This is a genomic window from Anaerobacillus sp. ABD4_527 (assembly GCF_056160805.1).
In genome coordinates this window covers 1,493,219-1,608,561 of record NZ_JBSWXZ010000001.1, presented here as the reverse complement: position 1 = coordinate 1,608,561, position 115,343 = coordinate 1,493,219, and the positions used below count along the sequence as shown (strand labels likewise).

Here is a 115,343-nt window from a genome sequence, read left to right as displayed (position 1 = left end):
ACTTTCTGAAGAAGACTGGAAAAACATTTGCGATCCAAGAACCTTCGTTGAACGAAGGAGCGTTACAGGGGGGCCGAACCCTGAGGTAGTAGACAAAATGTTCCAAGATCGTAAAGTAAGATGGGGTAATGTAGAAGAAATGGTAGAGACGTTTTCGTATAAGGTCCAGTTTGTGAAAGAGGATTTAAGATTTGAGATTTAAAGATAACCTTGGCATGGCTTGAGTTTTATTCTTAATGAGACAGCACCACACCTGTTTCTTCTGTAGTTACGGGTGAGGTGTTTTGATAGTATATTCTGAATTAAATTCAGAATATTCCATACAATGTATTGACCTATTTCCAAGATGATGTTTAAATTAGTATATAGAAACTGGTAATGACGACATTACGTCATTACCTACAAACTAATCTCTGTTGAGATGCAAACATGATGAAGTTTTATTAGAATGAAACTATTCTAATAAAAAGGTGGATGATGGGAATGACACGTAGAATTCAAAAGGATGTTCCAATTCCTTTGTATTATCAGTTGAAAGAAATTTTGAAGGAGCGGATTAAATCGGGGGACTTAGAAACCGGTGAGCTGATTCCTTCTGAGAGAGAACTTGGCGAAATTTATGAGATTAGTAGGCCTACTGTAAGGCAGGCGATCAACGAACTAGTCTCAGAAGGCTTTCTACGAAAGGAGCATGGAAGAGGAACTTATGTAGCGAAACAGAAGATTAGCCAGTGGTTTCTACAAAATTTAACGAGTTTTTCAGAGGAAATGGCTGAGAAGGGACTTGATTTTTCCACTACAGTTTTAAAAAAGGAAGTTGTTGGAGTTGATTCGACTCTTGAAGAAGTATTCGAAGGAAACTTTGAACAGTTCTATCGCTTAGAAAGACTGCGATGCGTAAATGGAGAACCTTATGTAATCGTCACAACGTATATTCCAGTAAAGTTAGCGGAAGGACTTATTGATGAAGACCTTGAGCAGTATTCACTTTATAAAACGCTAGAAAAGAAGTATCAATTTCAAATTGGCTATGCGGATCGTGTGATTGAAGCCTCAAATGCTAATAAAGAAGACGCTGATCTTCTTGCAGTCGACTCGACTAGTGCAATTCAGTTGATTAAGACAAGAGGTTATTTAGAGAATGATGAGGTCTTTGAGTATTCGATTGCAAGGTATCGCGGAGATTTGAGTAATTTTACAGTGAGAGTACCTTATCAATCGAACACATAATCATGTAGGAGGGGTTGCATGAGTAAGGGTGTCATACTAGCTCATGATATCGGTACAACAGGAAACAAATCTACTTTGTTCTCCAGTACTGGCGATGTACTTGGTAGTGAATTCTACGGATATGAAACGTATTATCCTGAAGTTGGGTGGGCTGAGCAGGCTCCAGAGGATTGGTGGAGAGCTGTCTGCGTGACAACTCGTTCTTTACTTACTAAAGCAAACATATCAAATGAGGAAATAGCCTGTGTAACCTTTAGCGGAATGATGATGGGCTGTCTTGGAGTTGATAGGCAAGGAGATCCGTTAGGGCGTGCAATCATATGGGCTGATATGCGGGCGGGAGTGGAAGCTGATGAGCTACTTAATAAGATTGGGATGGAAGAAGGCTACTACATAACAGGACACCGAATCTCTTCATCTTATTCAGGTGCCAAAATAGTCTGGCTCAAAAAACATCGTCCTGAGCTTTATCGATCGACGTATAAATTTTTGCAAGCTAAGGATTTCCTGGTTCATCGGTTAACAGGCATTTTCGCGACGGATTATTCAGATGCTTCTGGTACAAATCTATTAAATATAACGACGAAAGAATGGTCAGAGGACATCATTTCAGCCTGGGGAATCGATAGTAGAAAACTTCCTCCTCTTTATCCTTCAACGAAAGTGGTTGGGGAGGTAACACAAAAAGCTGCGGCAGAAACGGGGTTATTTGCTGGCACACCCGTTGTGTTAGGTGGAGGAGATGGGGTTTGTGCGGCAGTTGGTGCGGGGGTAATGGAAGAAGGGGAGGCTTTTAACTACATCGGTTCTTCTTCCTGGATTGCAACTGCATCTAATGCACCTGTTTTTGACCCAGAAATGAAAACGTATACATGGATTCATTTAGACAGTTCGAAATACTCTCCGAACGGAACGATGCAAACTGGAGGAGCATCTTTAAACTGGTTGAAGGAGCAATTTTATCAAAAAGAAGAAGCCTCGTCCGTTTACGATATTATCAACCAAGAAGCAGGTAGATCAATTGCAGGTGCAAATAAGTTGCTGTATTTACCTTACTTGTTAGGAGAACGCTCTCCAAGGTGGGACCCTGATGCAAGAGGCGCGTTTGTCGGACTGCACATGAAGCATAACCGAGGAGATCTAGCCAGAGCGGTAATGGAAGGTGTTGGCTTCAATCTTAAAATTGTATTAGATACGTTCCTAAAAGCTGGGCTACCTATTCGAAATCTATGGATACTTGGAGGAGGAGCTAAGAGTCCAATATGGCGGCAAGTTTTAGCCGATCTTTACGGAGTAGATATTCTAGTGCCTCAAAAACTTGAAGAAGCGACTTCGATGGGAGCAGCTATAGCTGGAGGGGTAGGAGTTGGGTTACTCAAGGATTTCTCATCAGGAAAGGATTGGGTAAATCAGACAGAGATGCATCTTCCAAATGAGTTGAATCAACACGTATACGAAGAATTATCAGTATATTTTGAAAACGCATATAATCAGCTCAAGCCTTTGTATAACCAATTAAATCAGTTAGGAGTGAAGCAATATGACAGAGTTAACTAGCAAGTTTAAATCTTTTTCAACGATGTTCAATTTCGAAACAGGTGAACTTAATCCAAAAGGAAGAGTGGTTACTCGAAAGCTTTCACACATGAACAAGATGTATCTTGATCAAGATGCTGCAGATGCATTGCTTGAAGAAAACCCATTGATATATGAAGTGTTCAACGTAGAGGTTCCGGAAACGATCGCACATATACAGCACTGTGTGACGATTTTGTATCCTGGAAAAGTTGGTGACGAGTACTTCATGACGAAAGGACATTATCACGAAGTGTTAGATCGAGCTGAAATTTACTTCTGTTTAAAGGGGAAAGGACAACTAATCTTGCAAACGCAAGATGGTGAGTTTGATTATATTGAGATGATTCCTGGTTCAGTCGCGTATGTTGCTCCTGAATGGGCACATCGCACGGTGAATACTGGGAATGAACCGTTTGTTTTCTTCGCTGCTTACCCTGGTGATGCAGGTCATGACTATGGAGGTATTGAAACGGAAGGGTTTGTAAAACTGTCCATTGAGAAAGATGGAGAGCCAACGATCGTTAATAATCCGAGATATAACAGAGATAGAAAGTGACCGAAAATTTTTTGTCTTAACTGGTAATGACGTCATTACAAAAAAGATTAGAGGTGATTGTGTTGAAAAGGGTGTTGATTACGCCGAGGTCTTATGGATTGTACCATCCTAAAATATATGAGGACTGGAAAAAGGAAGGATATGAGGTTGTTCGAAAAGCAGGACCACATTCGGAAGAGGATCTCATTACTTATCTCGAGGGTGTTGAGGTGCTGCTTGTTGGTACGGATCATATCTCAAAAAAAGTAATTCAGAATGCAAAGGAATTAAAAGTAATCTCCAAATACGGTGTTGGAATTGACAACATCGATTGTGAGGCAGCTAGAAAATGCGGAATAGAGGTGTTAAATACACCAGGTGTAAACACAGAAGCGGTTGCAGACTATACTTTTGGACTGATGCTTACTCTTTCAAGAAATATTGCAAGAAGCCATTTCGAACTTGTACAAGAAGGAACGTGGAATAAGACAGTGGGTGTAGAGATTTTTGGAAAAACACTAGGGCTTATGGGACTTGGATCCATTGGAGCAGCCGTAGCTAAGCGAGCTAAAGGATTCAATATGAATGTCATTGCTTATGATCCATTTCCAAACGAACAGCTTGCTCAAGAGTTAGGTGTTACGTTGGTGAGCTTAGAAGATGTAATTAGAGAAAGTGATATTGTGTCGATGCATCTTCCACTAACAGAAGAAACTAGGTACATGATCGATTGTAATCGTTTAAAAAAAATGAAAAAGAATTGTCTCTTAATCAATACAGCGCGAGGCGGAGTCATTAACGAGCTTCATCTATACAAAGCGCTACGAGACGGAGAAATAAAAGGTGCTGCACTTGATGTGTTTGAAGAAGAGCCACCTATCAACTCGCCGCTTTTTGAATTAGACAATGTGATTTTGACACCTCATAATGCTGCTGCAAGTGTAGAGGCAGTTCAGAGGATGACGTTGAGGTCAACTGACAATGTGATGGCTTATTATGAAAGTCTGAGAAAAGCGATGGCTTCATCTTAAAGTTAGATTGTATTTAGAGAGGAGAGACCATGTATGAAAAAAACGCAAACTCTCACGTCCCTTGTTGAAACTGGTGTCGTGGCGGTTCTTAGGGGCAATCGAGAAGAGGTATTAAAGGTAGCAAAAGCCGCAGTTGAAGGTGGAATTAAAGCCATTGAGATTACCATGACAGTTCCTGGAGCGATTGATCTCATAAAGGAGATGAAGACTCTTTCTTGGGCAGAGGAAGCTATCATCGGATTAGGAACCGTGCTTGATCGTGAGACTGCCGTGAGCGGTATTCATGCAGGGGCAGCCTTTATAGTTAGCCCGCATTTTAATGAGGACATCGTAAAGGCGTGTCATCGCTACCAGGTGCCAGTGATGCCTGGAGTAATTTCAGTGAAGGAAGCCGTACAAGCTCTTGAAGCAGGTTGTGAAATCGTCAAGCTGTTTCCAGGAGACGTCGGTGGACCTAAGCACATTAAGAATTTGAAAGGTCCTCTACCACAGTTGAATGTTATGCCTACAGGAGGCGTAGATGAGAACAACATTAAGGACTGGTTTGAAGCAGGGGCAGTAGCAGTAGGCATCGGAAGTCATTTAACAAAAGCAGGAGGAGCTGGTCTTGATGGAGTACTTATTGCCGACTATGTGAGACTTCTAGTAAACAAAGTGGCATCTGAAAGGCACTCTACCATATATGCATAGTTTCTAGATTTCTTTATCAAATAAAAAAGGAGATTGATTCTATGAGAAAAATAATCATGCTCATCACTTTAGTCTTAGTACTTGTTGCTGCAACTGCCTGTAGCGAATCGAGTAAAAGTGTAGAAGGTTCTTCAAGTGATGGTAAGAAAGAAATTGCTGTAATCGTAAAGGCGACAGACTCTGACTTCTGGCAAACGGTCTTGCAGGGAGCTGAAAAAGCAGCTGAGGATCAAGGAGATAAAGTAAACGTTACAACGTATGGACCTCCATCAGAAGCCGATATTGATAAGCAGATTGCCATCCTTGAGAATGTGATCTCACAAAATCCGGACGGTATCGTAATCGCTTCAACGAGCTCTGATGCGAGTGTACCTGGCATTGAGAAAGCGATGGATAAAGGCATTCCAGTTGTGTTAGTAGATAACCGAGTGAATACAGAGAAATTTGTAAGCTTCCTTGCGACAGATAATGTTAAAGGAGGAGCTTTGGGTGCTGAACAGTTTGTTGAAAACCTTGAAGCACAAGGAAAGGAACTAAAAGGAAAAGTAGCGATTATCAGTGCGATGGCTGGCGTTCAAGTGTTGATCGACCGTGATAAGGGCTTCATTGATCGCCTTGAAGAACTTGCTCCTGATATCGAACCGCTCGAAGTTCGCTATGTTGATAATGATATTACGAAAGCACTTGGTGCAGCTGAGGACCTCTTAACAAGCCACCCAGATTTACTTGGCTTCTTCGCTGACAACAATCATACAGGGATCGGCGTTGCACGAGCAATTACAGAACGAGACCTCATAGAAGAAGTTCCAGTTATCGCATATGACGGTGACAAAGAAGAGATCAACGCGCTAAAATCAGGCGCAATCGATGCTCTTATCGTACAAGATCCATTCGGTATGGGATATGAAGGCGTCAATACAGTGCTAAAGGATCTTTCTGGAGAGTCAACTGAACAAGAAATCGATACAGGTGCGACAATCGTAACAATGGAAAACTTTGATGAAGATGAGATACAGAAGCTTCTTTACCCTGACAAACGATAAGGCTTTGAAAGAATAGAACACCCGTTGAGTGTTACAACACTCAACGGGAATCTAAAGGAGGGAGTAATCATCGGAACGTCACTGATTCACATGGACAAAATCGTGAAGTCTTTTAACGGTACGTATGCTTTAAAGGGAGTGGACTTCGAAGTTAAGCCAGGAGAAATTCATGCACTCCTTGGTGAAAATGGTGCAGGAAAGAGTACGCTTATCAAAATCCTTACAGGTGCATATCGACCTGATAAAGGGAAAATTTTAGTTAATGGTAAGTCACATTCCTTTATCCCCGTTAAAGAGCTTGAGCAGCTAGGCATTTCAGTTGTATATCAGGACTTGAAGCTCGCACCAGGTGTCTCAGTCATGGAAAACGTCCTGATGGGGAACTTGCCGAAAAAATATGGGATGGTTGATTACCAAAAGGGACGTGAGATGACGAACAAGGCTTTGAAAAAAGCTGGTATCAACCTTAACCCGTCTACCCTTGTAAAGAGTTTAAAAATAGCTGATCAAGAAATCGTAGCAATTGCTAAAGCTCTATCAAAAGATGCTAACGTGCTTATCCTTGATGAGCCAACTGCACTGTTAGCGGAAGATGATGTGCAGCGCCTTTTTGATATTTTACGAGAGTTGGTCAAGAAGGGCGTCTCCATCGTCTACATATCGCACAAAATCGAGGAAGTTTTCGCGATATGTAATCGAGCGACGGTTCTAAGAGACGGGAACAAAATCTGGACGAAGAATGTGTCTGATCTTAGTAACGATGAGTTGATTGAAGCCATATCAGGCAAGGTTCATAGAAATGATGACGTGTATACAGAGTCACAGCTAGGAGACGAGGCAATATCCGTTCAAGGATTGAACCATAAACCGTACTATAGTGATGTTTCGTTTCAGATTAATAAAGGAGAAGTTGTGGGGCTCTTTGGTCTGATTGGTGCAGGAAAAAGTGAGCTATTAAAAGGTGTCTTCGGTGAAATGAAAGCACAGTCTGGCAAAGTTAAATTAAATGGAGAGGCTTTCAAACCTAAGTCACCTTCTGATTCCATTAAACGAGGAATCGGCTTTGTACCTGAAGACCGAGCAACAGAAGGCTATCTACCAAGGATGCCAATCCACGTTAATGCAAATGTTGCGACATACCGAAGTTTCTCAAAGAAAGGTTTCATTCGTGGTGGATTTGAAAGAGAGCATGCGCTCGCTCTTTTGGAGGATTTCAACGTGAAGTACAGTTCCCTTGAACAACACATCGATGGCTTGAGTGGAGGGAATCAACAGAAGGTCGTCGTAGCGAAATGGATTCATCCGAATACGAAGGTGCTTCTTCTTGATGAACCGACAGCTGGAATCGATGTAGGAGCAAGGCGTGACATTTTTAAGATATCTAGAAAACTAGCAGATGAAGGAAAGTCGGTTATCTACTGCTCATCTTACCTCCCTGAAATAATGGAGGTAGCGGATCGAATCTTGGTCATGAGCGACGGAAGAATTACAGGTGAATTTGACCGAGAATCTTTTGATGACATGGCGATTATGAAAGCAGCTTACAAATAAAACGTGATAGGAGGGAATGTAATGGAAAAGACAAGTACAACAGTTGGTGTAAAAAGTTATTTAGAAAAAAAAGGAACTCTAAAGTGGAACGCCTGGCTCTCGAAAGCTTCTCTGCCTCTTGTCTTACTAGCAATGTGGGTTGTGATGTTCTTTTTGAATCCTAACTTTCTATCAGTTGACAATCTATCAAACTTAGGAAGACAAACCGCAATTATCGGAATCGTAGCGATTGCTCAGACACTCGTTATCATTACGAAAGGAATCGACTTATCAGTTGGAGCAACGCTAGGTATATCGAGTGTCATATCTGCACAGCTTCTTGTGTCAGGTACCTCAGTCTGGGTAACCATTCTTGCCATAATACTTGTTGGATTAATGATTGGAGTGCTCAACGGCATGCTAGTTTACGATGCGAAGATAACGCCGTTTATTGCGACTCTCGGTACTATGACGATTGTTCGTGGTGCTACGTTATTAACAAGTGATGGACGAATCATAAGCGGACTGCCTAGTGAAGTCACGAAAATTGCTGAGCTATCTATTTTAGGAATCCCTTCTCTGCTTTTCATCCTTCTCATTATTGCAGTGCTAGGAGCACTTATGATTCGTTATACGGTTTTTGGGCGTAATTTATTCAGCATTGGAAGCAGCGAAGAATCTGCCCGTCTCTCGGGTGTGAACGTCAGGATAACTACATACGGTGCCTATGGAATTGCAGGTGTACTTTCCGCCATAGCTGGTTTTCTATTGACGACGCGCCTTGCGAGTGGCATTCCTACGGCAGGTGAAGGCTACGAGCTTGATGCTATCGCTTCAGCTGTTATCGGTGGTGCAAGTCTTTTCGGAGCACAAGGTAGCATCATTGGAACGGTTATTGGCTCTTTCATCATGTCAACTCTACGAAACGCAGGGAATCTACTGGGCATCCAGCCTTTCTGGTTACAGATTGCAATCGGTGTTCTATTACTAGCTGTTGTGTTCTTTGATCAACTTCAGAAAAGACGTTCATAACTAAAGGAGGAAACGGGAGATGAAACTAGAAAAAGCAACGCAGCCAACGTTTTACTTTATTGGAGTCACCACATCAAAATCGTCTATCATGAAGCTCTTTCCATTATGGGCAGAGGCACTAGGGCTTCATGATGTTGTCATTAAAGGAATCGATATTGACATTCACGAGGATCCTGAGGTTTACCGTAACGTCGTTCAATTTTTAAAAGATGACGAACTTTCCTTGGGAGCGCTCGTAACTACGCATAAAATTGATTTATATAACGCTGCAAAAAATTTGTTTGATGAACTTGATCCATACGCAGAACTATTTGGTGAGCTTTCCTGTATTTCAAAACGTGACGGAAAATTAATTGGACATGCAAAGGACCATATCTCTAGTGGCCTTTCAATGCAATCCTTTATACCGGATGACTTCTGGGAGGAATACAGCGGTGAAGCCTTTATCATGGGGGCAGGTGGGAGTGCCATCGCAATTGCCTCTAATCTTCTTGAGAAAAACAATGGTGAAAATGTCCCATCTAAGCTTCATGTTACGAATCGAAGTCAGCCGAGATTAGCTTCCATGGAGCGCATTATGAAGTCAATTAGAGATGATATACCAATCGATTATAATCTAGCCACTGAGTCTACTTCTAATGATTTAGTCATGGAGAACGTGAAGCCGTATTCCCTGATTGTAAACGCAACAGGACTTGGTAAGGACCGTCCAGGATCTCCCTTGACGAATAACGCAGATTTTCCAGTAGGTAGTCTTGTTTGGGAGCTAAATTATCGTGGTGATTTGCTGTTCATGCAACAGGCAAACAGTCAGCGTGATACAAAAAAACTGCATGTAGAAGACGGTTGGATTTATTTTATCCACGGTTGGACACAGGTCATTTCGGAAGTTTTCAATCTTACTATAGATTCAGAAATATTCAATAACCTTGAAAAAATCGCTACAGAATTTAATACTGTGAAGAAATAACAGAAAGGTGATCGGTAATGAAATTTATCATGGCCAAAAATAAAGATGAAGCTAATGAACGAGCTGGAGAGCTCGTAATCGATCGACTACGAAAAAAGAAAGATCTCGTGCTTGGACTTCCAACAGGAAATACACCGGTCGGCATTTATTTGGAGTTGGTAAAGGATTACAAGCAGAATGGGACAACATATCATAATTGTACTACGATTAATATCGATGAATACATCGGGCTAAACAGAAGACACCCAAACAGCTATCATGCTTATATGCACGATCACCTTTTTGACCATATCGACATTCAGGAAGAAAACACTTATATTCCAGATGGAACGGTAGTAGATGTTCAACGAGAGTGTGAACGATATGACAAGGTTATTAAACAGAAAGGACCACTCGACCTTCTAATCCTAGGAATAGGTCACAACGGTCATATTGGCTTTAATGAGCCAGGCACTCCGTTTGATTCAACAACCCACCTTGTTGAGTTAACAGAAGAAACGAAGAAGATAAATGCAAAGCATTTTTCTTCGTTTGACGAGGTACCTCGGGCTGCGATTACAATGGGACTTCAAACGATGATGGAAAGCCGAGAAATTCTTCTCGTTATTTCTGGAGAGGGTAAAGCAGATGCCTATCGTAAGTTCCTTGAAACAGAAAAAATGGAAGACTTTCCTGCTTCTGTACTGAAAGGTCATCCTAACTTAACTGTTATCGTAGACGAGAAGATGATCCGATACGGAAATGTTGTAAGTAAAATTTAATAACAATTTGCTTACTAAAAAAGCTGGTAGTAGCCAGCTTTTTTAGTAAGCTTTTCTATACATTATTTTTCAGCCGTAACACCTTTCTCCCTTATTAATGCAGGAACCTTCTTCTCATTCTTAAACAGCAAGTAGTGAGCAGTTGCAACTTTTTCTTCTACGTAATCGATTGAAAATGAGCCAGTAGGGTCCGTTAGGTTTCCGATTGCACGCGACAGAAGGTCGATTACTTGATTCGAATGGGAGCAATCTTGTGAACTTCCTTCTTTATTCATTTCATCCATAATGTCGTAGGCTAAATGTTGAATGCGATTCAATCGTGCGAGGTCCATTCCACACTCCTCCTCTTCAATTTTCTAACCGATAATGATTATATGTAGAAAAAGAGGGTATATGAAAAGTAGTTACACCTTATCGTTATGTATGAATTTCCATTGGAAAGTTAATTCTAATAACAAAAAAGAGGTGATTTTTGATGGCACAAGATGTTCTTTGCGAAGTAAGCAACTGTGTGTACAACAGAGGCGGAGAGACTTGTACGGCGGATAAGATTTTTGTTGTTAGTCACAAAGGGAATAAGGCTCGTGATAGTGAGGAAACGGATTGTAAAACATTCGAACCGAACATGTAAGTTTGGAGAGGCAGCCAGTGGTTGTCTCTTTTTTTTGTATAGAGAGTAGGCTTTTTACGATGCATAATTGACGTTGATAATCATTATCAACTATAATAGTGATAATGAACACAGAAATGGAGTTGAGATAAATGATTCAAGCAGATAGTTGGAGACAAGAGCTTCAAATGTTTGTGGATCAAGTCGTAAAGCGTGTTTATGGATTACCGAAACATCAGAGAAGTCTATTGACTATTCTTGAATTCATTGAAGCAGAGCAATCTTCACTAAATCGAAATCTCTTTCCTTCTCAGGGATGCTATTACATAAAGTTAGCACAAATCATGGATCACCTTATTCAAGGATTAACCGAAGCAAAAGATAAAGAAGCGTGGTTTTGTGAGTTTTGGCGTGGCTTTGATGAGATTCAAGGTATGGAATTCAGCCTGAATTCCGTCATTGTTCATCAGACGGATAAAGAATTAACGGTTCAGAAATATGTTGTTGATCTATTTGAAGACCAGGTGAACCAGTTCCAGCAAAACGTTATTGAATGCTCGAAGCACATGTTTAAACAAATCCCAGATATCATTGAAATAATCGTACTTACAACTGGTAAGAAAAAAATCCTATTGCCTGAACCGACATCTATTTAAGTACCTATTCTCCCTCACGCATGTAAGGGGGATTTTTTTATGTAATTGAATTTTTTTATAAAAAAACGCATCTGAGGACATATGTCCTAACTTGCTCGATGTGTTTTGCTTTTTAATAAAGGAGTAGAAAATATGTAAGAGGGTGAGAAAATGAAAGGAAGTATCTTTGCGCTGTTAGGCGGAGCATTTATTACGTTACAAGGTGTTGCGAACACGCGTATTAGTCAAGATGTTGGCGTCTGGCAGGCGACAACGGTCACTCAGTTTGTGGGATTTTTGTTAGCGTTGGTGATTTTGATCAGTCTTCGTAACAAAACATGGCGAAATGTAACACAAGTGAAGCCTTTGTATTTGATGGGAGGCACATTTGGTGCGATCGTGGTGTTTAGTAACATCACGGCGATTCAAAAGATTGGTGTCACGGTAACGATTTCTGCATTATTGATCGCGCAGCTTCTTTTAACCTTCGTGATTGATAGCAAAGGCTGGTTCGGCGTTGTCAAACAGAAAATGAAGCTTCCACAGTTTATCGGTATCGGGATGATGATTGCCGGAGTGGTTATGCTAACCTTTTAATAGAAGTAAGTGAAGGGATGGAGTTTCATGAAAAGGACAGTTGATCAACTAATAGACGAATACATTGAAACGTATAAGCTACAGACGATCTTTAATAAAGAACTCCGTTCAAAATTCTCACTCTATACGTACGAACATGGAGAACGCATCGGTGATCAGGGAGGACCTGCAGAGCATTTATATGTTCTTGTAAAAGGGAAAGTCAAGATTTATACGACGTCAGAAGAAGGCAAAACGCTTATTCTCTCTTTTAAAACTCCGATTGAATTGATCGGTGACATCGAATACGTACGCGGAGGCAGCTTGATTAATACAGTCGAAGCGGTTTCGACGGTACATCTCTTGGGGGTTCCTTACAATGCATTAAGAAAATACGGTGCAGATGACCCTGCCTTTCTTCAGTTTTTACTCAATATTATTACGGAGAAATTTTACGTCAAATCTCATTCTCTAAGCTTTAACCTCATGCAATCTGTCGATGTGAGGCTGGCAAGTTACCTTCTCTCAGTTACAGGAGATGAACATGAATTGGAACAAGATAAAAAAGTCAATTTGACCGATGCTTCGAACCTGATCGGAACGAGCTATCGCCACCTTAATCGGATTATTAAACAGTTCTGTGAAGAAGGTTTGATCGAACGGAGCAGCGGTGGCATTTTAGTGAAGGATCGAAAAGGTCTTGAAGCGTTGGTCGGTCAAAGTATATATGAATAGCAATCAATTTGAGGTGATTATAAAATGATGATCGGTTTACTAATGGCAGTAATCGCTGGCTCATTTGTTAGTTTGCAAAATATCTTCAATAGTAAAGTGAGTGAACGAGCAGGATCCTTAGTTACAACAACGCTTGTGTTAGGTCTAGGATTTCTCGCTTCTCTTGTGATCGGATTGTTTGTTGAAGGTGGAAATCTATTTATGCTTGCAGATATGAAGCCTTGGTACTGGTTAAGCGGTGCGATCGGTATTGGTGTGGTGGTCTGCTTAGTGCAAAGTATTAACCACCTTGGTCCGACATTCGCCATTTCGATCGTGATGGCTTCACAGTTAGGTTTTGCCATTCTTTCAGATTCACTCGGCATTTTAGGATTAAAACAAGTCCCTTTCACCTTTCAACAGCTTTTAGCTGTCATCGTGATCGTCTCCGGTATGCTTATTTTTAAAATGAGTGGTAAGAAAGAGGAAGAAGTTGCGAAGGCTGCTTAATTCGTCATTAAAACTTGAGGAGAATAGTTACATCCACCTTATGAGTTAGTAAGGTGGATTTTTCTGTACTTGATCTCATAAACCTGGTCATTCCAACAACTAAACCAACGGTGGTAAAATAGGTGTAAGACTACGCGTGAAGGAATGGTGTCATGTTATCTTTGGAGGAACGCTATCGTAAATTTGAATTTCAGTTGACTGATTTAGAAGATCAAATCATTCAATATATGCTCGAGCATCGAAGAGATGTTGTGAAGATGTCGATTCAGAAGCTTGCAAAGGAAACACATACTGTTCCGAATTCGGTTATGAGATTGATGAAGAAATTAGAGTATGAAGGGTTTACTCAGTTAAAGTTACGACTTAAAGATGAGATGGAAGAAACGGAGACAAACCCTGATTCATTTCAATATGAAATCGAGCGAACGTTTGAATTAACAGATCCGAAGCTGATCGAAGTTGCGAGTGAATGGATGCATCAATCTCAGCGGCTGCTCGTATATGGCGCAGGAGCACTTTCCTATATTAGTGAACTGCTCGTTATGAATATTAAACCCTTCCATAAAGACGTAACGTTTACCGTACATCGACATCAAAATATAGCTGCGTTACACCATTTTACGAAAAAAGATCTGGTTATTCTCTTGAGTCAGTCAGGAGACACGGATCAAACCGTTGAACTTGCAGAATATGCGAAAGAGCGCGGTGCACGGGTTTTAGGAATGAGCCATATGGGTGAAAGTCGTTTGAGTCGGGTGGCGGATTTAATGCTGTATTGCTATGCACCCAAGGAAGAAATAAAAGGATATAATACTACGAATTTCGTCCCGATGGCGATTGTTGGACGAAAGGTAGTCGAAGCTTACAGGAAGCTCTGTGTATAAATACACAGGGCTTCTCTTATAGAGATTAGTTTTGTGAATGCGCTAACAAAAATAAGGGATAGAAGAAAAAATCCTTTAAGCTGTAGTTGTAAGCGATTACTTGATGAGGGGGTATAAACATGAACCTACAAAGCGTCACTTCTCTCGATTTGATTATGATCAATCAACAGTACGCTTCGAAACGTGAAGCAATAGAATCATTAACAGAAGCCTTAGACGTAGCAGGTAAGCTATCAGATAAAAACCAATACTTAGAGGCGGTTTTAAACCGCGAAAAACTTTCACCGACAGGTTTTGAAGGTGGACTTGCTATTCCACATGGAAAATCGACCGGCGTAAAAGAAGCGGCTTTTGCGGTTGCAACTGTGACAAAGCCGATAGAGGATTGGGAGAGCGTCGACCCCACTAACGAGGTAGACCTCGTCTTTCTCCTCGCAATTCCTGAAGCAGAAGCTGGTACGACTCATGTTTCTCTTCTAGCTGATTTAGTTACACGACTTTCCGACCCAGCTTATAAAGATCGGTTAGTAAAGATGCAATCAGCGAAAGGTCTTTATGATGCGCTAGGCAATGCTGAGGAAAAGAAGTCTAGTGAAAAAGATGAGTCTCGTCCTCTCGTTCTAGGTGTTACCGCCTGTCCTGCAGGTATCGCGCACACATACATGGCAGCAGAAGCTCTTTCAAAAGCTGCCGAGGGACTAAATGTAAGGATGAAAGTAGAAAAGCAAGGTGCGAATGGAATCGAAGGGCGTCATACGAAGAAAGATTTAAGTGAAGCTGTTGGGGTCATTTTCGCAAACGATGTAGCAGTGAAGGATCAAGGTCGGTATAAGCACTTACCGATCGTGAAGACGAATGTTGCGTCTCCGATGAAAGAAGGAAAACAGCTGATTGAAAAAGTGCTGCAAAAGAAACGTTCAGATGATCAAAACATTGACCATTTAGATGAAATGAATGAAGAGGAAGGTGGTAAGCCCTTCAAAACGGAAATCAAAGATTCCATCTTAACAGGGATCTCGTACATTATTCCGATCATCGTAGCTGGTGGTATGATTTCAGCTTTCGCAACATTAATTGCACAAGGATTTGGGATGGAGGAGCTCCTTGCTACCGAAGGATCATGGCTGAATCAAGTGAAAACGCTTGGAGGACTGCTATTAAGTACGCTGATGGTACCCGTTCTTGCAGCATATATGGCGTACTCGATTGCTGATAAGCCTGGTCTTGGTCCTGGTTTTGCAGCAGGTGTAGCTGCAAACATGATTGGAAGCGGGTTCCTTGGAGGAATGCTAGGTGGATTTCTCGCAGGTTTCCTATTGAAATATATGAAGCAGAAAATTAAGCCGAGCGGCACATTCGCAGGTTTTGTGAGTTTCTGGGTCTACCCGGTATTTGGCTCACTCATCACGATATTAATCATGCTGTTCGTAGTCGGTGAACCCGTTGCATGGTTGAATGGAGCACTTCTAGGTTGGCTTGATGGGATGACAGGTACAAATGCAATTATTCTTGGTGCTTTAATCGGTGGTTTCGTTTCATTTGATTTAGGTGGTCCAGTTAATAAAGCGGCTTATACGTTCTGTATCGGTGCGATGGCGAGCGGAAACTTTATTCCTTACGCTGTCTTTGCATCAGTGAAAATGGTGTCCGCATTCTCGGTTACAGCAGCAACAATCATTGCGAGTCGTTCGTTTAGTCGAAGTGAAAAAGCAGTTGGAAAACAAACGTGGATACTAGGTTTGGCCGGAATTACAGAAGGAGCGATTCCGTTCATGATTAATGATCCGATTCGGGTGATCCCATCTCTAGTCGCAGGTTCTGCCGTTACAGGAGCAATCGTTTCTGTTGCGAATATCGGACTGAACGTTCCTGGCGCAGGCATCTTCTCACTTGCACTACTACAAGGAGGGTCAGGTGGCGTGATGAATGCAGTGATCTGGTTCGGAGCTGCGATCGTTGGTGCAGCAATATCGACTCTTCTCTTAATTCTATCTAGAAAACAGAAAATCCATAAAGTTGGATACGAAAAAGCGCTAAAACAAGCAGCATAATTTTTAAACGAGGTGAAGCAGCATGGCAACGAACGTACACATCGTCCCACATATGCACTGGGACAGAGAATGGTATTTCTCAACGGAAGAATCACGAATTTTACTCGTTAACAATATGGAAGAAATTTTAATAAGGCTCGAAACCGATCCAGACTATCCTTACTATGTATTAGATGGACAAACCGCAATTCTAGAAGACTTCTTTGAGATTCGTCCTGATCAACGAGACCGCGTCAAACGCCTCATCCAAGCAGGCAAGTTGATTATTGGCCCGTGGTACACCCAAACGGATGAAATGGTCGTTGGAGGTGAATCAATCGTACGAAACCTTTATTATGGAATGAAAGATTCCAAGGAATTTGGTGAGCCGATGAAAATCGGCTACCTTCCAGATTCATTTGGGCAATCAGCTCAAATGCCGCAAATATTGAATGGGTTCGATATTAAGTATTCGATATTCTGGAGAGGAACATCTGAACGTCACGGTACGGATAAGACGGAATTTTATTGGACAGCACCAGGGGGTTCTAAAGTCCTTGTACAGCTGATGCCACTCGGATACGCAATTGGAAAATATCTTCCCGAAGAAGAGGAAGCATTGCAAACGAGAATGGATAAGTACTTTAAAGTATTAGACCGCGGGGCTACTGGAGAAGATGTGCTTCTTCCTAACGGACACGATCAGATGCCGATCCAGCAAAATATATATGATGTGATCTCTAAGTTAGAAAAGCTTTATCCAGAAAGAGAGTTTTTCTTAAGCCGCTATGAAGACTTACTAGAGAAGATCGAGAAAAGCGAAGGGCTCGATGAAATTTACGGCGAATTTCTTCACGGAAAGTATCAGCGTGTCCATCGAAGCATTTATTCGACTCGCGCAGACATTAAAGCTGCAAACACGCGCATTGAGAATAAATTAACGAATCATCTAGAGCCATTAGCGTCTCTAGCATACAAACTAGGATTTGAGTACCACCACGGGTTGATCGAGCCGATTTGGAAAGAAATCATGAAAAATCATGCACATGATAGTATCGGATGCTGCTGTTCTGACAAAGTTCATGCTGAAATCATGGGACGTTTTCAAAATGCAGAAGAGCGCACGGATCGCTTGATCGATTTCTACAAACGGAAGATCGCGGATCACATCGATACAGAGAAAACGGACGATCGTCTTGTATTATTCAACTTATTACCTGAACAGCGTGAAGAAGTTTATACAACTGCGATTACGACGAAATTTGAAGGCTTCAAACTGATCGATGACCATGGAGAAATTTTATCATATGAGATTCTTTCAAAAGAAATCGTGGACCCTGGCTTGATCGACCGTCAAATCGTTCACTATGGAAACTATGATCCTTTTATCAAATATACGATTCAAGTAAAGCCAAACCTACCGGGAATCGGATACCGTACGTATACCGTCGTGGAAGATGAGGAAGTTCAATCTGTATCGCCAAGTAAGAGTAATAGAATGGTCGAAACCGAAGCCTATGTAATTCATTTCGAAAACAATGGAACGCTAACGATCAAAGATAAGCAGTCTCAGAAAACACATGACGGTGTACTGAACCTTGAAAACCTCGGTGATGATGGAGACGAATATGACTTTTCGCCTTTAGAAGGGGAAGAAGCTCAATTTAGTCGTCATAAAGTATCTGATGCAGAAGTTCGTGTACAAACAACGAAAGAGGCGTACCTTGCTCAGATTTCTTATGAGTGGAACGTACCAGCTAATCTAGAAACTAGAAAAAAAGCGGGTCGTGAATGGACGACGTTATCATTCACCTTTGACCTTAAGATCCCAGTAGAAGGAGAAGCGATCGAAGTGACGTGTAACGTTACGAACACGGCAAGTGATCATCGTATCCGCGTTCTCATTCCAACTGGAATCGCGAGCTCCTTTTCTTTCGCTGACCAGCAGTTTGGAACGATCGAGAGGAACGTCATCGATGAGGGGATGGACGTTTGGGAAAGTGAAGGCTGGGATGAGCGACCAGATGCGATCTATCCATTCCTTAGCTACGTAGGCTTAGAAAGTCAAGAAGACACCGCGATAGTAATGACTAAGAGCGTCAGAGAATATGAGATTATAGGCGAGCGGTTTGATACCATTGCGCTGACACTTTTCCGCTGTGTAGGTGTGCTAGGTAAAGAGAACCTTGTTCGAAGACCAGGTCGTCCATCAGGAATCAAACTTCCAACACCAGACTCTCAAATGCTAGGTACGTATGAGTTTGAGTTTGGTTTTGCTTATGCGAAAGGCAATCGAGATGAATCGAAAGTAGCACAGCTCGTGAAACGCTATTTAAGTCCTTTTGTTTCCTATAACAAGATTCCGCATAATGCGATGAAGCTAAATCAAGAGGATGTTCGTGTACCTTCAGAGTATAGCTTGTTCAGCTTCGAAGAAAGTGATCTCGTGATGAGTACATTGAAAAAGGCAGAATCCGAAGAAGCGTTAATTCTGCGTTACTACAACCCTACACGGAATGATCAGACGCTCAAGCTCGAGCATCCTTCGCTCACAAAAGTAGAAGAAGTTAACCTAAATGAAGTGAAAAAGGGCAGAGGAACAACGGAACTACAATTCTCACCAAGTCAGGTAAAAAGCTATTTGGTTCAGTGAGGGTGAGATGATGAACGTACTGGTTGCAATGGATTCGTTTAAAGGTTCTCTTTCTTCAAAGGAAGCTGGTGAGGCAGTAAAAGTTGGAGTTCATCGAGTGTTCCCAGATAGTTTCGTTGACGTCATCACGATTGCTGATGGAGGAGAGGGGTCCTTAGAGGCGATCAGTTCTCTTCCAGGGCAATTTGAAACGGTCACGATTCAACAACTTGATGGTGAAAAGCGAGAGGCACGCTACTATCGAACGAATCAGGCTGCTTACATTGAATCAGCTGAAGCGGTAGGGTTGCATTTAATCGATTCGGAGGAATTAGTGCCGTACAGGTTAACGAGCTACGGGATTGGCGAGCTGATTTTGCATGCAGAGAAGAAAGGTAGCAAAGATATCTACGTCTTTCTTGGAGGCACAGGGACGACGGATGGAGGGCTTGGAATGCTTCAAGCAATTGGGGTCAAATGCTTGGACAATTCAAATAATGAGCTACCGTCCACCCATAATCCACTTCTTCATACAACTTCAATTCAACGTAGTACACAAAGAGTCAAGGCTAATCTCTATTTAGTAACGGATGTTGATAATCCATATCACGGTGAGCGGGGAGCGGCTTATGTGTTTGGTCCACAAAAAGGGATGAAGAAATCAGATGTTCCAGTTTATGATGCTGCCCTTCGTAAAGCAGCAACACTTCTTTCTATTTCAGGGCAAGAAAAAGGAGCAGGAGCTGCTGGCGGCATCGGTGGAGCGCTCTACTCGCTTGGCGCAACTAGGGTAGCTGGTATCGAGTGGATGCTGGAACATCTAAAAGTAGAAGAAAAGCTGAAAAAAGCTAACGTTATCTTTACTGGAGAGGGCCAAATCGATCGACAAACAGCTTATGGAAAAGTTCCTGCAGGAGTAGGAGGTCTAGCTTATAAGCATAAGATCCCATGCTTTGCATTAGCAGGGCAGGTCGTTGAACCAGTGGATAATCTATATGAAAAACTAACCTCTGTTGTTTCAATTCAGCAAGGATGTCACACACTAGAGCATGCTATTGAGCCAGAAATTACGAAGTCTCAGCTTGCTTATAGTGCAGAGCAGGTGGTCCGGATTTGGAAGTCGAGTCTACAAGTTTCTGAAAAATAACAAAAACACACATCCTTTATCGAAGGATGTGTGTTTTTGGATATGGGGATTCTATTGATAAATTTCAATATGTGCAATTCTATAGTTCCCATATTCATCTGTAACGACGGTATAATCTTTCATTCTTTCGTAAACGCTCCATTCACCTGCGGCGTTCATAAAGTCGAATGTTTCGAAGGTGCTAACAATGGCTCGATCGGATTGTGAGTCAATGTTCGTTACTTGATTTGAGGTGAAGTTGAAGGCCATTCCTTTTCCAGTTATTTCATCTAGATAGTCTGCAAGTTCATAATACGCTTCGCTGTCATACAGCAAAAAGTCTTGTATAAAACTGAAGTCTTCATACTGCAGTGCCACTTCATAACTCGCTCGGAAATTGACGATGAAATTTGATAAACTTTCCTCATCAAAAACGATCGTACGATTCTCCCCTTCATTATCGTATTCATATTCTTCATAGGTATCGAACTCGTTGTAAAAATAAAACGTGTTAGCAACTTGACTCTCATTCATTGGTGAGCGAGACCAGCTTTCTAGTAACTCGGTCATCGTATACATAGGGATAGAGAAAGCAATGGATGTATCGCTCGTTAATAAAGCGGAGTTAATTCCGATTACTTTTCCGGTCTTCCCATCCAATAATGGACCGCCGCTGCTTCCTGGTGAAACTTGCGCATCGATTTGATACACGTTTTCGTATTGAAATTCTGTAACGAATGAGCGGTCGAGTCCTGTTAAATACCCGATCGATGCAGTGTTTTCTAACCCGCGAGGACTTCCGAGTGCAATCACTTCTGTTCCTACTTCCGATTCTTGCATTTCGAGTTCTAAAGGAGGTGTACCTGCTAAAGTATCGGTTTTGATTAATGCTACATCATATTGATTCGATATCCCTATTACCTGACCATTCATTTCTCGGCCATTCTGGTCTCTTACGATAACATGAACGAAACCTGCTACAACATGAGCGTTGGTTACAATTGTCCCGTTATCTTGAAACAAAAAGCCAGATCCCTGTCCATTGGTTGTTAAAATTGTAAACACTTTGGTTTGGGCATCGCGTATTATATCTTTTTTATCTTTCTGAGTGGACGGTTTTACTGGAGGAGCCTTTTGAACAGTAGAATTCTTTTCTTCCTTATCCACAGTAGTAGTTTCTTTTTCGATATCCTTTTTAGCTACCGTTTGTTCCTCTGATTGAGGAGCATTTGCTTCAACATCAGTTTGAGTTTGAATCTCTTCTTTCCCTGAAATTTCTTCAGTTCGTGTGTTATTAAGAACGAAATGATAAATTAATCCACCGCTCATCAGAAGAACAATGATTAGCATACTAGTAAACAACCATTTGCTTTTTTTCTGCTTATTCGTATAAGAGTGACCGCATTGAATACAAAACCGAGCATGTTCTGTGTTTTTAGTCCCGCAATTAGGACAAAACATACGAATCTCCTCCTCTTATAACTTGTTATGGTAATTATAACCTATGTAAAAGGATAGAGGATATTTTGAAAGGAAAAATCTTTCAAATAGTGGAAGAAATAATGAAGTAAGTCGAGTCTTGATTACAGAAATAGAAAAGCACCCTACCAGATGCCTTTGAATCAGTTTGATTCATAGTCTAGTAGGGTGCTTAGTTATTATGCGTTTTGAGATGTTACGACGTTTTTGTTTGATTTAAGATCGAAACGATCGGCGTCCATGATCTTAACCCATGCATTTACGAAGTCGCGAACAAATTTCTCTTTGTTATCTTCCTGCGCGTATACTTCTACCATTGCACGAAGAACGGAGTTTGAACCAAATACGAGGTCCACACGGGAAGCCGTTCTTACAAGCTCACCAGTCTTGCGGTCGCGTCCTTCGTATTGGTTAAAGCCGCTTGGCTTCCATTCAATACCCATATCTAGGAGATTTACAAAGAAATCGTTTGAAAGCGTTCCGACTTTGTTAGTGAATACGCCATGCTTCGTATCGTTATAGTTTGTTCCTAATACTCGCATTCCACCAACTAACACCGTCATCTCAGGAGCAGAAAGACCGAGCAATTGTGCTTTATCGACGAGTAGTTCTTCAGGGCTTAGCGTGTATTCTTTCTTCTGGTAATTACGGAACCCGTCAGCCATCGGCTCTAGTACTTCAAAGCTTTCAACATCTGTTTGTTCTTGGGTCGCATCTCCTCGTCCAGGAGAGAATGGAACAGTGATGTCGACACCTGCATCTTTTGCAGCTTTTTCTACTGCTGCAGAACCACCTAGAACGATCAAGTCAGCAAGGCTAACTTTTTTATCAAGGTCGTTCTGGATGTCTTCATAGATCGATAGTACGCGAGAAAGCTGTTCAGGCTCATTTACTTCCCAACTCTTCATCGGCTCAAGACGAATGCGAGCACCGTTTGCGCCACCGCGGTTATCTGAGCCACGGAACGTGCTAGCGGAAGCCCATGCAGTCGTAACAAGCTCGCTAATCGTTAATCCAGAGCTAAGAATTTTTGATTTCAGATCCTCGATCTCTGCGTTCGATAGTTCATAGTCAACTGTAGGAACTGGATCTTGCCAGATCAAATCTTCTTCTGGCACTTCAGGACCAAGGTATCTTGCTTTTGGACCCATGTCACGATGAAGCAATTTGAACCATGCACGCGCAAACACATCTGCGAAATACTCCGGATCCTGGTGAAAACGACGAGAGATCTTTTCGTAGATTGGGTCTTCGCGAAGAGCCATGTCAGCAGTTGTCATCATCGTGTTCACTTTGATAGACGAATCCTCAGCGTCTGGTGCAAGGTGTTCTTCTTTCGGGTTAACTGGCTTCCATTGATGTGCACCAGCAGCACTCTTCGTTAGCTCCCATTCATAACCGAATAATAGATCGTAGTATCCGTTATCCCATTTCGTAGGGTTCGCAGTCCATGCGCCATCAATGCCACTCGTGATGGTGTCGCGTCCTTTCCCGCTACCGTGCGTGCTCTTCCATCCTAATCCTTGTTCTTCGATGTCAGCTGCTTCTGGATCTGCACCTACATGTGCTTCTGCATCTCCTGCGCCGTGTGCTTTACCGAATGTGTGACCGCCGGCTGTTAGTGCAACGGTTTCCTCATCGTTCATGCCCATACGAGCGAATGTTTCACGAATATCTCGTGCACTTGCAAGAGGATCAGGGTTACCGTTAGGTCCTTCAGGGTTTACATAGATTAGCCCCATCTGAACAGCAGCGAGCGGGCTTTCAAGTTCGCGGTCACCAGAATAACGGTTATCCGCTAACCATTCTTTTTCCATTCCCCAATAAACATCTTCTTCTGGATGCCATACGTCTTCACGTCCACCACCGAAACCGAATGTTTTCAAGCCCATGTCTTCAAGAGCAACGTTACCCGTTAGTACGAGTAAGTCAGCCCAGGAAATCTTGTTTCCGTATTTTTGCTTGATCGGCCACAGTAAACGTCGCGCTTTATCCAGGTTAGCGTTATCCGGCCAGCTGTTGAGTGGTGCGAAACGCTGCGTACCCGTTCCTCCGCCACCACGTCCGTCGCCTGTACGGTATGTACCGGCAGCATGCCACGACATACGGATGAAGAGTGGTCCGTAATGACCGTAGTCAGCTGGCCACCAGTCTTGGCTAGTCGTCATCAAGTCTCGAAGGTCTTGCTTCAGTGCATAGTAGTCTAGTTTTTCAAATTCTTCTGCGTAATCGAAGTCATCACCCATTGGGTTCGTCTTTCGATCGTGCTGATGAAGTATATTAAGGTTCAGTTGGTTAGGCCACCAGTCTTTGTTAGTCGTTCCAACTTGTGTTGTAGTAATTGCATTTTTCTCTTTCGTCTTGCCATGAGATACAGGGCATTGTCCAGCTGCAGCTTGGCTATCGTGCATTTCGTTTTTATCCATGTGTAATTTCCCTCCTAAAAAATGAGTAAAATATGGTGATAATGTTTCTCAGATTATAATTATAATAAATTAATAGTTATTTTGAAAGAAAAACGACTCTATTTTTTAAAAAAGTTTGATAGTCTAGTGAAAATACATGGTTTTCATATAACTAAATTTGTGCTGAGCTTCTAATGGAGTAGTTTTTTTATTGAAGGTAAGGGTTTAAAAGTGGCAAGTACACTATGATAAAATGAGACAAAGAATAACATGTCGGCAAGTGTAATACATGATGCCCCTCAATATTTGAAAGAAGGACGAGGATCCCATGGATATAACCATAAGCAATAAAATGATAAAAGAACGATGCGGTAACCTTTCTTTCAAAAGAGGGGAGGACTATTATCGCTCAAATAAAGTAACGTTTCATGATTATCAAACGGACTATTGTAAAGCGACGGTTTCTGGAACAGAAGATTTTCAAGTGACTCTTGTAAATGATGCCGGTAGTTATAGAGGTGAGTGTAGCTGTCCCTCCTTATTGAACTTTCAAAAGGACTGTCAGCATATTGCAGCTGTGTTGATTGGGATAAAGGATATTCGTGATGGAAGGGCTTCACCGAATACGGATGATCCTTCACCAAATGTGACGGAAGATTTTATGAAGTTATTCAATGAGAAACCTACAAGAACGGGTGAGCAACGGTTTTTCGAAAATAGAAAAACTCTCGATGTGACGTTTACTTGTAAACCAGTTTCAGTGGAAAATGAAGATTATGTGCTAGGAATTGAACTAACAATCGAACATACGAAAGTGCATCATGTACGAAGCTTTCTTATGGACATCAGACAAGGTAAGGCGAGCGACCTTTCTTCTATGTTTAGGTATGACCCGTCCGTCCATTGCTTCTCAGCAATAGCCGATACGATCATCCACCAGCTCATCCAAGTCGTCCTTGATGAAGAAGCATTTCTTGAATCGATTGAGAGTAAGAAAGAAAACTTGGTGACAAGTCAAATGCTACTCGTCCCCCCATCTGCATGGATGAAAGTTGTTCCGCTTATTAAGGATGGTTCAGTTGTTCAAATTGAATACGGTGGCGAACGGTTTGAGCGCATCCAAATAATTGACGGAACGCCACCCATCACCTTTCTATTCGACGAATTACGAGGGGATACCTTCCAATTATCTATGAATGGTTTGGAACGAATGCTCATACTTAGATCCTATCGTTCAATCTTGTACGATGGAAAACTATTTCAGTTGGATTGGCGAGATTGTGAGCGTTTATACGACCTTACTCAAATGCTTCCATCAAGTAATCAGAATGTTATACCAATCCCTGCAAAACATATCGATCATTTTTTCGAACATATTGTTCCAGATTTGAAAAGGATCGGAAGCGTCAAGCTTTCACAATTGATCAATCAAAGATTTTATAAAACGCCTCTCGTTGCAAAGCTCTATTTAGATCGTCTTAAAAATCGGTTACTCGCTGGATTAGAGTTTCACTATGATGGAGTCGTCATTCAACCGCTCGAGAGCAGAGATGTTCCTACAGGTCAGGCGATTATTCGAGATCTTGAAAAAGAAGAAGAAATTCTCAGATTGATGGATGATAGTGGATTTTCTAAAACAGACGGAGGGTATCATATGCAAAATGAAGCCCTCGAGTATGAGTTTCTCTACCATGTTGTGCCTAAGCTCCAAAAGAAAGTTCAACTCTATGCGACTACAGCGGTTCGCAATCGTCTCGTGAGAAAAAGCAATCATCCTACAATAAGGGTGAAGCATAAGAAGAAGGAACGGACGAACTGGTTGGAATTTAAGTTCGAGATGGACGGAATATCCGATAACCAAGTGCGTGAGATATTAGAGGCGTTAGAAGAAAAACGAAAATATTATCGGCTGAAGAACGGCTCTCTCTTATCACTTGAAACCAGCGAAATGGAAGAGATGCATCGTTTTCTAACCACCGTCCCACCTCAAGATGAAGCGTTTGAGACCACCTTAAACCTCCCTGTAGAAAAAGGTCTGTATGTACTCGATTCGCTAGGGGATATGGTGAAAGCAGAGGAGTCATTTAAGAAATTTCTTGATGGGATGTATCGCCCTGAGCAGCTAGATGTTGAAGTGCCACAAGATTTACAGCATATTTTGCGGGACTATCAAATCACAGGGTACAAATGGATGAAAACACTCGCGAGCTATGGTTTCGGAGGCGTTCTTGCTGATGATATGGGACTTGGGAAAACACTGCAAAGCATCACTTATATTGTATCTGAGTTATCAGCGATTCGAAAAAGCAAGAAGCCGATATTAATCGTTTGTCCTTCTTCACTTACGTATAATTGGTTACATGAGATGAAGAAGTTCGCACCTGGCGTCCATTCTGTCGTCATCGATGGAACGAAAGCCAATCGAGAAAAATTACAGAAAGACTGTAAAGAAGTGGATGTCTTAATCACCTCTTACCCTCTTCTTCGTAGAGATAGGAAATGGTATAGCGATCAAACCTTTCACACGGTTTTCTTTGACGAAGCGCAAGCTTTCAAGAATCCCTCCACACAAACAGCACGTGCGGTGAAAATGATCAAAGCAGATCAGCGCTTCGGACTAACAGGGACTCCTGTAGAGAATTCGATTGAAGAGCTTTGGGCGATTTATCATGTGGTATTCCCGCAATTATTTGGTGGTCTCAATGATTATAGTCACCTGACAAGGAAAACCATCGCAAGACGAGTACGGCCGTTCTTGCTGCGGAGAATGAAGGGAGATGTTCTTGCTGAACTGCCTGGCAAGATGGAGTCTCTAGAATCATCGGAGCTTTTACCTGAACAAAAGAAGCTTTATGCTGGTTATTTAGCGAAGCTTAGAACGGATACATTGAAGCATCTTGACCGAGATACGATACGGAAAAATCGTATAAAAATTTTAGCCGGTTTAACACGATTGCGACAAATTTGCTGTCACCCCGCCCTTTTTGTTGATGGATACAAAGGGAGTTCAGCTAAGTTTGAACAGCTTCTACAAATCATCGAAGAATCTCGTGTATCAGGTAGGAGAGTATTGATCTTCTCACAGTTCACTCAAATGCTGAAGCTAATCGGAAAAGAACTCACGAAGCGCGGACATACTTATTTCTATCTTGATGGAGAAACACCCTCTGAATCACGGTTGGAAACGTGTCAGCGATTTAACGCAGGTGAAAGAGAACTGTTTCTCATTTCATTAAAAGCAGGAGGAACCGGGCTCAACTTAACAGGAGCGGACACCGTCGTCCTCTACGATCTCTGGTGGAATCCTGCAGTTGAAGAACAAGCTGCTGACCGAACTCACCGCATGGGGCAGGACAAAGTAGTCAATGTCATCAAACTCGTAGCGCGAGGAACGATCGAAGAGAAGATGAATGATCTTCAAGAGAAGAAAAGAGAGATGATTGCAGACATTATTAATCCAGGTGAGCATGAGCGAACGAGGTTAACGGAAGATGATATACGTGAGATATTTTTGGATAAATAGGTTGATAGGAGACAGGGGGACTTACCTCTGTCTTTTTTATTTTGGAAAAACAAGGTCTGATTATTGAGAAAATTCATTCATTAATTTATAATATCTCTAAATCCATTTTAAGGTAGTATTTTCAAGATAAATACTATATTCCGTACAATATACAATATTCATTATCATTTTTAGGCATTAATTTCGCTGTTAAGTATCTTGATGGATGGAAGGATAGTAAAAAAAAGGTGGTGTAAATCATGACTTTGGATGAATTAGATCGAGGGTTGGTCATTTGTTTATCACATGATGGTCGTATGTCCTTTAAAGACATTGCAGAAGAGCTAGACGTTACCGAGAAAACGATCAGGTTGAGGTATAAGAAGCTAGTAGATGCAGGTGTTCTAAAAGTAGTAGGCATAGTTGACCCCGTTTCAGTAGGTGTTAAGGTTGCAGCAATCTTTCAGTTAGATGTTGAGCCTAAACGTTTGCATGACATTGTAGAAGAGATGAAAGGTTATAAAGAAGTACGCTACATCACGCTAACCTCTGGTGATTATCCTCTGATGATTCAAACAAACTTACCGAATCAGGAAGATATCAGGAAAATGGTGTACAAACTATATGACATTGATGGTATACGAAAGGTTAATACAACGTATCAATTCGATATCTTCAAGAACACTCATGACATTATTTAGTGGTTAGTGGAAGCGAGTAAGTGTAGGCATTGCTACAAAAAATTTGGAGGGATTAGGTTGAGAAGACTACTTGGAATCCTGCTCACGATTGCAGTTGGGATGGTACTGACTGCTTGTTCAGGGGGAGACGGATCATCTACAGAATCAGGTGAAGAAGGTTCAAAAGAAGGAGGAACTCTAATATTTGCTAGAGGTGCTGATTCCTTATCGCTTGATGCGATCGATGTAACTGATGGTGAATCAACCCGGGTTACGCATAATATCTATGAAACTCTTTTTAACTACGATGAAAACCTAGAATTACAGGACGGGCTCGCTACTGACTATGAACTAGCAGATGATGAGTTAACGTGGACATTAACACTACGTGAGGGAGTGAAATTCCACGATGGTACAGCGTTTAATGCGGATGCGGTCGTGTTTAACTTTGATCGATGGATGGATCCGAATCATCCTCAGCATAATGGTGACTTTACCTACTATTCCTTTTTATATGGAGGCTTCAAGGGAGACGAAGACCATAAGATTGAGCACGTTAAAGCAATCGATGAGTATACGGTGGAGATAAAGTTGACAGAACCAACTGCACCATTTATCAGCTACTTAGCTATCCCGATGTTTGGTATTGCAAGCCCTGCAGCTATCGAAAAGTACGGAGACAGTTATAACGAAAACCCTGTCGGTACTGGACCGTTCAAATTTGAGAGCTGGACGAGGAACGACAAGATATTACTAAGTAAGAATGAAGAGTATTATGTTGAAGACATCCCTCACCTAGATCAACTCATCTTCAGAGTCATTCCAGATAATTCTGCACGTTTTACTGCCCTGCAAACAGGTGAAGTCGATATGATTGATGGTTTAAGCCCAGATGATGCAGACCTAGTAGAGTCAGATGGAAATCTTGATTTAGTCAAAAGACCAGGATTTAATATTGGCTACATGGCTTTCAATATGGAAAAAGCACCATTTGATGACCAAAAAGTGCGGAAGGCATTAAACTATGCGATCAATAAAGATTCGATCATCGATGCGTTCTATAATGGTATGGCTGAGAAAGCTGTAAATCCTATTCCTCCTTCACTTTGGGGGTATAACGAAGAAATCGATGGCTATACGTACGACCCAGAAAAAGCAAAACAATTACTTGCAGAAGCTGGATTACAAGAAGGTTTTACTACCGAACTATGGGCGATGAGTAATCCAAGACCTTATATGCCCCAACCTTTAAAGATTGCAGAAGCCATTCAGTCCGATTTAGCTGAAGTCGGTGTGAACGTCGAGATCAACACGTACGAGTGGGCGACGTACCTGGACAAAACGAGTAACGGTGAGCATGACATGGCACTGTTCGGGTGGACTGGTGTTATGGCTGATCCTGATAACTTCCTATTTCCTAATTTAAGTAAAACAAATGCAACAGCACCAGCAAACAATCGTGCGTTTTACAAGAACGATGAGTTTACAAACCTATTATTAGAAGCTAGAACCACATTCGATGAAGAAAAGCGGATTGAAATCTATAAAGAAGCACAGGAATTGTTTTATGATGATGCACCATGGGCGCTAATTGGCCATACGACACCTCCGCTTTCAAAGCAGAAGTATGTTAAAGGTTTTGTAGCTCATCCAATGAGTGATGACGCGTTTTGGGATGTTTACTTAACGAAATAAATGTCATAAGAAGATAGAGGATAAGGAGAATTTCTATGTTTACATTGCTGAAAGAATTATGTGACACGATCGGTCCATCGGGGTACGAACAAGATGTTCAAAGGAAAATCTTATCATTAGTCAAGGATTATGTGGATGAATACAACGTAGATTCATTAGGTAACCTGATCGTGAAAATAAATGGTACGAATGCTAATTTCCCCTCCCTTTTAATTGCTGCACATTCAGATGAGATTGGATTCGTAGTGAAGAAGATCGAACAAAATGGCTTGATCCGATTTGAACAAGTTGGAGGGTTTGATGACCGTATTCTATTATCTCAACCTGTGAAGATAAAGTCTTCTAACGGTCCGGTCCACGGTGTCATCGGTACAATCTCTGCCCATTATGTGAAGTGGGACAATCCTAATCGAGTTAGTAATCATAGAGAGCTCTATATTGACGTTGGGGCATTAAATGACGAAGAAGCGATCAAAATGGGGATAAAAGTTGGTCAACCGATTAGCTATGGAACTGAATTAAAGAAGATAGGAACTGAGGAGTTTCCAAAAGTTATGGGGAAAGCGTTGGATGACAGAGCTGGATCAGCTTTATTAATCGACCTCATTCAACGGTTGAGTAAGGATTCACTTGAACATGGAGATCTCTATATGGCTTTTACCGTTCAAGAGGAAGTCGGATTAAGGGGCGCCTCTGTAGTAGCATCTAGTATTAAGCCTGATTTCGCATTAGCCATCGATACGACCCCTACTAGCGATACCAATGATGTCATCATGACCGGAACTAGAGTAGTAGGAGGTGGTCCGTGTGTGAAACTAGCTGATAAGTCGCTGATTTCTCATCCACTAATAAGTAATCTCCTTGTGAAAGTTGCTCAAGAAAAAGAAATTCCATATCAGGAAGAGATTTTTATGGGGATTGGAACGGATGCAGGTGCAATTCATATGACGGGTGAAGGGGTGTCGACTGGAGCACTGTCGATCCCATCACGCTATACGCACTCACCACATGAAGTGGTGGATTTAACAGATCTATCTAACTGTGGAGAGCTGTTGCTTCATTTCATCTCCTCATTAGATGAGTTGAACGGAAAGACGTTTTTGGATTCATAATGATCAAGCGTGAAGAGTCTGTCCAAATAAAAGTGGACGGGCTCTTTTTTTATGAATTAACGGATTCTTAGGCCTGCACACAAGCATTCGAGTCCCATCGGTAATACACATGCTATAAGTGCTATTTGCCTCTATCGAGTAAGAATAACTTATAAGGCGCGTAACCGAAATTTGAAAGAAGGTGTGGAACACGAATGTTAGGGAGTGAGAATCTACCTATAGGTTTACAAAAACTATTGGAAGAGTGGAAGAATAGTTTGAAAGATTACCATTCTGAGCTAGTAAAGATGATGGCGGACAGCTCTGGTGCATCTTCACAATCGAACGGACAAACAGCTCAAAGAACGTTACATGTACCAAAAGACTTTTCAACGATTACGAAAGCTGTAAGAAAAGCGAAGTCCGGTGATGTGATCCTCGTTTCGAACGGTACGTATTATGAGAGTATCACTGTTCCTTCTGATAAACCTTCCCTTCGTTTTATCGCAAATGGAGACAAGGTGATGCTGAATGGACAAGGGAAGCTGAAAAATGGATTCATGTTGATAGCGAATAACGTAGAAATACAGGGATTTATAATAGAAGATTACGTGAAAGCAGCGATTGAAGTAAAAGGTGTATACGGTGTTAAACTGATCGAGAATACGATTCATGGAGTAAGAAAAGGGCACGGAATCCAATTAGATCAAGGAACATTTTCTAATTTGATCTGGAAGAATATCATCTCGAATGCGTATCAAAATGGAATTAACCTTCAATCAAAAAACGTTTGGGTCGTTGATAATGCGATCCGCCAGAGCGGGAATGGAATTCGCATCCAAACGGTAGGGAATCACATCGTTGGGAACGTCATTCAGCATAATAGGGCGAGTGGAATTCTAGAAGATGAAGGATTTAATCTTATCTATGATAACGAAATTAGTGAAAGCCAGAAAGATGGCATTGAACAGCCTTCCAGTCTTGGTGGGTCAATTTCTTTAGGGAACAAAGTTGAAAACAATAAGATGAACGGGCAAGCGATAAAAACACCAGGTAACGTCGTCCTAGACAATGATTTCGTAGGGAATGAGAGATTTGGTATTGAAGTAGAAGGTAAGTTAAACGTTATCGAATTGAATAAATTGATTGAGAATATGAACGGACTTGTAGTAAATAAAAATGCTACGAGAAACCTTGTTTATGGCAACCACTTTAAAAGTAATCGAAAGAGTGACCTCGTTGTTGAAAACCCTAAAAATACGTTCCTCCAAAATCATTTAAACCACATTTCCAACCCAAAAGAAGAACCCAACTCGAAAAACCATGTGATCCACGTACCGGAGGACTATGAAACGATATCTTCGGCCGTTAATGCCGCTTCGCCTGGCAGTGCCATTTTAGTAGAAAACGGGGTGTATCATGAAGAAGTGTCGGTGCCAATCTCAAAGTCTGGTATCCGAATCATCGCACAAGGAAACCACGTAACCCTAGATGGTAAAAACAGATTGAAAGTTGGCTTCGACCTATCATCTAGTATTCTACTCATACAAGGATTCAAGATTGTTAATTATACTGATGCCGGAATCTACGTGAAGGGCATTGGCGTTTCGCTCGTTGAAAATGAGATTAAGAACATTACGAGTGGAAGCGGTATTGAGCTTTCCCTTGCGTTTTCTACACTTATATGGAAAAACGAGATCGCTCATGCAAGTGATGATGGTATACGTATTAAAGCGATGAACACATGGATCGTTGATAACAGTGTCTATGCCAATGGTGGAAATGGAGTAAACTTTGAAGGAAATACCACGGTCGGTAGCACTGTAACTCAAAACCGCTTCTTTTCTAACGGTATGAATGGGATTGTGGACAACGCTGGTTTTAACTTTTTATACAACAATGAAATAAGAGGAAATAATCATGATGGTGTTTATGAAATTGCGGGGCTTGGCTCTGGGGCTATCATAGCAAACACTCTTTTATCGAATGGGTTAAACGGTGTAAGACTTGAAAATGAAGGTGATCATGTTGCAGGGAATACCATTCGATTCAACTCTGAAAGTGGCGTGTTGATTAAAGCAAATTTTCATAACGTAGAACATAACACAATTTCATTAAACAAGAGGAACGGTGTTTTACTTGAAAAAGAAGCAGATCACAATTTTTTGAGCAGAGATACGTTGTTTAGAAATAGTCCTTTTGATGTAAAAGAAGAGGATAAAAATAACACCTTTTTACAGAATGAGTGTATGAGAAGTGATCCACCAGAGATTTGTGGGTAACTCCTACATTTAATAGAAACGCTTGAACACGTATTCAAGCGTTTTTCTATTGCTTTCAAATGAGGAAAATACTAAACTATAAACAAATACTCAAACAATCATTTGAATGAAGGTGACGAAGATGAGTGAAAAGGTAATGAAGCGAAATAAAGAGACGTGCGATACATTTTGTTATGATGAAGAACTCGTTCAACGAGTGCAGCCTGAAATTGAAAAGGTTGTAGGAGTCGAGCTGATTTTTAAAGCGCTATCAGATGCTACGAGAATGAAGATTGCATATGCCCTAACGTTAGAAAAAGAGCTATGTGTGTGCGATGTTGCAAATATTATTGGTTCTACGACAGCCACGGCATCTCATCACTTACGGTTATTAAGAAACATGAAGTTGGCCAAATACCGTAAAGAAGGAAAGTTAGTATTTTACTCTTTAGCAGATGATCATGTGCATCAGTTGGTTTCGATTGCGATGCTACATGCTAAGCATTCTTAGATGGCTTTTGTATTGGAGGTGGAGAGATGAGTGAGCGAGAAAACCATTCAAGCTGTTGTTCAGGTGATTCAGACGTTATTGAGCTAACTGAAGCGAGTTGTTGTTCTTCCAATAACGACAGTGCATCTTTGTCGACATGCTGTTCGAATGAGAATAGTAAAGAAGCTGAATCGGTTTCGAGTTGCTGTGATTCAGTTGAGAAGGAAGTTCAGAATCAAAAAAATGAAGATACTGTACACTACAAGGTTACCGGCATGGACTGCCCTTCCTGTGCCCTCACGATTGAAAAAGGGTTACGAAAGACAAAAGGGATTCGTACTGTTCAAGTTTCATATGGTACAGGAAAAATGGCTGTAGGTGCCGAGTCTTCTGCTATCTATCATGAAATCCCGAGCCATGTTCGCAAACTCGGTTTTGAAGCAGAACCATTTCATCAACCGAAAAACATGCAGACGTACAAGGTAGAAGGAATGGACTGCGGTTCTTGTGCGATGACGATCGAAAAACACCTTGTGAAAAATCCGAAGGTACATGAAGTAAAGGTAAACTTCTCTACAGGCAACATGCAGGTCGATCACACGACAAATCAAAAAGAGATAATAAAAGAAGTGGAACGAGCAGGTTTTACAGCTTCGTTGCAATCTTCACATGCGCAAGAAAAGGTGAAGAAACGAAATGTTCCTGTTACAACACTATCTGGAATCTTTCTAGCACTCGGTTTTATAGGGTCATTTACGAGTCTGAACACTGACATCATCGCAGCACTTTACGCAGTTGCCATCGTCATAGGAGGATACAAGCCTGCAAAAAGTGCTTATTACGCGATTAAAAGTGGGTCTCTCGATATGAACGTTCTCATGGCTTCAGCCGCGATTGGGGCAGCACTGATCGGTGAGTGGTTCGAAGGTGCAACTGTTGTCTGGCTCTTTGCACTAGGTAACAAATTGCAAAACAGGTCGATCGAGCGTACAAGAGATTCGATAAGGAGCCTCATCAACCTATCACCTTCTGAAGCAACGGTAAAAATAGGTGATCAGCACATCCGAAAACCGGTTGAGGAAGTGAACATCAACGATGTGATCATCGTGAAACCAGGTGACAAGATCCCTCTTGATGGTGAAGTATTATCTGGCACATCTAGTATCAATCAAGCAGCAATCACGGGTGAGTCGTTACCTGTCGACAAACAGAAGGGCGATACGGTATATGCAGGTACCGTTAACGAGAGTGGCTCTCTTGAGGTACGCGTAACAAAATACGTTGAAGATACTACGATTGCAAAGATTGTCCACCTTGTAGAAGAGGCACAAGAGAAAAAAGCGCCAACTCAAGCATTCGTTGATCGCTTTGCAAAAGTCTATACCCCGATCGTGTTTATACTCGCTCTCCTTGTCATGGTCGTTCCACCATTACTAGGATTTGGAGCGTGGGGAGAATGGCTCTATAAAGGTCTCGCGTTGTTAGTCGTAGCTTGTCCGTGTGCTCTCGTTATCTCTACACCCGTTGCAATCGTATCTGCAATTGGGAACGCAGCGAATAACGGTGTCTTGATCAAGGGAGGCACGTTCTTAGAAAAAGCCGGAGCGATCAAAGCAATGGCATTCGATAAGACGGGGACTCTTACAGAAGGAAAACCAAAAGTGACGCAGGTTCTTTCGCATGACACAAATACTGAAGAGCTTCTCAGTATTGCAAGAACGATCGAAGAACATTCCACTCATCCAATCGCTCAAGCAATCATAACGTATGCAAAAGAGCGAGAGATCTCGATCAAAGAGGGAACGTCATTTAAAGCTATTCCAGGGAAAGGCGCACAAGCGACAATTAACGGAATTAATTATTTTGCGGGTAATCCGAAGTTATTCTCTGAATTGAACGTTTCGCTGGGTAACTATGATATCGAAACGTTACAGAGGGATGGAAATACGCTTGTTGTAGTTGGAAACGAAACGGACGTTTTAGGTGTGATCGCTGTAGCGGATACGATTCGTGATATCACCGTTCAGTCGATACAGAAGTTAAAAGAAGTCGGCTTGGAAGAGATCGTGATGTTAACGGGAGATAATTCTGGCACAGCTAAGAAAATTGCAAGCGAAACCGGAGTCGATCGGTATTTCGCAGAATTACTGCCTGAAGGAAAAGTAACATCCATTAAAGCACTGCAAAATGAGGGGAAACGTGTTGCGATGGTTGGAGATGGTATCAATGATGCCCCTGCTCTTGCGACATCCGATCTAGGTATCGCGATGGGCGGCGCTGGAACAGACACGGCGATGGAAACAGCTGACATCGTATTGATGGCCGATAATTTGGAGAAACTCCCTTATACAATAAATTTGAGCCGCAGAGCACTGAAGATTATTAAGCAAAATATTTGGTTTTCATTAGTGACGAAAGTGGCGGCGCTCCTGCTCATTTTCCCTGGTTTCTTAACCCTGTGGATGGCAGTGTTAAGTGACACAGGTGCTGCGTTACTCGTTATTTTAAACAGCATGCGGTTGTTAAAAAAAGAATAAAACGCTTCTATAAAACCTGTCATTCCAAAGCATGGAATGACAGGTTTTTATGATAAGGTATTGCTAAAGTGTGAGTAAGGGAGTGAGTGATGTGACGTTAATCGAGTCGATGCAAAAAGCTATTGATTTTATGGAGGATCATTTGTTGGAAGAGATAACGGTACGAGATATAGCTGCAGCTGCGTATCTCTCTCCATTTCATTTTCAACGAGCCTTCACGATTTTAACCGGGACCACCTTAGCAGAATATTTGCGTAGAAGAAGGTTAACGTTGGTCGCTCAGGAATTAAAAAGTAGTGACGTTAAGATCATCGACCTCGCTTATAAGTACGGCTACGATACTCCCGAGTCTTTCTCAAAAGCCTTTCGTAAACAGCATGGGGTGTCTCCAAGTGAAGCACGGAAAGTGTCCGGAAAGATAACAGCTTATAACCGCCTGGTTATCCAGGTGAGTCTGAAAGGAGCGGAACCAATGCAGTACGATATTGTTGAAAAAGACGCGTTTCAAGTTGTTGGTATGAAGAAAGACATGTCTTGTGTAAACGGAGAGAATCTCACACTTATACCAAAAATGTGGGAAGAAGTGAACTCAAATGGTACCGATCAATCCCTTTTAAAGAAAAATGATGGTCCCATCAAAGGCATGCTGGGGATTTGTGTGAGCAAAAACGATCAAAAGTCCGAACAAATGGAGTATTGGATTGCTGTTGCACATGAAGGGAACAGTGCAGAGAATATGGAGACTCTTCACATACCGAAGAGTCGATGGGCGATTTTTAGTGTTCACGGTGCGATGCCTCACGCAATGCAGAATGCCTGGAAGAAAATCTATTCAGAATGGTTCCCATCGAACGGGTACGAAAATGCTGGTGGACCAGAGCTCGAAGTGTATGCGGAAGGGAACCCGAATAACGAAGATTACTATTCAGAAATTTGGATCCCGGTTAAATAAAAGAACTATGAAAGAACGTGAACTTATAGATGAGAGCTTTCCTATAGCTGGAAAGCTCTCATTTTCATTTACAAGTAGTTAAAGGTTAACAAGTATAGAAATGTCACCAGACAAGAAAGTACTAGCGCTGCTAGCTTATGAATATGATGAAGACGGACCATTGGGAACATTACCATCACAAATAGGATCGACCATCCGAAATGCCAACCGTTGTGATATGAAATAACATCCATCTTTGTACCGATCCATTCGATCAGTCCAAAGATTACAATCCATTTGAGTGTATAAAGTACTTGTTTTTTGATACCGGATGGATAATGAGATAAGAATACAAATGCTACCAATGGGTTAATGATCAAGTTATGGACGAAGTGAACGTTCATCAAGTTAAAGAAATGATCTTTGTGAAGCTCCCAAAGGTGAAAATGACTATGAGAAATAAATTCATATAAGAACGAAGCTAAGGAAATATACAACATTGATGGATAGTATGACTCCCAGTTCTTCCAATCCCCTTTCAAGATGGCGAATAGAAAGACAAGGGCAACAAGGAATAAATTCATTACATCTTCTCCTAAAGTTTGCGTCATTGCTAGAGTGGTCAATAAGAGAGCGATAGATACAAGAGATTCCTTTTTTCCAAAAATGAAAGCACTTGACATTCATATAGTTCACCCCCTAAACTATATAGAGTAATGTAGTTTAGGGGGTGAACTAAATTGGATGAGCGATTAATAGAAGCAGTTGAACTCTTTGAAGATGTGATGGTGTTTGGAACTGAAAGGGTTCTGAAAAATGTCGAAGCAGACGTTTGGCAGGAGTATTCCCTCGAGCAGATCCAAGTACTTAAGCTTATAAGTAAAAACGGTGCTCTAACTGCAGGTGTCATAGCTGAACTTCAAGGGGTACATAAGAGTGCAATTTCGAATCGTTTGAAGAAACTTGAAGAAAAAGCCTTGATCAAAATCGTTAAGTCAGAACAAGATCAGCGAACGAAACTCGTTGATTTAACTGAAAAAGGTACAGAAGTTTTGAAAGAATCAGATCAAGCTGTGTACGCCTACATTCATGATCTGTTCGCAAACCATGTAAAAGATGAGGAGCTAGACAATTTCTTAATTATGTTCCGTAAGATTAAGTCGATATTGAAGTTAGAGGGGGAAAGAGGATGAATGCGATCATCAAATTGAGATGGCCCATTACGATCGGACTGTTAATCGTTACGGTTCTATTGTATGTTTTAGCTCCAAATTTAACAAAGCAGGCAGAAGAAGCGGGAACGTTTCAGCTCCCTGATGATGCTGCCTCAATACGAGCGGCTGAAATTCTGAATGATGCAGGAGCGGGAGAGGAAACCATTTCGTTAGTGTATTCGTTTGAAAAAACGATAGATGACTCTTCAAGGGAAGCGATTTCATCTACTGTAAAAGAAATTCAAGATCTAGGGGATCCAATCAGTTCTGTTTTGGCACCTTTTGGAAGTGAAGAACTTGAAGCACAGCTCGTCTCAGAGGACAATAAAACAGTGCTCGTTCCCATCACTGTCGATGGCTCGCAAGAAGATGTTGTTGAGCTCGCTGATACAATAAGAGCAGATATTGTAAAAGAGCAAGAATCTGTTTACCTCACTGGAGAAGCGATCATCAATCATGATGTGAACTTGAGTGCACAGGAAGGGTTAAAACGGACGGAAATCATTACAGTCATTCTTATCTTTGCATTACTTCTTGCTGTATTCCGGTCACTTGTGACACCGATCATCCCACTTATGGCTGTTGGGATTACGTATTTGCTGAGTCAGTCGATCGTAGCATTTTTTATCGATTGGTTCGGTTTTCCTGTATCGAACTACACGCAAATTTTCCTTGTCGCCATTCTCTTTGGAATAGGGACAGATTACTGTATCTTGCTACTGAGCAGGTTTAAAGAAGAACTTGGAGCAGGACAGCCGATCAACGATGCGATCGTCCGCACTTACAAAACAGCTGGAAGAACACTCTATATAAGTGGTCTCGCTGTGTTTATCGGTTTTTTTGCGATCGGATTTGCAGACTTTCCTATCTTCAAGTCAGCGGTAGCGGTGGCAGTAGGGATTGCAGTCTTGCTGCTTGTACTGAGCACCGTTATGCCATTCTTCATGGCAACGCTAAAAGAAAAACTATTCTGGCCATCAAAGAAATCTGTATCCCATAACGATAGCAAGCTTTGGGGATGGATGAGTAAGCTTTCTGTTAATCGCCCGCTTCTCTCGATGGTTGTCGTTGGAGTCATCACAGTACCACTGTTGTTCACGTACGATGATTCTTTATCATTCAATACGGTTGATGAAGTAGGAAATAGCTATGAGTCTGTTAAAGGTCTGCGAGCTATTGAAGATGGGTTCGGTCAGGGAGATTCATTGCCAGTACAAGTTTTACTTTCTAGTGATGAAAAACTAGTGACAGAGAACGCTGTTCCTTATGTAGAGAAACTTAGTGCTGAACTTGTGAAGATTGAAGGAGTGGATAGCGTCCGTTCGATCACAAGACCTGCAGGTGACGTCATTAATGAACTTTATGCAGATTACCAGCTTGGTAGAGTTGCTGAAGGTGTGAATCAGGCAGCTGATGGCTTGGATGGTGCCGTTCAAGGGCTCAGTCAAGCCGCTCAAGCGCAGTCGCCCCCGCCTAATGCGCCACAACAAAATCCTTTAGAAGGGTTGAATCAAATCTCTGAAGGATTACGTTCAGCCGGCGATCAGCTTCAGGGAATGAGTGAAAGCCAAACGATTCGTGATACGGGGTTATATATTCCAAAAGGCACTCTCGAAAACAAGGAGTTTGCACAAGTGATCGACCGATATGCATTTGGTGAGGAAACGGGAACGAAGATAGAAGTCATCTTATCGGATAACCCTTACTCACCAGAAGCGATCGATACGGTCGATCGTATTTCAGAAACGACGGATCGCGTGATCAAGGAAACGCCGCTAGAAGATGCTGAGATTGCGATAGGCGGTGTATCGAGTATTAACCGTGATTTGAGCGACATCTCTAACAGCGATTTTACCCAGACCGTAACGATCATGTTGATCAGTTTATTTGTAGCATTAGCAATCATCTTTAGGTCCTTTATCATGCCGCTCTATATGATTGGTTCGCTTTTACTCACCTATTTTACATCAGTGGCAGTTGCAGAATGGATTTTTGTGAATGGACTTGGCTACGACGGAATTAGCTGGGCTGTGCCGTTCTTTGGATTCGTGATGCTGATTGCACTTGGTGTTGACTATTCGATCTTTCTATTAGATCGATTCCGTGAAGAATCAGCAAACGGCTTATCCGTAGTAGATGCGATCAAAGTCTCGATGTCTAAGATGGGTACCGTTATCATTACAGCTGCGATTATTCTAGCTGGGACGTTTGCAGCGATGATTCCTTCAGGAGTCTTGAGTCTCGTGCAGATTGCTACCATTGTAATCACTGGATTACTGTTATATGGCCTCATCGTTCTGCCATTACTCATACCAGCTGTTACCGTGTCATTCAACAATGGCGTTTGGTGGCCATTTCACGCTAAAAAACGTAACTAAATAGAAATCCCGTCCAATGCAATTGGGCTGGATTTTTCTATGTGAAAGTAATAATACACAATTGCTATTGCGGTCAGGACAGCCTTTTGAAATACTTGGTAGTAGGGATTAGCAAATATTCAACAGAAAATAGGTGGAAAGTATGGAAGGGTTAGGGTTACTGATCGTGATGATCATTTTCTTATGGTCCATTACCAAAACCATCACGAACACAGCAGAGAAGATTACAAATCAGCTGCAAGAACAAAATGGTTTGTTAGAAGATATAAAAGAACGGATGGATAAGAACAATCTATAGTCAAAGCCGATTGTATGTTTTGGAAGTTATCATGAATCATGTTAATGAGGAGAGTGAACGTATTGAGTATAAGATACCGTTATTACGAAGGCCCTGAAGATTTAACGTTGCAGTATGAGTTTTGGAAAAAAGTAACTTCAAATCTTCCTTATGCATGGAAGCCAACGATTTCACCCAGTCAGTTTGTCACTCAGGAACAATTTCATCCGAAGTCTCGTGCATTTGCTTTTGATGGCGATATGTTAGTTGGGTATATGAGTTTTACTGGAAGCCGTGAGTTTGTCTCGCTTGGTTATCCGTGGGTACTCGAAGGGTATGAAGGTGATATTCAAAACGAGTTATATGATCGTGTCTACGGATTTGCTGTAAGTGAAGAATTTGGGGCGAAAAAATTCGCGCAGCGTTTTCGTAGTCAGTGGAAAAAACCGATCGACTTTTTCTTATCCAAAGGGTTTGAGACAATACATACCTCACCGATAGTTGGAACAAATTTAGATGGGATAACAACAAAGCAAAACGAAGTGTTGTCCTATCATGTTGAGGAAGGATTTCAATTCGATAAATGGGAGAGTTTAGAGCGCCGCTATAATCTTCATACTTCAGATGCTGAGATTGAAATGATGAGACAGTACTACAGTTCAGTAAACTTTGACTATGGAATCGAATATAGAATGAACGGCGAACGAGGAGGATACGCTGGAGTTGCGATCAGAGAGGATACAAACTATGCCGAGGTTATTGCAATGTCTTTACGTAATGACTTGATGGACGTATTCGAAGACGTGATGTCGTCAATTGAGCTAGAAAGTTCTCGTCGTGGAGCTAACACATTGAGCATTACAACAGCATTTTTACCAGAAGAGTTTGCTAGAGACGGATATTTGAAGTTAACGGAAGACGTGATGGTAATGAAGAGCGTATAAGTGGAGTGAGCTTGTAACAACTTAGAGAAAAAGGCAAAAAAAGATTGCAAGCGGTTCCAATAATATGTTACTTTATGTGTAACCGGTTACACATAAAGGGATCAGGGAGTGAAGAACGTGGTTACGATAAAAGATGTTGCACAAGAAGCGGGCGTTTCAGTCGCAACGGTTTCCCGTGTATTAAATGATAATGGATACGTGGGGTCCGAAACGAGAGAAAAAGTGATGAAAGCGATCACGAAATTGAAATATAGCCCGAATGAAGTGGCACGTTCTCTCTATAAACGTGAATCCAGATTGATCGGGTTGCTGCTTCCTGATATAACGAATCCATTTTTCCCGCAGCTAGCAAGAGGTGTGGAGGATGAAGTGAACCGTGAAGGGTATCGGTTATTACTTGGTAATAGCGATGAAAGTATACAAAAAGAATTAGATTATATACAAACATTTGCGCAGAATAACGTCGTTGGAATGATTTCTGCAACGAATTATCTTGATCAGGAGCTTTATGAAGCACTAGCTCTTCCTTTAGTTCTGTTAGACCGGACTTCAGAGGACTACCCTGCTGTTTATGCGGATGGAAGAGAAGGTGGTCGTATTGCGGCAAAAGCTTTAGTAGAAAAGGGAGCTAAACGTATCACCGTAATGAAGGGACCTTCTCATATCAAGCCAGCCCAAGATCGGTTTCGCGGGGCGATCGAGTATCTTAGTCAAGAAGAGGTCGATTTTTCAGTTATGTCGACAACGTCCTACTCTTTCGAAGATGCAAGAGGATGGGCAGAAGAGCTTTTTGATAAATATGCCGATACAGATGCTGTTATCGCGAGTAACGATATTGTTGGAATTGCGATTCTTCATGAAGCGTTAAGATTAGGGAAACGAATTCCTGAAGAAGTGCAGATTATCGGTTATGATGATATTCCTCAAAGCAGTCTTTCGTATCCAACACTCTCGACGATCAGACAGCCAGCGTATGAAATGGGAAAACAGGCAGCTAAACTATTGATCAATATAATAAGAAAAGAGCAGGAAGTCGAACGTTCGATTCAACTTCCAGTCGAACTAATCGAACGAAACACAACGCGAAAGGGATGAAAGGGTATGAATAAAGCAAAAATCGCCGTTATTGGCAGTTCTTCAATGGACCTCGTCGTAACTTCAAAGAAGCGCCCAGGCGCTGGTGAAACGGTACTCGGTGAATCGTTTAAAACTGTACCAGGTGGAAAAGGTGCTAACCAGGCTGTTGCAGCTGCCCGACTTGGTGCAGAAGTCTATATGATCGGGCGCGTTGGAGATGATTCGTATGGTGAAGAGATCATAGCAAATTTTAAAAAGAATGGGGTTCGTACGGAGTATGTGGAACCGGTTACAGATATGGGGTCTGGAACAGCTCACATCATCCTAGCAGAAGGTGATAACAGTATCGTAGTCGTGAAGGGTGCGAACGATTACGTTACACCTGATTATGTTGAACAAATGAGTTCCTTCCTACAAACGTGTGACCTCGTGATGATTCAACAAGAAGTTCCAGAAGAAACGGTAGCTTATGCAGCAAAACGTTGCAGCGAGATGAACGTTCCTTTGTTGCTAAACCCAGCACCAGCAAGAGAGATCTCAAATGAAGTAGTGGATTTAGCAACATATCTTACACCGAATGAACATGAATCCGCCGTGTTATTTAACGGACTACCTCCAAAAGAAGCTCTAAAAGCATTCCCAAATAAAGTATTGATTACAGAGGGAGAGCAAGGTGTTCGCTATTTTGATGGTGAAAAAGAAGTTCTTGTTCCTTCGTTTAAGGTTGAAGTCGTTGATACGACTGGGGCTGGAGATACGTTCAACGCAGCGTTCGGTGTTGCGGTTGCCGAATCAAAAGATATGCAAGAAAGTATTCGATTCGCAAATCGTGCTGCATCCCTTTCTGTAACAGGATTTGGAGCACAGGGCGGAATGCCTACTCGTGAAGAAGTAGAACGGAGGCTATCAGAATGAAGCGAAATGGAATGTTAAACAGTCACATCACAAAACTACTCGCTGACCTCGGTCACACAGATACCATCGTTGTGGCAGATGCAGGACTTCCAGTACCGAATCATGTCCAGAAGATCGACCTGTCTTTAAAAGAAGGAGTGCCCTCTTTTCTTGATGTTGTACAACTATTGAAAGAAGAAATGGTCGTTGAAAAAGTAACGCTCGCTGATGAAGTGAAACGTAACGAGCGCGTGTATGATGAGATGTCGTCTCTCTTTGAAGAGGTTGATTACACATCTCACGAATCTTTGAAGGAACAGACCAATAGGGCAAAAGCTGTTATTCGAACAGGAGAAGTTACGCCGTTTGCCAACTGCATTCTCCATGCAGGAGTAATCTTTTAAAAAGGGGTGATAACATGCAGGTCAAAATGAGCGGTATTCATAAAGCGTTTGGGAACAACAAGGTGCTAGAAGGTGTGGACATAACGATTAAAGATGGTGAAGTTCATGCATTGATGGGTGAAAATGGAGCAGGAAAGTCAACGCTCATGAACATTTTAACAGGACTTCACTCAAAGGATCAGGGTACGATCCATATCGATGGGGAAGAAAAAATGTTTTCAAATCCGAAGGAAGCTGAGGAATTTGGAATTGCTTTTATCCATCAAGAGCTCAATATATGGCCGGAATTAACGGTGCTCGAGAACTTATTCATCAATAAGGAACCGGTTACATCTTTAGGGATTATTCGCACGAAAAAAATGAAAGCGATTGCGAAGGAGCAGTTCGATAAGCTGTCGATTTCTATTCCACTCTCCAAGGAGGCTGGTCACTGCTCAGTTGGTGAACAGCAAATGATCGAGATCGCAAAAGCGCTTATGACTGATGCAAAGGTCATTATAATGGATGAACCAACTGCGGCATTAACCGATCGAGAAATCGAAAAGCTATTTACAGTTATCCGTTCTCTGAAAAAAGCTGGTGTGTCGATCGTCTATATCTCGCACCGAATGGAAGAAATCTTTACGATATGCGATACCATCACAGTGATGCGTGATGGTCAAACGGTAGATACGACTCCGATCCCGGAAACGAACTTCGACGATGTTGTTCGAAAAATGGTTGGACGTGAATTGACCGATCGCTTTCCTACTCGTGAAGTGAACGTAGGTGACACCGTACTCAAAGTTAAAAACCTTACTCGTAAAGGAGTATTCGAAGACGTGAGCTTTAACGTTCAGTCAGGTGAAATCGTTGGGATATCAGGCTTGATGGGAGCAGGACGAACGGAGATCGTACGTACGATCTTTGGACTCGATGGAAAGTATCACGGAGAAATTTTTGTGAACGGTCAACCGGTCACCGTAAAAAGTCCTGAGCAAGCTGTAAGTTTAGGTCTCGGATTAATTACGGAAGATCGAAAAGAAGAAGGACTTATACTCGATTTTTCTATAAAAGATAACATCGCACTGTCAAGTCTTTTTAGTTTCACGAAGAACGGAATCATTAATGAAAAAAGTGAAAAAGACTTTGTTGATCTGTTGATCAAGCGATTGACGATCAAGACAGAATCAGCAGAGACGAGCGTTGGTAATTTATCAGGAGGAAACCAGCAGAAGGTCGTTATCGCAAAGTGGATTGGCATCGGACCAAAAGTACTGATCTTAGATGAACCAACGAGAGGGGTAGACGTTGGGGCGAAGCGCGAAATCTACCAGCTGATGAATGAGTTGACTGACAGGGGAGTTGCGATTGTGATGGTCTCATCCGAACTTCCTGAAGTGATGGGGATGAGTGATCGTATCCTAGTCGTGCACGAAGGGACGATTGCAGGAGAAGTATCAAAAGAAGAAGCATCGCAAGAAAAAATAATGACACTGGCAACAGGAGGTCACGTAAATGAGTAAACTTACTAATAACCACGTTGGAAATCTCATGCAAAAGCTCGGACCACTAGTCGGTTTGCTCGTACTTGTAGCAACCGTTTCAATAATCAACCCTAGCTTTCTTGAACCGCTAAACTTACTGAACCTGCTTAGACAGGTGGCAATCAATGCTCTTATCGCCTATGGTATGACGTTTGTCATCTTAACGGGAGGCATTGATTTATCCGTCGGATCGATCCTTGCACTGTCTAGTGCTTTGATGGCAGGCATGATGGTCTCTGGAATAGATCCCATTCTCGCAATTCTAATAGGATGTCTACTTGGAGCTGTAATGGGAATGGTGAACGGCCTTTTGATAACGAAAGGAAAAATGGCGCCATTTATCGCAACACTTGCTACAATGACGATGTTTCGTGGATTAACGCTCGTCTACACGGATGGAAATCCAATCACAGGACTTGGGGACAGCTACGCGTTTCAACTGTTTGGAAGAGGGTATTTCCTCGGAATTCCAGTGCCTGCGATAACGATGCTTCTGTCGTTCGCTGTTCTTTGGGTTATTCTTCATAAAACACCGTTTGGTCGTAAAACATATGCGATCGGTGGGAACGAGAAAGCTGCACTCATATCAGGTATTAAAGTATCTCGCATAAAAATCATGGTGTATTCTCTTGCTGGGCTACTATCTGCACTTGCAGGAGCGATCCTCACGTCACGCCTAAACTCTGCACAGCCAACTGCAGGAACATCATACGAGCTAGATGCGATCGCGGCGGTCGTACTAGGTGGGACAAGCTTATCAGGTGGTCGAGGCTTAATTGTCGGCACGCTGATCGGCGCACTGATAATCGGTACATTGAATAATGGCTTAAACTTGCTTGGCGTTTCATCTTTCTTCCAAATGGTCGTCAAAGGTGTCGTCATCATCATCGCAGTATTAATCGATCGAAAGAAAGCAGCTTAGGAGGGTTACAATGAAGAAAATACTACCACTACTGCTCAGCTTGTCACTTCTTTTACTAGGAGCGTGCTCACTGCAACCGCCAGAGTGGGCAAAGCCTGATAAGAAAACAGATCTTGAGGACATTAAGTTAGGATTATCGGTCTCTACATTGAATAACCCGTTCTTCGTCTCGATGAAAAACGGCGTTGAAGCTGAAGCAAAGGCGCAGGGGATGGAAGTTGTCGTCGTCGATGCTCAAAACGATGCAGCAAAACAAATTAACGATGTGCAAGATTTGATCCAGCAAGGTGTTGATGCCTTGTTAATCAATCCAACAGATTCATCTGCAATCTCAACGGCTGTTCAATCTGCAAACAGTTTAGGTATACCAGTCGTCACGCTTGATCGCTCTGCTGAAGAAGGCGAGGTTGCAACGCTCGTCAGTTCAGACAACGAAAAAGGTGGCGAGATGGCAGGAAAGTTCTTAGTGGAGCAGCTTGGTGAAGACGCTAAAGTCGCTGAGTTAGAAGGCGTGCCAGGTGCGTCTGCCACTCGTGAACGTGGCGCAGGTTTTCACAACATTGCCGATGAGAAGTTAGACGTTGTAGCTAAGCAAACGGCTAACTTCGATCGAACAGAAGGCTTGAACACGATGGAAAACTTGCTTCAAGGAAATCCTGGTATCGAAGCTGTTTTTGCTCATAATGATGAAATGGCATTAGGAGCATACCAGGCGATTCAGAGCTCTGGAAGGGATGTACTTGTTGTAGGTTTTGATGGAAATGAAGATGCGATCAATAGCATCAAAGACGGAAAGTTATCAGCTACAGTGGCACAGCAGCCTGAGAAGATTGGATCCCTTGCTGTACAAGCTGCAATGGATGTTCTTCAAGGGAATGATGTGAAAGATACGATTCCAGTCCCTCTAAAATTAGTAACAGAAGAAACGGCTTCTGAAGAATAATTGTTAGAAAAGTTCGTTAATTTTCTTGACAATTAAGAAGTAGCCACTTATTATAAGCCATAACAATTTAATCTAGATGATGAAGTGAGTACGTTAGCTAAAGAAGAAGGGCGTACCGTGAAATTCGCTGCACACGGATTTGTAATCGTGAGAGATACAGAGGAAGAAGCGCACCAGCTTCTCCGGGACATTGTCGGCTATAAGGATGAAGAGGCAGTTGAAGGATTCAGACAGTCGGTGAAAGAAGCTGGCCAGTCAACTAGAGATAAGGAAGGAATGTGGGCAAATTCTAGTATCGAAGATCTCGTTCAATATAATGATGGCTTTAAAACTGGCTTGATCGGTACACCTGATCAAGTGGCTGATCGAATCATAGAATTAAAAAAGATAGGAATCGAAGTGATCTTAACAGCACACTTTCATTATGAAGAAGATCTTGAGCGGTTTGGGAAGGAAGTTATACCGCTTGTGAAGGAAAAGGAGAGGTTGTTGGAAAGAGAACAAGTAAAAGTTTAATTTTCTATAGAAATGAAGCCCTCGAATCTACTCGAGGGCTTTCATACTTATTTAAAAAACGGATACTCACGACGCTCTTGTTGAACAGAAATCCATTTCACCGTTGTAAATTTATCTAATGCCCATTCTCCGCCAAATCGACCGAGTCCAGATTCCTTTTCACCGCCGAATGCCATGTGCGCTTCATCATTCACAGGCTGGTCATTGATATGAACCATACCCGTTTCGATTTGCTGAGCCACTTGGACCCCGCGATTCAAGTCGCGAGAGTGAACAGAACCACTAAGGCCATATGGAGAACCATTTGCAAGTTCAATTGCTTCTTCTTCCTTACTGAATGAAATGATTGGGGCTACAGCACCGAAAATTTCATTTTTTGCGATCGGCATATCGTTCGTGACGTTTGTGAGAATGACAGGCTGCATCACGTTGCCTTCCACTTCACCGCCAAGAATCTTCTCAGCACCTAGTTCAAGCGAAGCATCAAGAGATTCTTGGATACGTTCAATTGCTTCCTTATTAATAAGAGGTCCAACAGCTGTATTCCCATCTGCTGGGTCACCTGATTGAAGAGATGCTACTTTTTCTTTGAATGCTTCAACGAATTCATCATGAACACTTTCATGAACAAGGATGCGGTTGATCGCCATACAGATTTGACCCTGATGGAGGAATTTACCGAATGCTGCTGCTTCTGCAGCTTGATCGATGTCGGCATCATCTAGCACGATAAAGACATTGTTCCCACCAAGCTCTAGTGCTGTTTCCTTAATGTGCTTCCCAGCAAGTTCAGCGATATGTTTTCCAACTTCAGTTGAACCTGTGAAAGAAATCAGCTTTGGTATTGGATGGGTCACAAAAGCATCCCCGATTTCTGAACCGCGCCCTGCAACAACGTTAAGAACGCCTTTCGGTAGGCCAGCTTCTTCAAAAAGCTCTGCGATTAAGAAGCCTGCTGTAACGGGTGTTTCTGAAGCCGGTTTAAGGACGACAGCATTACCTGTTGCAAGTGCTGGAGCGACTGAACGCATGGAAAGATGAAGTGGGAAGTTCCAAGGTCCGATGACACCGAGTACTCCTTTCGCGCTCTTGTAAATACGGTTCTCTTTCCCTGGCGTATCAGAAGGTGCGATTTGCCCTTTCATTCTATAAGGAAAAGAAGCGGATTCTTTTACGACACGGGTAGCTGCAGCCCATTCCACGTTTGCTTTGATCTTTGTACTACCGGACTCTTTAACTAGCCAGTCGATGATCTCTTCTTTACGTTCCGTCATAAGGGCAGCCACTTTATCAAGAACTTGCTGTCTTTGACCTGGTGTCGTTTTAGCCCATGATCGTTGCGCTTCTTTTGCATTCTTATATGCTTGATCGAGGTCTTCTTCTGATGCAGATTGTAGTGTGAACAGTTCCTCCTGAGAAAATGGATTATAATTTGTTACAGTTTTGTCACTCGTTCCCTTAACCCATTCTCCATTAATGTATTGTTTCGTATAAGTGTTAGCCATTAGAAATCCTCCTTTTACTATACAATCAAGAAGGTTCCCGCTACGCTAAACTACTAAACTTGTCGGTACGCGAGAATTTCTTCCAATCATTAGCACTGTCTTTAAAGAGAGTTTCCTCTCGTTATTGATGTTTTATAGTCACATATATGCTAAACTACGAACGGTACAGAGATAAATAACCGCTATTGATGAGAACGTTTTAATGGGGTGAACAATATGAATATACTCTTAACAGGGGCGACTGGTTTTCTTGGAAAACAGCTTACCTTGAGGTTATTGAGTGAAGGCCACAGCGTCTATGCACTGATCCGCAATGAGCGTAAGGCAGATCGGTTAATCGAAGCATTGCCTGCAGATCTACAAAACAACTTCTTCATTATAAAAGGAAACTTAGGAGACGAACGCTTAGGTGTTTCGTTCGAAACAATCGATCTATTAAAAGATAAGATCGATACGGTCTATCACATCGCAGCTTATCTTTCATTCGATGATCGTGAAAGAGACAAGACGTTTGAGGTTAACGTTGAAGGAACGAGAAACGTACTTGAGTTTTCTAAAGATATTCAAGTGAAGAATTTTTATCATGTAAGTACAGCTTACACAGTAGGCGCACAACTTCATGGACGTGAAGAGTTGCATCCTAAGGATAATACGTTCGTAAATCCTTATGAAGAAAGTAAGTGTCACGCAGAGCACCTTGTATTTGATTATAATAACGTCTTCAATGTCTCCATTTTTAGGCCAGCAATCATTATCGGTGACTCGAAAACAGGTGAAGCTGAAACGACCTTTGCTCTTTATGGCGTGATTAGAAGTCTTGAATTATTAAAGAAGAGATTAGATCGGAAGCAGGAGACGCCTAGTGAAAAGATTAAGTTCCTTTGTAATCAGGAAGCAGCACAAAATTTAGTACCTGTCGATTATGTCGTAAATGTGTTAGCGCTGGGGCTTACTAGCGCGAAGCCAGATACAATCTATCACATTACGAATTCACAGCCTCCAACCAATCAGCTCGTATTAGATTTGATTCAATCAGCGCTTGATTTCTACAATGTCGAATTAGTGCCTACAGATTATGAAGGAGAACTAACAGATCAGGACATGAAGTTGAATCAACCTATGAAGGTTTTTCACAAGTACTTTGAGAAAACATTGACTTTCGATGATTCAAATACGCAGGAGCTATTGCATGAGAGCAACGTAGAGGAATTACATTTAGATAGGGAAACCTTACAAATGATTATTTCAGGTGGGATGAAGAGTCAGGATAAAGGAATAGCGGCTAAATAAACAAGAAGAAAAAGAGGCAGCTCGAGCAGCTGCCTCTTTTATTAATGAAAAAAGCATTTAAAAGGTTTGTAAATTTGGAGGTAAATTTAACTAGTTCGAAAATCACCCAAGGTTGATTCTGCCACCTTTAAGTAGGTTTTTTCTTTATAAAGAACCTATTAACAAGGCTGATAGAGTTTAGAACTGACATGTTTGTAATATATTGTCGTTGTAAATAGTACTATGTTACCTAATTGTGCAAAGGTTATAAAAACTGTATTAATCTGTCATATTTATGTAACTGACTTGTTACTACACTAAAATGGCTGTGTTATATTTGGCTGTTACTATATGGGACATAGGTGATCAAGAGAAAAGAAACACCGAAATTAATTAACTCTCAGGAGGAATGTGTACATGGTAACTCGCAAAAACATTGTAAGGAACGTTGTTACATCTACAGCACTGGCTGGAATGATGTTTGCTAGCCCGGTAGTATCAGAAGCTGCTCTAGGAGATCAAACACTTTCTTACGGTGAAAAACACGGCGACGTCGTCGAGTTACAGGATGTACTGTCAGCCAAAGGATATTTCGACTATCATAAATCTACAGGTTATTACGGTTCAATTACTGAAGGTGCTGTAAAGCAATTCCAAAAAGCTCACGGTCTTGCTGTTGACGGCATCGCAGGTCCAAATACATTCGCAGCAATTGAAAAAGTCAATCAAGGACAAGCTCATCGTACGTTGATCAACGGCGATCGAGGTCACCAAGTTTCGGCTCTTCAAGAAGAGCTTGGTGGATATTACAACTATAAAGTAGACGGAATCTATGGTCCTATCACAGAGAAAGCAGTTCGCGCTTTCCAAGCTGATAATGGACTAGCTGTTGATGGCATTGCCGGAGCTAACACTTGGGCAGCGCTGACAGGTAAGACAGTAAATGCAAAACCAGCGTCTACTGAATCTACTACTACTAACACTAATACCACTTCTGCAAAGCAAACAAACACAGAAAGTAAGTCATCTGAGCAGAGTGGACAAGAATTTAAAGTCGAAGCTACAGCATATACAGCTTACTGTGAAGGTTGCTCAGGCGTAACTGCTACAGGAATCGATCTAAGAGCGAATCCTAACCAAAAAGTCATTGCGGTAGACCCTGATGTAATCCCACTTGGATCTAAAGTACACGTAGAAGGCTACGGTACTGCAATCGCTGGTGACACTGGCGGAGCAATCCAAGGTAACCGTATCGATCTATTCATGCCTGAAAGACAAGATGCTCTAAACTTTGGTCGAAAGACAGTCACTGTAACAGTACTAGATTAATAGAAAATTTACAGAGCCTAACTCAAATGAGTTAGGCTTTTTTTTGTCGTAAAAGTACTAGCCTTAAATGACCCAAAGTAGTACAAGATACTACTTTTGGATGAGTCTTATATAGTTCTTTCTCAACCAGGATTTAAAACCTTTAGTGAATAGGAAAATGGTCGCTACCAATGGATAATAAATAGTAAGAAAACATTGAATATTAAAAGGAGGAAGACGGATGAGAATGAGGCTTTGGTACGTAGTGGCACTCTCGTTTTTACTAATGGTAGGATTTGTGAATCCCCCTCAATCTTCAGCTAGTCAATCTGCGGCAATTGGTCCAGAATTATCTCAGCTGATGACGAAAGGGAATGGACCGTTTGAAGTAATCGTCACGTTCTATGGAGATGGAGCTCCAACCAACGTTCAGTCAGATTTATTGGAAGAGGTAGGAGTGGATACAGGATTAACGCTAAAGAGTCTTCCGATGGCTGGCGTGATTGCAACGAAAGCTCAGATCAACGACCTCGCAGCTAACGACATGGTTCAGTCCATCTATTTGAATGAGAAGCTCGACTATTTCAATGCAGATGCAACTGATCTTACTGGCGTTGATAAAGTACGTACGGATGACGACATGAGAAAAGCAAATGGAGGACTGCCTGTTACAGGAAAAGGAATCGGTGTTGTTGTGAACGATAGCGGTGTAGATGGCACACATAAAGACCACGAATTTGGTAAAAACCTTGTCCAAAACGTTATGGGATCAACGAACCTCAGCAGTCTGTCCCCTGGTTTACTTCCTGTTACATATCAAGAGGATGTAGCAAACACTGATACAAACTCAGGTCACGGTACCCACGTAGCTGGTACGGTTGGTGGTACAGGAGAAATGTCGAGCGGGAAGTATGAAGGAGCGGCTCCAGGAGCAGACTTGATCGGATATGGCTCTGGCGCAGCACTTTTTGTACTAGATGGAATCGGTGGATTTGATTACGCCTTAACGCATCAGTCTCAGTACGACATAAGAGTCATCACAAATTCATGGGGATCGTCAGGTGATTTTGATCCTAATCACCCGATCAACATTGCGAGTAAGAAAGTGTATGATCGCGGAATTGTCGTTCTTTTTGCAGCAGGAAATGAAGGTCCAGGAGAAAATACACATAACCCTTATGCAAAAGCGCCATGGGTTATCTCAGTAGCAGCAGGAGAAAAAGATGGCACGCTAGCTGATTTCTCATCTCGTGGTACAAAAGGGGTCGGTGGGACGTTTGAAATGGATGGAGAAACATGGACATGGGAAGACCGTCCAACTGTTACAGCACCGGGAGTTGATATCGTTTCAACCCGAGTTATCGCACCAGTAAGCTCACTATCAGCTCCTCAAGACGCTGAAGAACTTGACCCAGCACACGTTCCTTTTTATACACACATGAGTGGAACGTCGATGGCAACGCCTCACGTAGCGGGTGTTGTAGCACTAATGTTAGAGGCAAATCCTTTACTCTCACCTGATGAAGTGAAATCGATTGTGCAAGCGACAGCTACAAACATGCCAGGGTATGAAGCGTGGGAAGTAGGCGCAGGTTATTTGAACGCATACAGTGCTGTTGATGCTGCTTTTGGTAATAACGACTATGGGAAGACAGTCAATTACAACAAAGAGTTTAATAGCTCTGTAGAAGCTTCGACCACGCGTGCTCCATTTTCAGTAGACTACAATCCTGTAACCCTTGTTTCAGATAATCAGCATGAGTTTGAAGTGCAAGAAGGCTTAACAAATCTTGTAGCGAAAGTAAATGCTTATGGCGTATTGGGGGAGACCGGTAATCCGGTCAACCTCGTTTTAATCGCTCCAGATGGAACGGAGTACAGCTCTGGAATCAGCTTGTTGTTTACGTTAACAACAGACAGAACGGTGTCTGTTAATGCACCGATGCCTGGTACTTGGAAAGCAGAAGTAAGGGGATTACGCGGTGACGACGCGAATCCAACTGCAGGCCTTTCTTTCCCTGATAACATAGAAGGAACTCTTTCTTTTACAAAAGTGAGTGGATTTACTGGTCTCAATGATATCGAAGGCCATCCAGCAGCTGCTGCGATTAAGAGCGGTGTGAAGGAGCTGCTGTTTGATGCGAATGCAAAAGGAAACTTTAAGCCTGATAGCAAGCTTCAAAGAAAAGATTTAGCACAGTATCTTGTGATGGGTGCCGAGATTCGTCAGTCAGATTCCAAAGCATTAAGTGATGTGTCTTCTGACCTGCTTCCTTACGCGTTTGCTGTTACGTCAGAAGGAGCTGCATTCCGAGACGGAACTCATTCCCAGCAAGGAGTTATGCTTACTGAAGATGGTAAGTTTGATCCAAAAGGAAACGTTACAAGAGCAGAACTTGCTTATTCGCTTGTTCAAAGTCTTGGTCTAGAAGAAGATGCGAAAGCATTCAGTGGGGACGTTACAGTTCAATACAAGGAAGAGCGTGTAACGGTTGTTGACGCTACTGATATTCCCCAGCACTTGAAAGGGTATGTTCAGCTTGCACTGGATCTAAATATCATCAATGCGAGCTTCGACGTTTCGCAAGGACAGTATGATCTTGAACCAACCGTTGTTGCACATTTTGAGCCGAATACTGATGTAACACGCGGTGACTTTGCCGTAGCGATGACAAGGTATTTTGAAGCATTTTTAAGATAAGAGCGCTTGCTATGATATATCTAGTTTAGTTTTGGCGTACAAAAAGTGAAAGTGCATAATTAATTGAGTATCAAATTAAATTCGAATTTATTACTTTTTTTCATTGATACGATAAAGTTCCTTTCACTTTTTAACTGAAATGCATAGAGCATGCATTGGAGAATAATTAATGTTCGGTGGTACTATCGGGTGTTAAAACGGGTGTGGTTTAAAGAGATGTAGGATTTTGACACCAAAAGAATAGAAATATAAAAAAACAGGAGCTCAAACTATTCCGAACTCCTGTAAATTCATTTTGACTTCTTTTATTAAAAAATAAGTTATATAGTTTGTATCATTAATCATCTAAATTTGTTTTCCATTATATGTTTTTTCCTGACTTTGAATAACTAGGGATTAGAAATATTCCTACCATAAACATGGCAAAGGATAGTCCGCGTATAACATCATAAAAGGCATTCTCTTTAAGAAGAAATACGTTTATGATCATTACAATCGCCCCTAAAATTACCATAGATATTCCTAATACTTGCCTCACCGTTAATATACACCTCCGTTTAGAACATCGTCACAAAGTGAATCTTACTTATCAAACTATCTTTCATTCAAGTCTTCAAGCCCTGTAAAGGAACAATCCATCCACTTCATCTTACCATGAATTTTCCAATTAGGATGGTAATTATTGCTGTAGTTACTTGATTGTTTTTGTACTCCAAAACAGGGCTATTTAGGATGCTAGAGGGGCTATTTTTCATTTTCTTTATGTTAACGTAAAAGAAAGGTTAAGGCGATTTTATACATAAGGTAGGTTAGTAGTATGGTGGAAATGGCGGTTATGAAGAAGAGTGAATTACAATCAGTAAGTCGTTTTATCGCTAATCTAAATCGAAGAGAAGATTGCCATATTGGATACTGTGGCACGAACAGCTATGAAATAGCGGATACGATGAGGGAAGAATTCGAGGTTCCGTACTGGAAAAGCTTTGTCACGGTATATCAGTCAAACGTCCTTGTCGGTGTGCTTGGATTTGAAGTTGATTTGGAGCGTAATCTGGTAGAAGTATGGGGCCCATTTGTTGAAGATCAGTATTGGTCGTTCATACCAATGATGTGGGAGAAGATGCTTCAACTTCTTCCAGAAGAAACAAGTGTAATACAGATGTTTCCGAATAAGAAGAATATAAACTGTGTTAGATTTGCAGAGGAATTAGGGTACTCCCACAGTAGTGAGCAAGCGATTTTAGAGTTTAATAGACAGAGCGTTAGACGGGAAAACAAACTAGAAGAGATATCGGACGAGAACATCATCCCCTTTATTTCTTTACACGACCAGACATTTCCCAGCACGTACTATAGTGGTCGCCAAATTGTTGAGCGCTTGAACGACACTAGGAAGGTGTTTATTACAAGTGAGGAAGGCACGTTAACTGGTTACATCTATGTAGAAGTTGAACCAGAGTTTGGAGAAGCAAACATTGAATTTTTTGCTGTGGATGAAGCATTTCGTGGGAGAGGAGCTGGAGGAAAATTACTAGATCAAGCCCTGTTCTGGATGTTTACTTTCAAAGAGGTCAACGAGGTCACACTTTGTGTGAATGCAGTAAATCAAAAAGCACTTCAGTTGTATGAGAGAGCTGGTTTTACGCTCGTACACGAGCTGAGTGCGTACTCAAAAGAAATATAGTCGACAGTATATGACAGAAAGCGGGTGGTGCCTGGTACCACTCGCTTTTTCTTTATGTCATCTGCACATTTTCTACTTTTAGGTAACACTTGTCCAAGCATGTGGGACGAGCATACGTAAGATAAGGTATGAAATGTTTATCATTTCAATCTCTTGTTAAGGAGGGATTGTCACTATGAACGCCGACCTTAGAGAAGTATTTAAGGGCATGGTTGATGACCTGTTTGACGGGACAAAAAAGAAAAAGAAAAAGAAGATTAAGCATGAGAAGAAACATGATAAGAAGAAGGATAAAAAGAAAAAGAAGTGCCGTTGCCACCGCTAATTTTCTTGATAAATGAAATATTCCCTTTCCGGAGTTAATGTAGGATTCCTGCATTAACTCTTCTTTTCACTTAAAACTATTCGAAAGGAGATTGAGTTGATGTATTTTAGAAGTCGAAATCCTAAAAGTGACGATCAGAAACTAATTAAGATAGGAACGGAAATTTTCGCTGTTAATGCAAAAAAAATTCAACGGATCATTGACCATTCATATGAAATTCTCGTTGTTTGTAACAATAGCGATGAAGTTGTAGGTTTTCTCTCCTATCGATTACGAATTAACCATATGATTCTTGTAGATTATGTGATGCTTCGTCATGATCTGCAGGGAAATGGGATCGCTCGATCATTACTACCAGCTTTTGAGAAATATATTCAAAACAAAGGAGTAACTGTGCTCTACGGTTTTGTGGATCGTGAGAATACTCAGGGATTGGAAAGTTTAAAGCGATTAGGATTCGAAGTGAAGGGTGAAGTGTTGTCGAACTATATTATCGAAAAGAAATTGAGCCGCAATAGCTCCATACCTGAAAGTTCATTACCTAAAAACTCTTTACCAAATAGCTACTTAAAGCGTCTGACTCCCGCTCCTCGGTTGAGAAGAAGGTAATTTAATCTTCGGCTTTCTATTTTTCTATGGAAAGCCGAATTTTTTATTCTGCAGATTATTAGTGTTGGAAAATTTTTGATATACTTAATTACGTGTTTCTGATCAAACGTATATCTTGATTCTCTCATTAAAATAGACGAAAGGTGCGTGAGTATTGTGAAGAATAATTTTACATCAGAGGATGCGATAAAGAGTTGGGATCACAATGCGAGAAGTTACACAAACAACTATTCTGAAGCAGGAGATTTACATAGAGAAGTCTTTTTAAATCCTGCGTTGTTCTCTTTAATCGGAGAAGTAGAACATAAACGCGTATTAGATGCAGGATGCGGAGAGGGATATCTGAGCAGGATGTTAGCTCAAAGAGGTGCTACCGTCACAGCAGTCGATTATTCAAGAAGCATGCTCGAAATCGCAAAAGAGAGAACAGCATCTCATATGCCGATTGAATACGTTCATGGCAATTGTGAGGATTTGGCTACTCTTACGGATGCTAGCTTTGAAACGATCGTATCGAACATGGTGATGCAAGACCTTGCAGATCATGAGCGTGCACTAAGAGAGATGTATCGGTTGTTAGTTGGTGGAGGAGATTTCATCTTTTCTATTTTACATCCATGTTTTATTACACCAGAAAGCGGGTGGGAGAAAGATGAACGTGGTGATAAGCTTCATTGGAATGTCGATCGGTACTTCTACGAAGGTGTGTACGAGCAAAGAGAACTTGGTGAGACTGAAGCGCTCTTCTACTATCACCGTACGCTATCAACCTACCTAAACAGCATCATACGAGCGGGATTCGCTATCGTGAAGGTGGTAGAACCGACGCCTTCTGAGGAAATCTTAAAGAAATATCCTACATTTGAAGAAGACTTTCGCTGCAGTGACTTTATAGTATTTCAATTGAGGAAACCTACCGAGTGACAGGCACCACTCAGGTTTTGTCGAAAGAGGTGAGAGCACTCACAATGTGTTGAAGAATATGGTAAACTATTAGAAAAATCAGAAATATAAAGACGGGGTGTGTACATGCAACCTACCGTTCCGATCATTGAAACAAAACTTGTGCCACCAGCATTGAAGGATACATATATTTACCGGGGATCCGTAATAAAAAAGCTGAAAGAAGTTATGAGTTATCCCATCACCATCGTTCATGGAGGAGCGGGTTATGGAAAAAGCACGATTCTGAGTCAGTTCGTTAAGCAATGCAAGGTACCGGTGTGCTGGTATACAGTGACAGAGTCTGATGATGACATTTTCCCTTTTATTCATTATGTGGTTTATGCTGTTCGAAAGAAGTTTCCTTCCTTTTGCAAAGAACTCCTCGAAGTTATATCGAATATGGATTACTGGGTCAGCGAAGAAGACCTTCAGTTATTAAGTGCCCTATTTATCAACGAATGCGCAAAGATAGAATCAGACCTCATCATCGTCGTCGATGATTTTCAACTCGTTGATCACGTGTTTATGATTAATCAATGGATTGAGAAAGTCATTACGCTTCTTCCTTCGAATGTTCATCTCCTAGTGTCAACTCGCATGAAGCCGAAATGGAATAGCCTGATTAAACTAAGCGTGAGTAATAGAATGCTAGATATAGGTGAGAGTGACCTATCGCTTTCTGGTGAAGAAACGCGTGTTTTTCTAACTGATTTTTATGAAGCGGCTATTTCGGAAGAACAGGTGAAGAGCATTCATTCTTTAACAGAAGGCTGGATCATCGCAATCAATATGATTGGAAGTCAATTGTCACAAGCTGATGAAATCGACTCGATACTAAGTTTTACTCATACGTCGATGGAAGAGCTCTTTTCTTACCTTGCTCAGGAAGTTTTCAACAAACAGTCTACAGAAGTTCAAGCGTTCTTGCTGGACTCTGCAATCTTTCAGGAACTCAAGGCAGAAGAATGTGATCACGTCTTAAGTCGACCAAACACGGGTGAGATGCTGGAGGATTTGTTTTCTAAGAATCTATTTATTCAAAAAGTCGATCACAATCGCTACCGATATCATGCTTTATTCAAGGCATTCTTAACGAGGAGAGGTACTGAGCAACAATGTGAACGGATGAAGAAGCTTCGGTACTTATTGGCACAATACCTTGAAGAAACGAATTGTTATGAAGAGGCAGTCGTCCATTATATAGAACTTCATGATGAGTCTTCCCTTGCTCGAGTTCTTCTTAAAACGAGTGAGAGGATGATTCATTACCGTCAGCTTGAAACGCTACTTGATCATTTGAACGCTCTTTCTGATCATATCAAAGACCATTATTATCAGCTATGGTTGTACGAGGGAGACGTATGGCGCTACCGGTCTTATTACGATCGCGCCTTTACATGTTACAAGAAAGCAATTGAAACTGCTAAATTAAATGAAGACGATCTCATTATGAGCAGAGCGAACGAAGGAATTGGAAACATCTATTTAGATACGATTCAGCCTGGAAAAGCAGAGCGCTTTCTAGCTGAAGCGATCCATTATCTTGACCGAACAGATAAAAACCATCCTGATAAGGAAAGGTTGTTTCGTCTCCTTGCTGAAAACCTTGTAAATTCTGGTCAAGCTGCGAAAGCCCTTAACTGGTATGTGAAAAGTGAAGGAGACGCATCATGGATTGCTGGAAATCTGGATGCTCGTTTGTTATTGCGTACAGGTAAGATATTTGAGTCAAGAGAACTTCTCCTTAATCGAAATTCATCGAAAGAACAATTACCTCAATCACATCGCGAAACGGAACTTTTGCTTTCTCTGCTAGAATCGCTAAGCGGTAATGGAGATCGAGCTAAAGAACTTGCGCAGCAAGGGATACAGCAGGGAATACAACAGGGTTCAGCGTTTATCGAAGCATGCGGATGGATAAGAATGGGTCACGCAGTGGCAATATCAACACACTATGAAGAGAAGTTAGCGGTAAACTGCTATGAAACAGCGTTAGAATTAATGGACTCTATAAAAGTCGATCGAGGAAAAGCGGAACCTTTCATGGGTCTTTGTGCGATGTATGGAAGAAAGGGAACGTGGGAGCGTGCAAAAGAATATGGAGAGCGTGCTCTTTATGAAACGAAAAGAGTAAAAGATGAATGGCTCTCTACTCTTATTAAACTATGTATCGGGCGATCTGCCTTCTATAGCGAGCAGATACTCGATGCTGAGAAATGGCTTCTTGAAGCCTATCGCTCTGCAAAGTCGTGCGGAGATGGTTACGCTGAGATGCTTGCTGCGATGTGGCTGGCTTTTTTGAAAAAGGATGTAGACGACTTCAAAACGTATGTGAGTGTTTTTCTTCAGAAGGTTCAAATTGAAGAATATGAATTCTTATTCAAGAAGAGAACAACCTTTGGCCCGAAAGATCTGCAGCAATTTCTGCCTCTTCTTCTCCAAGCAAAAGAGTCAGGAGTTTATGAATCTTACATTTCAAAGCTACTCGATTCATGGGGATATAACCACATAGAATCACATCCTGGCTATACGCTTCGCGTTAAGACGCTTGGAGAATTTAGTGTATCGCTCGGGGACAACGTTCTTGATCATAAGATGTGGCAGCGTGAAAAAGGAAAAGAACTATTTCAATATTTACTTGTTCGTCGAAATGCCTTCGTTCGAAAAGAAGAGATTTTCCATGACGTTTGGCCCGATACAGATGAAACCAATAGCCAGAGAGATTTCAAGGTCGCGTTTAATGCGTTGAACAAAGCGCTTGAGCCGGATCGTAAAAAAAGAGGGCAGCCATACTTTGTGATTCGTCAAGATTCCTCTTACGGTTTTAATAGAACGGCAGTTATTGACCTAGATTGTCATCATTTTGAACATTGGATAACGGAGGGGTTGAAAGAAAATCGTATCGTTCAATCTAAAAAACTGCTAGAAAAAGGTTTGCAGTATTACGGTGGAGACTTTTTGACTGAGAGGCGAGTCCAATGGGCTGAGGTTGAGCGTGAACGTCTTCGCCAGCTTTATGTGAGAGGCTTAGAAAAATTAGCTCAGCTATTTATTCGGTTGTCTGAGTTTGAGAAGGCGATTCCGATTTGTAGAAAGATTATCGAAGTCGATGCGCTGTGGGAAGAGGCATACCGACTGTTGATGTATTGTTATTACCAACGAAACAACCGACCTCAAGCAATGCGGTTGTATAGGGAGTGCACGATTAAACTTCGTGAAGAGCTTGCGGTAGAACCTATGGAATCCACAAAACAAATGTACGATATGATCTGTTCTGAAAACGTTTCCTTTCATGTATAAGATCGCTTCTTTAGAAGAAGCGGTCTTTTTTATTTGTAACTCGTGTGTAACTTCATCCCTGTAAGCTATTCCTATAGAACCAACTGAATGAAAAGGGGGAAGAAGTTCGTGCGTAAACTCGTGGTTTTGACGATGGTGTTATCTCTTATTTTAGGTGCCTGTAGTTCAAACTCTCAGTCCTCAGGGGAAGCGAACAATGGTGATGGTAAGGAAACGATTAAGATCGGAGTGCTCGCTTCATTAACCGGAGCACTTGAAACGTACGGGAATCAAACGAAACAAGGATTTGAGCTCGGACTGGACTATGCGACTGATGGAACGATGGAAGTTGAAGGGAAGAAGATCGAAGTCGTTTATGAAGATACTGAAACGAAGCCGGAAGTTGCAGTGCAAAAGGCAACAAAACTTCTTGAAGAAGATGAAGTCGACTTCTTAGTTGGATCATCAAGTTCAGGAGACACGCTTGCAGTTCTTCCGTTAGCAGAGGAATACGAACGGATCATGGTCGTTGAACCTGCAGTAGCAGATAGCATTACAGGCTCAGAATACAACGACTATATCTTTCGAACAGCCCGAAGTTCTTCTCAGGATGCCATTGCTGGAGCAGCTGCGATAGCAGGTGAAGGAGTTAAGATCGCAACGTTTGCACCAGACTATTCTTTTGGGATCGATGGGGTTGCGGCATTTAAAGAGGCTGCAGAGGACCTCGGTGCTGAAGTTGTACTTGAAGAATACGCTGACCCAGCTGCAACAGATTTTACTCCAAACATCCAAAAAATAATTGAATCTGATCCGGATTACTTGTTTGTCATTTGGGCAGGTGCGAATTCACCTTGGAATCAGATCAGTGATATGAAGCTTCAGGAAAAAGGAATCAAAATTTCGACTGGAGCTCCGGATATCGCAGCATTAAAGACGATGGAACCGCTAGTCGGAATGGAAGGTTTTTCGGTGTATTATCATAGCTTGCCAGATAACGAGGTGAACGATTGGCTAGTAGAGGAACACAAGAAACGTTATGACGGGGCACTACCTGATTTGTTTACTCCTGGAGGAATGAGTTCAGCGATTTCCATCGTAGAAGCACTAAAACAAACTAAAGGTGATACAACAGCAGAAGGATTGATCGATGTGATGGAGGGCATGTCTTTTGAAACACCTAAAGGGACGATGACTTTCCGCGAAGAGGACCATCAAGCGCTTCAAACGATGTACGCAGTAAAGCTTGAAAAGCAAGATGGTGTTGATCATCCTGTACCGGTACTTATCCGTGAGCTTTCTCCTGAAGAAACAGCACCACCTGTTCGTAACTAATTAGCTAATGAGAAAAGGTGCTGCTATAGTTTTTGCGCAGCCCTTTTCTATGTATGTTAGGAGGTTAGTACATGAGTATATTGGAAGTTCAAGATTTAACGATCGCATTTGGCGGGCAGATCGCAGTAAACTCGGTCGATCTTACCATTGAGGAGAAGTCGTTCACATCCATCATCGGACCAAACGGAGCTGGTAAAACAACGTTGTTCAATTTATTGAGTGGGCAGCTGAAGCCGACCAAAGGAAGTGTTCTATTGAAGGGAGAGGACATTTCGAGCCAATCTCCTACCGTCCGAACTCGAAAAGGGATTGGCCGCTCTTTCCAGATTACGAATGTGTTCCCTAATTTAACAGTTTTGGAGAATGTACGTCTAGCCGTTCAGTCACAGGCTGGAGTTCGATACCAAATGCTCAGGCATTTCCGAGGTTATAAGAAAATGACGGAAGAAGCGTACGACTTACTAGATCAAGTGATGATGGCGAAACAAGCAGACGCTCTTGCGAGTAACCTAGCACATGGTGAAAAGCGAAAGTTAGAAATTGCAATGTTGTTAGCATTAAAGACGGAGCTGCTCCTGCTCGATGAGCCGACAGCCGGCATGTCACTAGAGGAAGTGCCTGCGATATTGAAGATAATTGAAGATATTAAATCATCAGGTGATCGGACGATTCTACTCATCGAACACAAGATGGATATGATTATGAATCTTTCAGACCGAATCATCGTCCTCTTTAATGGCAGATTGCTCGCGGAAGGCACCCCACACGAGATTATGAATAATGAAACAGTGCAGAATGCGTACTTAGGAGGCTTATACGATGACCACACTGCTTGAGGTGAATGATATCCAAACCTATATAGGGCAGTACCATATCCTCCAAGGTGTTTCTTTTCAGGTGAAAAAAGGAGAAGTGACGGTTCTACTTGGTAGAAACGGCGCTGGTAAAACAACGTCTCTTCGTTCAATCATGGGCCTTACGCCTATTACTGAGGGTCAAATCATGCTTAACGGAACGAATATATCAAAGCTTGCAACCTATCAAATCGCAAATAGAGGAATCGGATTTGTGCCAGAAGATCAGGGGATTTTTGGCGAATTGACGGTGGAAGAGAACATGAAGATTGCAATGCAGAAACAGGATGAAGCGACGCTTAACCGTTTGGATAAGATGCTTACGCTTTTCCCTGACTTGAAAACCTATTGGAAAAAACAAGGTGGGTACTTGAGCGGAGGGCAAAAGCAAATGCTATCGATTGCGAGAGCTTACCTGAATGAAAATGAATTATTACTTATCGATGAACCTAGTAAGGGGCTTGCTCCGATTGTTGTTGAAAAAGTGATGGAATCGATTATGGAAATGAAGGATGAGACGACGATCGTCCTGGTCGAACAAAATTTCAGAATGGCGATGGGTGTTGGTGATACGTACTACATTATCGATGATGGAAGAAGTGTTGAATCTGGAAACATGCAGGAACTCGCAGACAATGAAGAGTTAAAGCGTAAGTATCTCGGTATCGCATAGAAATGAGGTGAAAAGGTGGATCTTTTGCTAAATTTAATGATTAATGGACTTGCGACAGGTATGCTGATCTTTCTACTAGCAGCAGGGTTAACGCTCATCTTTGGTCTTATGGATGTATTGAACTTTGCCCACGGTGGCTTGTTTGCCTGGGGAGCATATAGTGGCGTGTGGGTGTACGGCATGACTGGAAGTTTTGTTATGGCGATCGTTGGTGCACTATTAACTGGGATTATCCTCGGCTATGTAACGGAACGGTTCATTATTCAGCCAGTGTATGGGAATCATGTCCAACAAATCCTTATCACACTCGGACTGATGCTTGTTCTATCGGAAATGTTGAAGGTCGTATTCGGACCAAATCAGATCGTAGCGTCACCACCCGATTATTTATCAGGAAGCTGGCAACTAGGTGATGTTGTCATCATTAAGTATCGTGCATTTATCATTCTTATCGGTGTACTCGTGTTTGCGCTCGTTCATTATGTTCTAAAGAACACTAAAATCGGTCTTACAGTAAGAGCGGGTGTTATGAACAAAGAGATGGTGCAGGCCCTTGGAATCAACATTAAAAAAGTATTCATGCTTGTTTTCATGATTGGATCTGCGATGGCAGCTCTTGGTGGTGTGCTTTTAGCTCCATATTCCGGCGTTATTTATGCCGAGATGGGGATGGACTTTGCTATCCTTGCCTTTATCGTTGTCGTAATTGGTGGAATGGGGAATTTTGTTGGCTCGCTTTTTGCAGCGATGTTGATCGGCCTTTCAGGAGCTTTCATGACGTATTATGTTCCTGACCTTTCTCTCGCAGTAAATATGCTGCTGATGGCTGTCGTGCTCGTTGTTAAACCACAAGGTCTATTCGGTGCAAAGGGGTGAGTAAATGTTAAGGCAACTGAACAAAAGTCCTGTATGGATACTCATATGTAGTGCAGTTCTCATTGTATTTCCGTTTGTGAATGACTCTAGAAGCCTTATGATATTACTCACTCAGATCTTTATTCTAGCAATTTTTGCGATGAGCTATGATCTACTGCTCGGTTACACTGGGATCGTTTCGTTTGGGCATGCGATGTTCTTTGGAATTGGTGCGTATTCTACGGGAGTGTTGTTGAGTCGATTCGAACCGACGATGCTTTCACTTCTTATTTCCATTGCAGTAGGTATGCTCATCGCCTCAATCGTTAGTTACTTCGTTGGTTTACTGACATTAAGGCTCAGCAATCATTTTTATGCGATGTTAACACTTGCACTTGCGGGATTATTTCTTGTAGTAGCTGAAAAATGGCGCTCTCTCACTCTAGGAAACGATGGGTTTACATTTCGAGTGCCGGACATAATGAGAGATCGTCTTTCATTTTATATGATTTGTTTAATTCTCATGGTCGCAGTTTTCTTCATCTTGCTTAGGCTTACAAATTCGCCGATGGGTAAAGTGCTCGTAGCGGTTCGTGAAAATGAAGCACGAACGCAGTCGCTTGGCTTTCACACAATTCACTACAAGCTTATCTCAAGTGTTGTTGCAGGTATGATCGCAAGTCTCTCAGGTTCGTTGTACGTGATGTCACTTCGTTTTGTAAATACGAGTGTGTTCGCACTCGATGTTACGCTAGATGCCCTTTTGATGACGATTCTTGGAGGAGTTGGAACGTTGATCGGTCCAATTATTGGTGCGGCGATCATCGAGGTTTCTCATCACTGGTTATCTGAGCTAGGAAAATCTTATGCCATTTTTGAGAGATGGATTATCTTCTTTGGAATCTTATATATCTTAGCGGTGATGTTCTTTCCAAAAGGCATCGTTGGATCGCTTAAAGAGATGAGGTGGAAAAAGCGGAAAACGAAGGTGAAGACTGAAAATAAGAATAAGCGAATGGCAGGGTAGGTGAACGCATGACGATTGGAATTGTAAGTTCAGGTGTTTATATTCCAGATTCGTATATTACAGGGGTAGAAATTGCTGAAAAAGCAGGCTTACCAGTAGATGTAGTAGAAACAAAGTTAGGCATTAAGAGAAAAGCAGTTCCAGGAGATGATGATCATACATGTGAGATGGGGATTTATGCTGCGGAAAGAGCTTTAAAGGAAGCGGGTATGAGGGGAAAAGACATCGACCTTGTCATCTACATTGGAGAAGAGTACAAAGAGTACCCTCTCTGGACGGCAGCTCTTAAGACGCAGGATGCCCTCGGAGCACATCACGCGTGGGGGTTCGATGCTGCGTTGCGGTGTGGCACGACCATTATGGCTCTGAAACTTGCTAAAAGCTTGATGCTAACAGATGAAGAAATCACGACTGTCCTTCTTGCGGGTGGATATCGAAATGGAGATCTTATCGATTACTCGAACGCACGCACGCGCTTTATGTTTAATCTGGGGGCTGGTGGAGGTGCACTCATTTTACAAAAAGGCTATAAGAAAAATCGGCTTATGGAGTCGCACGTCATGACCGATGGTTCTTTCTCTGAAGATGTTTTTGTAACCGCGGGTGGTACGAAGAATCCGATTACGGTTAGAGAATTAGAACTCGGTACCTATCGATTAGATGTTAATGATCCGGTTGGGATGAAGAAAAGGCTCGAACAAAAATCAATGGATAATTTCTTATCAGTTATTCGAAATTCACTTTATAAAAGTGGAAAAAAGGAATCTGACATCGATTATGTTGCGATGCTTCATATGAAACGATCTGCACACGATTATGTCCTAAGTGAGCTTGGTCTCACCGAAGAACATTCGATTTACTTGGAGGAATATGGACACATCGGACAAATCGATCAGATTTTATCGCTGAAGCTAGCTGAAGCACAAGGAAAGATTAAAGCAGGTGATGTAGTCGTGCTAGTATCTGCAGGAATTGGTTATGCATGGGGAGCAACAACGATAATATGGGGAAACGAGGAGGAAATTTAATGATTACAATACCAACTGTTCAGAAAGTCAGCCTTCCTAATGGAGAAGTGATGGGATATCGAAAACGAGATGGAGGAGAAAAAACAATCTTACTCGTTCATGGTAATATGACATCTTCAAAACATTGGGATCTTTTCTTCGAAACATTTCCTGCTTCTTATACGCTGGTTGCGATCGATATGAGAGGGTTTGGCGAATCTTCTTATAACAAAAGAGTTGAGGGAATAGAGGACTTTGCTCAAGATCTTAAATTCTTTGTAGATGAGCTAGGATTAAACGATTTTACGATGATCGGCTGGTCCACTGGCGGAGCCGTTTGCATGCAGTTTGAAGCGCAGTACCCTGGATATTGCGATAAGATCGTCCTCATTTCTTCTGCTTCAACAAGGGGTTATCCTTTCTTTGGGACGCATTCTGACGGGACGCCAGATCTTAACCAAAGGCTGAAAACAGTTGACGATATAGAAAAAGATCCGATGAGAACGATCCCGATTCAACAGGCCTATGATACGGGCAATCGAGCGCTTCTAAAAACGATTTGGAACTCTCTTATCTACACCCACAATCAGCCTGAAGAGAAGCGTTATGAAGCTTATGTAGATGATATGATGACACAGCGAAATCTTGCTGATGTTTACCATGCATTAAATACATTCAATATTAGTAGTGTGACAAATGGGTTAACTGAAGGAACAAATCAGGCAAATCTCATACGTATCCCTGTTCTCGTTTTGCGTGGAGAACGAGATCTTGTTATCTCAAAAGAAATGACAGAAGAAATCGTCGAAGACCTTGGTACGAATTCAACGTACAAGGAGTTGTCTGCATCCGGTCACTCTCCATTCATCGATGATTGTGATCAGCTTACGAATATTATTACTGACTTTTTAGAGAACTAGGAGGAGTATTATGAGGTTGCAAGATAAGGTGGCTGTCATTACGGGAGGAGCGAGCGGTATTGGTTTAGCTGCGACGGAACGTTTTGCCAAAGAAGGCGCGCGCGTTGCTATGCTAGATTTACAAGAGGAAATTGGCAAGCAAAAAGCGGAGGAATTACAAGCTGAAGGATACCGTGTTACGTTTTATCAGCTTGATGTATCGAAGGAAGATGAAGTACAAAGGACGATAAACGAGATCGCCGAGGTAAACGGAACAATCGATATCTTAATTAATAATGCCGGCATTACAAAAGACAGTATGCTGCACAAAATGAGCGGTGAAGCGTTTAAGAACGTGATGGATGTTAATGTGAATGGTGTTTTCTACTGCACGCAGGCTACTGTACCTTATATGGTAAAACAGGGTAAAGGAAAGATCATCAATACCTCTTCTGTTAGCGGTGTGTATGGAAATGTTGGTCAAACGAATTATGCTGCTTCAAAAGCAGCTGTCGTAGGAATGACCAAGACATGGGCAAAAGAATTGGGTGGCAAAGGCATTAACGTGAATGCCGTGGTTCCAGGCTTTACTGAAACAACTATGGTTGCCGCAGTGCCGGAGAAAGTAATCGAAAAAATGGTTGCGATGGTGCCTGTAAAGCGTCTTGGTAAACCAGAGGACATCGCAAATGCATACTTGTTTCTGGCGAGTGAAGAAGCGGATTACATTAATGGAACGGCGCTTCATGTAGATGGCGGTATTATGATGTAAAGTCTCATGCTTACGGTTGGGAGGGATGAAGCGAAGTGGAATTGGATTGGATGGAAAAACGAGCAAATCTATTCCCAGATGATTGCGCGTTAATCGATGGTGTTTCACGTGAAGAATGGACGTATAAGCAGTTGAATGATAAAGCTATACAGCTGGCGGCGTTTTTACAAAAGAACGATGTGGGGAAAGGTGATCGGGTTCTGGTGCTCTCCCATAACTCACTCGACATGTTTGCTTTGTTATTTGCTTGTAGAAAAACTGGATCAGTATTTGTTCCACTAAACTGGCGTCTTTCTAATAAGGAAATTGCTGAGTTGATTGAGGATTCTGATCCTTCCCTCCTCATTTTCGATCGTCATACGAAAGAACTTGCAAAGTTATGTGTAGATCATATGCTGCTATGCATCTCATTTGAGCAAGCGATGGTAATGGATGGAATATGCCCCTTATCTCTCACAGAAGTGACCGAAGATGACCCGTGGATGATGATCTATACAGGTGGAACCACAGGAAAATCAAAAGGTGCTGTCTTATCATATCGGTCGGTTAACTGGAATGCATTTAATACCGTGATGAGTTGGGGGTTAACGCAAAAAGATACGACGTTAACCTATCTGCCTATGTTTCATACAGGAGGGCTCAACGCGCTCTCGATCCCGATATTAATGGCCGGAGGAACCGTGATCGTTGCAGACAAGTTTTCACCAGGTGCTGCAATAACTTTATTGCATGACTTCAAGTGCACGATTGTTCTGTTTGTTCCCACTATGTACCATATGATTGTGACAGAACCTATTTTTGATCGTATATCCCTAGATTCAGTTGATGTCTTCTTGTCAGGTGGAGCACCTTGCCCAGAGTATATTTACGAAAAGTTTTCTGAGCGGGGACTCGCGTTTAAAGAAGGTTACGGATTAACGGAAGCAGGTCCTAACAACTTTTATATTCATCCAAGAGATTCTGCTGCTAAAAGAGGTTCAGTTGGAAAAGCGATGTTATTTAACGAAGTGAAAATCGTCACTGATAAAGGTGAGGAAGCTAGCGTAGGAGAAGTCGGAGAATTACTTATTAAGGGAAACCATATGTTTAAAGAGTATTTTCGTAATGAAGATGCTACGAGAAAAGCAGTACAAAATGGTTGGCTTCATACTGGAGATATGGCGAAGCGAGATCAAGATGGCGATTATTACATTGTTGGCAGAAAGAAAGAAATGATCATTTCAGGTGGTGAGAACATCTATCCAGTTGAAATCGAGAATGCCTTGCTTCGATACCCAGCGGTTGATGAAGCAGCAGTCATAGGCATTGAAGATGAAAAATGGGGACAAAAATCAGTTGCTTATATCTCATCACATTCTCAGGTAGATATTGATCTTCTAAAGGCATTTTTAAAGCAATCACTTGCTGCATATAAAGTTCCCATGGAAATCAACGTAACAAAAGAGCTGCCAAAAACGTCTGTAGGTAAGATCGATCGAGTTAAGCTCGTACAACAAGCCTGTAATCAAGTGAACGTAACAAACATGGACGTGTGATAAGATATCATATATGAAACGGACCCAAATTGGGTTCGTTTTCTTTGGTTGACCGCATAGACTTGTATAGCGAAAGGAGGAGAAGCGTGAAGAAAGTAGCGTTATTAATCATGATGCTCGGTTTACTTATGAATCTAGTTCCTGAAAACACTGCATTTGCATGTTCTTGTGAAAAACCAAGTGTAAAAGAAGTTTTGGAAGAACCGAATACCGTCATTTTCTCTGGAGTGGTGAAAGGAATTGATGAAAACAAAGGGTTGTTTACGGAGTCCACTGCAGATCCGGTTTCAGTTTCATTTCAAGTTGAAACAACGTATAAAAATCTCGACCGATCGAGGGTACTCGTTTCAACAGCAAGAAGTTCGGCAAGCTGCGGATATGAGTTCGAAGAGGGGAAAGGATATTTAGTATACGGATATGAACGAGAGGGGTCCATCGAAACGAATTTCTGCACCCGAACAGTAGCGTTATCTGAAGCAGGGGGAGATCTACTGGCTTTAGGTGGAGGAGTCACGCCATCAGTCGAGGTTGAGGAGCCGTTGGGCGAGAAAGACAGCGATTGGATCATCTGGATGATTTCAACACTCATCGTTATCATACTTGTGTTATACATACTAAAACGACGCATAAATCGAATATAATTACCTAATAAAAAGTAATCTCTACTATGCATAGAGTTGCTTTTTTTTTATGGAAAAACCCTAGTTTCCCGGGTGGTTTTTATGTTTTCTTTCCTATGATATAGTTTGTGAGGTTTGATAGTTTGATAACGAGATTGAAAGGAGGAACCCTCATGCGTGAACGATTGATAAGGTGGAGCTTTTTCTTTATAGGATTAGCTATTCTTGGGTTAGGGATTGCGATGACGATTAAAGGGAAAGCTTTTGGCATTGGTCCATGGGACGTTTTTCATTATGGATTATATACACAATTTGGATTAACGATTGGAACATGGTCCATCATCACTGGGTTCATCCTATTAGGCTTCACTTCTTTATATACGAGGAAATTACCAAAGTCAGGCGCTTTACTCAATATGCTTCTTCTAGGTATCTTTATAGACCTTTTCCTATTCATATTACCTGATCCTGTATCACTTCTTTCTCAAGCAATATTCTTCTTGATTGGATTACTAGTGCTTGGTTATGGAATTGGAGTTTATGTTGCGTCTGGATTAGGTGCCGGTCCAAGGGATGGAATTATGCTGCTTCTTGTTGAAAAAACAGGATGGCGAATTGACTGGGTACGAAATGGAATAGAAGTGACTGTCCTATTAGCAGGTTGGGCATTAGGTGGCCCTGTGGGGATTGGAAGTATTGTGATCGCCCTATTATTGGGTAAAGTGATCGGGTATGCATTGCCACAATGTAAGTGGCTTCTCGCAGCTATCCTTTCTTACGACAGTAATAGAGGAACACCATTTGTAAAGGAATCATCGCATTAACATGAAACTAGAATTCTTAATCGGATTCTAGTTTTTTTGAATGTATTAAATCTGAATATTCTTTACTTTTGTAATCGTGCTTACAGTTATTGATTTCTAATTGTTTTATGATAAAAGTATCAAATGAAAGGATGTGAGGTTCAATGTCTGAAGTAGCAACAGCTAAAACTGTCTCCGAAGTCAGACCATCTTTCGCAAAATCTTTAAAAGCATCATTGGTTGGTGGAATTGTAGCTGGAATCATTTTCGGTATTCTTATGCAGATGATGGGTCGTATGGGCATGGTCGCAGGATTGATGGGAAGTGAGAGTGTAGCAGTCGGTTGGATCGTTCACATGGCGATCAGTATTGTCTTTGCACTGGGATTTGGTGCAGCAGCAGTACTCACATCGAAAACCTACCTTCTCGGTGTTGTTCACGGTATTGCGATTTGGATTATTGGTCCTCTTCTCGTGATGCCAGCGATGATGGGAATGGGAACGATGATCGGACAGGCGTTTACATCCGGGCAAATGATGAATCTAGGAACACATCTTATGTTTTCACTCATTCTCGCATTCGTTTATAAGAAGGCTAGATAAGTTTAAAAAGTGGATTTAAGATCAAGCTAAGAAATCACACCTCATTTACAGGTGTGATTTTTTCGTGTCTAACCTTTTTGATAGTGTGTTTAAAGTGATTTTATTAAGTTAGTGTAAATTCTAAGGAGTGAAATTGCTTATTCAAAGTGGATGATTTATAATGATTCCGAAAATCAATATCGATTTTCGATATTGGCATTCTTGATGAGGAGGTACTACTTGGATAATAAAGTATTGAGAAAACTTTTCTTAGGCTTCATACAAATTCATATCTTGCACCATGCGAAAGAAGAAGCGATTTATGGGTCTTGGATGTTGGAAGAGCTGCATGAACACGGGTATGAAATTAGTGCTGGCACCCTATATCCTATCCTGCACAATATGGAAAAGGACCTGCTGCTGGATCGGGAAGATATCAACGTGAATGGAAAGATTAGAAAGTACTATCGGATTACTGACAAGGGAGATTCTGTCCTTCAGGAAGCTCGAGCTAAAGCCTTTGAACTCTTTAAAGAAATTAAATGATTAGGAGAGAACGAATTGAGTCAAAAGAAGAATAAGATACAAACTCTTATAGAAATCTTATTTACATCTACAAAACTAGGATTAACTTCATTTGGTGGGCCGGTCGCGCACCTTGCTTATTTTAAAGATGAATATATCGATCGACGAAAGTGGTTAAATGAGAAAACCTATGCAGACTTGATCGCGTTATGTCAATTTCTTCCTGGTCCGGCAAGTAGTCAGGTTGGAATTTCTATAGGAATATTACGTGGGGGAATCCTTGGTGGAATTACTTCCTTTTTCGGTTTTACGCTTCCTTCCGTTATTGTTCTTGTCATTTTCGCATTACTCTATCAAAACTTTACTTTGGCTGATGCGGGCTTTATTCATAGTCTTAAAATAGTCGCAGCCGCTGTTGTCCTACACGCCCTAATTGGCTTAGGTAAAAAACTTACACCAGATAAAAGCAGAATGGCCATTGCACTTGCTGCTGCCCTCATTATGTTGCTGTATCCTTCCGCATGGGTTCAGATCATCATCATCTTAGCAGCTGGAATGGTAGGCTTGACTTTGTTTAAAAATAAAGCAGAATCAAAGATTGAGCCTTTCTCCGTTAATATCTCGAAGAAGACAGGTATTATTTCGTTAACTGTTTTAGCAATTTCTCTTATTTCCCTGCCTATCCTTGCGAAAGCAGTTAACAACCCGTTACTGGATATTTTTGATATCTTCTTCAGAGTAGGTTCCTTAGTCTTTGGTGGCGGTCATGTAGTATTGCCTATGATCGAACGAGAGCTTGTCCCTCAAGGCCTTCTGTCTCCAGATGAGTTCTTAGCAGGGTATGGTATGGCACAGGCCGTTCCGGGCCCATTGTTTACTTTTTCTAGTTATCTCGGGACGATGATGGATGGGGTAACGGGAGCAGTTGTCGCTACCATAGCTATTTTCCTACCATCTTTTCTACTTATTATTGGAGCATTACCGTTCTTAAGTGAATTACGTAAGCGGGCTTCTTTCCAAGGCATATTAATGGGAGTTAACGCCAGTGTGGTAGGGATTCTATTGGCGGCTTTCTATGATCCAGTCATTGAAAGTTCCATCTTTGACGGTTCTGATTTTGCTTTAGGTGCTATCTTATTTGCTTTGTTAACGATTTGGAAAGTGCCAGCGTGGCTTATCGTTATTTTAGGTGTAGTTGGAGGAGTTATTCTGAATTTATTAGGTTTCTAAAAAGGAATAGAAGGTTGAATGCAAGATCTATTATGTTGAAGTCAAATCTTCTCCATGAGCTTACCTTTGATTAGGTAAGCTCTCTTTTTATGAAAAAAAGATTGAGTTGAATGTTGTAATTTGAAATAATTGGTATTGAAACGTTAGACAAATATTAAAGTACAAATAATTAAATGAAAGATGGGGAAATAGGAGATGCAAAACTGCAAAAGATGTGAAGGAGATATATTTGTTAAAGTACCAGAATACGAAAAAGAACTGACTGTCTGTTTAAATTGTGGGGAGGTAGTTTCAATACGGTTCGTAAATCCAAGTATATTAAAAAAATATATCAATTCCGATCATCTGAAATAGCCAAAAGCTTATTATCTTACCCAAATAGAATTGTGAGATATTACTTATAGATTATTAATCTAGGCCCACGCTTTTTTGCTTATATTAATGCAGTGTTGTTTAATTAAAAGTTCGAGGTAAAGAATGGTGGATTATATGAACAAAGAAAAACGATTAAGAATACTGGCTGTTTCTAGCTTGGTGTTGAGTGTGAGTGTTTGGATTCCAAACATAGTGTTCCAAGTTGCAAGTCCTTTTTGGTTGCTAACATTTATTATGGCTCCGGTTGGTATAGTTTCTGCAGCGTTGATAAAAAACTATTGGCTAATTGGATCGAACACACTTATGTTGTTTAGCTTTTTTATTTTGATGTTTATTGGTCATTTTTCGAATTACATAACTAGTGGTAAACCCTGAAAGAAAATCTTAGTTTGTTTGTACTAGGGGAAAGTGGACCAATTAAAAAGAGTTGCAGTTTGAAACTTAATGAAGTTGTAGTCGTAGTTTATATAAGAAGGACTTCATTCATGTATAGTTCTTAATCAAAATAGCCCACTTGAGGATATACTCTTTTATAAGGAACATATAGTAGTTTTTAGGAGGGGTAATGTTATGGAGAGAAGATGCCCAGAATGCGGTGGAGTAGAGTTTGATAAGGGTACAGACCATATGCCCATTAGACCAATAAACAAGAAGTTTTCAATGAAGGCCTTACAAAAAGTTTATACTTTTTGTTTAGGGTGTGGAGAGGTAATTTCTACAAAGGTCGAGAACCCTACTAAACTAACTAAATAAGAAGCCTTTAATAGAAGGGTTTAAAGAAAGAGATCATCCAGTTACAGCGACTAAAGATTAGAGAATATCGGGCAAAAAATTGAGAAGTAGTGATCATTTTTAACCATACACTTCAAGTTCACAAGTAAAAAGGAGCACTTACTGAATGAATGGTAAGCGCTCTATTGGGTTTAAGTTAGAACGACAAAGAGAAGGGTGAAGAGAGTGAATGAACTTCTGTTGTTCTCGCTTTTTGTGTTTATATTTCTGACGTACAAACAATTGAGAGCGTTGAGAAACAAAGAACTTTCTAAAGGTAATAGAAGAATTGCTTGGATGATATATAGTTTTTCAGTAATGGGTTTAGTAGCGGTAAATATCTATTTTCTATAAGTCTCTCGTTTCCTTTGATTTATGTAGTACCTTGGATAACTTGATAGAGATAAAATAACTCATCGTTCTTCAAAAGTTTTGGTACAGGGTATAAAGGAATTGTTTCCGCTTGTGCATGCTTAATCATTTTCGGAAAGTCTTGATCTAACATTCCCTCAATTTTATTCGGGATATCCATCTTCGCATTCATTTCTTCAATCGCTTCAATAAACAAGTTGGCTTTTCGCTGTAAGGATTCTCCTTTACCGATTCCGACTACATCTGCAAGCTCTGCTAACGAATGTTGCACTGCGTCTCCATAATATCTAAGCACGTGTGGCATAATGACTGCGTTTGCTAAACCATGCGGGACATCGTAAAATCCACTTAGCGTATGTGCAATGGAGTGAACATACCCTACATATGAGCGCGTAAATGCGAGGCCAGCAAAATAAGATGCTTGCTGCATTTGTTTACGTGCTTCAACATTACTTCCATTCTCATACGCTTCATATAAATTCTCGAAAATCAGCTTCACAGCTTTTATGCAATAGCTGCGCGTTTCAGCTGTTGTACTTTTCCCAATATACGCTTCAACAGCGTGTGTCAAAGCATCCATTCCAGTCATCGATGTAATATGTTTTGGTAAGCCGATGGTCAATAGCGGATCTAAAACAGCTACATGTGGAATGAGGGCATGATCGCTAATCGCAAACTTCTCATGTGTTTCTTTATTTGAGATGACGGCTGCTAACGTTCCTTCACTACCTGTACCTGCAGTCGTTGGTACTGCAAAAAATGGTGGAATCTTCTTGCGTACTCTAAGGACACCTTTAAGTTCTGTAACTGACTTATTGGGACGTGATATACGCGCAGCAATAGCTTTTGCACAATCGATAGAAGAACCTCCACCGAAGGCAATGAAGCCCTCGCACCCCTTGATTTCATACACTTCGCGTGCTTCTTCAACATTCTGAATCGTTGGATTTGATACAGTTTTATCGTAGATTGTGTAAAGAATTCCTGCATCATTCAACTTTTGTAGTAGAGGCTCCATCAACCCAATTTTTGTGATTCCAGCATCCGTTACAATGAGTACATTTTTAACCCCTTTTTCTGTTAACTTAGTAGAAAGGTTAAGTACACTATTTTCTCCTTCTAATAGATCCGGTACTCGCCAGGGCATAGCAGGTGATAAAATTCGGAGAATTCGTTGATAACTACGAGCATACAGTTTTATCATTTGAAAAACCTCTCTTCTTTCGACTCTCTTCGGATTCTTGCTCTTCTTTCTTAGTTTCTAAAGAAAAATCCAATTACTAGTGAAATTAGATAAATGATAGTTTGAAGTGCCCTAAAACTTGAAACTGAAGATTATGCTGGTATAGGTAGGATGCTTTGGTTAGTATAATACCGCTAATAGAAACTACGTTTAATTAGAAAGGGTTACAATCTTATTTGTGTAAGTTTATTACATGGCAGTTGCCGTAAACAAAATAAGGGGTTTTTTTGGTCTGAAGAAATTGAACATTTATCTATTATAATTCGTTTAACAAGAGAACGGTAAATGCACAATCTAGTAGGTAAGTATGTTTGTTTTGAATAGGAGGAAAAGTGTTTATGGTCTACATTATACAGTATATCATCTCAGTTTTTATGGTGATTTTTTCGGGTTTTGTAACATGGTATGAAGGTAGCGAACTTAGGGATAAGCCTTGGGAATGGGGTTATTCAGCTATATTTTCAAAAATGATAAATGGCAAAGTCATTGTAGAAAGTGATATTTCAGGTTTAGATCATTTTATTTATGCTGCGAAATTTAAACCAGTGTATCCCTTACTATTTACTATAAGTCTTCTTTATTTAATGACATTAATTGCATGGAATTTACTGCGATTTAATTTGAATCTATTGGTGATCTTTCATAGTGCTCTAGGTGGAGGTTTATTAGTGATGAGTCTGTTAATTGTGGAATCACCAACAATGGGTCTTAATTTGTTTACATGGTTTTTTGTGGTGACTGGAATCCTAAACCTTTTTATTGCAGTTGTTCTAAGGGTGAGAGTAAATTATGTGACCAACGACCTAATAACGACTTTGGCTAGAAACTAGTCCGAAAGAATTAGTTAGAGGGAATTTTTTATCTTTATCGAAACTATAAGAATAAGTGTAAATCACAGTAAACCTTTTTATGATAGGCTTAATAACTGGTTTGTTAGAGTTCTAGTTTAACAAATGGTGTCACTCATTAAGGAGAGGAAGGTAAACAGCAGGAGTGGACATCTCAACATTATACGTTACCTTTGTCGCTTCCTCTTTTGGAAATAAAACTTAATCGAGGAGGAGAGGCCAAATGCAAACGCTCACGTATAAAGATTCATTTCATTTCCTGGATTTCTTTGAAGCGAACAGTCAATCCTTTACAGAAACGCTACTCCAAGAAGCGGTTAATGTTAAAAATAAAATTAATGAAATACTAAGAGTTTGCAATATTGACCTTGTTACAAATGCTCATACACTCGTTGTTTATATCATTGAAGAAAATGATCACGATCTTCATGCTTTTGCGGTAAAAGAAGGAATTGCTTGGGCTACGCATTCTCTAGCAATCTCGTTTAAATTAGAATGGGTGCAAGCAATACGACGAACTTTATGGGTATACTTTCAAAAGTATACGGAAATGGAACGTGATGATACTAATATTGATTTTTTTGAAATGGAAAAGCAAATAAACAACCGAGTGGACCACTTCCTAAATTCCTTCTTCATTAGTTATACGGAATACAAAGATTCACTTATTAGTGCACAAAAGGAACAAGTTGAAAACCTATCAGTGCCAATCATTCCAATCAACGAGTCAGTAAGCATTCTCCCTTTAATCGGAACAATTGATGCACAGAGAACTGAAATTCTTGAGGAGAAAGTATTAACTGCAATTAGCGAAATGCGTATCCAAACATTAATTATGGACTTATCTGGCATTGCGGATATCAGTCGTGATGATATTTACCGTTTGGTTCAAATTGTAGATGGAGCTTCACTCATGGGGTGTACCACTGTCATAACCGGATTAAGAAAGCTAGTCGTAATGAAAGTAACGGAGCTTGGGATTAAATTGAATGAGGAGATTAAAACTTTAGGAACTTTACAGCAGGCATTGAGACAATATTTTACTGCTTAATGGTAGCTTTAAAGTTCGATTTTATACAGGTAAATTCTTATGTAACCCTCCTTCTCAAAGTGGGTGAAATAGTAGTGTTAAAGCGCTGGTCGAGTAAAACCATGCGTATTTTGTTTCGTTAATATAGTAAACTTGCTTCAGCTTTTGTAATCAATAAAATTTCTATATGGAGCGTCGTCAAATTGGAAAAAATCATTCGTGAATATAGTTGGATTGGAAGTCAATCTAATTTCGTAGATAACATTAGTGTTAATCGTATAGAGCACATATCTATAGGGCGTTTTGGTGGGAATTCTGAAGCTGGTCAGTATAAGAACGAAGATGGTTGTTTGATCTGGGTTGATGAAGAAGCTGAGTGGGAATTTACTGTTATTTTAGATGCGCATAATACAGCCGAAAGTGCAGAATTAGTAGTAGAGCAATTTTTGAGGTGGAAAGCAGAGCTACAGCAAGTATTATCGCTCACAGCCGAACAATCAATGAAAAGACTACATGATACAATGCTAAATCTATTCCTAGAGGAAACGTTTCTTAAGGATTGCAAAAACGTGCAGGGTGAAACAGCCTGTTTAATCGTCTTAAGAAAAGAAAAGTATGTGTGGTGGTTCTCAATCGGTGATTGCCTTTCGTTTGTTTTTCATCCTGAACTTGCTCGTCTAGGTCAGTATCAACTAAATCAACGTCAGTTTTATGAGTGGATTGGCCAGGTTAATACATTTGATCAAGTTATTCCTTGTTATAGTAGCGGTGTAAGAGAATTAAGAAAAGGGATAAATCGTATATTCTTAACAACTGACGGACTGCTTGAATGCCCTAACGAACCATTCTCTGTTCCTAAAAATATTTATGATATGATGAGCGGTTCACAGATTGATAAGGGAATGACAAGATTATTAGAAATAATCAAGAAGAATCGTGTTAGAGATAGTACAACCATTATTTCTTGGGACGTAATGGTTACTGATGAAGTAACACATCCAAGTGATCTGTGAACACCTTTATCTTGTAGATAACGAGAGCTCATTCCTTAGTGCCAACTATAAAATCCTGGAACTATTCCCAGTCTCAGTCGTAAGTAATATAAAAGGTATAGGAATGGGAGGCATATGAATGAGTCAGCTTTATATTAAACAGAAGGTATTCAGTCTTGGAGGGGAATTTACAGTAAAAGATCAACAGGAGAAGGATGTCTATTACGTTGAGGGAAGCTTTATGCAAGTTCCAAAAACTTTCTCCATTATGAATACTGCAAGAGATGAAGTAGCGCTCATCACAAAAGAAGTGTTCAGCTTTTTACCAAAGTTCTTAGTCGAAATGAACGGTGAAGAGGTAGTAACGATCAAAAAGGAATTGTCCTTTTTAAAGTCACGCTATTCGATTGACTCGGCAGGTATTAACGTACAAGGTGATTGGTGGAATATGGACTTTCACGTTTTACGGCATGGTGAAATCATAGGAGAAGTGAGTAAAGAATGGTTCACTTGGGGAGATAGCTACAAGGTTAAAGTAATAGATGAAGAGATGGAAACCATTATGATTGCACTCGTTGTTGCGATCGATTGTGTGAAGGCAGATCAAGCAGCTGCTTCAGGAGCATCGATTTAAAAATTAACGTAAGATTATCTATGTCACCGACTAAGCAGATTTGGTGCGAAAGCAATGTTGTTTTAACATACCGAAGCTTATTCGAAATAGCTATGAATGTGAGGGCATATGAAAAGGTTAGTTATCATAACAGTAGGTAAAACCCACGCAGGGAAAAGTACCTTTGCACGAGCATTAGAAAAAGAACTGGTCCATTCTTTTGTTGTAGACCAAGACAACCACGCTGAATTTATAAATAAATATTACACAAAACTTCAACCTAAAAGTGGTCCAAATACACTGAAGCACTCGATTTCCAAACTTATCGTCGACTATGCGAAAGAGCATACAGACTTTCATATTATTGTTTGTAGTGCAAATAGAACTAAATCAGGACGAAAATATTTGCTTGAAGACATCTATGCTAAAGAAGAATTTGTTCGTATCCTTGTTCATTTTGATATCCCAGTTGACATACTTCGAGATCGAGTTAAGCATAGTCATCGAAGTACCAATATCTTTAGAGGTAATACCTCTAATTTTGAGGAAGTCCTTATGCGTCAACTGGATGAATCACAAAATGAAGATGTAGCTGATCCAGAAGAATGTGAAGCAGATTATCTTTTTGTCATTAAACATAATTATGAAGTTGCTTCTGTCATCAAAGAAATCGCTCAGATATCTTCTATATAGGTTGAGAAAGGCGCATGTATGAGCATGCGTCTTTATGTATTTAGTTTCCTTCAGTATATAAAAGTTTAGTTGCGAAACTATTAACAGGAAGAAGGGAAAGTCTATAGAAATATTGAATAATTTTATAGACAATACCTATTTAAAGTTAGTGTGCTAGTGTTTCGTTACTGAAATAAAATACGAGAGAGGAGCCTGTATGATGAATGAGAGTATCCTGTCACGTAACAATGTGAATATTTACGGACAAGGAGAGATTCCCATGCTCTTTGCCCCAGGATTTGGTTGTGATCAGAATGTGTGGAAGCAAGTAGCGGAGTCTTTTGAGAAAGAGTATAAAGTGATTCTTTTTGATTACGTTGGGTCAGGAAATTCTGATATAGGTGCCTATGATGAGACGAGGTACAGCACGTTGGAAGGCTATGCTCAGGACGTCCTCGATGTTTGTGCTGCACTAGATCTAAGGGATGCGATCTTTGTTGGGCATTCGGTAGGGGGGACGATCGGTATGCTGGCTTCGTTAAAACATCCTGAATACTTTTCTGAACTTATTATGGTAGGGCCCTCACCTTGTTATTTAAATGATCCACCTTACTATGGTGGTTTTGAGAAGGAAGAACTGCTAGGTCTAATAGAATTGATGGAAAAAAATTATATAGGATGGGCTAATGCTTTTGCGGTGACTGCCATGAGTAACACCGATCGTCCTGAACTTGCTCGAGATCTGGAATCTCGCTTTTGTTCAACAGACCCAATCATAGCTCTGCAATTTGCCCAAGCTACCTTTTTTACTGATAATCGAAAAGATTTGCCGAACGTAAAGGTTCCTTCTCTTATTCTTCAATGTTCAGAAGACATAATTGCCCCAGTGCAAGTTGGAGAATATATGCATGGACAGCTTTCTGCAAGCACTTACAAGCTCATGAAGGCAACTGGCCATTGTCCACATATGAGTTATCCTGAAGAAACCACTCACTACATTCGTGAATACCTTATAGAAAAGTCTGGAAAGGTTTCTGAATTCAATCAAATTGGTGATCTCCACTAATGGAAGACCGATTTAATTATGCACCATGTGGATTTCTTACACTCTCAAATGAAGGAACAATATTAGCTGCAAATCAAACTTTACTTCAACTTCTTGGGTATGAAAGAGAAGAGTTGAATGGTGAGAACGTGAATTGCATCTTAACAATCCCTGCCCGAGTTTTTTATCAATTTTATTTTGTTCCTATTATTAAAGCGGGCAAACCTGTTGAAGAAATGTACGTTTCTTTGAAGTCTTTGGATGGGGGCGAGATTCCCGTCCTTATCAATGCAGTGCTAAGAAAAGGAACGAACGAAATTGACTGTGTACTTGTGCCAATGCACAAAAGAGACGAATATGAAAATGAGTTGTTGATTGCACGAAAAAAAGCAGAGACGGCTTTAGTAGAAAAACGAGAGACGAATGAAAAGCTAGAAATTACTCTGAGGGAGCTAGAAAGAAAGCAAGATGAGTTGATTCATCTTAACGATGAAAATCAGACGTTCAAAACAGAAACGAAAAAAGAGTTGCATCTTGCGAAAATAATTCAGGAGGCTTCACTAACTAGTCCTATTGAGAATGATTTTATACAGATTGAATCTTATTATGAAGCTTCTAGTGACCTGTCTGGTGATATGTTTGGCTTCTATCAAATTAATCCTCATCAATATGGAGTGATTATACTCGATGTAATGGGCCACGGCATTTCTTCCTCACTCATTACAATGTCTCTTCAATCTGTCTTTCAAAGGTTGATCTCAAAAGGAGTTCCTCCTGATCTATTAATGAAAGAATTAGATACCCATCTGCATGGGCTTTTTCACAATAACGAGGAAACATGGCATTATTGTACAGCGATTTATCTGTTAATCGATACCTTTAATCAAACGGTCAACTATATAAATGCGGGACATCCTCCTGCAGTGTGGCAGCATAATACGGTTGAACAATATGAACTATCATCTACATGTCCCCCGATTGGAACGTTTCCAAACATGAATTTTGATTATGAGACATTCAATTACGAAAAGGGGGATCGTATTCTTCTCTATACGGATGGTGTGATTGATCCTTATGATTCTCACTATCTTACCACTATATTGAAAAGGTATCCTACTTTTCCTTTAAGTGCATTGAAAGAGAAATTATTACAGCTAGTAAAAGAAAAATCGGTGAATGAACAACATGATGATAAATGTTTTCTTTTGATCGACTTGAAGGACGGAATAACGAATGAAGCTGGTCACCAAAAGTAGATAAAAAATTCCCCTCCAAAAGGAGAGGAACTGTTGTTAGGATTTTATTTTACTAAATCCATTTCAATCTCATGGTCTTTAATATAGGCAATAGGCAGAAGCGTGCTTTCAAAGTCAAATGATTTTAGTTCTTCACCTTTTTCCAAGCGGTTAGGGTAATCTGGATTTGCAAGTGCACTAGTACCTAAGCTAACAAAATCTGCGTCATGGTCTGAAATTAGTTTGCTCGCCTTTTCTGGATCACCAAGCTGACCATTTGCGATGATTGGAAGGTCAGAGAAAGCCTTCGCTGCAGCGGTTAAGGTTTTCGTTCCTTCACCGAAGGCTGGTTGAACAGCATCACCATCAGTAACGTGTATATAGTCAAGACCAGAGTTGTTTAGGGTTGAGAAGATTAGTTGAGCTGATGTTTCTCCATCAGGCCATTTATAAGCAGGGTCAGCTACCTTTATTTGAGAAATCCGAATACCTACAGTGAAATCTTCACTTACAGCTTCTTTTACGTCGTTTATTACTTCTGTAATTAGTTTCAAACGGTTTTCTAACGAACCGCCATATTCATCCGTCCGGTGGTTTGTGTAGTCAGTTAAAAACTGGTCAAGAAGATAGCCGTTCGCCCCGTGAATTTCTACTCCGTCAAATCCAGCTTCCTCAGCATAGCGAGCAGATTGAACGAAAGACTCACGAATCTGCACAATATCTTCTTTCGTAAGCGATTTTGGTTTTTCAAAGGGACCTGAACCACCGTAAAACCCAAGTTGCTCTCCTTTAGGAGCGATGTCTGAAGGAGCTACAGTAGTATCTGTGTAAACATTCCCTTGGCTTTGTCCACCAGCGTGCATAAGCTGTGCAATGATTGCTGTATCATGGTTATGCACTGTATCCACAATCTCTTTCCAAGCGTTCACATGGTTATCGTTCGTGAGACCAGGTTGGTTTAAATACCCTTGACTGTAGAGCTGGTCTGTATAAATTCCTTCTGTAATGATTGCACCAAATCCACCTTTAGCATACCGTTCATAATAATCACGCATTTTATTCGTTGCGCTGCCATCATCAGTTGCTGTAATACGTGTCATTGGAGCGACGATGAATCTGTTAGGTAGATGAAGTTTCCCAAGCTTTTGTTCCGTATATAAATTTTCGTAGTTCATTTCTTTCATCCTTTCGAATTAAAGATATCTTAATTCATTATAAATGGAGTCCGTCTTTTTCTCGAAACATATGCTCACATCAGTAGGCTGTTCATCTATTCAAAGTTCATACGCAAAAAAAGATAACCCCTTGTTAAGGAGTTATCTTTGCTAAAAGGTTTATCGAATTTGACCTGTTCCTGTCATGCAATACTTAATCGTTGTAAGTGCTGGTAGACCCATTGGTCCTCTTGCATGAAGTTTTTGTGTTGAGATTCCGATCTCTGCACCGAAACCAAGAGCTGATCCATCTGTAAAACGAGTAGATGCATTGTGGTAAACTGCAGCTGCATCAACAAGGTTACGGAAAAGGGAAGCTGATTCTTTATCTTCTGTGATGATGGCTTCTGAGTGTTTAGTTCCGTACGTTTCAATATGATCGATCGCTTCTTGCGTACTATCTACTGATTTAATTGCGATTTCAAGACCGAGGTATTCGTTACTCCAGTCATCTTCATCAGCGAGTACTGCATCTTCAAACGTATTCACGATGTGCTCGTCCCCGTGAACCTTAACATTGTTATCTTTAAGAGCTTTCGCTAGAAGGTCTTTGTTTTCATTTAACCATTCTTTGTGAACGATAAGCGTTTCAGCAGCGTTACACACAGCAGGACGGTCTGTTTTTGCATTGATCAAAATGTTGATCGCTTTTTCAGCGTCAGCGTGCTTATCGAAATAGATGTGGCAGTTACCAACACCTGTTTCAAGCACAGGTACAGTAGCATTGTTTACTACCGTATTGATCAACGCACCACCGCCACGCGGAATCAATACATCGATATGCTCTTTCATCGTAAATAGTTCACTAGTCGCTTTACGATCTGTTGTAGCGATTAGTTGTACTGCTTCAACAGGGATCTTCGTTTTAGGCAGCGCATCATGAATGACTTTTACAATACCTTTGTTCGAGTTCAGCGCGTTAGAGCCGCCTTTTAGAACAATCGCATTTCCTGACTTAAGAGCAAGTCCAGTTGCATCGACCGTTACGTTTGGGCGGGCTTCATAAATCATGCCGATTACACCAAGAGGTACGCGAACTTGTTCCACTTGCATACCGTTATCTAGATTCCAGTCAGAAAGGACTTCACCAACAGGATCCTCAAGCTGTGCTACTTCGCGAAGGCCGTTTGCAAAATCTTTCACACGGTCTTCCGTTAAGCGTAAGCGATCCATGAATGCATCTGTAAATTCTTTTTCTTTCCCGCGTTCAAGGTCTTTATTATTTTCTTGTAGGATATAATCTGTATTTTGTTCAAGCACGTCCGCAATGATGTTGAGCGCTTCGTTTTTCTCTTCAGTCGTAAGCAGCGAAAGCTTTTTAGAAGCCTTCTGTGCTAACTTCGCCTGTTCTTTTACATTTACTTCTACTGTTGTATTTAGAGTAGTCATCAAACGCCTCCTGTGAAATTATTATTCTCGTGTTGGTTGTTCAAGTTATTATGAGCCTAGTGGAATAGCAAGCTGATCTTGTGATACAAAATCATTGATGTGAACAGCTTCTTTTACAGATACATCGATCAATTCTGAAATCTCATCAGATGTGAGTCCCTTAATCATCTTAAGGTGTTTAGAAGAGTAGTTTGTCACACCAAGACCGATTTCTTCGCCATCCATGTCTGTTACCTTAACGACTGCACCAGGCTTAAAGTGACCGTGTACATAATGAACACCGATAGGCTGTAGGCTTCGTTCTTGATCTGAAATTTCGTCTCTTGCTTTGTCTGTAACGATTACTTCACCTTCAGGGCCTGAGTTAAATGCGATCCATTGCTTCTTATTATCAAGCTCTGTATCGCCCTCTGGCTCGAAATAAGTTCCTCTTGCTGTCTCTTGAACAGCGTTATAAATAATGCCTTTCGTTGAAGCATTACCGAGGAATGAATTAGTACCTGAAGCCATAGCAATTTTCACAGCATCGATCTTAGATCTCATTCCACCTGTTCCAACAGAGCTCGATGGCTCTCCAGCAGATTCTTCAATTTCAGGTGTGATTTCTGTAACATGCTCAAGAAGTTCAGCGTCAGGGTTCTTTCTTGGATCGTCACTGAACAGTCCATCTATATCTGAAAGGATAATAAGTTGATCCGCATCGACTAAAGCACCAACTTTAGCTGAAAGCGTATCGTTATCACCAAACTTCAATCGTTCTACTGTTACTGTGTCATTTTCATTTACGATCGGTACAATACCGCGTTCTAACAATACATTAATGGTATTGCGTGCGTTGTTATATCTTTTTCGATCGGAAAAGTCACTTCTCGTAATCAAGATCTGTGAAGCTGTATAGCCGTGGGAGATGAAACGCTCTGAGTAAGCTTCCATTAATAGTCCCTGGCCAATCGACGCGGCCGCCTGTTTTTCTGAAAGAGATGTAGGACGCTCAAGGCAACCTAGTCTGCGATAGCCAGCAGCTACTGCACCTGAAGATACGAGAAGTACTTCGTGTCCTTCATCTTTTAACATTACGATGTCATCAACTAATCGTTCTAGTTTTCTGCGGCTGATGTCTCCGAGTCTGCTCGTTAATGAGCTGCTTCCAATTTTTATTACGATTCGCTTTTTTCCATCGTCTAGATTCATCATTTCACTCCTATTAACTTGCCGTTAAATGTGTTTTTTTCTTGTGTCAATGGACAATTTGCTGTGATCAATTCGACTATTCGAGTATAACAAACCGTCATTTCCTTACAATACCAGCTTCCCAAATAGTGCGGATAAATGGAGAATAACTAAGAAAATGGACGATAGACGCTCTAATCTCCTCTTATATTCTCTTAGAAGATGAGACGCTGTCACAACCTTATATATAACTACTATCCGTGACGACTATTTTCCAAATAAACCCAAATTATGCGGAAAGGTGTATATAAGCATCACTCCAATTCAGCTTGATGTAAGGGCTTACATTTATTCAGATGTATAAATTCCCTGAATTATACATTTATAAACCTTTGGTCCATTTGTACCCTTCAAACTCTGGTATACTGCTTATAACAAGCCTAGAAAAGGGGATTGAGGAAATGAATGCATGGGAAATAATCTTTTTCATTTTGACCGCTTTTTGGATTGGGGAATTCGTATTAAAGCGTGGAAAGGACCAAAACGAACCAACGAGTATTGAGAAGAAATCGTTCAGACTAATCTTCATCATGACGTTATCAACGATTCTTTTGACGGTCATTTTTAGTGTTTTTAACTTATTTGTTTTTGAAGAATCCGCCTGGTCAAAAAGTGTTGGAATAGTAATTTACGGAGGAGGTATATTACTACGGTACTGGGGAATTAGAGAGCTTGGACAGTTTTTTTCTAGAGATGTAATCGTTGGAGAGGAGCATGAGTTAGTCAGCTCAGGTCCTTATCGAAAACTGAGACACCCGCTTTATACTGGTTTATTATTGATTACAATCGGTTTTCCCATCTATATGGGAGTGTGGATCGGTGTGTTTGTAGCATTGTTGTTACTCATACCTTCATTATTGTACCGTATAAGAATCGAAGAAGAGCTATTATCAAAGTCAATTGGAATAGGGTATGAGGAGTGGGGGAGAACACGTAATCGACTGATTCCTTATATATATTAACGTTTGTATTCGTACTAATAACCGTAGAAAGAGGTACAGGATGAACGACTCTAAAACAATGATCAAATTACGAAACAGCTTTTGGTTTTTACCCGTTATCTACGGAATTCTTTCTGTAGTCGTAGTTGGTTTAAGTACATGGATTGATATTGCCTATATGTCACAGTTTGATGGTACATATTCGAAACTATTTTTAGCTTCTGAGAAAATAGCACAATCCCTATATGGACCTCTCATTACTGCGATTTTAACGATGACTACCATTTCTTTTTCTTCTATTATGGTTGTGTTAACGACTTATTCTTCACAGTTTTCACCTAGAACACTGCAGGATTTTATATCAGATCGTTTTACTCAACATGTACTAGGTATTTTCGTGGCTGGCTTTGTTTTTGCTTTGTTCAACATGCTGTTCTTGACAGGGAAAGACGAAAGGCTCTTGTTATCCCCTGTTCTAACGGTAGTGATCGCTGTTATTTGCTTATTGTTCTTTGTTTTATTTATTCATCACTCTTCTTCTTTTGTACAAGTTAGCAATTTGATCGAGAAAATCACAAGAGAAACGTTGGCACTGCTCGATACGAAAGAAGAGATGATTGCTGGAGAAAAGTTTGAGGATTGGGATGATTGGGAGAAGCATGAGCTTAGAGAAGGTGATGGCATTCCAATCTATAGTGAGAAAATGGGGTACATTCAACAGATTCAGTATGAAAACCTTGTTGAACAGTCAAAACAAGATGACCTCATCATTAGGTTGAATGCCGTAGTAGGTCAATATGTGAGACGAGGCTCTTTACTTGGGACGGTATGGGTGAATGGAAATGATACTTTTAAAAAGAGTCCTATATTAAATCTAATAAAAATCGGTTCAGAGAGAATCAACACTCAAGATCTTGAGTTTTCAATTCAAAAACTTGTTGAAATTTCATTACGCGCAATTTCTCCTTCTGTTAATGATCCTCACACTGCAATCAACTGTACTAATCGTCTTGGATCGATCTTACATCGTATAGGTGAAGTATATCGACCGAAAGAAGTCTTTTTTGATTCAAATAAAAATTTGCGGGTTATGACTTCTCCAAAATCTTTTTTTCACTATCTCTATAAGTCCTTTTATTTAATAAGACATTATGGCAAGGGTGATGTATCGGTTATAAACGGTGTTCTCGAAGCGTTGATCTTAACAGCAGAAGGACAAAGAGAAGAAATCAAAAGTGATATACGTAAATTTCATGCTTATATTATGGAAGGAATCGATTTCGAACAATATCCTGAGCTAGATAAAGAATTGATAACAACTACCTCGGACTATTTAACAGAGATATGTAAGAAGTGATAGAGAAGAGCTAGAAAGGATGAAAATATGGGGAAAGAACTAGCACCCGTTTCGGGAAGCGAGAGGATTCATTCAATAGATGCGATGAGGGGATTTGCACTGTTGGGCATTTTTTTAGTGAATATGATTGATTTTCACTCTCCATTTATCTACATCGACAACCTTCATTATTGGGGAAATCAGCTAAATCAATGGTCTATGATCTTTGTTGATTTCTTCGCTCAAGCAAGCTTTTACCCACTTTTTTCATTTTTGTTCGGGTATGGCTTCATCCTATTTAGAAGTCGTGTATTGGAGAGAGGTGCTGCATTTTATCCATTGATGCTAAGACGCCTCCTATTCTTAATGTTGCTAGGGGTCATTCATTTCACTCTGATTTGGCATGGTGATATTTTATTTACATACAGTTTATGTGGTTTTGTCCTTCTTTTATTTATCCGATTGCGAGGGACAAGACTACTTCAAATAGGAGTTGTTCTTTGGCTTATCTATGCCATTTTCTTGTTCCTATTGATGTTACCACTAAGTGCTGTTGAATTTTCGAGTCATCAGCCAATTGCGATTCAGGAATCGATCGAAGTATATGGATCTGGTAGCTTAGTAGAAATCATGCAACAAAGAATTGAGGACTGGGCTTATGTGAACGGAGGCTGGAACGCACTGTTTCTATTATTTGTGATTTTACCTTTCTTCTTATTTGGAGCAGGATTTGCGAAAAAGGGATGGCTGAGCGGTGATGTTGCTAACTCTCCACTTATAAAAAAACTACTTATGTTAGGTTCTGTTGGTTTTGTCATAAAGTTTCTTCCGTATGTCACAAGTTCATATGCATTTATACATCTCCAAGATTCGTTCGGAGGTCCTCTTGTTTCACTATTTTATGTAGCCCTTTTTGTATTGCTCTACCAGAGAGGTAAGAGGATGATCGTTTTCGAATGGGTAGGAAAACTTGCACTTAGTAATTATTTGTTCCAGTCCATTGTTTGCACACTGATCTTCTATAATTATGGGTTAGGTTTTTATGGGGAAGTTGAAGTGATTACAGGTATTCTCCTATTGGTAGTCATCTATATTGTTCAAATCGTATTGAGCAAAATATGGCTGAATTCATACAAGTATGGTCCGCTAGAATGGATCTGGAGACTAGTAACCTATAAAAAAAGCTTTTCGATAAAAAGAAATGAGGGATAGCGATGAAGGTCATTGAAAAAGCGGTTGAATATGCTGCAAACGCACATGATAAGCAGTATAGAAAAAAATCAAACCTTCCATATGTTTCACATCCTATCACAGTTGGCTTTTACTTACTTAAACATGGAGTAAGGGAGGAAGTAGTAGCTGCTTCTATTCTTCATGATGTGTTAGAAGATACGGCGACGACTTATTTAGAACTCGAAGAAGCGTTCGGTGTCGAAATTGCAAGATTAGTTGAAGGATGTTCTGAACCAGAGAAAAGCATGGTGTGGGAAGAACGTAAAAAGCATACGATCGATTATTTAGAAAGTGCCTCTTTTGATATTAAGCAAATTGCTTGTGCTGATAAACTACACAATTTGCGGACTATCCTCATCGAGTTACAAAACGATGGGGACCTCGTTTGGGAGAAGTTTAGCAGGGGCAGAGAGAAGCAGCGTTGGTATTATAGATCTGTTCTAGAGAGCTTGCTAGCAAACCTATCTGACGAGCAATCAAAATGGGAGTTGTTCAAGGAATTAGAAGAAACCATCGATAAGGTCTTTGAGAAAGAATCATAAATTAAGTGATTAGCTTTCCTATTCAAGGGTAATGGTAACCATACCCAAATTTAGTTGGTAGGAGGCTCTATATGGAAATTATTCTTTATGTGGCAGTTGCAGTCATAGCGCTAGCTTTTGCTATCTTAAGTATTTTTCTGATTAAAGTATTGAAATCTACGAATGCTACTCTTTCTAAAACTGCTGAAACGATTGATTCTGTGCAAGGTCAGGTTGATGGGTTAACGAAAGAAACAACTATTTTGCTCCATAAGACGAATATTTTAACTGACGAGATTCAAGAAAATGCCGCAAAGTTCAGTCCAGCCTTCGATGCTGTGAAGGATACTGGTGAATCTTTAAAGAAACTTAATAGCTCTTTTGCAAAAATCAGTCATTCTTTTGAAAAAGGGGTAGAATCAAAGCAGGGAAACACTGTCAAAGTAGCGAATTGGGGTAGTACTATCTTAGGATTATGGGAACAGTATCGTCTTAAGAAGTCGTACACTCAATCTGTTAAGGAGGATGGTTAATTATGAAGAAAACGGATTCTGAACACAAAGTCGATGTGAAACACGAACCTGCCCTACAAGGTCAAGACTCTGGTGAGAGAGAAGTGATTCGAATCAATAAGTCTCCTAAAAAACAGGATAATCAGAAGAAAGGACCAGCAATTGCTGCTCTTGCTGGGACTGTAGTCGGCGCTGCTGCGGGTGTACTATTGGCTCCTAAATCTGGGAAGGACCTTCGTAATGATATCAGTGAAGGGGTTACGAAGGCAAAAGACAAAAGTGTTGAGGTAACTGGGAATGTGAAAGAAAAGTCGACTACATTCGCTCAGTCTGTAAAAACAAAATCGAATGACCTTGTCGACAAAGTGAAAAGTCGAAAGAAGAATAGTGACGTTGCTAAGCAAGAAGAAGCCATTGTCCCAAACGGATACACGAAGAGAAAAGCTTCTGAACTCGATGAAACAGAAGTCCCAGTCTCAGCAATGGTAGATCACGATGTCGAAAAGATGATCGTCGAAACGTCAGGTGCTGAAACGATGGATGATGTGATTCAACAAGATGTGGAACGAACGCTCGAAAGAGACCCTGATTCTCCAGAAACATTGGATGATGCAGCAAAACTTGAACTCGAACGAACATATCGTAAATAAATGATTGATAGGAAAAATCACACCTGGTTCGCAGGTGTGATTTTTATTTTCTATTGATAAGATGTCTAACTAAATCATTGTGGTAACGTATAAGGACAAAGAAGTTCTCTAAGAAGAAATGGGCATTACATTTAGATTGGAGGGATTCAATGAATTTAACGATCAAGAAGATGGACGTTGAAGGAGCTAAACAAACACTAAGTTGGAGATACGAACCGCCTTATGACTTTTATAATAACGAATTAAATGAAGAAGAAATAAACGAACGACTAGATGGTTCCTATCGATTACTAGTTAATGAAAATAACAAAGTAGTGGGCTTCTTATGTTCAGGTGAAGCAGCTCAAATTCCGGTTGGGCATAATTATGGAGTATATCCTGATAAATTTATAGATATTGGTCTTGGGATGGATCCTGATTATACTGGAAAAGGGAATGGATATGAGTTTTGTAGAATTATCATGAACGATATAAAAGAACAGTATGTTGGAATGCCGATTAGACTGTCCGTCGCAACATTTAACTTTAGAGCCATTCATTTATACGAAAAATTAGGGTTTAAAAAGAAAGACGCATTCACTACTGACTATGCAGAGTTCATTACGATGATAAAAGAAGATTAACGCGAGCGTACATGACGAGGTAAAACTAGTGGAGGAATAGTTTTGTTACAGCAAAAAAGCAGGTAGATACCTGCTTTTTATGATGGATGTATAGAATTTACTCGAGTAGCTTTTGACACAACATTACGAGCTTTAATTGCTTCTTCTTGATCTTGTTTTGCTTTGTTTTCAATTTCCTTAATGTGCTGTTTCGAAGGACCAATCATGATCGCATATTACCTCCTATTATATGTTAGTAGGCAATACCCCCTGATGTCGTAATTAAAACTAGAATGACTGATAAAGTAATAAAATGGTAAAATAGACGGTTATACTTTTATAACATGCCACGAATTCTTAATAAGGAACGTCTGAAGGGCGAAAAAGTGCGATAAATGTAGTCTTATGACTAGTTTCGACGAAGTTATTTCCAGGATTCTAATTTTAGTGCACAATAGTGATAACGAAGGACAAGACGTGAGATTAAATAGCAGAGGTGGCATACGAATGAATAAAATTCTGATTGTTGATGACCAGTATGGAATTCGTATTTTGTTAAGTGAGCTTTTTAGGAAGGAAGGCTTCATAGCCCTTCAGGCACCGAATGGCATTACAGCGATTGAGCTAGTGAAGCAAGAAGATCCTGATCTGATTTTATTAGATTTGAAGATGCCTGGGATGGATGGGTTAGAAGTATTTAAGTCTCTAAAGAAGTTGGACGAAGACGTTCGGGTTATCTTTATGACAGCTTACGGTGAGCTTCAGCTCGTAGAAGAATTCATGAATCTAGGTGCAATCACACACTTTGCTAAACCATTCGATATTGAGGAAGTCTGTCGAACAGTCAAAAGGGTCCTTCAAGAAAATTCTAAAGAAATGACGTCATCTAAATAATATGTAAAAAGACCTGCTATTTCTAAGCAGGTCTTTTTGTTTGAAAAATTTGTCTAGTCATTTTTCGAAACCTTTACCTTGATTTGCCGTATTAGTTGTTAATGATAAGAAGGGGGAGTGTGAGCATGAACGATCATGAAATCGATTTTACGTTGTACGGTGATGATATGCAATTTGTAGAAGTAGAGCTTGACCCCGGTGAAACGGTTATTGCAGAAGCGGGTAGTTTGATGATGATGGAAGATGAGATCGAGATGGAAACGATCTTTGGTGATGGAAGTGGGCAGCGTGGAATGATGGGCAAGTTGTTCAGTGCAGGGAAACGAGTACTGACTGGAGAAAGTCTCTTCATGACAGCTTTCACAAATCAGGGAACTGATAAGAAACATGCGTCTTTTGCATCACCTTATCCAGGTAAGATCATTCCTATGGACTTGAGTGAACTGAATGGAAAGGTGATCTGTCAAAAAGACGCTTTTTTAGCTGCTGCTAAAGGAGTGTCTGTCGGTATAGAATTCCAAAAGAAAATCGGAGCCGGTTTCTTTGGTGGAGAAGGCTTTATTATGCAGAAACTTGAAGGGAACGGGATGGCTTTTGTTCATGCGGGAGGCACCATTCATAAAAAAGAGCTTAAAACAGGTGAAATATTACGTCTGGATACCGGGTGTCTTGTCGCGATGACAGAAGAAGTTGACTACAACATTGAGTTTGTTAAAGGTGTGAAAACAGCTCTGTTTGGAGGAGAGGGATTATTTTTTGCAACGTTGAAAGGTCCAGGCACAGTTTGGGTGCAATCCCTTCCATTCAGTCGATTAGCAAGCCGTGTTTTCGCTGCTATGCCACAAGCAGGTGGAGCAAAGGGAGAAGGAAGCATGGCAAAGGGCTTGTTCGATATGTTCAATGGTGATTGAGTAAAATAAAGCTGGCAATAGGGTAATCCTATTGCCAGCTTTGTTTTATTTACGTCTAACTTTCTTTTTCTGAGACTCATTTTTTCTAGTTACTTCAAGACCTAGCTTATTTGTAATCTTCTCAAGATATTTTTCTTCTCCAGGAAGCAGGAGAGTAACAACATGACCTTCGTTACCCATTCTTCCGGTACGACCAGAACGATGTACGTACGTTTTTGAATCCTCTGGTAAATCATAATGAAACACGTGTGTGATGTTCTCGATATCAAGACCACGTGCACCAAGGTCTGTTGTAATTAACAGTTGAATCTCTCCTTTACGGAATTTATTCAACACGTTTTTTCGTTCTGTTTTGTTTGTAGAGCTATCCAAAACATCAAAGGAAATTTTCTTCGTAGCAAGGATCTCTTTAAGGCGTAATAAGAATTTACTATTGTTAACAAACGCTAGCGCCTTAACACCATCTTTCTTAGATAGTTTTCTTAGTAATTCAGGCTTCTCACGTCGATTTGTAACATAGTAGCTATGTGCTACAGCTTCTTTCTCTTCTTTTGACGCTTTGATGGTGAGATGAGATGCATTTTCAGATAGCTTCTTTGCTTGCTGCGTTACTTTTTCAGATAGAGTTGCTGAGAAGAAAAGCAGTTGACAATCACGCTTCGCGGACTGACAGATAAACGAAACGTCATCCATTGTAGATGGATGAAGCACTTGGTCGGCTTCGTCACATACGATGGTTTTCACTTCATGCATTTTGAGTTTCTTCATGTCGATTAATTCCGCTACGCGGTTAGGTGTACCTACAATTATTTTTGGGTGCTTCTTCAACTTTTCAACTTGGCGCTTTATTGCAGCTCCTCCGATCATAGATGCAGCGCTCATACCACTACCTTCAAGAAACTTTTGAGCCACACCGAATACTTGCATTGCAAGTTCACGCGTTGGTGCAAGTATGATTGCTTGAGTGTGTGTAATATCACTTTGTAATTCCTGAATAACAGGTAGAAGGTAGGCTAACGTTTTTCCTGTTCCGGTTGGTGCTTCAACAAGTAGATCCTCACCATTCAGAATACGAGGCATTGCTTGTTCTTGAACAGGTGAAAGTTGGTCAAACCCAGCTTCTTTCCAATTATTCAAGAGAAATGGGTGTTGTTCGAACATAGTCATATGGATACTCCTTTTATTATCAAGTGAACTTATTTTAACATATATTGTCCATCTCAGTATCCTTCGCATATGTGCGATTTATTTACCCAATACTAACGTCATGAATCGTAAGGAGGGCCTCTGAAATGAAAAAAGATAAAAACGACATGCAGTCTCCTGTTTTTGATGAAACACAACCACATCAAATTGATGCCCCGTCCTTTAAAGGTACAGGTATAGAAATGCAAGCTCCTTTTGTAAACCGCTATGGCGTCGTGATCGGCGATAGTTTGTATGACTCCTCTGATTCTCCTCTTAATAATTGGAGTGATGAGGTAGATCCAGCCATTATGGCTGGAGATGAATGGGTTCACCCAACGAATGATATAGGGTGGAATACAGAAGAAAATCATGAAATGTTACATCAAAAACGCGCCGAGAACGGATTTTTACCTCATGACACTCATGATGCAAGCTATATGAAAGACTAGGATGTTTGATGGATAATCATGAGGGAATGAAGATGGCAAGGAGGTCGAGCTCATGAATGGTTATTTACTTAGAAAGATGGCCGTATATATCTTAATTGCAGGTCTTGTCGTCGCATTGTTCATCGGAATCACTCTCGGAAATTACTTGCCAGATTATGCTTCGATTCAAGAGCCGCATCCTCTTCGGTGGATCTTTGCTTTTGGAGCTTTTGGGGTTAGTGGTATCATTTCATCAATTATGTATACAGGTGGCGTAATCGCTGGAATCATTGAACGAAAAACTTAGTAAAATGGATAAGGAGCGCATCGAATCGATGCGCTCCTTCTTATGGGTTAATTTAACGATCGTTAATTTATTAACAGTAACTCCTTCATTGCCGCGGTAAACATACCATCGAGATCTGTTGATCTCTCAAACAACGAAAGCCCTACCTCTCTTTCATCCTTACGGCTCCGAAGCCGCGCCAGTGTGAGTGAGCAGGATCAACAGCAATTGTAGTATGGCCATTCACTTGATGTAAGCCAATTTGAAACATGCTGTTCATACCTTTCCAGTTATGAATTTAAGTTCTCCTAATGTTAAAGGAGCTAGTTGTTAATACGGGAATTTCGAGATCCCAATTTCTTATTATACACTCTTGAGGGAAGATGTCAATGTTTAGGCTGTTTATTTTTTCCTATTGAGTGTGCTAGAACGCCTAGTGCAACACCAAGACATGCTCCGCCAGCTACCTCAGCAGGTTGATGTCCGAGAAGTTCGTTAAGCTCTTCTTCTCTTCTTACATGCAGAAGGTCAGGATAATGGCCTGATAATAATTCGATATCTTCATCAAGGTCATTTACTAATTGAGCTATTTCACCAGTATGCCTTCTAATTCCCTGGGCGTCGTACATAACGATGACCCCGAAAACACAAGCTAGCGCGGTTTCGATCGATTCTTTACCAGTTTGTAATGCAGTATAAGTTGCTAGTGCAGAGACACCGGCTGAATGGGAACTCGGCATTCCACCTGTTTGAAAAAGTGGACGCCAATCCCATTTATTGGACTCTTTCTTGTGAGTGAGTATTTTCATGCCTTGCGCTAATGTAATGGCAGATAATGCTGTTATGATTCCTCTATTCAACGTATTCACCTCAATCATAGTCTCCCTTACAAAAGGATGTAATATGTTGAGTCTGTTGTGAAATAATAAATTAAAAACGGAGGGATCGACAATGAATATTAACCAAAAAGATGCGATGTTGATTCAGAAAGCATTGAGAGCTCTTCAAAACGAAGAAAATGAATCAGAGTATTCGAACGTACTTACTAGACTGACGAACAAGCCTGGAATGAACGTTGATCTAGAATCGTTTATGAATGATGCTACAGATTACAATAAGCTGATGAATTAGAAATACTGCCAGGGTCCTTTAGGCCCTGGCCCTTTTTATGTAAATGGGAACGATAACTAGTCCTCCTCTCAGTATTTCCACATACCATATTTAGGAAGAAGTGTGGCACATTAAAAGGAGTGAGGAAAATGGCAGAAAACCTTAAGTATGCCATTACTAGGGATTATATAAGTAAGGGGAAATCTAGGCCACAAGAAAAAAATAACGGAATAACATTCATTGTTGCGCACGACACAGGTAATGCTGGTTCCACAGCATATGCGAATCGCGCATATTTTGCAAAAAACGTTGTTTCAGCTTCAGCACATACGTTTATTGATGATGATGTTATCTTAGAAATTATTCCATTAGATGAAAAAGCATGGCATGTGCGCTATGTTGTAAACACGGATAATGTTTTATTTAATGGTGATGCGAATGATCATGCGATCGGTGTAGAACTGTGTTGGGGCGGAAGCATTACGTTTCGAGAAGCGTATAGTCGGTACGTTTGGTACATCGCTTATCTATGTGACAAATTTAAGTTAGACCCAGAGTCTGATGTTGTTGCACACTCTACATTAGATCCTACAAGAAGAACAGATCCACAGAACGCTTTGAATCGTTACGGCGTAACATGGGCAGAATTCATTCGTGACGTGACAGCTTCCTATCATATGCTCGATGGTTCTGATGTTATAGACATCATTCCAACACCGCCTCCTAAAAACGTTTTACTTATCAGCTATGGTGATCGCGGGGACGAAGTGAAACGAATTCAAAACTATCTGATCAATGCGGGTATGAATCTGCAGGAATATGGTGCAGACGGAATTTTTGGGAGAGAAACGGAACTGGCTGTTAAGAAGTTTCAGAGGTTGTATGGTCTTAGTGAAGATGGAATTGTAGGCCCGATCACGCTAGCTGCTTTAAAGAAAGCTCCAAAAAGACCTACATCCCAAGCTCCTGTAAGACCTTATCCTGGTCACTATGTCATGATAGGGGATCGTGGAAAAGATGTTGAGGCAATCCAACGTGCCGTCAATGTTAAGCCAGATGGCATTTTCGGTCCCGTTACGAGAGACGCAGTAAGGAGTTATCAATCTAGAAAAGGATTACTTGTAGATGGAATCGTAGGACCAAGAACATGGAACGTAATGTTCTAATCGCTAAAACGCCGCCCCTCATTCGAAGGGCGGCGTTATTTTTATTTAGGAACGTTTAATTCAGGAACCCATTGACTCATGTGCTGATTTATTTCATCAAGTAACTCAGGTTTAGATTCATTCAGCGGTTTTACAATGTAACCTTTCTCTACAAAAGTTGGGAAGAAGGATGGTGAGGTCACACGAACGCTCGTCTCACCTCTAAACTTCTTCTTTTCGATATCTAAGGTAAGAATACCACCTATATCTTTATAGTTATTTTTTTGGCCAGATAAGAAGTTGCCTAGAGAGTAGGCTACAAAAACCTTTCGATCATCTGTCGTATCGATCCATTCTACGGGTTGAAGAACGTGAGGGTGATGACCTAGGATAATGTCGGCACCTGATTCTGCTATAAATGAAGACAATTCTAGCTGAAAGTTATTCGGGAGCCTTTCGTATTCATTTCCGAAGTGCATGCTGACAACCACCGCATCTGACATCGATTCAGCTTCTTGTATATCTTTCGCAATCTTTTGTTTGTCGATATAGTTGACCAAGTAGGGCTTGTCTGCCGGGGGACGAATGCCATTTGTACCATATGTATAAGCTAGAAAAGCTACTGTGATATCATCTTTTTTTATCGTTCTGATGTTTGATTGATCTTCTGGTGAAAGGTAACTTCCTGTATAAAGCATTCCAATCTCATTCCAGTGCTTAAAGGCATTTTGTAATGCTTTTTCACCACGGTCAAGCGTATGATTATTTGCCATAGAGACGATATCAACACCGCTTTCTTTTAGGGCGTCTCCGACTTCTTGTGGGCTATTGAAACTTGGATAAGAAGATAAACCGATTGAAGTACCACCGATGACTGTTTCCTGGTTTGCGAACGTAATATCTGCCTTCTCCATCTCAGATTTCACAGCTTCAAGCATCGGCATAAAGTCATATCCGTTGTCTGTTTTAGCATTTTCATAGACCCGGTCGTGAATTAGAACATCTCCAACTGCTGAAAGACTTATTGAAGAAAGCGATACGGTATTGTCTTCAGTTACAGCAAGATCGTCACGATAGGATGACAGGTTTTTGGGTTCTGAAAGTGATTCCCCTCCAGTAGAAAGTAAAAGAAATGTCACACTAGTAGCGAGAAAAACAACTAGCGCACAAATAACGATAAATTTAGTTTTCATTGTTTTCACCTTTGTAATAGATTTAAACGATACACTTATTATATGGTATCTCTATAAATAGTCCTAATTCTTTTCAAAAAAAAAAGACGCGACTAGTCGAATTGTGACTTTTGTCGTGTCTTGTATTAAGAGGATCTAGGGTTACAGTACAAAATTGAGATCATCAAATTTTCTAGGAGATTTGCTTGGGTGTTCAAGGTATTCGGACAGTACTGGTACAATCGATTTGTTGTAGATTCCGTTTATCATTGATTTTTCAAAAAGAATCACGTCAGGCTTCGATTTTAAGAATTCTTCAATCGGTGTTTTAAGATCTAGATTGTGAAATGATGTTTCGAAATCAACCACGATATTGTTCTGGTAACTTGATAGGGATAGGCCAGCATGCAGCTCTCCCAAAATACCTGAATGCTTATAGTACTCCGTCACGATACGTATGTCTCGTGGTGTGTGAGGTAAGATGATTTCAGGATGATTAGAGACGATCATGATTTCTTCTGTGAAAGGTCTTGTGATCATGAGGAACTCATCTAACTTCTTTTTATAGTGAGCAGTGTTTAGGCGTTCACTATTTTTGTCATCGATTAGCAATAAGCCAGTGACCATTTTTTAACCTCCTATGGTTTATTTTCATTTAGTTTAATCGCTTTATCCCATTCTAGATGTGTATTTCGTCACACCCTGATCGGAAGGTGTGATTATTGTCACACCTTAAATTCAAGGTTGCTGGTATACTAAATTTAAGATGAGATGGAACGAAAGGAGTTCGGATAATGGAGTGCCCAATGATTTCAAAAAACACGGCTGGCTACAATACTCAGTCCTTTGCTTCTGAAAATTTCTTAAAACTAAAAGGTGTTATGTATGAGAGGCATGTGCCTCGTGGTGAGAAGATTTATTGGGAAGGTGAAGAATGCGAACATATTTACTTTCTTAAACAAGGTGCGGTGAAACTAACAAAGAGTTCAGATGAAGGAAAAGAACTCGTGCTGTATTATTTTCAATCTGGAGATTTATTTGGTGATTTGAAAGATGATGTTCACATAACGAATAGTTATACTGCAGAAGCAATCAGCGATTGTACTCTGGGTGTTATCCAACAAAAAGATCTTGAAACGCTTCTCTGGCAAAATGGTGATTTAGCGATCGATTTTATGAAGTGGCTCGGTTACATGCAGCGCTTTTTACAAACAAAACTTCGAGACCTCTTGTTCTTTGGTAAAAATGGCGCTCTTGCTTCTACGCTGATCCGTATGTCCAATACGTATGGCGTAGCGGAAGGCAACAAAGTGCGGTTCACAAATCGCTTAACGAATTCAGAGCTAGGAGACTTAATTGGCTCTACGAGAGAAACAGTCAATCGAATGTTAAACCAGTTGAAAAGAGAAGAGATCATCGACTATGAAGGTGGCGTGATTACGATTAGGGATATGGACCGGTTAAAGGCTATTTGTCATTGTGAAGGATGTCCTAGCAGCATATGTCGATTGTAGATTGTAGGGTGTAAGAGATATTTTTCTCTTATACCCTCTTTTTTTGTGTGAAATTAACCATGTTTGTGATAGATGTCACAGATGCGATTACTTCCATCTCCTAAACTAAGAGTAGACATTGAGTTAGGGGGGAGAGAATTGAAACTAGTTGATAGTAAAAGTGAAGCTCACCGTTCAGTAAAGGTTGAGAAAAGTGAAGAAGATCTTAAAGGAACAATCATTTCTGTCTTTATGGTAGGTGGTTTTATCGTTCTATCATGGGGAGCTGTTTACTGCTTATATGTAGCGAGGTTTTAATCAGGGGGGAAGCATATGCACATTCATAAGTTTGAAAAAATCTGGTTAATTGTCGGAAGTGGAACATTAGTTGTCTTTTTACTAATTATCGGTATCAATGCATTTGCGATGGGTCACACACCGCCTAGTGATGATGAAATTTTAGATCCCCAAGAAGTCGATATTACGGCTCCATTCGACGAACCAGGCTTAAAAAAGATTGGTGAAAATGAATACGAATTAGTGATGATTGCTCAAGCATTCACATTTCAGTCTGTTCAAGACTTGGAAATTCCAAAAGGAGCGACTGTTCATTTTACAGTCACGAGTAAAGACGTTGTGCATGGATTTCAGATTCCAAAAACGAACGTGAATATGATGATCACTCCTGGACACGTAAATAAAATTACTCATACGTTTGACGAAGTAGGTCAATTTTTAATTTTATGCAATGAATATTGCGGAGTCGGACACCAGGCGATGGGTGTACCTCTGGAGGTGATCGAATGATAAGTCAAGTTGTTGATCGTGCGGATGCAAAGCTTAGTATGGCACACATTTATGTTGCCTTCGCAGCGGTACTACTAGGAGGGATTGCTGGGCTGCTTCAAACTCTTGTAAGAAGTGGAACGTTTCAGCTGCCTGCAGGAATAGGTTATTATCAATTACTCACAGCTCATGGAATCTTACTTGCACTTGTTTTTACTACCTATTTTATTATTGGATTCTTTTACGCTGGTCTCAGTAGAACGTTAGGGAAGTTTTACGATCAACCGTTTCGAATGGCATGGCTTGGGTTTGTCGTTATGACGATCGGAACTGTCTTAACGACCGTTATGATTTTATTAAATGAAGGAACTGTGCTTTACACATTTTATGCTCCGTTGAAGGCCTCTCCCTTGTTTTATATTGGATTAACGTTCTTTATTATTGGTACTTGGTTAGCAGGCGGAGCAATGTGTAGTCAGTACTATATTTGTAAAAAGGTATCCAAGAAAAAACTCTCTCCACTGTTTGCTTTTATGGCGATCATGACGATGGTTTTATGGTTTGTCGCAACAATCGGTGTAGCTGCATCTGTACTCTTTCAATTTATTCCTTGGTCATTTGGATGGGTGGATGGCATCAACATCTTACTTAGTCGTACGCTGTTTTGGTATTTTGGTCATCCTCTCGTTTATTTTTGGTTACTTCCTGCGTACGTGTGTTGGTATGTCATTATTCCTGAAATCATCGGAGGAAAAATATTTAGTGATGCTCTAGCACGATTATCATTCGTTTTATTTCTACTGTTCTCAATCCCAGTAGGTTTTCACCATCAGTTACTAGAGTCAGGAATTTCTCCGTTCTGGAAATTTTTACAGGTAGTCTTGACCTTTATGGTTATCGTACCTTCTTTGATGACAGCATTCTCATTGTTTGCTACGTTTGAGATCTCTGGTCGTAAAAAAGGGGCGTCCGGATTGTTGGGATGGTTTAAAAAGCTTCCTTGGAAAGATGCACGCTTTTTTGCACCTATGGTCGGTATGCTGATTTTCATTCCGGCAGGTGCAGGAGGCATCATCAACGCAAGTAACCAGATGAACCAAATTGTTCACAACACGTTATGGGTAACTGGACATTTCCACCTTACCGTTGCTTCTAGTGTCGCATTAACGTTCTTTGGAATTGCGTACTGGTTGATTCCGCACCTGACTGGCAGGGTTCTAACGGGACGAATGCATAGTCTAGCAAACTTACAAACGATTCTTTGGGCTGTAGGAATGTTCTTCATGTCAGGTGCGATGCATACTGTTGGGTTGCTCGGTGCTCCTAGAAGAACAGCTTACACAACGTATCAAGATCACCCGGATGCTCTAGGATGGATTCCATATGAAGTGACGATGGCACTTGGGGGCTCAATATTATTTATTGCTATTCTATTATTAATGTTTATTCTGAGTGATCTTGCATTTTTTGCTCCAAAAGGAAAAGAAGACTTCCCAATCGGAACAGTTGCCGATCGAGCTGAAAGAACACCAGTGATCCTTGAAAATTGGAGGCTTTGGCTGACAGTAGCCACGATTCTCATTCTCGTTGCATACACTGTTCCGGTTGTGCACATGATTGAGCACGCACCGCCAAGTTCCCCAGGATTTAAGTTTTGGTAACTAAAAGCGCTGGTGAAAACAAGCGTTAGAGTGTTGAAAAAGTTTCGGTGTTGCATAGTAGTCGATTATTTCCGCTCCAATTAAGGTTGAGGAATAGATGGATGGTGAGAATCTCTCTCCAAATTCATCTGTTAACCTATAGGGAAGGAATATATTTATTCCCTTCAAGTAGGAGAGACGATTGCGGGCTCGTCGTACGGGCGACCGAGACCGGGGTATTGGTTTCACCTCGGGCTTGGACGTTCGTTCACGGAAAGCATGCGATCCTCATCGACTACGGCACTGGGAGAACAGACTAATGGCATCGTTTTCTCGACAAACTGACGCTGGTTTATACCAGCGTTTTTATCTTTGCTCATAGTTTTGATATAGTATAGAAGAAAATGTGGAAGGAGGATTATATGAAGAAACCTAACATTCTATTTATTGGCGCTGGTCGTATGGCAGAAGCCATTTTTTCTGGACTTAAACAATCAGATCACATTGGCACCGTCACGATCTCTAATCGATCAGATAGTGAAAGACTAGCTCATTTAAAAGATACATATCATGTTGAAACGGCAAAATGGCAGGATGTTGTTTCAAATCACGACGTTGTTATTCTCGCAGTACCTCCTGCAAGTCACCCTGCTGTATTGAAAGAGTTATCAGGCTTTGTGACGAGTCAGCTCATTATTACTGTAGCTGCAGGTATCGGACCAACTCAACTTGAAGAAGCATTACCCCAAAGTCCTGTGGCATGGATCATGCCAAATACTGCAGCTGATGTTAAGGAGTCCATGTCCATCTATGCTTGTGGAAAATGTGTTACTGAGGATGACCGAGCATCCCTGCAACTCATTTTGGACGCAATCGGGGAATCTGAAGAGCTTTCTGAAGAACAGATTCATCAGTTGACCGCTGTCACTGGAAGTGCACCTGCATTTGTTTATCAATTCGCAGAAGCTCTCCAACAAACAGCGAAATCATATGGATTAACGTCAGAGCAAGCAACGAAACTTGTTGTACAAATGATGTATGGATCCGTAGCGATGTTAAAAGACGGTAGGGAAGCAAGTGCTCTCCGCGATCAAGTAACAACGCCAGGAGGAGCGACTGCGGCAGGTTTGGATGTTCTGAAAGAAGCACATTTTGATGAGTTACTTAACGAAGCTGTGCTAGCGGTTAATCGAAAAGCAAAAGAACAAGCAAAATAAAACTTGCTCGGACTAGTCCGAGCAAGTTTTGTTTTTAAAGGATATATGGTCCTAACAAAAGGACGACGATTCCGAGATTAATTCCAAGTTGGTAAGACGTTTTTTGTAATATCGTCCATTCGTGGTCCTGACCAAGTCGGCTGATCATATAGGATATTACAAAAATCACGAGTGGCCATACATAGCCAGCACCCGGGAATATTAAGTAACTCGGTGCAAGATATTGAAATGGTCCATCAAGGATATAAGGTAAAAAGGCTATCTGTGATCCGACGAAAAGCAGAACCATTGTCCATTCAACCCAACGCTTATCCTGCTCAAGAGCAGCAGTGTTTGAAAAATATAGGTACATAAGAGCGAATGCTGGCAGGATAAGAAATCCAAAAGAGAACGCAAGCATCGCAAACATACCCACAATCGCTGAGAATGTGTCGAAAATAGCTAGTTTGATATCTTGGCCACTGGTTTTTGTGCTTTCCTCAATGACTGTTTCTGATGTAGAAGCCCCATGCAATTCGTAACCGGATTTTTCTCTGTCTAACCAAACGATCGCATCTCCTGTTAGACTGATCGGTCTGATTGAAAGTTCATCGCTCGTACTCCGACGAGAAGCTACCCACTCTCCTTCTTCATCCATCTTTGCTTCATAAATACTTACAACAGATTTTTTTGGAGAGATGTTATCGTTTGCGCTGAAGAAAACCGTTGGTTCACCGTCTTTAATTCCGAGTGTAAAATAACTTGGCTTAGAAAATGTATTCCCTGTTTCAGAGTTGTATATTTTGAGAAGCTTGGGTTCAGTTTTTCCTTCCCCTGAACTTTCGGCATAATATGTATTAATGATTTTAGAGCCATTTCTTGTTGCAAAAACGGAATACGTGAAAGCGGTCGTTCCTTCTTTCTCAACAGCTTGAAAGTTAATGTAGTGGTCGCCTGCAACAAGTTTGGTTTCGATAATGAGTTCAGGTGTTTTATCTGACTTAATGTAGTAGATTCTGCTTGTAGTGTCAGTTAGAGCTTGTAGGATGACATTGTCATCTTCTGTTATCACTGCATTTCGAACTTGCTCTTCCTGATCGAATGCCACTTCATTTTTTATTTGTCCGTTCGGTGTAATAAGGTAAAGCGTGTGTTTTGACCATGCTATGGCACCATTGGTTGAGGCATTTATGCCTTCTACTTCGCTTAATACCGGGTTCTCAGATCCTCCCATTGAATGGATGAGCTGGTCTCCGTCTTTGTAGATCGCCTGATCTTGATCAATATAGAAAGAGTAGCCTTCAGGAATGGTGTAATCTAAGTCCTCTGATGTTGCATTTAGTTTTTCATCAACTTTGACTTTTCTTACCGGATCTCCAGGGACATAAATTTCAGTTGATTCTTCCCCCTTTGAAACAAAAACTTCATTGTCTTCAATCGATAACCCTAATTCCATCGTTCTACTCCAGCCGTCGTCAGGTTGCTGTTGAATGGTGTTCAGCTGGTGAAGAAAAACAAATAATAAGATGATAAGACCTGCACCGATAGGTAATCCTAATTTTTTCATTTTTTCCTCCCCCTCATTCCCTCTCTTTGTATATACGTATGAATTTTACACAAGTTTCAAAAAATTAACAATACATGATAAACGAACGACCGAATAAATTGTGAATAAGATGCGTTAACTCTATGTTTCACGAGAGGAGCTATCTTATGAGGAAACGTCGAGTAGAGGAACGAATAGAAGAGTTAATTCGGTTGGCACACTCTTCTCAAGGGGAGGACGGGGCGTTTCGCTACTGTTTCGAAAATAGTCTTTTAACAGACGCAGCTATGATTGTTTTAATCAGAACACTGGAGTTACAGGAAGAAGAATTACTGGAAGCACTAGTAGAGCGTCTTTTAGAACAACAAGATCCTTCGGGGTGCTGGAAACTCTACCATGATGAAGAAGAGGGTAATCTCTCTGCGACTGTACAGGCCTATCACAGCTTATTATTTTCTTGTAAGGTATCGAGCGCAAGGTTAGAAAGCGCGCGGTACTACATCATAAAGAAAGGTGGACTAAGTAAGACAGACTCAATAACGAAAGTGTTTCTGGCTATACATGGTCATATTCCATGGCCAAACTTATACCACTTCCCAATGCTCTTCATGCTCATACCGGAATCATTTCCAATCTCGTTTTATGATTTAAGTTCGTATGCTCGCATTCATTTTGCTCCAATCATTATTATGCAAGATAAAAAGTATACCCTTCAAACGAAGTGGACACCAGATCTTACAGAGCTTGTAAGTAGAGAACGGCACGAGGTTAGAGAGTCCGTACTCCATTTACCTGCTAACTTACTATTTCTTGCAAGAAAAAGAGTGGAACAATACATGCTGCAGCGTATAGAATCTGATGGAACGTTGTTCAACTACGCTACAGCTACGTTTTTCATGATCTATGCGATGCTTGCACTTGGGTATGATCGACACTCACCAACGATCATGAATGCAATGAATGGATTAAAGAAGATGGTGTGGAAGTCTGAGTCGCATCTTCAGAATTCTCCTTCTACGATGTGGGACACAGCTTTAATGTCGTATGTGCTTGATGAAGCAGGTGTTTCAAATGAGTCTCCAATGAGAATTAATTCGGCTAACTACCTTCTACACCATCAGCAAGACCGAAAAGGTGATTGGGCAATTACGAGACCGAACATCGAGCCAGGTGGATGGGGGTTTTCTGAAGGGAACACCTTTCATCCAGACATCGATGATACTTCCGCAGCTTTAAGGGCAATCAAAAGATATATACCTTTTGATGAAGGCATACACTCTGCTTGGCAAAAGGGAACGAACTGGTTGATCAGCATGCAGAACAACGATGGAGGGTGGCCTGCGTTTGAACCTGACCGAAAAGCATTTTTATTAAAAGATATCCCTATTGATGGAGCTGATTCCTCTTTCCCTGATAACTCGACAGCAGATCTAACGGGTAGAACGGTCGAATTCCTATGCAATAGTGCAGGGATGGAACGAACTCATCCAGTCATAAAAAGGGCGATCGATTGGCTTGTGAAAAATCAGAAAGCTGATGGCTCGTGGTATGGCAGGTGGGGGATTTATTATATTTACGGTACGTGGGCAGCACTCACAGGATTAAAAGCTGCTAAAGTAAGAGAAGGTCATCCCACAGTAAAAAAAGGATTGGAGTTTCTTAAGAGTATACAGCGTAACGATGGAGGGTGGGGGGAGTCTTGTTCTAGCAATGTGAAAAAATCGTACGTTGCACTCACTCATAGTACACCTTCTCAAACCGCGTGGGCTGTTGAGGCATTGATGGGTTTTGAAGGAGATACGATCGAAGTTAGAAAAGGCATCGATTATCTTCTTAAGACTCACACAGAAAAAGAACGAACGTATCCAACCGGAGCGGGGTTAGCGGGTAGCTTTTATATTCAGTACCATAGCTACGAAATTATATGGCCACTTCTTACACTTTCGAAATACTTTAAGCTACTCGAAAAATAAAACAAAGTGCGTCAACCGCACTTTGTTTGTCATTCTAATCCTTTTTTCTCAAGTTCCCTAACTTTAATTTCTCCTGTTCCTCGAGGGATTTTGACGGAGTGGACAGTGCTCGCTTCAAGCTCTTTTGCAATCATATCCGTCGCTTCTGAAGGATCAATTTTATCACCACAAGTATATACGTCGATCGAGGCGTACCCATGCTCAGGAAAGCTATGAATCGTGAGGTGAGATTCAGCAATAATGACAGCACCGCTAATTCCCTGTGGTTCAAAAGGATGAAATACGACTTCGCGAATTTCCGCTCCAGAATTGAGTGCAGCTTTAGCGAATGTTTCTTCTATAAAAACCAAATCGTTCAATTTCTCTTTATTACAATTCCACATTTCAGCTATGATATGATGGCCAAGTGTTTCGATGATCCTTGCCTCCCTTGATTTACTCATTATAGTTTCTATAATAAGAAATCTATTTATACAACGTTTCTCCCCTCTGAAAAGAAATGTTAAACTGATTTTGGCTGCCTTTCTTCACTTGAAGGTTATTGTTTGACACCTTATGTTTAAGTGTTTAAACTTAAGAACAAAAAGAGGATTAAAGGAGTAACCGCTATGACATCGATACCTACTTTGGTTGAAAACCATAAAGATTATTTTCATACCGGCGAGACAAAGGAGTATAGCTTTAGAAAGCAGCAGCTTGAAAAGTTGAGGGATGCGATCAGGGAGTATGAGGAAGAGGTACTACATGCTTTGAAAACTGATTTACATAAATCAGAGTGGGAAGCTTATACAACGGAAATTGGATTTCTTCTTGAGGAATTCAAGTTCACGATTAAGCATTTGAAGGAATGGATGAAGCCAGAAAGTGTTAAAACACCTGTGACTCACATTGGATCAAAGAGTCATATTCATTCAGAACCGTTCGGCGTGACGCTCATTATCGCACCTTGGAACTATCCGTTTCAGCTTCAACTTGCTCCACTTGTCGGAGCGATCGCTGCAGGTAATTGCGCAGTATTGAAACCTTCTGAACTTACACCGGCAGTATCACATGTTCTTGCCAAGTTGATTCGAGAGAATTTTGAGGAGAAGTACATTTCGATCGTCGAAGGTGGGGTTCAAGTAAGCACGGAACTGCTAAAGCAGCCGTTCGACCATATCTTTTTCACTGGCAGCGTCCCCGTTGGAAAAATTGTCATGGAAGCAGCAGCGAAACAGCTTATTCCCGTTACCCTTGAGCTAGGTGGTAAAAGCCCTGCTATTGTAGACAAGGATGCAAATCTGAACCTCGCTGCCAAGAGAATCATGTGGGGGAAATTTACGAATGCAGGTCAAACATGCATAGCACCTGACTATCTCTACGTTCATCGCGACGTAAAGAGTGATTTGCTTAAGAAGATGCAGGACGTATTATACGAATTCTATGGTGATGATCCACTATCAGATGAGAAATATGCGCATATTGTAAGTGATAAGCATTTTGAAAGACTAAAGAGTTTTCTTAGCGATGGTGATGTGATAATCGGTGGCCAACATAAAGCTGACGAGAGGGTTATCGCTCCAACGCTACTCGACAATATCTCATGGGAAGATCCCATCATGCAAGATGAGATCTTTGGACCATTGCTACCGATCCTTGAATTTGACGACCTTCAGGACGTGGTCAAGGAAGTACGTAAACGACCGAAGCCACTAGCTCTTTATTTCTTCTCTGAAAGTGATGAGAAGCAGGAATACATTACGGACAACCTTTCTTTTGGTGGAGGGTGTATGAACGATACCCTTATGCACATTGTTTCACCATACCTCCCGTTTGGAGGAGTTGGAACAAGCGGAACAGGTAGTTACCATGGAAAGGCGAGTTTCGATGCATTTTCTAATACGAAGAGTATCGTGAAACAAACGACGAAATTTGATTTCTCTTTCCGCTACCCATCTGCTAAAAACGGGTTGAAAATAATAAAGAAAATAATGGGGTAAGAAGCCCTTACTCCTTTACAATTTCTATAGAAATGGATAACGCTTTTTCTCTTTAGTATCTTAAACTATCGTGATATGATAACAAAAAGCTACTCCCATCTTTTTAGGTAGGGTTACTTTTGATAGGAGGATACAAATGAGTCTTAATAAAGGAATTATTAGTCTTGGGGAAGCGCTGATCGATTTTATCCCTCTAGATATGGAAAATACAACGTATCAAAAAAGTCCTGGTGGTGCTCCTGCAAATGTCTCTGTAGGGTTGTCACGTCTTGGAGCAAAATCTACGTTTCTAGGCAAAGTCGGCGATGACGTACTAGGCCGCTTTCTTAGAGACACATTACGCGATTATGGTGTAGATGTCTCGACGATGATTTTGACTGAAGCTGAGCGAACGGGTGTTGTATTCGTTACGAATGCTGAAGATGGGGAGCGAAGTTTTGACTTCTACATAAACCCAAGTGCAGATCGCTTTCTACATGCAGAGGAAATTGTAGCTGAGGTGTTTGATCAGCATCGTGTTCTTCACTTCGGTTCGATTTCGATGATCAGTGAACCGTCGAGAAGTGCAACAAGGAAAGCAGTTGAGATCGCAAAAGAGAAAGGTCTCCTCATTTCGTATGATCCAAACCTCCGACTTGGTCTTTGGGAGAGTGAAGAACGTGCGAAAGAAATCATCGTGTCCATGCTTTCTGAAGCAGATATCTTAAAATTATCTGATGAAGAGCTGACTTTCATCACTGGAGAAGATGATATTGAGGCTGGGATTAAAAAGCTCTCACACTATCAGATTCCAGTTGTATTCATTACGAGGGGTGGAGAAGGAAGTCTCGTGTTTACTCCTGACTATTCGTTGCAGGTTCCAGCAATGAAGGTAGAGGCAGTAGATACAACGGGCGCAGGAGATGCATTCGTATCTGGCATCTTATATTGCTTTAATGAGTATGAAGGGGAACTTTCAACGTTACCGAAAGAAGACCTGTTAAAAATGACCCAGTTTGCCGGTGTGTCAGGCGCTCTAGCAGCATCTACCAAAGGGGCGATGACCGCACTGCCTACGCTATCTGAGGTTCAAGAGCTTTTAAAGGCTGTTTAACCATCTCGCTTTGCGAGGTGGTTTTTTTACGGGTTGAGTGAGCTAGCTTGTGAGAGAATGGTACGGTACAATCATAGTGGATGACTTAACGGAGGTGCTAATGAAATGAACAAAGACTTTTTACTAGAACTACTTGCAACGCCGTCTCCTTCTGGAGCGGAAATGGAGATCCAGCATAAATGGATGAATTATGTAAGTGAGTTTGCTGATGAAATGCGTACAGATCATGCAGGAAATGTCATCGGCATTTTAAATCCTGAGGCAGAGTTTAAGGTGTTGCTTGCCGGCCATTCCGATGAAATAGGCTTTATGGTTAAAAAGATTGATGATAAGGGCTTTATTCGCGTTGAAAAGCTAGGTGGTATCAGTCATAAGCCAGCGATCGGGATGAAGGTTACGATCTTTGGAACGCATGGAAAATTGAACGGTGTGTTTGGGGTTAACGCAGAACATCATGGTGGCGCTAAAGGCGAATTTACGTTCGATGATCTGTATATCGATTGTGGAGCAACTTCTAAAGAAGAAGTAGAGAAATATATTGAAATTGGTGATTTAGCTGTATATAAAAGGGAAGTTGAGTTCCTTCTAAACGATCGAATCAGTGGTAGAGGACTCGATAACCGAACAGGTTCTTTCATCGTTGCTGAAGTGTTGAAGGAAGTAGCGAAGCGAAATCCGAAGGTTGGTGTTTATGCAGTAAGTACCGTAAATGAAGAAACCAATATGGGTGGGGCTTATTTCGCTGGAGCAGGAATCAAACCAACGATGGCGATCGCATGTGATGTAACGTTTGCATCTGATTATCCTGGTATCGATTCAAGTAAACACACAGATGTAAAGATTGGTGGAGGACCAGTTATCGCGAAAGGTGCGCCGATTAATATTAAGATTAATCAGATGTTACTTGACGCTGCAAAGAAATTAGATATGAAAGTACAATATGAGCTAACTCCTAGAATGACGGGTACAGATGCGGATAAGCTGCGTTTAACTGGAGAAGGCGTTCCGGTTTCCCTGTTGTCTCTTCCTCTTCGGTACATGCATGCTCCTGTGGAAACTGTGAGCTTGAAAGACATGGAAGAAGAAATCGCTCTACTTGTTGAAATGATTGCAACGTTAACGGGAGAAGAAAGTGTCAATCCTTTAACGAAATAATATTGACAATTTTGTGAAAATAGTGCTAAGCTAACAGAGTGAAAAAATACGAAAGGGAGTGTGTGTGATGGAGCATGTTAAGAGAATTGCCTTATTAATTTCATGTGAAAGAGACGCACATTGCCCAGGTGTAATGATTTAATTGCTACAAGGGGTGAGAAGCGTCTTAGACGTGCGCCCTATTTAATGTCTAACGTATATCAGGCATAACCGCGTGCGGTTATGCCTTTTTTTGTTGGGCAATTTTATTGTCATTCACTTGGGTGGTATTGCTGAAAGGATTGGGGGGAAATGGAATGTTCGCAATTTTAGGGAAGTTAAGCTGGTTTTTTAAACAGCATTGGAAGCGGTATACGATCGCAATATTTTTACTTGTGTTCGCGGGGATACTCGAAATGATCCCGCCGAAATTAATCGGTATGGCGATCGATGAAATCAATATTGGAACGTTAACTTGGGATCGATTACAAAATTACCTACTCACCTATGGAGCATTGTTGGTCGCAGTGTATTTTATTACGTACATTTGGATGTATCAGTTATTTGGTGGGGCATTTTTAGTTGAGAGAATGTTACGTTCGAGGTACATGAAGCACTTATTGAAAATGACTTCGACGTTTTATGAGAGAAATAGAACTGGAGATCTTATGGCGCGGGCTACGAACGATCTTAAAGCAGTCTCGATGACGGCTGGATTTGGTATCTTGACACTAGTAGATTCAACAGCATTTATGATAATCGTTCTTGCGACGATGAGCATACTCATCAGCTGGAAATTAACGTTAGCTGCTATCATCCCTCTACCTCTCATGGCTCTTGCTATGAACAAGTATGGAAAAATCATACACAGACGATTCACCGCTGCACAGGATTCGTTTGGAGAGATGAACGACCAGGTATTAGAATCGATCGCAGGTGTTCGCGTGACAAGGGCTTACGTTCAAGAACGTGCAGATCAAAACAAGTTTCGTCGTTTAACAGAAGACGTATTTAAGAAAAATATTGATGTAGCAAAAATCGATGTATTATTCGAACCTACGATCAAAGTACTCGTTGGAATCAGCTATTTGATCGGTCTTGGATATGGGGCATACCTTGTCTTTCATAATGCGTTAACGCTTGGTGAGCTTGTCTCGTTTAACGTTTATCTAGGAATGCTTATATGGCCGATGATCGCAGTAGGCGAGCTCATCAATGTCATGCAAAGAGGAAATGCATCGTTAGATCGTGTGAATAAGATCTTAACCTATGAAGAGGACGTGAAAGAACACAAATCGCCTAAGACTCTTAAGAGTCCAGGCGAGATCACATTTGAGCATGTCACGTTCACTTATCCCTCTTCTGAAGTAAAGAACCTTGAAAATGTATCGTTTACGCTATCAAAGGGTGAAACACTTGGAATTGTAGGCCGAACTGGAAGCGGGAAGACGACACTCCTGAAGCAATTGTTAAGAGAGTATCCTCCTGGCGATGGAGAAGTAAAGATTTCAGGAATCCCCATTCAAGACCTTTCGCAAGAAGCACTTCAGGGGTGGATCGGCTACGTTCCACAAGAACAAATCCTTTTTTCTAGGACGGTAAGAGAAAACATACTTTTTGGAAGAAGCGATGGTACGGAGCATGATGTGAACCGTGTCCTAAGGTTAGCTGACATTCAAAAGGACATTACGACCTTTCCTTCAGGACTCGATACGCTTGTTGGCGAAAAAGGGGTCGCTTTGTCAGGAGGACAAAAGCAGCGTGTTTCCATTGCAAGAGCATTAATGATTGATCCTGAAATATTGATCTTAGATGATGCGATGTCAGCGGTGGACGGTAAAACAGAAGCTCAGATCATCTCCAATATTCGGAACGAACGAGCGGGAAAAACGACGCTCATCGCAACACATCGGTTATCAGG

At 40.9% G+C, this 115,343-nt stretch carries 108 protein-coding genes and 2 pseudogenes (2 of these 110 running past the window's edge); 94 read left to right on the top strand and 16 right to left on the bottom strand.

What is annotated here, in order from left to right; translation table 11 throughout:
* From argH to nagB, 11 genes are all read left to right on the top strand, one after another.
* A protein-coding gene (gene argH / locus ACXAHI_RS08400; protein WP_474847144.1) for an argininosuccinate lyase crosses the window boundary here: on the top strand, positions 1-202 show its 3' end. It extends 1,280 nt beyond the left edge of the window; 202 of the gene's 1,482 nt are visible here — the last part of the coding sequence; its start codon lies off the left edge, out of view; it ends in the stop codon at positions 200-202.
* 281 nt (positions 203-483) lie between these two features.
* Complete coding sequence (locus ACXAHI_RS08395; protein ID WP_270179786.1) at positions 484-1,230, top strand: GntR family transcriptional regulator; 747 nt, start codon at positions 484-486, stop codon at positions 1,228-1,230.
* A gap of 18 nt (positions 1,231-1,248) precedes the next feature.
* Positions 1,249-2,787 carry a xylulokinase gene (gene xylB, locus ACXAHI_RS08390; protein WP_474847143.1) on the top strand — a complete coding sequence of 513 codons (1,539 nt, stop codon included), beginning with the start codon at positions 1,249-1,251 and terminating at the stop codon, positions 2,785-2,787.
* Positions 2,771-3,364, top strand: coding sequence for a glucose-6-phosphate isomerase (locus ACXAHI_RS08385; protein WP_474847142.1), 594 nt, complete (start codon positions 2,771-2,773; stop codon positions 3,362-3,364). The genes xylB and ACXAHI_RS08385 overlap by 17 nt, the downstream gene beginning before the upstream one ends.
* Before the next feature lie 71 nt (positions 3,365-3,435).
* Positions 3,436-4,374 carry a phosphoglycerate dehydrogenase gene (locus ACXAHI_RS08380; protein ID WP_474848116.1) on the top strand — a complete coding sequence of 313 codons (939 nt, stop codon included), beginning with the start codon at positions 3,436-3,438 and terminating at the stop codon, positions 4,372-4,374.
* A 33-nt stretch (positions 4,375-4,407) separates the two neighbouring features.
* Positions 4,408-5,064, top strand: a complete 657-nt coding sequence (locus ACXAHI_RS08375; protein ID WP_474847141.1) for a bifunctional 2-keto-4-hydroxyglutarate aldolase/2-keto-3-deoxy-6-phosphogluconate aldolase — start codon at positions 4,408-4,410, stop codon at positions 5,062-5,064.
* Between the two features lie 41 nt (positions 5,065-5,105).
* Positions 5,106-6,107, top strand: coding sequence for an ABC transporter substrate-binding protein (locus tag ACXAHI_RS08370; protein WP_270179782.1), 1,002 nt, complete (start codon positions 5,106-5,108; stop codon positions 6,105-6,107).
* A gap of 24 nt (positions 6,108-6,131) precedes the next feature.
* Positions 6,132-7,658: a sugar ABC transporter ATP-binding protein gene (locus tag ACXAHI_RS08365; protein WP_474847140.1), complete on the top strand. Its 1,527-nt coding sequence runs from the start codon at positions 6,132-6,134 to the stop codon at positions 7,656-7,658.
* A 21-nt stretch (positions 7,659-7,679) separates the two neighbouring features.
* Complete coding sequence (locus ACXAHI_RS08360) at positions 7,680-8,669, top strand: ABC transporter permease (protein ID WP_474847139.1); 990 nt, start codon at positions 7,680-7,682, stop codon at positions 8,667-8,669.
* A 19-nt stretch (positions 8,670-8,688) separates the two neighbouring features.
* Positions 8,689-9,639, top strand: coding sequence for a shikimate dehydrogenase family protein (locus tag ACXAHI_RS08355; RefSeq protein ID WP_474847138.1), 951 nt, complete (start codon positions 8,689-8,691; stop codon positions 9,637-9,639).
* 17 nt (positions 9,640-9,656) lie between these two features.
* Positions 9,657-10,400, top strand: coding sequence for a glucosamine-6-phosphate deaminase (nagB, locus tag ACXAHI_RS08350; RefSeq protein WP_474847137.1), 744 nt, complete (start codon positions 9,657-9,659; stop codon positions 10,398-10,400).
* A gap of 62 nt (positions 10,401-10,462) precedes the next feature.
* Here nagB and ACXAHI_RS08345 read toward each other — a convergent pair whose 3' ends face one another.
* A complete protein-coding gene (locus tag ACXAHI_RS08345; RefSeq protein ID WP_474847136.1) occupies positions 10,463-10,732 on the bottom strand; it encodes a hypothetical protein in 270 nt (89 codons plus the stop codon).
* A 143-nt stretch (positions 10,733-10,875) separates the two neighbouring features.
* Here ACXAHI_RS08345 and ACXAHI_RS08340 point away from each other — a divergent pair, with 143 nt between their 5' ends.
* The 9 genes from ACXAHI_RS08340 to ACXAHI_RS08300 all read left to right on the top strand — a co-directional run bounded on the left by ACXAHI_RS08340 (position 10,876) and on the right by ACXAHI_RS08300 (position 20,138).
* Positions 10,876-11,031: a DUF1540 domain-containing protein gene (locus ACXAHI_RS08340; RefSeq protein ID WP_270179776.1), complete on the top strand. Its 156-nt coding sequence runs from the start codon at positions 10,876-10,878 to the stop codon at positions 11,029-11,031.
* A gap of 131 nt (positions 11,032-11,162) precedes the next feature.
* Positions 11,163-11,666 (top strand): hypothetical protein, encoded by a 504-nt coding sequence (locus tag ACXAHI_RS08335; protein ID WP_474847135.1) that lies wholly within the window; start codon positions 11,163-11,165, stop codon positions 11,664-11,666.
* A 150-nt stretch (positions 11,667-11,816) separates the two neighbouring features.
* Positions 11,817-12,242, top strand: coding sequence for a DMT family transporter (locus ACXAHI_RS08330; protein ID WP_474810716.1), 426 nt, complete (start codon positions 11,817-11,819; stop codon positions 12,240-12,242).
* 27 nt (positions 12,243-12,269) lie between these two features.
* Entirely contained in the window at positions 12,270-12,956 is a 687-nt protein-coding gene (locus ACXAHI_RS08325) for a Crp/Fnr family transcriptional regulator (RefSeq protein WP_474847134.1), read from the top strand.
* A gap of 24 nt (positions 12,957-12,980) precedes the next feature.
* A complete protein-coding gene (locus ACXAHI_RS08320; protein WP_474834148.1) occupies positions 12,981-13,445 on the top strand; it encodes a DMT family transporter in 465 nt (154 codons plus the stop codon).
* Positions 13,446-13,597: 152 nt separating this feature from the next.
* The gene (locus ACXAHI_RS08315) at positions 13,598-14,329 is read left to right on the top strand and encodes a MurR/RpiR family transcriptional regulator (RefSeq protein ID WP_474847133.1); all 732 of its coding nucleotides are present in this window, start codon (positions 13,598-13,600) and stop codon (positions 14,327-14,329) included.
* A gap of 119 nt (positions 14,330-14,448) precedes the next feature.
* Entirely contained in the window at positions 14,449-16,380 is a 1,932-nt protein-coding gene (gene mngA, locus ACXAHI_RS08310; RefSeq protein WP_474847132.1) for a PTS 2-O-a-mannosyl-D-glycerate transporter subunit IIABC, read from the top strand.
* A gap of 22 nt (positions 16,381-16,402) precedes the next feature.
* Positions 16,403-19,012, top strand: coding sequence for a mannosylglycerate hydrolase (mngB, locus tag ACXAHI_RS08305; protein WP_474847131.1), 2,610 nt, complete (start codon positions 16,403-16,405; stop codon positions 19,010-19,012).
* 10 nt (positions 19,013-19,022) lie between these two features.
* The gene (locus ACXAHI_RS08300; RefSeq protein WP_474847130.1) at positions 19,023-20,138 is read left to right on the top strand and encodes a glycerate kinase family protein; all 1,116 of its coding nucleotides are present in this window, start codon (positions 19,023-19,025) and stop codon (positions 20,136-20,138) included.
* A 51-nt stretch (positions 20,139-20,189) separates the two neighbouring features.
* Here ACXAHI_RS08300 and ACXAHI_RS08295 read toward each other — a convergent pair whose 3' ends face one another.
* Both ACXAHI_RS08295 and katG read right to left on the bottom strand, forming a co-directional pair.
* Complete coding sequence (locus tag ACXAHI_RS08295; RefSeq protein WP_474847129.1) at positions 20,190-21,578, bottom strand: trypsin-like peptidase domain-containing protein; 1,389 nt, start codon at positions 21,576-21,578, stop codon at positions 20,190-20,192.
* A gap of 197 nt (positions 21,579-21,775) precedes the next feature.
* Entirely contained in the window at positions 21,776-24,022 is a 2,247-nt protein-coding gene (gene katG, locus ACXAHI_RS08290) for a catalase/peroxidase HPI (RefSeq protein ID WP_474847128.1), read from the bottom strand.
* A 307-nt stretch (positions 24,023-24,329) separates the two neighbouring features.
* Here katG and ACXAHI_RS08285 point away from each other — a divergent pair, with 307 nt between their 5' ends.
* The 8 genes from ACXAHI_RS08285 to ACXAHI_RS08250 all read left to right on the top strand — a co-directional run bounded on the left by ACXAHI_RS08285 (position 24,330) and on the right by ACXAHI_RS08250 (position 37,209).
* On the top strand, positions 24,330-27,524 hold the full coding sequence (locus tag ACXAHI_RS08285) for an SNF2 helicase associated domain-containing protein (protein ID WP_474847127.1): 3,195 nt from the start codon (positions 24,330-24,332) through the stop codon (positions 27,522-27,524).
* Positions 27,525-27,763: 239 nt separating this feature from the next.
* On the top strand, positions 27,764-28,204 hold the full coding sequence (locus ACXAHI_RS08280; RefSeq protein WP_474847126.1) for an Lrp/AsnC family transcriptional regulator: 441 nt from the start codon (positions 27,764-27,766) through the stop codon (positions 28,202-28,204).
* Positions 28,205-28,261: 57 nt separating this feature from the next.
* The gene (locus ACXAHI_RS08275; protein WP_474847125.1) at positions 28,262-29,878 is read left to right on the top strand and encodes an ABC transporter substrate-binding protein; all 1,617 of its coding nucleotides are present in this window, start codon (positions 28,262-28,264) and stop codon (positions 29,876-29,878) included.
* Between the two features lie 35 nt (positions 29,879-29,913).
* A complete protein-coding gene (locus ACXAHI_RS08270) occupies positions 29,914-30,990 on the top strand; it encodes a M42 family metallopeptidase (protein ID WP_474847124.1) in 1,077 nt (358 codons plus the stop codon).
* A gap of 194 nt (positions 30,991-31,184) precedes the next feature.
* A complete protein-coding gene (locus tag ACXAHI_RS08265; protein WP_474847123.1) occupies positions 31,185-33,251 on the top strand; it encodes a right-handed parallel beta-helix repeat-containing protein in 2,067 nt (688 codons plus the stop codon).
* A gap of 121 nt (positions 33,252-33,372) precedes the next feature.
* On the top strand, positions 33,373-33,741 hold the full coding sequence (locus tag ACXAHI_RS08260) for an ArsR/SmtB family transcription factor (RefSeq protein ID WP_474810731.1): 369 nt from the start codon (positions 33,373-33,375) through the stop codon (positions 33,739-33,741).
* 26 nt (positions 33,742-33,767) lie between these two features.
* Entirely contained in the window at positions 33,768-36,257 is a 2,490-nt protein-coding gene (locus tag ACXAHI_RS08255; protein WP_474847122.1) for a heavy metal translocating P-type ATPase, read from the top strand.
* 91 nt (positions 36,258-36,348) lie between these two features.
* Complete coding sequence (locus ACXAHI_RS08250) at positions 36,349-37,209, top strand: AraC family transcriptional regulator (RefSeq protein WP_474847121.1); 861 nt, start codon at positions 36,349-36,351, stop codon at positions 37,207-37,209.
* Between the two features lie 68 nt (positions 37,210-37,277).
* Here the strand turns inward: ACXAHI_RS08250 and ACXAHI_RS08245 are convergent, their stop codons facing one another.
* A complete protein-coding gene (locus ACXAHI_RS08245) occupies positions 37,278-37,772 on the bottom strand; it encodes a CBO0543 family protein (RefSeq protein WP_474810734.1) in 495 nt (164 codons plus the stop codon).
* A gap of 156 nt (positions 37,773-37,928) precedes the next feature.
* On the opposite strand from ACXAHI_RS08245, the gene ACXAHI_RS08240 reads away from it, so the two are divergent.
* From ACXAHI_RS08240 to ACXAHI_RS08190, 11 genes and pseudogenes are all read left to right on the top strand, one after another.
* Positions 37,929-38,381: a MarR family winged helix-turn-helix transcriptional regulator gene (locus ACXAHI_RS08240; protein ID WP_270179753.1), complete on the top strand. Its 453-nt coding sequence runs from the start codon at positions 37,929-37,931 to the stop codon at positions 38,379-38,381.
* The gene (locus ACXAHI_RS08235; protein ID WP_474847120.1) at positions 38,378-40,780 is read left to right on the top strand and encodes an MMPL family transporter; all 2,403 of its coding nucleotides are present in this window, start codon (positions 38,378-38,380) and stop codon (positions 40,778-40,780) included. Before ACXAHI_RS08240 ends, ACXAHI_RS08235 begins: the two co-directional genes overlap by 4 nt.
* A gap of 142 nt (positions 40,781-40,922) precedes the next feature.
* Positions 40,923-41,078, top strand: coding sequence for a hypothetical protein (locus tag ACXAHI_RS08230; protein WP_474847119.1), 156 nt, complete (start codon positions 40,923-40,925; stop codon positions 41,076-41,078).
* Between the two features lie 62 nt (positions 41,079-41,140).
* On the top strand, positions 41,141-42,001 hold the full coding sequence (locus ACXAHI_RS08225; protein ID WP_474847118.1) for a hypothetical protein: 861 nt from the start codon (positions 41,141-41,143) through the stop codon (positions 41,999-42,001).
* A 117-nt stretch (positions 42,002-42,118) separates the two neighbouring features.
* On the top strand, positions 42,119-43,096 hold the full coding sequence (locus tag ACXAHI_RS08220) for a LacI family DNA-binding transcriptional regulator (protein ID WP_474847117.1): 978 nt from the start codon (positions 42,119-42,121) through the stop codon (positions 43,094-43,096).
* A gap of 6 nt (positions 43,097-43,102) precedes the next feature.
* Positions 43,103-43,993, top strand: a complete 891-nt coding sequence (rbsK, locus tag ACXAHI_RS08215; RefSeq protein WP_474847116.1) for a ribokinase — start codon at positions 43,103-43,105, stop codon at positions 43,991-43,993.
* Positions 43,990-44,376 carry a D-ribose pyranase gene (gene rbsD / locus ACXAHI_RS08210; RefSeq protein WP_270179747.1) on the top strand — a complete coding sequence of 129 codons (387 nt, stop codon included), beginning with the start codon at positions 43,990-43,992 and terminating at the stop codon, positions 44,374-44,376. Before rbsK ends, rbsD begins: the two co-directional genes overlap by 4 nt.
* 14 nt (positions 44,377-44,390) lie before the next feature.
* Positions 44,391-45,881: a sugar ABC transporter ATP-binding protein gene (locus ACXAHI_RS08205; RefSeq protein WP_474847115.1), complete on the top strand. Its 1,491-nt coding sequence runs from the start codon at positions 44,391-44,393 to the stop codon at positions 45,879-45,881.
* Positions 45,874-46,824 carry a ribose ABC transporter permease RbsC gene (gene rbsC / locus ACXAHI_RS08200; RefSeq protein WP_270179745.1) on the top strand — a complete coding sequence of 317 codons (951 nt, stop codon included), beginning with the start codon at positions 45,874-45,876 and terminating at the stop codon, positions 46,822-46,824. The genes ACXAHI_RS08205 and rbsC overlap by 8 nt, the downstream gene beginning before the upstream one ends.
* Before the next feature lie 10 nt (positions 46,825-46,834).
* Entirely contained in the window at positions 46,835-47,767 is a 933-nt protein-coding gene (gene rbsB / locus ACXAHI_RS08195; RefSeq protein WP_474847114.1) for a ribose ABC transporter substrate-binding protein RbsB, read from the top strand.
* A 78-nt stretch (positions 47,768-47,845) separates the two neighbouring features.
* A pseudogene (locus ACXAHI_RS08190) lies at positions 47,846-48,283 on the top strand (LLM class flavin-dependent oxidoreductase); the annotation flags it as partial.
* A gap of 47 nt (positions 48,284-48,330) precedes the next feature.
* Here the strand turns inward: ACXAHI_RS08190 and ACXAHI_RS08185 are convergent.
* Positions 48,331-49,788 carry an aldehyde dehydrogenase family protein gene (locus tag ACXAHI_RS08185; protein WP_474847113.1) on the bottom strand — a complete coding sequence of 486 codons (1,458 nt, stop codon included), beginning with the start codon at positions 49,786-49,788 and terminating at the stop codon, positions 48,331-48,333.
* Positions 49,789-50,004: 216 nt separating this feature from the next.
* Here ACXAHI_RS08185 and ACXAHI_RS08180 point away from each other — a divergent pair, with 216 nt between their 5' ends.
* The 23 genes from ACXAHI_RS08180 to ACXAHI_RS08070 all read left to right on the top strand — a co-directional run bounded on the left by ACXAHI_RS08180 (position 50,005) and on the right by ACXAHI_RS08070 (position 75,752).
* Positions 50,005-51,078 (top strand): SDR family NAD(P)-dependent oxidoreductase, encoded by a 1,074-nt coding sequence (locus ACXAHI_RS08180; RefSeq protein WP_474847112.1) that lies wholly within the window; start codon positions 50,005-50,007, stop codon positions 51,076-51,078.
* A 396-nt stretch (positions 51,079-51,474) separates the two neighbouring features.
* On the top strand, positions 51,475-52,386 hold the full coding sequence (locus tag ACXAHI_RS08175; protein ID WP_474847111.1) for a peptidoglycan-binding protein: 912 nt from the start codon (positions 51,475-51,477) through the stop codon (positions 52,384-52,386).
* A 220-nt stretch (positions 52,387-52,606) separates the two neighbouring features.
* Entirely contained in the window at positions 52,607-55,066 is a 2,460-nt protein-coding gene (locus tag ACXAHI_RS08170; RefSeq protein ID WP_474847110.1) for a S8 family serine peptidase, read from the top strand.
* Positions 55,067-55,883: 817 nt separating this feature from the next.
* Positions 55,884-56,750: a GNAT family N-acetyltransferase gene (locus ACXAHI_RS08165; RefSeq protein WP_474847109.1), complete on the top strand. Its 867-nt coding sequence runs from the start codon at positions 55,884-55,886 to the stop codon at positions 56,748-56,750.
* Positions 56,751-56,925: 175 nt separating this feature from the next.
* Positions 56,926-57,075: a hypothetical protein gene (locus ACXAHI_RS08160; protein ID WP_474847108.1), complete on the top strand. Its 150-nt coding sequence runs from the start codon at positions 56,926-56,928 to the stop codon at positions 57,073-57,075.
* Positions 57,076-57,174: 99 nt separating this feature from the next.
* Entirely contained in the window at positions 57,175-57,684 is a 510-nt protein-coding gene (locus ACXAHI_RS08155; protein ID WP_474847107.1) for an N-acetyltransferase family protein, read from the top strand.
* Between the two features lie 156 nt (positions 57,685-57,840).
* Positions 57,841-58,608 carry a class I SAM-dependent methyltransferase gene (locus tag ACXAHI_RS08150; protein ID WP_474847106.1) on the top strand — a complete coding sequence of 256 codons (768 nt, stop codon included), beginning with the start codon at positions 57,841-57,843 and terminating at the stop codon, positions 58,606-58,608.
* A 105-nt stretch (positions 58,609-58,713) separates the two neighbouring features.
* The gene (locus ACXAHI_RS08145) at positions 58,714-61,929 is read left to right on the top strand and encodes a BTAD domain-containing putative transcriptional regulator (protein WP_474847105.1); all 3,216 of its coding nucleotides are present in this window, start codon (positions 58,714-58,716) and stop codon (positions 61,927-61,929) included.
* An 87-nt stretch (positions 61,930-62,016) separates the two neighbouring features.
* Positions 62,017-63,243, top strand: coding sequence for a substrate-binding domain-containing protein (locus ACXAHI_RS08140; RefSeq protein WP_474847104.1), 1,227 nt, complete (start codon positions 62,017-62,019; stop codon positions 63,241-63,243).
* A 71-nt stretch (positions 63,244-63,314) separates the two neighbouring features.
* On the top strand, positions 63,315-64,079 hold the full coding sequence (locus ACXAHI_RS08135) for an ABC transporter ATP-binding protein (protein WP_474847103.1): 765 nt from the start codon (positions 63,315-63,317) through the stop codon (positions 64,077-64,079).
* Complete coding sequence (locus ACXAHI_RS08130) at positions 64,063-64,770, top strand: ABC transporter ATP-binding protein (protein WP_474847102.1); 708 nt, start codon at positions 64,063-64,065, stop codon at positions 64,768-64,770. The genes ACXAHI_RS08135 and ACXAHI_RS08130 overlap by 17 nt, the downstream gene beginning before the upstream one ends.
* Positions 64,771-64,785: 15 nt before the next feature.
* Positions 64,786-65,646 carry a branched-chain amino acid ABC transporter permease gene (locus tag ACXAHI_RS08125; protein ID WP_270179730.1) on the top strand — a complete coding sequence of 287 codons (861 nt, stop codon included), beginning with the start codon at positions 64,786-64,788 and terminating at the stop codon, positions 65,644-65,646.
* A gap of 4 nt (positions 65,647-65,650) precedes the next feature.
* A complete protein-coding gene (locus ACXAHI_RS08120) occupies positions 65,651-66,652 on the top strand; it encodes a branched-chain amino acid ABC transporter permease (protein ID WP_474847101.1) in 1,002 nt (333 codons plus the stop codon).
* An 8-nt stretch (positions 66,653-66,660) separates the two neighbouring features.
* Positions 66,661-67,680: a 3-oxoacyl-ACP synthase gene (locus tag ACXAHI_RS08115; protein ID WP_474847100.1), complete on the top strand. Its 1,020-nt coding sequence runs from the start codon at positions 66,661-66,663 to the stop codon at positions 67,678-67,680.
* Positions 67,680-68,579 (top strand): intracellular short-chain-length polyhydroxyalkanoate depolymerase, encoded by a 900-nt coding sequence (gene phaZ / locus ACXAHI_RS08110; protein WP_474847099.1) that lies wholly within the window; start codon positions 67,680-67,682, stop codon positions 68,577-68,579. The genes ACXAHI_RS08115 and phaZ overlap by 1 nt, the downstream gene beginning before the upstream one ends.
* A gap of 10 nt (positions 68,580-68,589) precedes the next feature.
* Positions 68,590-69,330, top strand: coding sequence for a 3-oxoacyl-ACP reductase FabG (gene fabG, locus ACXAHI_RS08105; RefSeq protein WP_474847098.1), 741 nt, complete (start codon positions 68,590-68,592; stop codon positions 69,328-69,330).
* 35 nt (positions 69,331-69,365) lie between these two features.
* On the top strand, positions 69,366-70,865 hold the full coding sequence (locus ACXAHI_RS08100; RefSeq protein WP_474847097.1) for a class I adenylate-forming enzyme family protein: 1,500 nt from the start codon (positions 69,366-69,368) through the stop codon (positions 70,863-70,865).
* Positions 70,866-70,951: 86 nt separating this feature from the next.
* A complete protein-coding gene (locus tag ACXAHI_RS08095) occupies positions 70,952-71,506 on the top strand; it encodes a hypothetical protein (RefSeq protein ID WP_474847096.1) in 555 nt (184 codons plus the stop codon).
* A 152-nt stretch (positions 71,507-71,658) separates the two neighbouring features.
* Complete coding sequence (locus ACXAHI_RS08090; RefSeq protein ID WP_270179724.1) at positions 71,659-72,309, top strand: YczE/YyaS/YitT family protein; 651 nt, start codon at positions 71,659-71,661, stop codon at positions 72,307-72,309.
* A gap of 143 nt (positions 72,310-72,452) precedes the next feature.
* Positions 72,453-72,890 carry a hypothetical protein gene (locus ACXAHI_RS08085; RefSeq protein ID WP_474847095.1) on the top strand — a complete coding sequence of 146 codons (438 nt, stop codon included), beginning with the start codon at positions 72,453-72,455 and terminating at the stop codon, positions 72,888-72,890.
* A 219-nt stretch (positions 72,891-73,109) separates the two neighbouring features.
* Entirely contained in the window at positions 73,110-73,415 is a 306-nt protein-coding gene (locus ACXAHI_RS08080) for a PadR family transcriptional regulator (protein WP_474847094.1), read from the top strand.
* Between the two features lie 15 nt (positions 73,416-73,430).
* The gene (gene chrA / locus ACXAHI_RS08075; RefSeq protein ID WP_474847093.1) at positions 73,431-74,624 is read left to right on the top strand and encodes a chromate efflux transporter; all 1,194 of its coding nucleotides are present in this window, start codon (positions 73,431-73,433) and stop codon (positions 74,622-74,624) included.
* Between the two features lie 945 nt (positions 74,625-75,569).
* A complete protein-coding gene (locus ACXAHI_RS08070) occupies positions 75,570-75,752 on the top strand; it encodes a hypothetical protein (protein ID WP_474847092.1) in 183 nt (60 codons plus the stop codon).
* A 391-nt stretch (positions 75,753-76,143) separates the two neighbouring features.
* Here ACXAHI_RS08070 and ACXAHI_RS08065 read toward each other — a convergent pair whose 3' ends face one another.
* Entirely contained in the window at positions 76,144-77,346 is a 1,203-nt protein-coding gene (locus ACXAHI_RS08065; protein WP_474847091.1) for an iron-containing alcohol dehydrogenase, read from the bottom strand.
* Positions 77,347-77,723: 377 nt separating this feature from the next.
* Between ACXAHI_RS08065 and ACXAHI_RS08060 the strand changes: the two genes are divergently transcribed.
* The 7 genes from ACXAHI_RS08060 to ACXAHI_RS08030 all read left to right on the top strand — a co-directional run bounded on the left by ACXAHI_RS08060 (position 77,724) and on the right by ACXAHI_RS08030 (position 83,841).
* Positions 77,724-78,215, top strand: coding sequence for a DUF4306 domain-containing protein (locus ACXAHI_RS08060; protein ID WP_474847090.1), 492 nt, complete (start codon positions 77,724-77,726; stop codon positions 78,213-78,215).
* Positions 78,216-78,456: 241 nt separating this feature from the next.
* Positions 78,457-79,284, top strand: a complete 828-nt coding sequence (locus tag ACXAHI_RS08055) for an STAS domain-containing protein (RefSeq protein ID WP_474847089.1) — start codon at positions 78,457-78,459, stop codon at positions 79,282-79,284.
* Between the two features lie 182 nt (positions 79,285-79,466).
* Entirely contained in the window at positions 79,467-80,276 is an 810-nt protein-coding gene (locus ACXAHI_RS08050; RefSeq protein ID WP_474847088.1) for a PP2C family serine/threonine-protein phosphatase, read from the top strand.
* 118 nt (positions 80,277-80,394) lie between these two features.
* Positions 80,395-80,889 (top strand): LURP-one-related/scramblase family protein, encoded by a 495-nt coding sequence (locus ACXAHI_RS08045; RefSeq protein WP_474847087.1) that lies wholly within the window; start codon positions 80,395-80,397, stop codon positions 80,887-80,889.
* A gap of 108 nt (positions 80,890-80,997) precedes the next feature.
* Positions 80,998-81,561 carry an AAA family ATPase gene (locus ACXAHI_RS08040; protein ID WP_474847086.1) on the top strand — a complete coding sequence of 188 codons (564 nt, stop codon included), beginning with the start codon at positions 80,998-81,000 and terminating at the stop codon, positions 81,559-81,561.
* A gap of 199 nt (positions 81,562-81,760) precedes the next feature.
* Complete coding sequence (locus ACXAHI_RS08035) at positions 81,761-82,606, top strand: alpha/beta fold hydrolase (protein ID WP_474847085.1); 846 nt, start codon at positions 81,761-81,763, stop codon at positions 82,604-82,606.
* Positions 82,606-83,841 carry a SpoIIE family protein phosphatase gene (locus ACXAHI_RS08030; RefSeq protein WP_474847084.1) on the top strand — a complete coding sequence of 412 codons (1,236 nt, stop codon included), beginning with the start codon at positions 82,606-82,608 and terminating at the stop codon, positions 83,839-83,841. The genes ACXAHI_RS08035 and ACXAHI_RS08030 overlap by 1 nt, the downstream gene beginning before the upstream one ends.
* A gap of 44 nt (positions 83,842-83,885) precedes the next feature.
* On the opposite strand, the gene ACXAHI_RS08025 is transcribed toward ACXAHI_RS08030, so the two are convergent.
* The 3 genes from ACXAHI_RS08025 to proB form a co-directional block, all read right to left on the bottom strand.
* Entirely contained in the window at positions 83,886-84,995 is a 1,110-nt protein-coding gene (locus tag ACXAHI_RS08025) for an NADH:flavin oxidoreductase (RefSeq protein ID WP_474847083.1), read from the bottom strand.
* Positions 84,996-85,154: 159 nt separating this feature from the next.
* Complete coding sequence (locus tag ACXAHI_RS08020; RefSeq protein ID WP_474847082.1) at positions 85,155-86,423, bottom strand: glutamate-5-semialdehyde dehydrogenase; 1,269 nt, start codon at positions 86,421-86,423, stop codon at positions 85,155-85,157.
* A 48-nt stretch (positions 86,424-86,471) separates the two neighbouring features.
* Positions 86,472-87,614, bottom strand: a complete 1,143-nt coding sequence (gene proB / locus ACXAHI_RS08015; RefSeq protein ID WP_474847081.1) for a glutamate 5-kinase — start codon at positions 87,612-87,614, stop codon at positions 86,472-86,474.
* A gap of 440 nt (positions 87,615-88,054) precedes the next feature.
* Between proB and ACXAHI_RS08010 the strand changes: the two genes are divergently transcribed.
* The 7 genes from ACXAHI_RS08010 to ACXAHI_RS07980 all read left to right on the top strand — a co-directional run bounded on the left by ACXAHI_RS08010 (position 88,055) and on the right by ACXAHI_RS07980 (position 93,469).
* Positions 88,055-88,615, top strand: coding sequence for a methyltransferase family protein (locus ACXAHI_RS08010; RefSeq protein ID WP_474847080.1), 561 nt, complete (start codon positions 88,055-88,057; stop codon positions 88,613-88,615).
* Between the two features lie 40 nt (positions 88,616-88,655).
* Complete coding sequence (locus ACXAHI_RS08005; protein ID WP_474847079.1) at positions 88,656-89,951, top strand: DUF2254 domain-containing protein; 1,296 nt, start codon at positions 88,656-88,658, stop codon at positions 89,949-89,951.
* 27 nt (positions 89,952-89,978) lie between these two features.
* Positions 89,979-91,142 carry a DUF418 domain-containing protein gene (locus ACXAHI_RS08000; RefSeq protein WP_474847078.1) on the top strand — a complete coding sequence of 388 codons (1,164 nt, stop codon included), beginning with the start codon at positions 89,979-89,981 and terminating at the stop codon, positions 91,140-91,142.
* 2 nt (positions 91,143-91,144) lie between these two features.
* Positions 91,145-91,705, top strand: a complete 561-nt coding sequence (locus ACXAHI_RS07995) for an HD domain-containing protein (protein WP_474847077.1) — start codon at positions 91,145-91,147, stop codon at positions 91,703-91,705.
* 71 nt (positions 91,706-91,776) lie between these two features.
* On the top strand, positions 91,777-92,217 hold the full coding sequence (locus tag ACXAHI_RS07990) for a DUF948 domain-containing protein (protein WP_474847076.1): 441 nt from the start codon (positions 91,777-91,779) through the stop codon (positions 92,215-92,217).
* Positions 92,218-92,219: 2 nt separating this feature from the next.
* Positions 92,220-92,846 (top strand): YtxH domain-containing protein, encoded by a 627-nt coding sequence (locus tag ACXAHI_RS07985; protein WP_474847075.1) that lies wholly within the window; start codon positions 92,220-92,222, stop codon positions 92,844-92,846.
* Between the two features lie 149 nt (positions 92,847-92,995).
* Entirely contained in the window at positions 92,996-93,469 is a 474-nt protein-coding gene (locus tag ACXAHI_RS07980) for a GNAT family N-acetyltransferase (protein WP_474847074.1), read from the top strand.
* 77 nt (positions 93,470-93,546) lie between these two features.
* Here ACXAHI_RS07980 and ACXAHI_RS07975 read toward each other — a convergent pair whose 3' ends face one another.
* Positions 93,547-93,675 carry a hypothetical protein gene (locus ACXAHI_RS07975; RefSeq protein WP_474810777.1) on the bottom strand — a complete coding sequence of 43 codons (129 nt, stop codon included), beginning with the start codon at positions 93,673-93,675 and terminating at the stop codon, positions 93,547-93,549.
* Positions 93,676-93,955: 280 nt separating this feature from the next.
* Between ACXAHI_RS07975 and ACXAHI_RS07970 the strand changes: the two genes are divergently transcribed.
* Together ACXAHI_RS07970 and ACXAHI_RS07965 are read left to right on the top strand one after the other, a co-directional pair.
* Positions 93,956-94,342: a response regulator gene (locus ACXAHI_RS07970; RefSeq protein WP_474847073.1), complete on the top strand. Its 387-nt coding sequence runs from the start codon at positions 93,956-93,958 to the stop codon at positions 94,340-94,342.
* Between the two features lie 125 nt (positions 94,343-94,467).
* Entirely contained in the window at positions 94,468-95,253 is a 786-nt protein-coding gene (locus ACXAHI_RS07965; RefSeq protein WP_474847072.1) for a TIGR00266 family protein, read from the top strand.
* A 45-nt stretch (positions 95,254-95,298) separates the two neighbouring features.
* Here ACXAHI_RS07965 and ACXAHI_RS07960 read toward each other — a convergent pair whose 3' ends face one another.
* A complete protein-coding gene (locus ACXAHI_RS07960) occupies positions 95,299-96,420 on the bottom strand; it encodes a DEAD/DEAH box helicase (RefSeq protein ID WP_474847071.1) in 1,122 nt (373 codons plus the stop codon).
* 125 nt (positions 96,421-96,545) lie between these two features.
* Here ACXAHI_RS07960 and ACXAHI_RS07955 point away from each other — a divergent pair, with 125 nt between their 5' ends.
* Complete coding sequence (locus tag ACXAHI_RS07955) at positions 96,546-96,890, top strand: DUF3905 domain-containing protein (protein WP_474847070.1); 345 nt, start codon at positions 96,546-96,548, stop codon at positions 96,888-96,890.
* Positions 96,891-96,942: 52 nt separating this feature from the next.
* Positions 96,943-97,176, top strand: a complete 234-nt coding sequence (locus ACXAHI_RS07950) for a hypothetical protein (protein WP_474847069.1) — start codon at positions 96,943-96,945, stop codon at positions 97,174-97,176.
* Between the two features lie 365 nt (positions 97,177-97,541).
* Here the strand turns inward: ACXAHI_RS07950 and ACXAHI_RS07945 are convergent, their stop codons facing one another.
* On the bottom strand, positions 97,542-98,024 hold the full coding sequence (locus ACXAHI_RS07945; protein ID WP_474847068.1) for a divergent PAP2 family protein: 483 nt from the start codon (positions 98,022-98,024) through the stop codon (positions 97,542-97,544).
* Positions 98,025-98,106: 82 nt separating this feature from the next.
* Here ACXAHI_RS07945 and ACXAHI_RS07940 point away from each other — a divergent pair, with 82 nt between their 5' ends.
* From ACXAHI_RS07940 to ACXAHI_RS07930, 3 genes and pseudogenes are all read left to right on the top strand, one after another.
* Positions 98,107-98,286, top strand: a complete 180-nt coding sequence (locus ACXAHI_RS07940; RefSeq protein ID WP_474847067.1) for a hypothetical protein — start codon at positions 98,107-98,109, stop codon at positions 98,284-98,286.
* Positions 98,287-98,414: 128 nt separating this feature from the next.
* A pseudogene (locus ACXAHI_RS07935) lies at positions 98,415-98,939 on the top strand (peptidoglycan recognition protein family protein); the annotation flags it as partial.
* Positions 98,940-98,942: 3 nt separating this feature from the next.
* Positions 98,943-99,431: a peptidoglycan-binding domain-containing protein gene (locus tag ACXAHI_RS07930; protein ID WP_474848115.1), complete on the top strand. Its 489-nt coding sequence runs from the start codon at positions 98,943-98,945 to the stop codon at positions 99,429-99,431.
* A 41-nt stretch (positions 99,432-99,472) separates the two neighbouring features.
* Here the strand turns inward: ACXAHI_RS07930 and ACXAHI_RS07925 are convergent, their stop codons facing one another.
* Positions 99,473-100,603, bottom strand: a complete 1,131-nt coding sequence (locus ACXAHI_RS07925) for a CapA family protein (RefSeq protein WP_474847066.1) — start codon at positions 100,601-100,603, stop codon at positions 99,473-99,475.
* A 141-nt stretch (positions 100,604-100,744) separates the two neighbouring features.
* Positions 100,745-101,209, bottom strand: a complete 465-nt coding sequence (locus tag ACXAHI_RS07920) for a hypothetical protein (RefSeq protein ID WP_474847065.1) — start codon at positions 101,207-101,209, stop codon at positions 100,745-100,747.
* 167 nt (positions 101,210-101,376) lie between these two features.
* Between ACXAHI_RS07920 and ACXAHI_RS07915 the strand changes: the two genes are divergently transcribed.
* The 6 genes from ACXAHI_RS07915 (at position 101,377) to proC (ending at position 105,718) form a co-directional block, all read left to right on the top strand.
* Positions 101,377-102,096 carry a Crp/Fnr family transcriptional regulator gene (locus ACXAHI_RS07915; protein ID WP_474847064.1) on the top strand — a complete coding sequence of 240 codons (720 nt, stop codon included), beginning with the start codon at positions 101,377-101,379 and terminating at the stop codon, positions 102,094-102,096.
* Between the two features lie 138 nt (positions 102,097-102,234).
* Positions 102,235-102,393, top strand: coding sequence for a cytochrome c oxidase subunit 2A (locus ACXAHI_RS07910; RefSeq protein ID WP_270179695.1), 159 nt, complete (start codon positions 102,235-102,237; stop codon positions 102,391-102,393).
* Positions 102,394-102,408: 15 nt separating this feature from the next.
* On the top strand, positions 102,409-102,882 hold the full coding sequence (locus ACXAHI_RS07905; RefSeq protein ID WP_474847063.1) for a cytochrome c oxidase subunit II: 474 nt from the start codon (positions 102,409-102,411) through the stop codon (positions 102,880-102,882).
* Positions 102,879-104,522: a b(o/a)3-type cytochrome-c oxidase subunit 1 gene (locus ACXAHI_RS07900; RefSeq protein WP_474847062.1), complete on the top strand. Its 1,644-nt coding sequence runs from the start codon at positions 102,879-102,881 to the stop codon at positions 104,520-104,522. Before ACXAHI_RS07905 ends, ACXAHI_RS07900 begins: the two co-directional genes overlap by 4 nt.
* Positions 104,523-104,623: 101 nt before the next feature.
* Entirely contained in the window at positions 104,624-104,821 is a 198-nt protein-coding gene (locus tag ACXAHI_RS07895; protein WP_474847061.1) for a hypothetical protein, read from the top strand.
* 102 nt (positions 104,822-104,923) lie between these two features.
* A complete protein-coding gene (gene proC / locus ACXAHI_RS07890; protein ID WP_474847060.1) occupies positions 104,924-105,718 on the top strand; it encodes a pyrroline-5-carboxylate reductase in 795 nt (264 codons plus the stop codon).
* A 34-nt stretch (positions 105,719-105,752) separates the two neighbouring features.
* Here the strand turns inward: proC and ACXAHI_RS07885 are convergent, their stop codons facing one another.
* Positions 105,753-107,264: a hypothetical protein gene (locus tag ACXAHI_RS07885; protein WP_474847059.1), complete on the bottom strand. Its 1,512-nt coding sequence runs from the start codon at positions 107,262-107,264 to the stop codon at positions 105,753-105,755.
* Between the two features lie 146 nt (positions 107,265-107,410).
* On the opposite strand from ACXAHI_RS07885, the gene ACXAHI_RS07880 reads away from it, so the two are divergent.
* Entirely contained in the window at positions 107,411-109,216 is a 1,806-nt protein-coding gene (locus ACXAHI_RS07880) for a terpene cyclase/mutase family protein (RefSeq protein ID WP_474847058.1), read from the top strand.
* Positions 109,217-109,245: 29 nt separating this feature from the next.
* Here ACXAHI_RS07880 and speD read toward each other — a convergent pair whose 3' ends face one another.
* Entirely contained in the window at positions 109,246-109,632 is a 387-nt protein-coding gene (gene speD / locus ACXAHI_RS07875; RefSeq protein ID WP_474848114.1) for an adenosylmethionine decarboxylase, read from the bottom strand.
* A 192-nt stretch (positions 109,633-109,824) separates the two neighbouring features.
* Here speD and ACXAHI_RS07870 point away from each other — a divergent pair, with 192 nt between their 5' ends.
* The 4 genes from ACXAHI_RS07870 to ACXAHI_RS07855 form a co-directional block, all read left to right on the top strand.
* Positions 109,825-111,195 carry an aldehyde dehydrogenase gene (locus tag ACXAHI_RS07870; RefSeq protein ID WP_474847057.1) on the top strand — a complete coding sequence of 457 codons (1,371 nt, stop codon included), beginning with the start codon at positions 109,825-109,827 and terminating at the stop codon, positions 111,193-111,195.
* A 136-nt stretch (positions 111,196-111,331) separates the two neighbouring features.
* The gene (locus tag ACXAHI_RS07865; protein ID WP_474847056.1) at positions 111,332-112,288 is read left to right on the top strand and encodes an aminoimidazole riboside kinase; all 957 of its coding nucleotides are present in this window, start codon (positions 111,332-111,334) and stop codon (positions 112,286-112,288) included.
* 105 nt (positions 112,289-112,393) lie between these two features.
* On the top strand, positions 112,394-113,443 hold the full coding sequence (locus tag ACXAHI_RS07860; RefSeq protein WP_474847055.1) for a M20/M25/M40 family metallo-hydrolase: 1,050 nt from the start codon (positions 112,394-112,396) through the stop codon (positions 113,441-113,443).
* 296 nt (positions 113,444-113,739) lie between these two features.
* Positions 113,740-115,343, top strand: the 5' portion of a protein-coding gene (locus ACXAHI_RS07855; RefSeq protein WP_474847053.1) for an ABC transporter ATP-binding protein. Its footprint extends 148 nt past the window's final position; the window shows 1,604 of its 1,752 coding nt (coding positions 1-1,604); the start codon lies at positions 113,740-113,742; its stop codon lies beyond the right edge, outside the window.

What these genes read in the sequence shown, in the direction of transcription:
- ACXAHI_RS07860 (WP_474847055.1), top strand. Translation starts at nt 112,394, where the DNA reads ATGAACAAAGACTTTTTACTAGAACTACTTGCAACGCCGTCTCCTTCT.
- mngA (WP_474847132.1), top strand. Translation starts at nt 14,449, where the DNA reads ATGAACCTACAAAGCGTCACTTCTCTCGATTTGATTATGATCAATCAA.
- ACXAHI_RS08315 (WP_474847133.1), top strand. Translation starts at nt 13,598, where the DNA reads ATGTTATCTTTGGAGGAACGCTATCGTAAATTTGAATTTCAGTTGACT.
- ACXAHI_RS07880 (WP_474847058.1), top strand. Translation starts at nt 107,411, where the DNA reads ATGAGGAAACGTCGAGTAGAGGAACGAATAGAAGAGTTAATTCGGTTG.
- fabG (WP_474847098.1), top strand. Translation starts at nt 68,590, where the DNA reads ATGAGGTTGCAAGATAAGGTGGCTGTCATTACGGGAGGAGCGAGCGGT.
- ACXAHI_RS07870 (WP_474847057.1), top strand. Translation starts at nt 109,825, where the DNA reads ATGACATCGATACCTACTTTGGTTGAAAACCATAAAGATTATTTTCAT.
- ACXAHI_RS08330 (WP_474810716.1), top strand. Translation starts at nt 11,817, where the DNA reads ATGAAAGGAAGTATCTTTGCGCTGTTAGGCGGAGCATTTATTACGTTA.
- ACXAHI_RS08270 (WP_474847124.1), top strand. Translation starts at nt 29,914, where the DNA reads ATGTTTACATTGCTGAAAGAATTATGTGACACGATCGGTCCATCGGGG.
- ACXAHI_RS08010 (WP_474847080.1), top strand. Translation starts at nt 88,055, where the DNA reads ATGAATGCATGGGAAATAATCTTTTTCATTTTGACCGCTTTTTGGATT.
- ACXAHI_RS08185 (WP_474847113.1), bottom strand. Translation starts at nt 49,788, where the DNA reads ATGGCTAACACTTATACGAAACAATACATTAATGGAGAATGGGTTAAG.
- ACXAHI_RS08000 (WP_474847078.1), top strand. Translation starts at nt 89,979, where the DNA reads ATGGGGAAAGAACTAGCACCCGTTTCGGGAAGCGAGAGGATTCATTCA.
- ACXAHI_RS07985 (WP_474847075.1), top strand. Translation starts at nt 92,220, where the DNA reads ATGAAGAAAACGGATTCTGAACACAAAGTCGATGTGAAACACGAACCT.
- ACXAHI_RS08065 (WP_474847091.1), bottom strand. Translation starts at nt 77,346, where the DNA reads ATGATAAAACTGTATGCTCGTAGTTATCAACGAATTCTCCGAATTTTA.
- rbsK (WP_474847116.1), top strand. Translation starts at nt 43,103, where the DNA reads ATGAATAAAGCAAAAATCGCCGTTATTGGCAGTTCTTCAATGGACCTC.
- katG (WP_474847128.1), bottom strand. Translation starts at nt 24,022, where the DNA reads ATGGATAAAAACGAAATGCACGATAGCCAAGCTGCAGCTGGACAATGC.
- ACXAHI_RS08060 (WP_474847090.1), top strand. Translation starts at nt 77,724, where the DNA reads ATGGTCTACATTATACAGTATATCATCTCAGTTTTTATGGTGATTTTT.
- ACXAHI_RS07980 (WP_474847074.1), top strand. Translation starts at nt 92,996, where the DNA reads ATGAATTTAACGATCAAGAAGATGGACGTTGAAGGAGCTAAACAAACA.
- ACXAHI_RS07885 (WP_474847059.1), bottom strand. Translation starts at nt 107,264, where the DNA reads ATGAAAAAATTAGGATTACCTATCGGTGCAGGTCTTATCATCTTATTA.
- ACXAHI_RS07995 (WP_474847077.1), top strand. Translation starts at nt 91,145, where the DNA reads ATGAAGGTCATTGAAAAAGCGGTTGAATATGCTGCAAACGCACATGAT.
- ACXAHI_RS07915 (WP_474847064.1), top strand. Translation starts at nt 101,377, where the DNA reads ATGGAGTGCCCAATGATTTCAAAAAACACGGCTGGCTACAATACTCAG.
- ACXAHI_RS08035 (WP_474847085.1), top strand. Translation starts at nt 81,761, where the DNA reads ATGAATGAGAGTATCCTGTCACGTAACAATGTGAATATTTACGGACAA.
- ACXAHI_RS07990 (WP_474847076.1), top strand. Translation starts at nt 91,777, where the DNA reads ATGGAAATTATTCTTTATGTGGCAGTTGCAGTCATAGCGCTAGCTTTT.
- xylB (WP_474847143.1), top strand. Translation starts at nt 1,249, where the DNA reads ATGAGTAAGGGTGTCATACTAGCTCATGATATCGGTACAACAGGAAAC.
- rbsC (WP_270179745.1), top strand. Translation starts at nt 45,874, where the DNA reads ATGAGTAAACTTACTAATAACCACGTTGGAAATCTCATGCAAAAGCTC.
- ACXAHI_RS08230 (WP_474847119.1), top strand. Translation starts at nt 40,923, where the DNA reads ATGGAAGGGTTAGGGTTACTGATCGTGATGATCATTTTCTTATGGTCC.
- ACXAHI_RS08130 (WP_474847102.1), top strand. Translation starts at nt 64,063, where the DNA reads ATGACCACACTGCTTGAGGTGAATGATATCCAAACCTATATAGGGCAG.
- ACXAHI_RS08375 (WP_474847141.1), top strand. Translation starts at nt 4,408, where the DNA reads ATGAAAAAAACGCAAACTCTCACGTCCCTTGTTGAAACTGGTGTCGTG.
- ACXAHI_RS07940 (WP_474847067.1), top strand. Translation starts at nt 98,107, where the DNA reads ATGAATATTAACCAAAAAGATGCGATGTTGATTCAGAAAGCATTGAGA.
- ACXAHI_RS08005 (WP_474847079.1), top strand. Translation starts at nt 88,656, where the DNA reads ATGAACGACTCTAAAACAATGATCAAATTACGAAACAGCTTTTGGTTT.
- proC (WP_474847060.1), top strand. Translation starts at nt 104,924, where the DNA reads ATGAAGAAACCTAACATTCTATTTATTGGCGCTGGTCGTATGGCAGAA.
- ACXAHI_RS08360 (WP_474847139.1), top strand. Translation starts at nt 7,680, where the DNA reads ATGGAAAAGACAAGTACAACAGTTGGTGTAAAAAGTTATTTAGAAAAA.
- ACXAHI_RS08070 (WP_474847092.1), top strand. Translation starts at nt 75,570, where the DNA reads ATGGAGAGAAGATGCCCAGAATGCGGTGGAGTAGAGTTTGATAAGGGT.
- ACXAHI_RS07955 (WP_474847070.1), top strand. Translation starts at nt 96,546, where the DNA reads ATGAAAAAAGATAAAAACGACATGCAGTCTCCTGTTTTTGATGAAACA.
- ACXAHI_RS08135 (WP_474847103.1), top strand. Translation starts at nt 63,315, where the DNA reads ATGAGTATATTGGAAGTTCAAGATTTAACGATCGCATTTGGCGGGCAG.
- ACXAHI_RS08170 (WP_474847110.1), top strand. Translation starts at nt 52,607, where the DNA reads ATGAGAATGAGGCTTTGGTACGTAGTGGCACTCTCGTTTTTACTAATG.
- ACXAHI_RS08175 (WP_474847111.1), top strand. Translation starts at nt 51,475, where the DNA reads ATGGTAACTCGCAAAAACATTGTAAGGAACGTTGTTACATCTACAGCA.
- ACXAHI_RS08145 (WP_474847105.1), top strand. Translation starts at nt 58,714, where the DNA reads ATGCAACCTACCGTTCCGATCATTGAAACAAAACTTGTGCCACCAGCA.
- ACXAHI_RS08205 (WP_474847115.1), top strand. Translation starts at nt 44,391, where the DNA reads ATGCAGGTCAAAATGAGCGGTATTCATAAAGCGTTTGGGAACAACAAG.
- ACXAHI_RS08325 (WP_474847134.1), top strand. Translation starts at nt 12,270, where the DNA reads ATGAAAAGGACAGTTGATCAACTAATAGACGAATACATTGAAACGTAT.
- ACXAHI_RS08335 (WP_474847135.1), top strand. Translation starts at nt 11,163, where the DNA reads ATGATTCAAGCAGATAGTTGGAGACAAGAGCTTCAAATGTTTGTGGAT.
- ACXAHI_RS08345 (WP_474847136.1), bottom strand. Translation starts at nt 10,732, where the DNA reads ATGGACCTCGCACGATTGAATCGCATTCAACATTTAGCCTACGACATT.
- ACXAHI_RS08025 (WP_474847083.1), bottom strand. Translation starts at nt 84,995, where the DNA reads ATGAACTACGAAAATTTATATACGGAACAAAAGCTTGGGAAACTTCAT.
- ACXAHI_RS08085 (WP_474847095.1), top strand. Translation starts at nt 72,453, where the DNA reads ATGTCTGAAGTAGCAACAGCTAAAACTGTCTCCGAAGTCAGACCATCT.
- rbsD (WP_270179747.1), top strand. Translation starts at nt 43,990, where the DNA reads ATGAAGCGAAATGGAATGTTAAACAGTCACATCACAAAACTACTCGCT.
- ACXAHI_RS08180 (WP_474847112.1), top strand. Translation starts at nt 50,005, where the DNA reads ATGAATATACTCTTAACAGGGGCGACTGGTTTTCTTGGAAAACAGCTT.
- ACXAHI_RS07965 (WP_474847072.1), top strand. Translation starts at nt 94,468, where the DNA reads ATGAACGATCATGAAATCGATTTTACGTTGTACGGTGATGATATGCAA.
- proB (WP_474847081.1), bottom strand. Translation starts at nt 87,614, where the DNA reads ATGAATCTAGACGATGGAAAAAAGCGAATCGTAATAAAAATTGGAAGC.
- ACXAHI_RS08030 (WP_474847084.1), top strand. Translation starts at nt 82,606, where the DNA reads ATGGAAGACCGATTTAATTATGCACCATGTGGATTTCTTACACTCTCA.
- ACXAHI_RS08055 (WP_474847089.1), top strand. Translation starts at nt 78,457, where the DNA reads ATGCAAACGCTCACGTATAAAGATTCATTTCATTTCCTGGATTTCTTT.
- ACXAHI_RS07925 (WP_474847066.1), bottom strand. Translation starts at nt 100,603, where the DNA reads ATGAAAACTAAATTTATCGTTATTTGTGCGCTAGTTGTTTTTCTCGCT.
- ACXAHI_RS08045 (WP_474847087.1), top strand. Translation starts at nt 80,395, where the DNA reads ATGAGTCAGCTTTATATTAAACAGAAGGTATTCAGTCTTGGAGGGGAA.
- ACXAHI_RS08260 (WP_474810731.1), top strand. Translation starts at nt 33,373, where the DNA reads ATGAGTGAAAAGGTAATGAAGCGAAATAAAGAGACGTGCGATACATTT.
- ACXAHI_RS08295 (WP_474847129.1), bottom strand. Translation starts at nt 21,578, where the DNA reads ATGTTTTGTCCTAATTGCGGGACTAAAAACACAGAACATGCTCGGTTT.
- ACXAHI_RS08280 (WP_474847126.1), top strand. Translation starts at nt 27,764, where the DNA reads ATGACTTTGGATGAATTAGATCGAGGGTTGGTCATTTGTTTATCACAT.
- ACXAHI_RS08155 (WP_474847107.1), top strand. Translation starts at nt 57,175, where the DNA reads ATGTATTTTAGAAGTCGAAATCCTAAAAGTGACGATCAGAAACTAATT.
- ACXAHI_RS08255 (WP_474847122.1), top strand. Translation starts at nt 33,768, where the DNA reads ATGAGTGAGCGAGAAAACCATTCAAGCTGTTGTTCAGGTGATTCAGAC.
- ACXAHI_RS08385 (WP_474847142.1), top strand. Translation starts at nt 2,771, where the DNA reads ATGACAGAGTTAACTAGCAAGTTTAAATCTTTTTCAACGATGTTCAAT.
- ACXAHI_RS08245 (WP_474810734.1), bottom strand. Translation starts at nt 37,772, where the DNA reads ATGAATTTATTCCTTGTTGCCCTTGTCTTTCTATTCGCCATCTTGAAA.
- nagB (WP_474847137.1), top strand. Translation starts at nt 9,657, where the DNA reads ATGAAATTTATCATGGCCAAAAATAAAGATGAAGCTAATGAACGAGCT.
- ACXAHI_RS07950 (WP_474847069.1), top strand. Translation starts at nt 96,943, where the DNA reads ATGAATGGTTATTTACTTAGAAAGATGGCCGTATATATCTTAATTGCA.
- ACXAHI_RS07905 (WP_474847063.1), top strand. Translation starts at nt 102,409, where the DNA reads ATGCACATTCATAAGTTTGAAAAAATCTGGTTAATTGTCGGAAGTGGA.
- ACXAHI_RS07930 (WP_474848115.1), top strand. Translation starts at nt 98,943, where the DNA reads ATGCTCGATGGTTCTGATGTTATAGACATCATTCCAACACCGCCTCCT.
- ACXAHI_RS08355 (WP_474847138.1), top strand. Translation starts at nt 8,689, where the DNA reads ATGAAACTAGAAAAAGCAACGCAGCCAACGTTTTACTTTATTGGAGTC.
- ACXAHI_RS08300 (WP_474847130.1), top strand. Translation starts at nt 19,023, where the DNA reads ATGAACGTACTGGTTGCAATGGATTCGTTTAAAGGTTCTCTTTCTTCA.
- ACXAHI_RS07920 (WP_474847065.1), bottom strand. Translation starts at nt 101,209, where the DNA reads ATGGTCACTGGCTTATTGCTAATCGATGACAAAAATAGTGAACGCCTA.
- ACXAHI_RS07900 (WP_474847062.1), top strand. Translation starts at nt 102,879, where the DNA reads ATGATAAGTCAAGTTGTTGATCGTGCGGATGCAAAGCTTAGTATGGCA.
- ACXAHI_RS08040 (WP_474847086.1), top strand. Translation starts at nt 80,998, where the DNA reads ATGAAAAGGTTAGTTATCATAACAGTAGGTAAAACCCACGCAGGGAAA.
- mngB (WP_474847131.1), top strand. Translation starts at nt 16,403, where the DNA reads ATGGCAACGAACGTACACATCGTCCCACATATGCACTGGGACAGAGAA.
- ACXAHI_RS08285 (WP_474847127.1), top strand. Translation starts at nt 24,330, where the DNA reads ATGGATATAACCATAAGCAATAAAATGATAAAAGAACGATGCGGTAAC.
- ACXAHI_RS07975 (WP_474810777.1), bottom strand. Translation starts at nt 93,675, where the DNA reads ATGATTGGTCCTTCGAAACAGCACATTAAGGAAATTGAAAACAAAGCA.
- ACXAHI_RS08140 (WP_474847104.1), top strand. Translation starts at nt 62,017, where the DNA reads ATGAAAAGGGGGAAGAAGTTCGTGCGTAAACTCGTGGTTTTGACGATG.
- ACXAHI_RS08320 (WP_474834148.1), top strand. Translation starts at nt 12,981, where the DNA reads ATGATGATCGGTTTACTAATGGCAGTAATCGCTGGCTCATTTGTTAGT.
- ACXAHI_RS08020 (WP_474847082.1), bottom strand. Translation starts at nt 86,423, where the DNA reads ATGACTACTCTAAATACAACAGTAGAAGTAAATGTAAAAGAACAGGCG.
- ACXAHI_RS08340 (WP_270179776.1), top strand. Translation starts at nt 10,876, where the DNA reads ATGGCACAAGATGTTCTTTGCGAAGTAAGCAACTGTGTGTACAACAGA.
- ACXAHI_RS07895 (WP_474847061.1), top strand. Translation starts at nt 104,624, where the DNA reads ATGGTGAGAATCTCTCTCCAAATTCATCTGTTAACCTATAGGGAAGGA.
- ACXAHI_RS07970 (WP_474847073.1), top strand. Translation starts at nt 93,956, where the DNA reads ATGAATAAAATTCTGATTGTTGATGACCAGTATGGAATTCGTATTTTG.
- ACXAHI_RS08395 (WP_270179786.1), top strand. Translation starts at nt 484, where the DNA reads ATGACACGTAGAATTCAAAAGGATGTTCCAATTCCTTTGTATTATCAG.
- rbsB (WP_474847114.1), top strand. Translation starts at nt 46,835, where the DNA reads ATGAAGAAAATACTACCACTACTGCTCAGCTTGTCACTTCTTTTACTA.
- ACXAHI_RS08160 (WP_474847108.1), top strand. Translation starts at nt 56,926, where the DNA reads ATGAACGCCGACCTTAGAGAAGTATTTAAGGGCATGGTTGATGACCTG.
- ACXAHI_RS07865 (WP_474847056.1), top strand. Translation starts at nt 111,332, where the DNA reads ATGAGTCTTAATAAAGGAATTATTAGTCTTGGGGAAGCGCTGATCGAT.
- ACXAHI_RS07960 (WP_474847071.1), bottom strand. Translation starts at nt 96,420, where the DNA reads ATGACTATGTTCGAACAACACCCATTTCTCTTGAATAATTGGAAAGAA.
- ACXAHI_RS08120 (WP_474847101.1), top strand. Translation starts at nt 65,651, where the DNA reads ATGTTAAGGCAACTGAACAAAAGTCCTGTATGGATACTCATATGTAGT.
- ACXAHI_RS08090 (WP_270179724.1), top strand. Translation starts at nt 71,659, where the DNA reads ATGCGTGAACGATTGATAAGGTGGAGCTTTTTCTTTATAGGATTAGCT.
- ACXAHI_RS08115 (WP_474847100.1), top strand. Translation starts at nt 66,661, where the DNA reads ATGACGATTGGAATTGTAAGTTCAGGTGTTTATATTCCAGATTCGTAT.
- ACXAHI_RS08165 (WP_474847109.1), top strand. Translation starts at nt 55,884, where the DNA reads ATGGTGGAAATGGCGGTTATGAAGAAGAGTGAATTACAATCAGTAAGT.
- ACXAHI_RS08265 (WP_474847123.1), top strand. Translation starts at nt 31,185, where the DNA reads ATGTTAGGGAGTGAGAATCTACCTATAGGTTTACAAAAACTATTGGAA.
- ACXAHI_RS08370 (WP_270179782.1), top strand. Translation starts at nt 5,106, where the DNA reads ATGAGAAAAATAATCATGCTCATCACTTTAGTCTTAGTACTTGTTGCT.
- phaZ (WP_474847099.1), top strand. Translation starts at nt 67,680, where the DNA reads ATGATTACAATACCAACTGTTCAGAAAGTCAGCCTTCCTAATGGAGAA.
- ACXAHI_RS08235 (WP_474847120.1), top strand. Translation starts at nt 38,378, where the DNA reads ATGAATGCGATCATCAAATTGAGATGGCCCATTACGATCGGACTGTTA.